108 protein-coding genes, 1 pseudogene and 5 riboswitches (2 of these 114 only partly in view) are annotated in these 114,486 nt (G+C 55.5%); of the genes and pseudogenes, 23 read left to right on the forward strand and 86 right to left on the reverse strand.

Annotation, left to right across the window (positions count from 1 at the left end):
• The 3 genes from NI000_RS25555 to NI000_RS25565 form a co-directional block, all read right to left on the reverse strand.
• Positions 1-840, reverse strand: partial view of an ABC transporter ATP-binding protein gene (locus tag NI000_RS25555; protein ID WP_253414201.1) — the 5' portion only. Its footprint begins 426 nt before the window's first position; the window shows 840 of its 1,266 coding nt (coding positions 1-840); the start codon lies at positions 838-840; its stop codon lies off the left edge, out of view.
• Positions 841-842: 2 nt separating this feature from the next.
• Positions 843-1,625, reverse strand: coding sequence for a hypothetical protein (locus NI000_RS25560; RefSeq protein WP_253414202.1), 783 nt, complete (start codon positions 1,623-1,625; stop codon positions 843-845).
• A gap of 215 nt (positions 1,626-1,840) precedes the next feature.
• Positions 1,841-2,287, reverse strand: a complete 447-nt coding sequence (locus NI000_RS25565) for a hypothetical protein (protein WP_253414203.1) — start codon at positions 2,285-2,287, stop codon at positions 1,841-1,843.
• Between the two features lie 406 nt (positions 2,288-2,693).
• On the opposite strand from NI000_RS25565, the gene NI000_RS25570 reads away from it, so the two are divergent.
• Positions 2,694-3,044, forward strand: coding sequence for a hypothetical protein (locus NI000_RS25570; protein WP_253414204.1), 351 nt, complete (start codon positions 2,694-2,696; stop codon positions 3,042-3,044).
• A gap of 70 nt (positions 3,045-3,114) precedes the next feature.
• Here NI000_RS25570 and NI000_RS25575 read toward each other — a convergent pair whose 3' ends face one another.
• From NI000_RS25575 to NI000_RS36795, 5 genes are all read right to left on the reverse strand, one after another.
• Complete coding sequence (locus tag NI000_RS25575; RefSeq protein WP_253414205.1) at positions 3,115-3,516, reverse strand: hypothetical protein; 402 nt, start codon at positions 3,514-3,516, stop codon at positions 3,115-3,117.
• Entirely contained in the window at positions 3,509-3,697 is a 189-nt protein-coding gene (locus NI000_RS25580; protein WP_253414206.1) for a hypothetical protein, read from the reverse strand. Before NI000_RS25580 ends, NI000_RS25575 begins: the two co-directional genes overlap by 8 nt.
• 15 nt (positions 3,698-3,712) lie before the next feature.
• Entirely contained in the window at positions 3,713-4,486 is a 774-nt protein-coding gene (locus tag NI000_RS25585; RefSeq protein WP_253414207.1) for an RNA ligase family protein, read from the reverse strand.
• 171 nt (positions 4,487-4,657) lie between these two features.
• Positions 4,658-5,077, reverse strand: a complete 420-nt coding sequence (locus NI000_RS25590; RefSeq protein WP_253414208.1) for a hypothetical protein — start codon at positions 5,075-5,077, stop codon at positions 4,658-4,660.
• Positions 5,078-5,196: 119 nt separating this feature from the next.
• On the reverse strand, positions 5,197-5,319 hold the full coding sequence (locus tag NI000_RS36795; protein ID WP_301292687.1) for a hypothetical protein: 123 nt from the start codon (positions 5,317-5,319) through the stop codon (positions 5,197-5,199).
• 211 nt (positions 5,320-5,530) lie between these two features.
• Here NI000_RS36795 and NI000_RS25595 point away from each other — a divergent pair, with 211 nt between their 5' ends.
• Positions 5,531-6,427 (forward strand): AraC family transcriptional regulator, encoded by an 897-nt coding sequence (locus NI000_RS25595; protein WP_253414209.1) that lies wholly within the window; start codon positions 5,531-5,533, stop codon positions 6,425-6,427.
• A gap of 61 nt (positions 6,428-6,488) precedes the next feature.
• On the opposite strand, the gene NI000_RS25600 is transcribed toward NI000_RS25595, so the two are convergent.
• The 13 genes from NI000_RS25600 to NI000_RS25660 all read right to left on the reverse strand — a co-directional run bounded on the left by NI000_RS25600 (position 6,489) and on the right by NI000_RS25660 (position 24,929).
• Positions 6,489-7,496, reverse strand: coding sequence for a Gfo/Idh/MocA family protein (locus NI000_RS25600; RefSeq protein WP_253414210.1), 1,008 nt, complete (start codon positions 7,494-7,496; stop codon positions 6,489-6,491).
• Positions 7,497-7,516: 20 nt separating this feature from the next.
• Positions 7,517-8,536 (reverse strand): Gfo/Idh/MocA family protein, encoded by a 1,020-nt coding sequence (locus NI000_RS25605; protein ID WP_253414211.1) that lies wholly within the window; start codon positions 8,534-8,536, stop codon positions 7,517-7,519.
• Positions 8,537-8,576: 40 nt separating this feature from the next.
• A complete protein-coding gene (locus tag NI000_RS25610; RefSeq protein WP_253414212.1) occupies positions 8,577-9,500 on the reverse strand; it encodes a carbohydrate ABC transporter permease in 924 nt (307 codons plus the stop codon).
• Positions 9,501-9,509: 9 nt separating this feature from the next.
• The gene (locus NI000_RS25615; RefSeq protein ID WP_216791518.1) at positions 9,510-10,412 is read right to left on the reverse strand and encodes a carbohydrate ABC transporter permease; all 903 of its coding nucleotides are present in this window, start codon (positions 10,410-10,412) and stop codon (positions 9,510-9,512) included.
• 1 nt (position 10,413) lies between these two features.
• Complete coding sequence (locus NI000_RS25620; RefSeq protein WP_253414213.1) at positions 10,414-12,627, reverse strand: DUF5696 domain-containing protein; 2,214 nt, start codon at positions 12,625-12,627, stop codon at positions 10,414-10,416.
• Entirely contained in the window at positions 12,620-13,363 is a 744-nt protein-coding gene (locus NI000_RS25625) for a Yip1 family protein (RefSeq protein WP_253414214.1), read from the reverse strand. Before NI000_RS25625 ends, NI000_RS25620 begins: the two co-directional genes overlap by 8 nt.
• On the reverse strand, positions 13,360-14,817 hold the full coding sequence (locus tag NI000_RS25630; RefSeq protein WP_253414215.1) for a hypothetical protein: 1,458 nt from the start codon (positions 14,815-14,817) through the stop codon (positions 13,360-13,362). The genes NI000_RS25625 and NI000_RS25630 overlap by 4 nt, the downstream gene beginning before the upstream one ends.
• 37 nt (positions 14,818-14,854) lie before the next feature.
• Positions 14,855-15,733: a carbohydrate ABC transporter permease gene (locus NI000_RS25635; RefSeq protein WP_253414216.1), complete on the reverse strand. Its 879-nt coding sequence runs from the start codon at positions 15,731-15,733 to the stop codon at positions 14,855-14,857.
• Positions 15,734-15,736: 3 nt separating this feature from the next.
• A complete protein-coding gene (locus NI000_RS25640; RefSeq protein ID WP_375541004.1) occupies positions 15,737-16,621 on the reverse strand; it encodes a carbohydrate ABC transporter permease in 885 nt (294 codons plus the stop codon).
• A 113-nt stretch (positions 16,622-16,734) separates the two neighbouring features.
• The gene (locus NI000_RS25645; RefSeq protein WP_253414218.1) at positions 16,735-19,695 is read right to left on the reverse strand and encodes an extracellular solute-binding protein; all 2,961 of its coding nucleotides are present in this window, start codon (positions 19,693-19,695) and stop codon (positions 16,735-16,737) included.
• A gap of 26 nt (positions 19,696-19,721) precedes the next feature.
• Complete coding sequence (locus tag NI000_RS25650) at positions 19,722-20,843, reverse strand: ABC transporter ATP-binding protein (protein WP_253414219.1); 1,122 nt, start codon at positions 20,841-20,843, stop codon at positions 19,722-19,724.
• A 286-nt stretch (positions 20,844-21,129) separates the two neighbouring features.
• On the reverse strand, positions 21,130-22,485 hold the full coding sequence (locus NI000_RS25655; protein ID WP_253414220.1) for an ABC transporter substrate-binding protein: 1,356 nt from the start codon (positions 22,483-22,485) through the stop codon (positions 21,130-21,132).
• Between the two features lie 68 nt (positions 22,486-22,553).
• Positions 22,554-24,929 carry a glycosyl hydrolase family 28-related protein gene (locus tag NI000_RS25660; RefSeq protein ID WP_253414221.1) on the reverse strand — a complete coding sequence of 792 codons (2,376 nt, stop codon included), beginning with the start codon at positions 24,927-24,929 and terminating at the stop codon, positions 22,554-22,556.
• Positions 24,930-25,353: 424 nt separating this feature from the next.
• On the opposite strand from NI000_RS25660, the gene NI000_RS36990 reads away from it, so the two are divergent.
• Together NI000_RS36990 and NI000_RS25670 are read left to right on the forward strand one after the other, a co-directional pair.
• Positions 25,354-25,557 (forward strand): sporulation histidine kinase inhibitor Sda, encoded by a 204-nt coding sequence (locus tag NI000_RS36990; protein WP_309247929.1) that lies wholly within the window; start codon positions 25,354-25,356, stop codon positions 25,555-25,557.
• Positions 25,558-25,749: 192 nt separating this feature from the next.
• The gene (locus NI000_RS25670; RefSeq protein ID WP_253414222.1) at positions 25,750-26,211 is read left to right on the forward strand and encodes a MarR family winged helix-turn-helix transcriptional regulator; all 462 of its coding nucleotides are present in this window, start codon (positions 25,750-25,752) and stop codon (positions 26,209-26,211) included.
• A gap of 294 nt (positions 26,212-26,505) precedes the next feature.
• Here the strand turns inward: NI000_RS25670 and ftsW are convergent, their stop codons facing one another.
• Both ftsW and NI000_RS25680 read right to left on the reverse strand, forming a co-directional pair.
• Positions 26,506-27,606 carry a putative lipid II flippase FtsW gene (gene ftsW, locus NI000_RS25675; RefSeq protein ID WP_253414223.1) on the reverse strand — a complete coding sequence of 367 codons (1,101 nt, stop codon included), beginning with the start codon at positions 27,604-27,606 and terminating at the stop codon, positions 26,506-26,508.
• Positions 27,607-27,635: 29 nt separating this feature from the next.
• A pseudogene (locus tag NI000_RS25680) lies at positions 27,636-28,340 on the reverse strand (MgtC/SapB family protein).
• 98 nt (positions 28,341-28,438) lie between these two features.
• Here NI000_RS25680 and NI000_RS36800 point away from each other — a divergent pair.
• Complete coding sequence (locus NI000_RS36800) at positions 28,439-28,567, forward strand: hypothetical protein (RefSeq protein ID WP_301292689.1); 129 nt, start codon at positions 28,439-28,441, stop codon at positions 28,565-28,567.
• A gap of 109 nt (positions 28,568-28,676) precedes the next feature.
• Positions 28,677-28,846, reverse strand: a riboswitch (M-box (ykoK) riboswitch).
• A 58-nt stretch (positions 28,847-28,904) separates the two neighbouring features.
• Here the strand turns inward: NI000_RS36800 and NI000_RS25685 are convergent.
• Both NI000_RS25685 and NI000_RS25690 read right to left on the reverse strand, forming a co-directional pair.
• A complete protein-coding gene (locus tag NI000_RS25685; protein ID WP_253414224.1) occupies positions 28,905-29,723 on the reverse strand; it encodes an SDR family oxidoreductase in 819 nt (272 codons plus the stop codon).
• Positions 29,724-29,810: 87 nt separating this feature from the next.
• Positions 29,811-30,260 (reverse strand): MarR family winged helix-turn-helix transcriptional regulator, encoded by a 450-nt coding sequence (locus NI000_RS25690; RefSeq protein WP_253414225.1) that lies wholly within the window; start codon positions 30,258-30,260, stop codon positions 29,811-29,813.
• 253 nt (positions 30,261-30,513) lie between these two features.
• On the opposite strand from NI000_RS25690, the gene NI000_RS25695 reads away from it, so the two are divergent.
• The gene (locus tag NI000_RS25695) at positions 30,514-30,690 is read left to right on the forward strand and encodes a sporulation histidine kinase inhibitor Sda (RefSeq protein WP_309247930.1); all 177 of its coding nucleotides are present in this window, start codon (positions 30,514-30,516) and stop codon (positions 30,688-30,690) included.
• Between the two features lie 90 nt (positions 30,691-30,780).
• Entirely contained in the window at positions 30,781-31,299 is a 519-nt protein-coding gene (locus tag NI000_RS25700) for a hypothetical protein (protein ID WP_253414226.1), read from the forward strand.
• Between the two features lie 99 nt (positions 31,300-31,398).
• Here the strand turns inward: NI000_RS25700 and NI000_RS25705 are convergent, their stop codons facing one another.
• Both NI000_RS25705 and NI000_RS25710 read right to left on the reverse strand, forming a co-directional pair.
• The gene (locus NI000_RS25705; RefSeq protein WP_253414227.1) at positions 31,399-31,911 is read right to left on the reverse strand and encodes a DUF4188 domain-containing protein; all 513 of its coding nucleotides are present in this window, start codon (positions 31,909-31,911) and stop codon (positions 31,399-31,401) included.
• Between the two features lie 3 nt (positions 31,912-31,914).
• On the reverse strand, positions 31,915-32,565 hold the full coding sequence (locus NI000_RS25710; protein WP_253414228.1) for a TetR/AcrR family transcriptional regulator: 651 nt from the start codon (positions 32,563-32,565) through the stop codon (positions 31,915-31,917).
• A gap of 276 nt (positions 32,566-32,841) precedes the next feature.
• On the opposite strand from NI000_RS25710, the gene NI000_RS25715 reads away from it, so the two are divergent.
• Complete coding sequence (locus tag NI000_RS25715) at positions 32,842-37,041, forward strand: S8 family serine peptidase (protein ID WP_253414229.1); 4,200 nt, start codon at positions 32,842-32,844, stop codon at positions 37,039-37,041.
• A gap of 100 nt (positions 37,042-37,141) precedes the next feature.
• On the opposite strand, the gene NI000_RS25720 is transcribed toward NI000_RS25715, so the two are convergent.
• On the reverse strand, positions 37,142-38,308 hold the full coding sequence (locus NI000_RS25720) for a glycosyltransferase family 4 protein (RefSeq protein ID WP_253414230.1): 1,167 nt from the start codon (positions 38,306-38,308) through the stop codon (positions 37,142-37,144).
• Positions 38,305-39,129 carry a DUF6492 family protein gene (locus NI000_RS25725; protein WP_253414231.1) on the reverse strand — a complete coding sequence of 275 codons (825 nt, stop codon included), beginning with the start codon at positions 39,127-39,129 and terminating at the stop codon, positions 38,305-38,307. The genes NI000_RS25720 and NI000_RS25725 overlap by 4 nt, the downstream gene beginning before the upstream one ends.
• A 190-nt stretch (positions 39,130-39,319) precedes the next feature.
• Here NI000_RS25725 and NI000_RS25730 point away from each other — a divergent pair, with 190 nt between their 5' ends.
• From NI000_RS25730 to NI000_RS25745, 4 genes are all read left to right on the forward strand, one after another.
• Complete coding sequence (locus NI000_RS25730) at positions 39,320-40,237, forward strand: polysaccharide deacetylase family protein (protein WP_253414232.1); 918 nt, start codon at positions 39,320-39,322, stop codon at positions 40,235-40,237.
• Positions 40,238-40,300: 63 nt separating this feature from the next.
• Positions 40,301-40,960: a YjgB family protein gene (locus tag NI000_RS25735; RefSeq protein WP_253414233.1), complete on the forward strand. Its 660-nt coding sequence runs from the start codon at positions 40,301-40,303 to the stop codon at positions 40,958-40,960.
• A gap of 175 nt (positions 40,961-41,135) precedes the next feature.
• Entirely contained in the window at positions 41,136-41,711 is a 576-nt protein-coding gene (locus tag NI000_RS25740) for a sigma-70 family RNA polymerase sigma factor (RefSeq protein WP_253414234.1), read from the forward strand.
• On the forward strand, positions 41,695-42,987 hold the full coding sequence (locus tag NI000_RS25745; protein ID WP_253414235.1) for a hypothetical protein: 1,293 nt from the start codon (positions 41,695-41,697) through the stop codon (positions 42,985-42,987). Before NI000_RS25740 ends, NI000_RS25745 begins: the two co-directional genes overlap by 17 nt.
• Positions 42,988-43,093: 106 nt before the next feature.
• Here the strand turns inward: NI000_RS25745 and NI000_RS25750 are convergent, their stop codons facing one another.
• The gene (locus tag NI000_RS25750; RefSeq protein WP_253414236.1) at positions 43,094-44,467 is read right to left on the reverse strand and encodes a DUF4179 domain-containing protein; all 1,374 of its coding nucleotides are present in this window, start codon (positions 44,465-44,467) and stop codon (positions 43,094-43,096) included.
• A complete protein-coding gene (locus tag NI000_RS25755) occupies positions 44,464-45,000 on the reverse strand; it encodes an RNA polymerase sigma factor (RefSeq protein WP_253414237.1) in 537 nt (178 codons plus the stop codon). The genes NI000_RS25750 and NI000_RS25755 overlap by 4 nt, the downstream gene beginning before the upstream one ends.
• A gap of 151 nt (positions 45,001-45,151) precedes the next feature.
• Between NI000_RS25755 and NI000_RS25760 the strand changes: the two genes are divergently transcribed.
• Positions 45,152-47,017: an acyltransferase family protein gene (locus NI000_RS25760; protein ID WP_253414238.1), complete on the forward strand. Its 1,866-nt coding sequence runs from the start codon at positions 45,152-45,154 to the stop codon at positions 47,015-47,017.
• Positions 47,018-47,173: 156 nt separating this feature from the next.
• On the opposite strand, the gene NI000_RS25765 is transcribed toward NI000_RS25760, so the two are convergent.
• Both NI000_RS25765 and NI000_RS25770 read right to left on the reverse strand, forming a co-directional pair.
• Positions 47,174-48,283, reverse strand: coding sequence for an N-acetylmuramoyl-L-alanine amidase (locus NI000_RS25765; protein WP_253414239.1), 1,110 nt, complete (start codon positions 48,281-48,283; stop codon positions 47,174-47,176).
• A gap of 44 nt (positions 48,284-48,327) precedes the next feature.
• The gene (locus NI000_RS25770) at positions 48,328-49,782 is read right to left on the reverse strand and encodes a M14 family zinc carboxypeptidase (protein WP_253414240.1); all 1,455 of its coding nucleotides are present in this window, start codon (positions 49,780-49,782) and stop codon (positions 48,328-48,330) included.
• A 401-nt stretch (positions 49,783-50,183) separates the two neighbouring features.
• Between NI000_RS25770 and NI000_RS25775 the strand changes: the two genes are divergently transcribed.
• Positions 50,184-50,984 carry a class I SAM-dependent methyltransferase gene (locus NI000_RS25775; protein ID WP_253414241.1) on the forward strand — a complete coding sequence of 267 codons (801 nt, stop codon included), beginning with the start codon at positions 50,184-50,186 and terminating at the stop codon, positions 50,982-50,984.
• Positions 50,985-51,001: 17 nt separating this feature from the next.
• Here the strand turns inward: NI000_RS25775 and NI000_RS25780 are convergent, their stop codons facing one another.
• Positions 51,002-52,159 (reverse strand): DUF3048 domain-containing protein, encoded by a 1,158-nt coding sequence (locus NI000_RS25780; protein WP_253414242.1) that lies wholly within the window; start codon positions 52,157-52,159, stop codon positions 51,002-51,004.
• A 293-nt stretch (positions 52,160-52,452) separates the two neighbouring features.
• Between NI000_RS25780 and NI000_RS25785 the strand changes: the two genes are divergently transcribed.
• Complete coding sequence (locus tag NI000_RS25785; protein WP_253414243.1) at positions 52,453-53,718, forward strand: ATP-binding protein; 1,266 nt, start codon at positions 52,453-52,455, stop codon at positions 53,716-53,718.
• Here the strand turns inward: NI000_RS25785 and NI000_RS25790 are convergent.
• A complete protein-coding gene (locus NI000_RS25790; RefSeq protein ID WP_253414244.1) occupies positions 53,710-54,165 on the reverse strand; it encodes a hypothetical protein in 456 nt (151 codons plus the stop codon). The genes NI000_RS25785 and NI000_RS25790 overlap by 9 nt on opposite strands.
• A 135-nt stretch (positions 54,166-54,300) precedes the next feature.
• Positions 54,301-54,475, reverse strand: a riboswitch (cyclic di-AMP (ydaO/yuaA leader).
• A gap of 333 nt (positions 54,476-54,808) precedes the next feature.
• A riboswitch (cyclic di-AMP (ydaO/yuaA leader) is annotated at positions 54,809-55,003 on the forward strand.
• A 122-nt stretch (positions 55,004-55,125) separates the two neighbouring features.
• On the opposite strand from NI000_RS25790, the gene NI000_RS25795 reads away from it, so the two are divergent.
• Entirely contained in the window at positions 55,126-55,536 is a 411-nt protein-coding gene (locus NI000_RS25795) for a hypothetical protein (protein WP_253414245.1), read from the forward strand.
• Position 55,537: 1 nt separating this feature from the next.
• Here NI000_RS25795 and NI000_RS25800 read toward each other — a convergent pair whose 3' ends face one another.
• From NI000_RS25800 to NI000_RS25815, 4 genes are all read right to left on the reverse strand, one after another.
• Positions 55,538-56,308 (reverse strand): DODA-type extradiol aromatic ring-opening family dioxygenase, encoded by a 771-nt coding sequence (locus NI000_RS25800; RefSeq protein ID WP_253414246.1) that lies wholly within the window; start codon positions 56,306-56,308, stop codon positions 55,538-55,540.
• Positions 56,309-56,449: 141 nt separating this feature from the next.
• Complete coding sequence (locus tag NI000_RS25805) at positions 56,450-56,992, reverse strand: glycerol-3-phosphate responsive antiterminator (protein WP_010497591.1); 543 nt, start codon at positions 56,990-56,992, stop codon at positions 56,450-56,452.
• Positions 56,993-57,171: 179 nt separating this feature from the next.
• Positions 57,172-58,674 carry a glycerol kinase GlpK gene (gene glpK / locus NI000_RS25810; protein WP_253414247.1) on the reverse strand — a complete coding sequence of 501 codons (1,503 nt, stop codon included), beginning with the start codon at positions 58,672-58,674 and terminating at the stop codon, positions 57,172-57,174.
• Between the two features lie 51 nt (positions 58,675-58,725).
• Positions 58,726-59,436, reverse strand: coding sequence for an MIP/aquaporin family protein (locus NI000_RS25815; protein ID WP_088830658.1), 711 nt, complete (start codon positions 59,434-59,436; stop codon positions 58,726-58,728).
• Between the two features lie 416 nt (positions 59,437-59,852).
• On the opposite strand from NI000_RS25815, the gene NI000_RS25820 reads away from it, so the two are divergent.
• Positions 59,853-60,452 carry an AAA family ATPase gene (locus tag NI000_RS25820; protein ID WP_253414248.1) on the forward strand — a complete coding sequence of 200 codons (600 nt, stop codon included), beginning with the start codon at positions 59,853-59,855 and terminating at the stop codon, positions 60,450-60,452.
• 296 nt (positions 60,453-60,748) lie between these two features.
• Here the strand turns inward: NI000_RS25820 and trxA are convergent, their stop codons facing one another.
• From trxA to NI000_RS25845, 5 genes are all read right to left on the reverse strand, one after another.
• Positions 60,749-61,063: a thioredoxin gene (trxA, locus tag NI000_RS25825; protein ID WP_010497598.1), complete on the reverse strand. Its 315-nt coding sequence runs from the start codon at positions 61,061-61,063 to the stop codon at positions 60,749-60,751.
• 29 nt (positions 61,064-61,092) lie between these two features.
• Positions 61,093-61,512: a hypothetical protein gene (locus tag NI000_RS25830; protein ID WP_253414249.1), complete on the reverse strand. Its 420-nt coding sequence runs from the start codon at positions 61,510-61,512 to the stop codon at positions 61,093-61,095.
• A 91-nt stretch (positions 61,513-61,603) separates the two neighbouring features.
• Positions 61,604-62,035 (reverse strand): RrF2 family transcriptional regulator, encoded by a 432-nt coding sequence (locus NI000_RS25835; RefSeq protein WP_253414250.1) that lies wholly within the window; start codon positions 62,033-62,035, stop codon positions 61,604-61,606.
• A 148-nt stretch (positions 62,036-62,183) separates the two neighbouring features.
• Positions 62,184-62,510: a hypothetical protein gene (locus tag NI000_RS25840; protein WP_253414251.1), complete on the reverse strand. Its 327-nt coding sequence runs from the start codon at positions 62,508-62,510 to the stop codon at positions 62,184-62,186.
• Between the two features lie 130 nt (positions 62,511-62,640).
• Positions 62,641-63,444 carry an RDD family protein gene (locus NI000_RS25845; RefSeq protein ID WP_253414252.1) on the reverse strand — a complete coding sequence of 268 codons (804 nt, stop codon included), beginning with the start codon at positions 63,442-63,444 and terminating at the stop codon, positions 62,641-62,643.
• A 73-nt stretch (positions 63,445-63,517) separates the two neighbouring features.
• On the opposite strand from NI000_RS25845, the gene NI000_RS25850 reads away from it, so the two are divergent.
• On the forward strand, positions 63,518-64,570 hold the full coding sequence (locus NI000_RS25850; protein WP_253414253.1) for a stage II sporulation protein M: 1,053 nt from the start codon (positions 63,518-63,520) through the stop codon (positions 64,568-64,570).
• Here NI000_RS25850 and NI000_RS25855 read toward each other — a convergent pair.
• The 6 genes from NI000_RS25855 to NI000_RS25880 all read right to left on the reverse strand — a co-directional run bounded on the left by NI000_RS25855 (position 64,548) and on the right by NI000_RS25880 (position 71,001).
• Positions 64,548-65,927 carry a DUF58 domain-containing protein gene (locus NI000_RS25855; protein WP_253414254.1) on the reverse strand — a complete coding sequence of 460 codons (1,380 nt, stop codon included), beginning with the start codon at positions 65,925-65,927 and terminating at the stop codon, positions 64,548-64,550. The two genes, NI000_RS25850 and NI000_RS25855, sit on opposite strands and share 23 nt — an antisense overlap.
• Complete coding sequence (locus NI000_RS25860) at positions 65,878-66,798, reverse strand: AAA family ATPase (RefSeq protein ID WP_253414255.1); 921 nt, start codon at positions 66,796-66,798, stop codon at positions 65,878-65,880. Before NI000_RS25860 ends, NI000_RS25855 begins: the two co-directional genes overlap by 50 nt.
• Positions 66,799-66,803: 5 nt before the next feature.
• Complete coding sequence (locus NI000_RS25865) at positions 66,804-67,937, reverse strand: DUF4350 domain-containing protein (protein ID WP_253414256.1); 1,134 nt, start codon at positions 67,935-67,937, stop codon at positions 66,804-66,806.
• The gene (locus NI000_RS25870) at positions 67,930-68,562 is read right to left on the reverse strand and encodes a DUF4129 domain-containing protein (RefSeq protein ID WP_253414257.1); all 633 of its coding nucleotides are present in this window, start codon (positions 68,560-68,562) and stop codon (positions 67,930-67,932) included. The genes NI000_RS25865 and NI000_RS25870 overlap by 8 nt, the downstream gene beginning before the upstream one ends.
• On the reverse strand, positions 68,555-69,868 hold the full coding sequence (locus NI000_RS25875) for an ABC transporter ATP-binding protein (protein ID WP_253414258.1): 1,314 nt from the start codon (positions 69,866-69,868) through the stop codon (positions 68,555-68,557). Before NI000_RS25875 ends, NI000_RS25870 begins: the two co-directional genes overlap by 8 nt.
• 131 nt (positions 69,869-69,999) lie before the next feature.
• Positions 70,000-71,001, reverse strand: a complete 1,002-nt coding sequence (locus NI000_RS25880) for an ABC transporter substrate-binding protein (protein WP_253414259.1) — start codon at positions 70,999-71,001, stop codon at positions 70,000-70,002.
• 229 nt (positions 71,002-71,230) lie between these two features.
• On the opposite strand from NI000_RS25880, the gene NI000_RS25885 reads away from it, so the two are divergent.
• Both NI000_RS25885 and NI000_RS25890 read left to right on the forward strand, forming a co-directional pair.
• Positions 71,231-72,241 (forward strand): FecCD family ABC transporter permease, encoded by a 1,011-nt coding sequence (locus NI000_RS25885; protein ID WP_253414260.1) that lies wholly within the window; start codon positions 71,231-71,233, stop codon positions 72,239-72,241.
• Positions 72,238-73,290, forward strand: a complete 1,053-nt coding sequence (locus NI000_RS25890; protein WP_253414261.1) for a FecCD family ABC transporter permease — start codon at positions 72,238-72,240, stop codon at positions 73,288-73,290. The genes NI000_RS25885 and NI000_RS25890 overlap by 4 nt, the downstream gene beginning before the upstream one ends.
• Before the next feature lie 5 nt (positions 73,291-73,295).
• Here the strand turns inward: NI000_RS25890 and NI000_RS25895 are convergent, their stop codons facing one another.
• Positions 73,296-73,478, reverse strand: a complete 183-nt coding sequence (locus NI000_RS25895) for a hypothetical protein (protein ID WP_253414262.1) — start codon at positions 73,476-73,478, stop codon at positions 73,296-73,298.
• On the opposite strand from NI000_RS25895, the gene NI000_RS25900 reads away from it, so the two are divergent.
• Positions 73,468-74,292, forward strand: a complete 825-nt coding sequence (locus tag NI000_RS25900) for an ABC transporter ATP-binding protein (RefSeq protein ID WP_253414263.1) — start codon at positions 73,468-73,470, stop codon at positions 74,290-74,292. The genes NI000_RS25895 and NI000_RS25900 overlap by 11 nt on opposite strands.
• Positions 74,293-74,589: 297 nt before the next feature.
• On the opposite strand, the gene purD is transcribed toward NI000_RS25900, so the two are convergent.
• From purD to NI000_RS25970, 14 genes are all read right to left on the reverse strand, one after another.
• Positions 74,590-75,849: a phosphoribosylamine--glycine ligase gene (gene purD, locus NI000_RS25905; protein ID WP_253414264.1), complete on the reverse strand. Its 1,260-nt coding sequence runs from the start codon at positions 75,847-75,849 to the stop codon at positions 74,590-74,592.
• A gap of 13 nt (positions 75,850-75,862) precedes the next feature.
• Positions 75,863-76,597 (reverse strand): IMP cyclohydrolase, encoded by a 735-nt coding sequence (locus NI000_RS25910; protein ID WP_253414265.1) that lies wholly within the window; start codon positions 76,595-76,597, stop codon positions 75,863-75,865.
• A 316-nt stretch (positions 76,598-76,913) separates the two neighbouring features.
• Positions 76,914-78,101 carry a phosphoribosylaminoimidazolecarboxamide formyltransferase gene (locus NI000_RS25915; RefSeq protein ID WP_253414266.1) on the reverse strand — a complete coding sequence of 396 codons (1,188 nt, stop codon included), beginning with the start codon at positions 78,099-78,101 and terminating at the stop codon, positions 76,914-76,916.
• Entirely contained in the window at positions 78,098-78,730 is a 633-nt protein-coding gene (gene purN / locus NI000_RS25920; RefSeq protein ID WP_253414267.1) for a phosphoribosylglycinamide formyltransferase, read from the reverse strand. Before purN ends, NI000_RS25915 begins: the two co-directional genes overlap by 4 nt.
• Positions 78,727-79,767, reverse strand: coding sequence for a phosphoribosylformylglycinamidine cyclo-ligase (gene purM, locus NI000_RS25925; RefSeq protein WP_253414268.1), 1,041 nt, complete (start codon positions 79,765-79,767; stop codon positions 78,727-78,729). Before purM ends, purN begins: the two co-directional genes overlap by 4 nt.
• A 318-nt stretch (positions 79,768-80,085) precedes the next feature.
• Positions 80,086-81,624, reverse strand: a complete 1,539-nt coding sequence (gene purF, locus NI000_RS25930; protein WP_253414269.1) for an amidophosphoribosyltransferase — start codon at positions 81,622-81,624, stop codon at positions 80,086-80,088.
• Positions 81,606-83,852 (reverse strand): phosphoribosylformylglycinamidine synthase subunit PurL, encoded by a 2,247-nt coding sequence (gene purL, locus NI000_RS25935; protein WP_253414270.1) that lies wholly within the window; start codon positions 83,850-83,852, stop codon positions 81,606-81,608. The genes purF and purL overlap by 19 nt, the downstream gene beginning before the upstream one ends.
• On the reverse strand, positions 83,830-84,525 hold the full coding sequence (gene purQ, locus NI000_RS25940; protein WP_253414271.1) for a phosphoribosylformylglycinamidine synthase subunit PurQ: 696 nt from the start codon (positions 84,523-84,525) through the stop codon (positions 83,830-83,832). Before purQ ends, purL begins: the two co-directional genes overlap by 23 nt.
• Before the next feature lie 19 nt (positions 84,526-84,544).
• A complete protein-coding gene (gene purS / locus NI000_RS25945) occupies positions 84,545-84,793 on the reverse strand; it encodes a phosphoribosylformylglycinamidine synthase subunit PurS (protein WP_025845489.1) in 249 nt (82 codons plus the stop codon).
• Between the two features lie 96 nt (positions 84,794-84,889).
• Entirely contained in the window at positions 84,890-85,783 is an 894-nt protein-coding gene (locus NI000_RS25950) for a phosphoribosylaminoimidazolesuccinocarboxamide synthase (RefSeq protein ID WP_253414272.1), read from the reverse strand.
• A gap of 29 nt (positions 85,784-85,812) precedes the next feature.
• Positions 85,813-87,108 (reverse strand): adenylosuccinate lyase, encoded by a 1,296-nt coding sequence (purB, locus tag NI000_RS25955; protein ID WP_253414273.1) that lies wholly within the window; start codon positions 87,106-87,108, stop codon positions 85,813-85,815.
• A gap of 198 nt (positions 87,109-87,306) precedes the next feature.
• Entirely contained in the window at positions 87,307-88,527 is a 1,221-nt protein-coding gene (gene purK / locus NI000_RS25960; RefSeq protein WP_253414274.1) for a 5-(carboxyamino)imidazole ribonucleotide synthase, read from the reverse strand.
• Positions 88,524-89,009, reverse strand: coding sequence for a 5-(carboxyamino)imidazole ribonucleotide mutase (purE, locus tag NI000_RS25965; protein WP_036687439.1), 486 nt, complete (start codon positions 89,007-89,009; stop codon positions 88,524-88,526). The genes purK and purE overlap by 4 nt, the downstream gene beginning before the upstream one ends.
• A 160-nt stretch (positions 89,010-89,169) precedes the next feature.
• Positions 89,170-89,271, reverse strand: a riboswitch (purine riboswitch).
• A gap of 114 nt (positions 89,272-89,385) precedes the next feature.
• The gene (locus NI000_RS25970; protein ID WP_253414275.1) at positions 89,386-90,084 is read right to left on the reverse strand and encodes a DUF6483 family protein; all 699 of its coding nucleotides are present in this window, start codon (positions 90,082-90,084) and stop codon (positions 89,386-89,388) included.
• A 163-nt stretch (positions 90,085-90,247) separates the two neighbouring features.
• Positions 90,248-90,400, forward strand: a riboswitch (cyclic di-AMP (ydaO/yuaA leader).
• Positions 90,401-90,405: 5 nt separating this feature from the next.
• Here NI000_RS25970 and NI000_RS25975 point away from each other — a divergent pair.
• Positions 90,406-91,284 carry a stalk domain-containing protein gene (locus tag NI000_RS25975; RefSeq protein WP_253414276.1) on the forward strand — a complete coding sequence of 293 codons (879 nt, stop codon included), beginning with the start codon at positions 90,406-90,408 and terminating at the stop codon, positions 91,282-91,284.
• An 83-nt stretch (positions 91,285-91,367) separates the two neighbouring features.
• Here NI000_RS25975 and NI000_RS25980 read toward each other — a convergent pair whose 3' ends face one another.
• On the reverse strand, positions 91,368-93,296 hold the full coding sequence (locus tag NI000_RS25980) for an FAD-dependent oxidoreductase (protein WP_253414277.1): 1,929 nt from the start codon (positions 93,294-93,296) through the stop codon (positions 91,368-91,370).
• Positions 93,297-93,530: 234 nt separating this feature from the next.
• On the opposite strand from NI000_RS25980, the gene NI000_RS25985 reads away from it, so the two are divergent.
• Positions 93,531-94,295: an AAA family ATPase gene (locus NI000_RS25985; protein WP_253414279.1), complete on the forward strand. Its 765-nt coding sequence runs from the start codon at positions 93,531-93,533 to the stop codon at positions 94,293-94,295.
• A 77-nt stretch (positions 94,296-94,372) separates the two neighbouring features.
• Here the strand turns inward: NI000_RS25985 and NI000_RS25990 are convergent, their stop codons facing one another.
• The 20 genes from NI000_RS25990 to NI000_RS26090 all read right to left on the reverse strand — a co-directional run.
• Positions 94,373-94,570 (reverse strand): hypothetical protein, encoded by a 198-nt coding sequence (locus NI000_RS25990; protein WP_253414280.1) that lies wholly within the window; start codon positions 94,568-94,570, stop codon positions 94,373-94,375.
• A gap of 134 nt (positions 94,571-94,704) precedes the next feature.
• Positions 94,705-95,628, reverse strand: coding sequence for a hypothetical protein (locus NI000_RS25995; RefSeq protein ID WP_253414281.1), 924 nt, complete (start codon positions 95,626-95,628; stop codon positions 94,705-94,707).
• A gap of 38 nt (positions 95,629-95,666) precedes the next feature.
• Positions 95,667-96,356 carry a hypothetical protein gene (locus NI000_RS26000; protein WP_253414282.1) on the reverse strand — a complete coding sequence of 230 codons (690 nt, stop codon included), beginning with the start codon at positions 96,354-96,356 and terminating at the stop codon, positions 95,667-95,669.
• Positions 96,353-96,886, reverse strand: a complete 534-nt coding sequence (locus NI000_RS26005; protein WP_309247931.1) for a VanZ family protein — start codon at positions 96,884-96,886, stop codon at positions 96,353-96,355. The genes NI000_RS26000 and NI000_RS26005 overlap by 4 nt, the downstream gene beginning before the upstream one ends.
• The gene (tuaD, locus tag NI000_RS26010) at positions 96,861-98,204 is read right to left on the reverse strand and encodes a UDP-glucose 6-dehydrogenase TuaD (RefSeq protein ID WP_253414284.1); all 1,344 of its coding nucleotides are present in this window, start codon (positions 98,202-98,204) and stop codon (positions 96,861-96,863) included. The genes NI000_RS26005 and tuaD overlap by 26 nt, the downstream gene beginning before the upstream one ends.
• Before the next feature lie 3 nt (positions 98,205-98,207).
• On the reverse strand, positions 98,208-99,110 hold the full coding sequence (galU, locus tag NI000_RS26015; protein ID WP_253414285.1) for a UTP--glucose-1-phosphate uridylyltransferase GalU: 903 nt from the start codon (positions 99,108-99,110) through the stop codon (positions 98,208-98,210).
• Positions 99,097-100,266 carry a DegT/DnrJ/EryC1/StrS family aminotransferase gene (locus tag NI000_RS26020; protein WP_301292690.1) on the reverse strand — a complete coding sequence of 390 codons (1,170 nt, stop codon included), beginning with the start codon at positions 100,264-100,266 and terminating at the stop codon, positions 99,097-99,099. Before NI000_RS26020 ends, galU begins: the two co-directional genes overlap by 14 nt.
• 3 nt (positions 100,267-100,269) lie before the next feature.
• On the reverse strand, positions 100,270-100,932 hold the full coding sequence (locus NI000_RS26025; protein WP_253414286.1) for an acetyltransferase: 663 nt from the start codon (positions 100,930-100,932) through the stop codon (positions 100,270-100,272).
• Between the two features lies 1 nt (position 100,933).
• Positions 100,934-102,709: a sugar transferase gene (locus NI000_RS36995; protein ID WP_309247932.1), complete on the reverse strand. Its 1,776-nt coding sequence runs from the start codon at positions 102,707-102,709 to the stop codon at positions 100,934-100,936.
• The gene (locus NI000_RS26040) at positions 102,706-103,722 is read right to left on the reverse strand and encodes an NAD-dependent epimerase (protein WP_253414287.1); all 1,017 of its coding nucleotides are present in this window, start codon (positions 103,720-103,722) and stop codon (positions 102,706-102,708) included. Before NI000_RS26040 ends, NI000_RS36995 begins: the two co-directional genes overlap by 4 nt.
• Positions 103,719-104,915 carry a glycosyltransferase gene (locus NI000_RS26045; protein WP_253414288.1) on the reverse strand — a complete coding sequence of 399 codons (1,197 nt, stop codon included), beginning with the start codon at positions 104,913-104,915 and terminating at the stop codon, positions 103,719-103,721. The genes NI000_RS26040 and NI000_RS26045 overlap by 4 nt, the downstream gene beginning before the upstream one ends.
• Before the next feature lie 14 nt (positions 104,916-104,929).
• On the reverse strand, positions 104,930-105,370 hold the full coding sequence (locus NI000_RS36805; protein ID WP_301292692.1) for an acyltransferase: 441 nt from the start codon (positions 105,368-105,370) through the stop codon (positions 104,930-104,932).
• On the reverse strand, positions 105,312-106,739 hold the full coding sequence (locus tag NI000_RS26055) for a hypothetical protein (RefSeq protein WP_253414289.1): 1,428 nt from the start codon (positions 106,737-106,739) through the stop codon (positions 105,312-105,314). The genes NI000_RS36805 and NI000_RS26055 overlap by 59 nt, the downstream gene beginning before the upstream one ends.
• Positions 106,732-107,853: a glycosyltransferase gene (locus tag NI000_RS26060; RefSeq protein ID WP_253414290.1), complete on the reverse strand. Its 1,122-nt coding sequence runs from the start codon at positions 107,851-107,853 to the stop codon at positions 106,732-106,734. The genes NI000_RS26055 and NI000_RS26060 overlap by 8 nt, the downstream gene beginning before the upstream one ends.
• Before the next feature lie 30 nt (positions 107,854-107,883).
• Positions 107,884-109,224: a flippase gene (locus NI000_RS26065; RefSeq protein ID WP_253414291.1), complete on the reverse strand. Its 1,341-nt coding sequence runs from the start codon at positions 109,222-109,224 to the stop codon at positions 107,884-107,886.
• A gap of 60 nt (positions 109,225-109,284) precedes the next feature.
• On the reverse strand, positions 109,285-111,114 hold the full coding sequence (locus tag NI000_RS26070) for a polysaccharide biosynthesis protein (protein WP_253414292.1): 1,830 nt from the start codon (positions 111,112-111,114) through the stop codon (positions 109,285-109,287).
• A gap of 20 nt (positions 111,115-111,134) precedes the next feature.
• Entirely contained in the window at positions 111,135-111,815 is a 681-nt protein-coding gene (locus NI000_RS26075) for a CpsD/CapB family tyrosine-protein kinase (protein WP_253414293.1), read from the reverse strand.
• On the reverse strand, positions 111,799-112,554 hold the full coding sequence (locus NI000_RS26080; protein WP_253414294.1) for a YveK family protein: 756 nt from the start codon (positions 112,552-112,554) through the stop codon (positions 111,799-111,801). The genes NI000_RS26075 and NI000_RS26080 overlap by 17 nt, the downstream gene beginning before the upstream one ends.
• Positions 112,555-112,608: 54 nt before the next feature.
• On the reverse strand, positions 112,609-113,406 hold the full coding sequence (locus NI000_RS26085) for a tyrosine-protein phosphatase (RefSeq protein ID WP_253414295.1): 798 nt from the start codon (positions 113,404-113,406) through the stop codon (positions 112,609-112,611).
• Between the two features lie 559 nt (positions 113,407-113,965).
• Positions 113,966-114,486, reverse strand: partial view of a family 10 glycosylhydrolase gene (locus NI000_RS26090; RefSeq protein ID WP_253414296.1) — the final stretch only. 3,007 nt of this gene lie beyond the right edge of the window; only the last 521 of its 3,528 coding nucleotides appear in the window; its start codon lies off the right edge, out of view; its stop codon occupies positions 113,966-113,968.

A 114,486-nucleotide genomic window follows, 5' to 3' on the forward strand; every position in this document is an offset into this window, starting at 1 on the left:
AAAACCGGTCTTATCGCCGATGTCTTCAAGTGTATTCCTTACCTGTATGGGTGTTAATTCCGTAACGATCTTCCCGTTCACCTTACTTAATAGTAAAGCTTTCAAAAAAATCCCATCCATTTTAGGGGGAGACTGCTCAAACTGAAGCATCGGCAAAATCATGTAGCGGTTCAATAATAATTCAGGCTCCGACCCAACTTTCAGAACTTTCTGAGAAGGTTCGAGTATCCCTACAACGACTCCTATGAATGGCTTCCAGTAATATAAAATATCTAAGGTATCACCGACTCTATAAACCCCGTTATAATCGGAACCGACAATTATCGGAATTGTATCCTCATTCACGTTAAAAACATAAGCATCTTCTTTGAATGCTTCCCCCTGGCTTAATTGAATCTGATTCAAATCAAACACCGTTTGATTCAGCTGTACCGATTTTATGAAGCGATATGATTTATTACCTATTTTACGTGCCGGTTGATTGCCTCCTGATTCATAATAAGCATCAAAGACCGGATCGCCCTCAAAGTTTGCTATGTCGATCGGCTGTTCGACCCCGTTATAATACTTAAAAGCTGAAACGGCATTTACTCGCTTGCTAAAATCGTTCAGTATCTTAATACTATTAGGATTGGAGAAAAACTCCTTTTCTTTTTCATTATATAAGTTATCTGAAATTTGATATAAATTTTTGCCTTTGAAGTTATTGGTTACGCCCACCTCAACATTAGTTTGGTTTATATTTATCGTAAGTATGAGAAGCAGACTGCCAAAAATAATCGAAGCAGCGATCAGCATCGTGTTTTGCAGCTTATTTTGTTTCAACAGTTGTATGATCATCCTCAATATTTCTGACCACCTTTTCTGACCGTGTAAATAAATGTAAAATACCAGCCAAGCATCATTACAAGAAAAATGTAAAAAAGCACGAGACAAGCTGAATAAATCAACCATGAAATGTCCCATAAAGGTGAGATATCATGGGCTATGAAAGCCAGTATCATTAAAATCATGGATATGACGATGTACGGTAAAATTTTGGTTTTCAATAAGATGATGTAGATAGCACCAGGCGAATAGCCGTATAGATATAGTATCGAAAGAAAATAACTTTCCTTATTTAACCAAATGGTTACTGTTATGAATAGCATGATAGACATCAAAAAGACCGTTATATATTGAATCAATACTACGAATTGATTTGATTTCAAATTATAAGAACCATTTTGTTCTGAATGAATTATTCTAACGTTGTTCCCATTCATCGTTTCGTTAAAAACAGGCATCACATCAAAACTCGGCGTCATAAATACAAATTTTGTCCCTTTTGCAACGTCTATATTGATATGCCGCGATACTAGCCAAATGTCAGACTGCAATTTATAGGAGTTAGGCGCATTAAAATAACCAATCCATTTGTAGTCACTAGGGATCGCTTTGGCATTGGCATACTCTCCGATAATGGCTACATTGTCCGTATCAGTATAATCATCGAATTGTTTGATTGGGGGAAACTTGACTTTTCCGTTGAGCCATACGAATTTTAGTTGCGGAGTGTCCTCATTGTACTGGAACAGGATATAGTTACCCGCATTCGTTTGAAGCGGATAATTGATTTTCTCCATACTGAATATAATAGATTTTTTATTGATGTACCCATTGTTCAGCATATTTACAGAGTCGAGATACGATAAAAACCAAAAAGTTACGATGCCTATAATCGTAAATAAAAGCGTGATAACGTAATATAATACATCTGAAGCAGGACGAATGTACTTAATCATCATTGTTATTTATGTAGAGAGAGATAATCAATTCGATTATCTCTCCCGTTAACTCCTTATTCCTCGTTACCGTAGTATGTCTTTCCTACCCAATCGCTAAAAGACTTATCAATCCAATCGCTTTTAGCCTCAGTGCTGCCTGTCCCCCATACTCGTCCACTGTCGCCCTTAATTTCACCTGTCCAATAACCCTCAAACCTAGCTCTAGTATAATGACGAGTATCCTTCCAAGTAGTTTTGCCAACTGCTCGTTTCAACAACACAGTAGATCCTTCTCTTCTGCTCTCCACATACCCTTCATGTTTCGGTTCAGAGGCAGCAAGAATTGAAAAACCCCGGTTGTTGTTAAACGTAGTAAAATAACCGCTCTTTTCACTCCACCCACCAGATACCGTTTTTGAAACGACTGATTCTGCGGCAAGGACGCTCGGCGTAACACTTGTTACTACAAGTCCAGTTGCCAACACAAAAACAGGAAGCATTTTCATTTTCTCACGTTTCATATTTAATACCACTTACTCCTTCCATTATAGTTTTTTATTTGAAAGCTGGCCAGCTATTCAAAACACAATAACTATTGCCCTTGTCAGCAAGCCGTTCTCTAGTTTGTATTGTTTATATTACACTATAAAGATACAATATTTGTAATAATATATAAATATGACAAAAGAACCATTTTTTTCTTTGTATAAACTATAAAAAAGCACTTTAAATACTACACCGCAACTTATTGCGGAGAACAGTGTAGAATTCATAAACATCCCATAAACTAGGAGATGAAGTGAATTTGAGGAAAAAGTTGATTTTGGCGCTTATCGTGGGCAGCTGTAGAAATCACGATACAGGTTGAACCACAATGAACCAACAACAACCGAAATCCAGAAAATGTGTTGGAAACAGGTGACTGGCATGAAAAGATTTTTTGTTTTTATGTCTTTTGTACTAATTATTGGTTTTTTATGTTTTTATTGGGTATCATTCTGTTATCAAAAAAATGAAGACGGTATTCCAATACCTAACAAGGCAATTTTAAAAGAAAAAATCGTTTCAACAGAAAGAGTGATGTATATTTATAGATTAGACGGGTTACAACAAACAGACGGTTTCCCGGAAAGTTATAAAATTCGACTCAAACTATCAGGATGGAACTATTCGGGAATAGAGAGCGAAGGGGCACTATTTGTTTTCAAAAAAAATGACGGTGAAAAATTATATATTTCAATATACAATGACGAATTTTCACTTTCCATGCCAAATTAAAAAATCCTCCCCACCATACAAAAAGATCGCCCCTTGTCCGCATCATTTGCGGCAGGGACGATCTTCTCTTTCATAGTTTATAATAATTTATCCACTTGTTCGTGTACAACGAAAAATAGTCAGCCACCAACTCATTTTGCTCATGGAAGCTTAAATCCGTGAAGCCCCTAATCTCTTCCATCGTCTCGCTATGATCTATGCTGCTTTTTACAATGCCATCTTCAAACCGCAACTCAAGAACATCCCGGAAATGATGCGTACATTCATAATCACTAAACCAATCATCATACCCTACGAGGTCAGCGCATAAAATTATGCCTCCCGAATAACCGAGGGGCAGATTCACCTGCTTGTATTCCCAAAAACCGCCGTAGCCCTTCTTTCCCGAAACGCCATTCAAGTCAGGAGGGCTCACAACCGAACAATCCAGAGTTACAAAAAAAGAATTGAGAACAAGTTGCCGGTCATCCATTTCGTATAGACAATGGAAACCTCTCCAACATCCCGTAATGATCAACAGGATGATACCCGTATTTTTCGGGAGTAAACGGCCAGTCATTCTCGATAGCCGCGAGTTCATAGTGCTTTTTCTTGCTGTATTTATCGTTGTTTTCCTTGTTGTATTTGAAATAATCGGGGATCTGTTCAGACATACGGGTGCGCGCAGCTCACTTTCTAAACGTTCTTTCGTAATCCTCAAAGCGGATTTTTCTAATCTGCTTGCGGTCCGAGGTGCGAACGATAATGCCTTCGGACTTGCCTCTGGCATCGATCCCTACTTGGGTTTGTTCAAACTGCTTCAAAAAAGAAAACGTCTCTTCCAACGATTGCGGAAAAGCGGAGCCCTTCACACTAGTCAACAGCGGCGCATATTCCAGCTCCATCGTTTTAACAAAATCGAGTTTCTCCGCCTCATGATAAAAAGGCTGATTTCCATGATCGCGCCATTCCGCTATTTTTTCTTGCGGCAGCGTAAGCAGATGCTCTAATTGCTTCTTATCCAGCGAAAACACGTCAAAGACTCTGTAAGCTTGCGTCTTACTTTCCGTGTAATTTTTAGCCGCTTTCGTCTTCCCTCCGTACGACTCCTGGTAGATGACGGTCAATGCCCAATCCTCGTCTGAACAAATCCGGTCAATTAAGTTATCGGCCAACGGTCTTAGAAACTCGGCAATATTGCCGTAGGGGTTACCTATCCTGTCTCCTTTGGCAAACAACAGCTCCTCTCTGGAGCCAATGAGATAATCGATGTCATCCCCATTTTTGAACAAAATGATCCTGGCGTTCTCTCCATCCACTTTTTCATAAACAAAAACGTCGTCCGAATCGGAGAAGCCTCTGGCTTCCGATAATTCTTCAGTTAAACGGCCTCTCTCCCCCAATTGATGATAGGTAAGAATGCTCGGATATTTCGTCAAAGAGTTCATTTTCTTTAAGTCCATGAATGATTGTCCCCCTGAATATCTCGTATGTTTTACCATAATAAGGTTTCCATAACTATCATTATCGTCTCTTTTGGGCGAAATTGTTATTTTAATTTTTTGGGACAGGCGCAAACAAAAAGGCGAGCGCTTAGGCTCGCTTTTCCAGCTCGGACTCGTCTCGATTCTGCTTCACTCCGCAGGAAGCCCCTTCACCTCGCATCCGGGACAATAGCGAATGTAGTTGAAGTTTTCGGTCGGCACGGTTTTGACCGTCTTGCCGTTCTTATCTTTATAGATCTCGTATTGCCGGTAAGCTTCCACCAAGTAAGTTCCGTCCTGATACTGATCAGCTAATTTCCACTGCGTGAATACCGAGTATTGCTTGGCTCCGTTTACGGAGGAACCGGAAGTGGTGAATGCCCCGGTCGCGATAGCCGGTTCACCGCCGACCTCAACCTTACCCAATAAATTCATAGCTCCGTCGGACAAAAAAGAAAAGCGAAGTTTCCCGTCCACCATAATGAGCAAAGCCAGCAAAAGATTCAAGAGCGCGACGACTGAAATCCATACCGATTTCTTATGAACGATATTCATTGTTCGCTGAAGCACCGTATCCCCCCTTAGCAGACAGGTTGTCTTATATCATTAGATATGCGTTTCAAGGGCGGAACATGCTTCGGCTGGAGGTACGGTCCGCAGCAACCACGATACAATTCTGCCGTTCCGTTTCAAGCAAGCCAACGGTTCAAATTGTCGATCGTCGTCCGGATGTCCCTTGCCTGCTCCTCGCCGTCCGCAAAATGTTGACCATACGCCGATTTCCATCGTTCCCCTCTCCTCCTCATGGTCATGGATTCAACGTAATCATACCGTGGAGTCCGGGGCCGTTCTTTAGACGAAGCAGCGTGTTTTTTGCACATGATTTTGTACAATCGGCCGATGAATTTGCATTTTTATTCGCTAAAGGATCTTTTATGAAAAGAAACAGGAATTTAACAGTTAACGTTGAATGTTGATAATACGGAGGAAAGATAACGTTTTCATAGAGGGGGCGGTTTTCGGATGCGGTTTCCACGCTACGAGGTTCGCGAAGAAATTCAAATCGGCAAGCTGATTTCCTGCTTCTATTTCGAGTTATCCAAAAACTACAGGTACGCCGGCGAAAAGCACGACTTTTGGGAAATATTTTACGTGGACAAGGGCGAGATCGAAATCGACACCGATTCCGGCCATTTCAACTTGAAGCAGGGCGACCTGCTGTTCCACGAGCCCGACGAATTCCACAGTCCGAAAAGCAACGGAAAAGTATCCCCGAACGTCTTCATCGTCACCTTCGAATGCGAATCCGAGCCCATGTCGTTCTTTCTCAAGCAAAAGCTGTTCCATCTGGACGACAAAATACGTCCGGTGCTCGCCCGGCTGATCGAGGAAGGCTGGAACGCCTTCGGGCCAAGCCCCGCAGGCAGCGGCAGAATCCTGTATCCGCGGGACAACGCCCCGTTTGGAAGCGAGCAGCTGTTCAAGCGGCATCTGGAAACGCTGCTGATTTACCTGATCCGCGCAAGCCACGAAGAGCGGGACATCAAATCGCCTCCCGTCCCCCGCAGCAAGCAAGAAAGCGGCATGGCCGACAAAGTGATCGGCTACATGAACGAGCATATCGGCGATAACTTGACGCTGGATATGCTGTGCGACCACTTCGCCATCGGGCGGACCCAAATGAGCATTATGTTCAAAAAACGGGTCGGCTGCGGCGTCATGGAATATTTGAACCAGCTCAAAATCGACCGCGCCAAAACCTACATCCGCGAAGACGTGTACAATCTGACCGAAATTTCGGAGCTCCTCGGCTACAGCAGCGTCCATTACTTCTCCCGCCACTTCAAGAAAGCGACCGGCATGACGCCGTCGGAGTATGCGAAGACGCTATCCGCCGGGTACGCCCGGATCGTCAAATAAGCGCCCGAACGTAGACGGCCCTCCGTTCCCATCAAGCAAGCGGGGAAGGAGGGCCGGACCGTTACAATAAAATTTCGCGGCGGCTCCGATATGATTCGTACGTACTGAGAATGATCTCCAGCGAATGCTTCCCGTCATGGCCGGTCACGACCGGCTCGCGATCGTGCAGCACCGCCAGCGCCATATCGCGGATCTGTGCGGCATGCCCGTCGGGAATGACGGCAAACGGCTCGAACTGCGGAATGTCCACCTTCTCTCCGATCACGTCAAACGTCGTAATCTCGTCGCCGGTCAACACAATCGTCCCCTTGTCGCCGTGAAGGACAATCCGGTGGTCGGGCTGATTGTAAGCCGTTGTCGTCGCTTCGATTGATCCGAGCGCGCCGCTCTTGAACTGCAGCGAGGCGACAGCGGTGTCCTCCACCTCGATATCCCGCAGGACGTTGCGCGCGTAGCCGTGCAGCGAATCAACCGGCCCGGCCAGCCATTGCAGCAAATCGATCGTGTGGATGCCCTGATTCATCATCGCCCCGCCGCCGTCCATCGCCCACGTACCGCGCCAGCCTGCGCTGTCGTAGTACGCTTGGTCGCGGTAAAACTTGACGTAGCCGGAGCACAGGCTCAGCCGGCCGAGCTTCCCGTCGTCCAGCAGCTTTTTGACGAACTGCGAAGCGGGCGACATGCGCCGGGGAAAGATCGTCGCCAGCTTCACGCCGATGACGTCGCACGCTTCGATCATCCGCTCGGCATCCGACAGCCGGATGGCCATCGGCTTCTCGCAGACGACATGCTTGCCCGCCTCGGCCGCCTGTATCGTCTGCCCGGCATGCATGCCGCTCGGCGTGCACAAGCAGACGACGTCGACGTCAGGGTTCGTCAGCAGTTGCCCGTAATCGGTGTAAGCCTTCACCCCGTACTTCGCCCCATACTGCTCCGCCCGGCATGCATCGACGTCGCAGACGGCCGCAAGCTCCGCTTCCGGAGCCCGCTCGATGCCGGTAAAATGACTCGACGATATGCCGCCGCAGCCGACGACGGCAAACCGTACCTTACGTGATTGATCGCTCATTTCGTATCCTCGCTTTTCAATTATTCATATTCATCGTTCACGGTATGAATCAGCGTCGCATGCTCGTCGGCAAGGACGGTAGCCCGGCTCGTCGCGATAATGTCCCGGTGCGTCAGGAGGCTCGCCTTCCCTTCGATCCGGTTCAGAAAATCGCGCGTAATCGTAACCTTTACAGGCTCCGGCTCCACGCGGACGAAAGGCTCCCCGTGCGTTATCCGGTAGTACAGTTCGCCGATCGCATCGCAGGAAGGATCGCCGTTTAAGCGCAGCTCCGCGCAGCCTTCCGTTCCGGTCACGAACAGGCGGCAATCGCCCCACGTCCAGCTTTTCTCCGGCGTATGCCAGTCCGTGTACAATTGCGCCATCGTGCCGCCGTCCAGCAGCACCTGCGCACATGCCGTATCGTAGAACGTCGGGTGCTCAGGCAGCATATGCTTGGCCATCAAGCTGTTCACTGACGCAATCTCCTGTCCAGTCAGCCAGCGCAGCAAATCGAAGTCGTGCACGAACAGGTCGATGATAATGCCGCCGTTCCGTTCCTTGGAGAAATGCCAGGCGTGACGGGTGGCCGGCAGCAGCCGGTGCGGCTTGCGCATCGTGATGCCGACGATGCGGCCGAGCGTTCCCGCGTCGATCTCACGCTTCAAAGCCGCCACTGCCGGGCGGAACCGCTCGGTCAACAGCAAGCCGATCTGGATGCGCCCGCGTCCGGCAACCGCCTCCAGCCTGTCAAGGCCGCCTCTTCCCGTGACGGCCGGCTTGTCGAGCATGACATGCTTGCCATGGCGCTCGCACCATTCGATCACGTCGATTTTGTCGCCGTTGACGGCGGACGACCCGATGATCCGGATCGACTCGTCCTGCAGCGCCGCTGCGCTGTCGAGCAGCGGAATGCCGTGCTTCTGTGCCAGCGACCGGGCGAGCACGTTGCGCTCCGGCTCGTAAATGCCCGCGCACTCGGCCCCCTCCGCGATCATCTCGTCGACGAACGTCGCGATATGGCCGTGCTGGCAACCGTATAACGCAAATCGGATGGACATAGGACAGCTCCTTTCCTTTTTTAACTGCGTCACCGCTTCCTCATTCCACGAGCCCCGTCCGCTCGACGCCTTCCACGAACCACCGCTGGGCGATCATGTAGACGAGGAGCGGCGGCATGATGATCAGGAAGCTGGCCGCCATGCGGACCGTTTCATTCAAGTCGAAGCTGCCCTCCGTTTCCGGGTACATTCCCGTCAGCACCTTGTTCAGATTGAACAGGCTGAGCGACAGCGGCACGTCTTTGCCGCCAAGCAGCATGCCGGTGACGAACGTTTCGTTCCAATGCCAGACGAACGAGAACAGAAACACGACCAGGATAGCCGGCTTCGCAAGCGGGATCATGACCCGCCAGTACACCCGGAACGGTCCCGCGCCGTCGATCAGCGCCGCATCCTCCAGCTCCTTCGGCAGCGTCAGGAAAAACTGGCGGAAAATGATCACGAACAGCGCGCCCCGCACCCCATGCCCGAGCAGCGCAGGCAGCAGGATGCCCCAGTGCGTGCCGAGCAGGCCCAAATTTTTGAACAGCACGTAAAGCGGGATGATAAGCGTCTGCGGCGGAATGAGGAAGCTGAAAATGAGCAGCAGGAACAGCGCGTTTCTGCCCGGAAACTTCAGTCTGGCGAAGGCATAGCCGGTAAGGGAGCAGAAGAACACCTGTCCCACGGCCGAGCCGCCGGACACGATCAGCGAGTTTTTCAACGCGTCCGGGAACTTGAGCCCCTGCCAGGCCAGCTTCAGATTGTCCCAACTCAGCGACGTCGGCACCCACTTGATCGTCGGGTCGAGCAGATCGGCCGTCGTCTTGAACATCGTCGACAGCATATACAGGAACGGCGTCAAATACATAAGCGCCACGTCGATCAGGACGAGGTATAGCAGCGCCAGCACGATGATCCCCTTGCGCTCCCGGTCGCCGAACAGCAAGACGCGCGTCCGGTACACCCACTGTCTCCATACCATGGCGCTCCCCTACCTTTCTCCCGAGTAATGAACGAATTTGCGCGACAAGCCGAGCACGGCGAGCAGCAGGACGAAGACGGCGGTGAAATAGATCCACCCCTGCGCGCTCGCGTAGCCGTAGCCGAGATTGGCCGTCGTCATGTTCGTCACGATCATATTCAGCACCGGATTGAGCAGCGGAACGGTAAACATGTCGACGATCGTATAAATGACGTTGAGCAAAATAAACGGCGTCAGCGCAGGCAGCGTAATTTTCCACAGCATCTCCCAAGGAGTCGCCCCGTCGATGAGCGAAGCCTCGTACACGCTCGCCCCGATCGTCTGAAGACCGGCCAAATAAAGCAAAATCTGTACGCCGGAATACCACAAAATGACGACGAACAAGTTCAGCACGGTCAGGATCGGATCGGCCCAGAACGTCGGCACGTTGGCCGAGATAAAGCCGGCGATATCGTATTTGTTCAGCATGTCGAGACTGCCCGCCTTCTGGTTGAAAATTTCCGACAGCACCTGGCCGGTGCTGAAAATAACCGGAAGGAAGAAGACGGCGCGGAACGCCATCCGCCCGCGGAATTTCAAGTTGAGCAGAAGCGCCACGAACAGCGAAAAGAGCACGATGATCGGGATGACGAGCAGCGTGTTTTTCATCATGCCGACAAGCGCCGCCACAAACGTGTTATCGGATAAAAACGCGTACGAATAATTTTCCCAGCCCTTGAACTCAAACTTCATCCCCTCCCCGGTAAACCGCACCTTCTGAAAGCTCATGTAAAGCGAGAAGCCGAGCGGGAACAGGACGAACAGCCCGAGTCCGGCCAGCCACGGAATGAGAAACAAGTAACCGGATATCGCCTGCTGCGTCTCGATCGAGAGGCGGGATCGCTTGGGACGCGTGAAAGACGAAGGCTGCATCTTACCCCTCCTTGCCGACGACGGCGAACTCGCGCGGCTTGACCGTGATGGCGCCCGCCGAATAGGCCGTATCATTGTAATTGACGACAATCGCCGTCCCGTTCTCGTAGCGGGTTTCGAACACGCCGTCGGCCAGCTCGCGGTGCCCCGAGATGAACAGGCCGCGCACCGGGCCGAGCGCTTCGTTCCAGCGTTTGTACTCCGAGGCGATCTGCTGCTTCCACACGTCGTATTGGCTGCTGTAAATAAAATCTCCCGGCGTATGGCGCAGCAGCGCGGGATCTTCGTAGGTGAGCAAATAGTGCGGAACGGCGCCGAACTCGATCGAGCACAAAAACTCGGTCGTTCCCGTCTCCCGCAAGTTGCCCCATTCCCCCGAATAATCGACCAGACCATGAACGGCAATCGGCAGGAACGGAACCGCTTTGGTGGCGACCAGGTCATAGCTGACGCCGATCGGCATCCGCTGGACGAAATCGAGCTGACCGATGAGGTAGCTATTGCCTTCCGCCGCCCCGGTGAAGCCGAGACGCTCCTTGGTGACCCGGAGCAGCTTGCGGTAGCTTTCCGCCGCATCGGCGCGCGTCGCAGGGTGGGACGAACGATAATCCGAGTACAGGCTGCCGAGCCCTTCGAAGTACATGCCGTCGATGCCGAGTGCCTCATAGCTCCCGACGTGCTCTTCGAACAGCCGCAGAGCGACGGATGCGGGATTCACATATTCGGTCTCGCCAAGCCTTTCGTCGTACCGTGCCTTGTTGTTGATGTCCCGCATCACGTCGCGGGATGGAACGAAGCTGCCGTTCATCCGCGAGCGCGTAAAGTCGGCCTGCAAGTAGACGCGGTCGCCCTGCTTCCGCGCTTCGCGTGCAAAAGCCCGTAGCCCTTCGTCGCCTCCGAGCCCCTTCTCCGCCGGCGGCACGTCGGGCATGACGCTGCGGTCCCCGCCTTTCGCCCAGCCGTTGTACAGCACATGAATCGGTCCGATGCCCGAGGCGTGCAGCCCTTTTAAAATGTCGATCCCCTGCCCGAACGTCGTGACGGGCACGAAATTCGGCGAGAACAAGCCTTTTTCCTCGGCGCCGCCGTAGAGCGTCACAAACAGCGGAAGTCCGTTCGCATCGGGCGCGATTTTTTTCATCCCTTGCGTTTCCATCAAGTAGCTGCGGTAATCGGCCGCCATTCCGGCGTAATCGGCTTTGCTGCCGTTCTGGAAGTAGTAGCGGATGCGTCGGTTTTCCGTCGACCTCATCTTCTCCACCGTCTTATACCCGGCCCCGAGCTTGCTCGTCTGGCGAAAATACTCGTTCCGGTACACGAATTGCGGCGCAATCCAGTGGAACGATGTGTACAGCCCGGCGGGCGTCGCATGCACGGTCGACGTTGCTTCCCCCTCCTCGATGACGGCCAGGTACGAATGATCGTCCCGCTTCATGCCGAACGCCGGAAAAATCGTATAGGTGCCCGGCTGGCCTGGAATCGCGTCGTCGCTGCCATAAATTTTCGCGGAGACGCGGGATTGCAGCTGATGCTCCGCCTTCATCGGAACGAGCGCGCCCATCTGCAGCGGCACCAGCATGTAGCCGTCCCGCTGAATCGCCTGCTTCTGGACCGCGCCGAAGAACGGGAACGGCCAGATCGAGACGACCTGCTTGCCCGCGCTTTCGGCGATTTGGTCGCTCGGCACGCTCACCTCCAGGTACCCGTTCTTCAACCGGACGACCGTCTTGAAGCGGATGCCGAGCGTCTGCAGGTCGAACATCAGCTCCGCTCCGCCCTCGACCGGGGCGATCGTCGTTCTCGTTTTGGCGTCGCTCCCGTTCGCGGTGTTGATCAGCACGCCCGTACTTTGCTTTGCGGCATCGACATAGTCGACTATGAACGGGGAATCGGCGTTGCTTTTCCACAGCCCTTTCAAATCCGGCTCCAGCCTCGTGTCCGGATCGCTTCGCCAGACGAAATCGCCTTGTTTGTCCCGGACCCGGATATGCCCGGCGTCGTTCACGAGCAGCTCCAGCCGGCCGTCCTCGGCCATTCGCCGATAGCTGTCCGGGTTATAGTCGATCCGCTGAATCGACGCCGGGTTGATCGGGGGCGGCGAACCCGCCTGCCGCAGCTCCGGCTTGCCGATGAGCGGCCCTGCGAAGCCGAGCGCATACGCGGCTCCGACCACCGCCGCCAGCAGGAGCAGGCCCGTTACGATACGTCTAAACACGATAGGCCACCTCCTTCACGATCTGCGCGACGAAATCGTAAAGCTGGAACGTCAAGCCCGCAAGAATGAACAGCAGAATCCAGATCGCGAACATGAACAGCACCGACAGCACGACGTTGACGGCGGTCTCGCCGATATCGTAATTGTGAATTTCTTTGACCATGATGAAAAAGAGCAGCAGCGTCCAGCTGATCATCACCCCGCTGCCGAAATCGTATACGACCTTCTCGTTCAGCGTCAGTACGTTGGACAGCAGCGCGAGCGGCAGCGAAAGGAGCAGGAACGGCATAAGCGCATACGTACTGCCGACGAACACTTCCGTCCATCGGCCCTGCCCTTTCATGATCGATCCGATCCAATAGTTGGCGGCGACCCATGTCAGCCACGGCAGGACGAATTCCAGCAGCAGCGTCAGCGGACTGACGTTCTCGACGCCCGACGGATTGAACAAATACGACGTCGCCAGCTTGCTGAGCAGCAGTGCCACGAAGGCGGCGATCAGCAGCAGCACGGCTGCGGGGAAGCTGCCTTCGCTGCGGTAGCGCAGCTCCCCGAACGCGTCGAACGGATGCTTCAGCACCCGCAGCGCCTGCTTCCATTGAAACCTCACGTCCTTCGCCAGCTGCGCCAGGTACAGCGACGAGCACAGCGCCTTGATGGGCCCGACGGCACGGCTGGAAGTCGTAGCCCCTGAGACGGGGCGCTTGTCATCAGGCGTCACATGTAACGCGGTCATCGTTCCTCCCCCTCGATGCTTCGCGGCGTAAGCCACAGCTTGCGCTGCCGGTTCCCGAGCTTGTTCTTCAGCCTCCGCCCTAGCGCAGCGACAATCAGCAGCACGGCGCCGCCGAGGGCCAACTGTGCGAAATGCTTCTGCATCCACAGCAGCCGTACTTGCCAGAAAGCGTCGGAATAGCCGTTAAGATCGCCGCCCGCCCGGAACTCCCGCATCGCCTGCGCGTAATCGCCGTTCTTGTAGTACGCTTTCGCCAAGCCGAGATGCGCGCGGAAATATTTGCTGTTCCTGTGCAGCACTTCGCGCCACGGGACTGCGCTCTCTTCGTAATGGCCCTGGATAAACAGGTCGGTCGCCTGCTGGACGAGCGCGCCGAACTCGGTCCGCTTGAACGTCTGGATTACATTGGCCGTCCGGTCCAGCACGAACAGCTTACCGGCCGAGTCGATCGACAGCGCCGACGGGTATTGGAACAGGCCGAGCTTCCGAAACCCTTCGTCCTTGGAGCCGAAGGCAAACATCAAATCACCGTTCGAATTGTATTGGAACAACATGCCGAACTGTGCATCGACCGCAGTGATGTTGCCCAGTGAATCGACGGCGATGTCGGTGAACTGCTTTTGCTGTCCGGCGAGCAGCTTCGTGACGCCGTAGTCTTTTTCGCCGAGCAGATCCTTGCCGTCGTAGTTGAGCTTCTTAACCTGACCTTTCGTCACCTGCATCGAGGTCGTATACAGCAAGCCGTTCGACCCGATCGACACGTTCGATACGGAGCCCGGCAGCTTGAGCAGTTCCTTCTGCAGCTGCTCCTTCGTAAAGAACAACCGTTTCAGTGCATCCGTCAAACCGAAGTCGACCTTGTTGGCGCCGAAAAAACCTTCGAAAGCGCCCTCCGGATCGAGCAGCAGCAGCCCTTGGTATCCGTTTCGCGTCGCCACGTACATGTATCCCCGTTCATCGACGGCCAGCTTCGTCGGCTGGTAGACGAAGTTAGGCGGCAATACCGCCGATTGCGGCCGACGGATCGCACGGACATACCGCCCTTCGGCGTCGAATACCGCGATGCGCTCGTTCTTCGTATCGGCCACATAGATCGTACCGTCGGGACGAACGAACACGCCATTCGGCTCGTTCAGCTTCCCTTCCCCGTCAGGCTGAATGATGCGCACCGTCCGGCCCCGTTCGTCCAAATGAACGATCCGGTTGTTGCCGGTATCGGCCACGAACAAATGATCCTTTGCGTCAATGTACAAATCCTCCGGATTTTTCAGTCCGCCGTGCATGAACGTATCCGGCACATAAGCCGGTTGAACCGGAATTTCTCGGCCCTCCAAGTCGTAAATGAATGTGCCGTACGGTACATCGGCGTTCACGATCCCACCGCTCCATAGGCCTAACGCGGCGAGCAGAAGCAGCGCAATCAAGCAGCGAATCCCCCGCCTTCTCATCGCCATCCCTCTCCCCCTTTCCTTGTCCGGACGCCTCCGCCGGTCATTTCAACCCCGAATGCGCCATTGTCGAAATGACTTTCCGTTGGAGCAACAAGAACAGGATGAAGCTCGGGAGGAACATGAGCAGCCCCGCCGCAGCGGCCACCCCTTGACGCGCCACGCTGTTCGCGAGTCCGCTGGTCAGCGTGCTGACAAAGAACGGCAGTGTCTTCATCGTCTCGTCCTCGACGTACAGCGTGGACGTCTCCATGTTCCCCCAGGTCGACTGGAAGATAAGAATGCCCGCGGTCGCCACCGCCGGCATGCACAGCGGCAGTATGATCCGGCCGAACAGGGTGAATTCGTTCGCTCCCTCCAGCCGGGCCGCTTCCAGCAATTCGTCGGGCAGCAGGTCGATGAACTGCTTGAACAAAAAGACGATGACGGGCAGCGCGATCACGGGCAAAATGTGCGCCCAATACGTATTGATCAAGCCAAGCTGGCTGATCACGTAATAACGCGGAATTTGCACCGTCTCCGGGGCGAACATCAGCGATACGATGATAACGGAGAACATCCACTTTTTCCCAATAAACCGGTGCTTGGACAGCGCATAGGCGCACAAGGCGCTGATCAGCGTTCCCAGTACGATGGTGGCGATCGCGACGATGCTCCCGTTGAACAGGTAGCGGCTGACCGGTACGACCGCCGTCTTCGTCACGACAAGCAAATCGTAGAAGTTCTCGAACGTCGGCTGACGCGCCAAAAATGTCGGCGGATACAGAAACAGCTCGTGGTATGGCTTCAGCGCATGATTGAACAAGTACACCATCGGCAGCAGCATGAACGCCGCCAGCAGCGTCAGCAATACGGTCAGTACCCATTGAAAAGGCGTGGTCCTGTTCAGCTTGCTCTTTTTCCGGAACCGCAGGTTCGCCATCGGTCATTCCCCCTTCGAGCCGAACAGCTTCCAACACAGCTTGCTGGACAAATAAATAATGACTAGCAGCACGACGGATACCGCCGAAGCATAGCCCATCTCGTAGCGGATAAAGCCGAAATCGTCGATATGGTTGATCATCAGATGCCCCGCATAGTTGGGCGACGGGTTGGAGCCGGTCAGCTCGACGCTGATCGCTCCCGCCTTCAGCGTGCCGACGACGGACATGACAGCGCCGAACAGCATCTGCGGCTTCATCGACGGGATAGTGATGTACCAAATCTCCTGCAGCCGGGAACGGATCCCGTCGATCCGGCCGGCTTCGTACAGCTGCCGGTCCACGTTCTGGATGCCGGCCAGCATCGCCAGAAAGCCGACGCCCATGCTCGACCAGAGCGAGACGGCGATCATGATTTTCATGATGTATAGCGGCGAAGTCGTCCAGAGCTGCGGCTCGTTGATATACCCGATGTTAAGCAGAAAGTTGTTCAAATACCCGAGCCGGTCGCCGCTGAACATAATGAGCCAGACGACGGACATGGCGATGCCGGCCGTCATCGAGGGCGCGTACATGGCCAGCGTGTAGAACGCCCGGATGTTGTGCGGCAGTTGGGCGATCAGCCAGGCGAGGGCGAACGACAGCGCATACCCTACCGGGCCGACGATAACCGCGAACAGGAACGTATTCGGCAGCGCGTACTGCCAGAAGACGAGGTCCTGCGTCAGCAGCGCCTGGTAGTTGAACAAGCCGATGAAGACCGGCCGCTCGATGGCGTTGAATCTTGTGAACGAAAGCGCAATTGCCGCGGCCGTCGGCAGCGCAATGAACAGCAGGAACAGCAGGAAGAACGGCGATACGAACAAGTAGGAAACCCACGCCCGCTTCATATCGGCCGCAGCCGCCCGGACCCGCTCCCGCAGCGAGACGGCGGCCTTCGGCTTCTTGCGGGCGACGCTGGAAGCAGGGGCCATAGTGGCCCCGGTATGGCGAGACGGATTCGTCATGGCTTGCCCGCTCCTTCCGATGGCTGCTTGATGTCAGGCACTTTCAGCTTGCGCACGATGCTGCCCTGCTTGTCGACGAATCCAAATTCCCGCTGCTTGCGCTTCAGCTCGCTATCGATTTGGAATACCGCCTTTTCGAGCATTTCCCGGTAGTTTTGGTTTTGCAGCACGGTGCGAGTCCAAGCGAAGGTCAGCTCGCGAGGGGTGAAGTAGCCGCCGGGCACGTTCGGCATTTCTTTGTACCATCTCCACTGGTCCAGAATCGCCTTGCTCTCCTTCTCCGGCCACGGCAGCTTTTTGAACGCTTCGACATTCGCCGTATTCCATCGGAATTCGACACCGTTCAGCAGCTCGATCTCGCTGCCGAACCGCGACTGCGTCTCGGTCGACGTCCACCATTTCAGAAACTCCCAGGCGTCCTGCCGGCGTTCGGACGAACGGAAGATCATCCCGGAGGACAGGTTACCGCCGGACCAGCGGACGACGGTGCCGTCCTTCCGTTTCACTCCCGGAATCGGGGCGATCTCCCATGACCCGGCCAGCTCGGGCGCGGCGACTAGCAGCTGCATATATGTGTTGTAGTCGGCGATGCCGACCGGCATGTCGCCGCTGCGGAAGTGCATGTAAAAGCTCGGCACCTCGGTCGGAAGCCCGTATACGGTAAACAGCTCCGTCCACTGTTTGAACGCGTTGAACGCTTCGCGCGAATCGAGCCCAGAACTCAGCCCGTCTTCCTTATAGAAGGAAGCTCCGTTTTGCAGGAAAATCGGCACATAGTTCAGCTTCGCAAAATAGAAATTGTATCCTTTCTGCTGGAGCGTCGGCAGCATCCCGTACAAGTCGTCCCACGTGTCCGGCGGCTTCAGCCCGATGCTTTTCAAAATATCCGTACGGTAAAAAAGCACGTTCAGCGCCACCGTCTCAGGCAGCGCGTACACGCCCCCGTCGTAGGTGAACGGAATGAGCGTTCCCAGCTGGAACTGTTCGGACACGTTCGCAAAATCGGGAAATTCGCTCAGGTTGACCAGCGAGTTCCGCATTGCGAAATCCGCGGGAGTTCCTTCGGCGATGCCGAGAGCGACATCCGGTTCCCGGCCGGCGGAATTGCTCAAGATGAGCTGACCGGGATTCGGCATCAGGTTGACGTTGACTTTAATCCCCGTCTTCGCCGTAAACGATTCGTCCGCAAGCTGCTGCATCAGCGCCACATAATCGCGGCCTCGGTTAACCCATACGTCGATTCCGTCCGGATCGCGTCTGCCGTAATAATGGTAGTTCGGCGAAAACGTGCGGAAGAAGTTGCCGACCAAGTCGCCGACGACGGTAAGCGTGCCCGGAGGCTCGGCCGGCCGCTCGGGAGACGAGGAAATAAAGATCCGGTCGAGCGTCAGCGGCTGGCGCCCGAGACTGTCGATAAACGACGTGATTTTCTCCAGGTTCTGGGCATGCATCTCCGGCGGACGCTTGGACAGCAAATCGGGGTTTTCCGCCATGTTCCGCAGATCGAAAATGACCGAGCGCAGCCCTTCCGCGCCCTGCAGCGAATTGCCGTACAGCCCTTGCAGCCTGTCGACCTGCTCCTGCAGCCGGTCGGCCAGCGCGCGCAGCTTGCTTGCCACGTCCGGCATCGTCTCTACCAAGTTCCAATCGCGGTTCTGATCGACCATGTTGCGGTTTTTGATGCCGGTGACCATCGCCACCTGACGATTGATCTCCTTGTAGCCGTCCACAATCGACTGGAGCGACTCGCGGACGGGCGTCGTCGCCGACGGAGCGGCGGTCAGCCCGATCCGGTGCGTCCCTTGGCGGAAATAAAACGCAAATGGCGCGCCCTTGTCGTCCTGCAGCGCCTCCACGCTCCATTTCCGCGAATACGGAAACGGATACGATTGCAGCTCGCGGAACGGCACCTGGCCGTCGATGCGGATTTCCCGGAAGCTGATGACGTCCTTCGTGAAGTTTTGCAAATATTTAAAATGGATATAGTACAGTCCGTCTTTCGGGACATCGAAGGTCCATTCCGCCGATTGGCCGCCCCGGCTCCAGCGGGCCCCGCCCATCGTGTTGTAGATTTGCCTGCCGTCGGACGCCGGGCTCGCCAGATTGTCGTTGCTCGCCTGAACTTGCACGGAAGGGTCTGATTTGGCGCTCATCTGCTCCGCCTCGACGGTGAGCAGCCAGCCGGGCTCCGCGCCGTTCGGCAGAGCTTTCCAGCCGACCGCGGCCTGTTCGTACGCCGGCAGCGGACGGGGAGCCTTCACGGCGATTTCCGCCAAGGCGAACGGCTCGAGCACCGACTCCAGCCGGATCGTATGCCGGCCCTTGGCGAGCCGGAAGCGAAGCGGGTCTGGGCTCGTAAATTTGGCGTCCGTCAGCAAGCGCACGCCCCATTCGGGCAATTCCTGCTGCGACGGCCGGATTTGATCGCCGTGCTCGTTGAGCTTCGGCGGATAGACCGAATCTTTCCATTTGCGCGGGATCTGAATAGTTTTCGCTTCGAAATAAGGAAACTCGCCATCGACCTTCACCCCGATCTGTACCGGGCCGGACGAGCCTTCGCCGGGCAATACGGTCAATTCGAGCTGGTACAGGCCGTCCTGCGGCGCGTCGATTTCGTACTCGACCCAGGCTTTCGGCTGCGGCACCTGCACGACGCCGCTCTTCCCCTGCAAGGCATCGGCACGCACCGTGACGTCCGGGGACGCGCTTTTGTACCGGCTGCCCGGCAGGCGGTCCGCATCGGAGGGCGCATCCTTCCAGCCCTGCTCGTGCCACGCAAGCAGCGTTTGCGAATAGAGCGACGCATACGCCTCCGGCAGCTTCTGGACCGGCGGCAGGATGAACGGGCCGGACCGCTCGCCCTTCGCGGTTCCGCTTGCGAACGGGCCGGCCGCAGGCAGCGCGAGCAGCAATCCGGCAAGCGCAAGCTTCGTAACGGTTACAGTCTTCGTTCCCATCGGCAATCCTCTCCACTTTTAGCCGTTTATGCGATGACCTGCTGCGTATCGCGGTTGAAGAAGAGCGTAAACTTCGGATTCAGCGCCAGCTCCAGCTTCGTCCCGTCCGCAACGCGCTCGTAGGCGGCCGCCCGCATGACGATTTTGTCTTCGCCGACCTTGATATGGATGAACCGGTCGGCTCCGACCAGCTCGCTGAAATACACGTCGCCCCGGATCGGCGCTTCCGTCGGCAGGCCGAGTCCCGGCACGTCCTCTGCTCGGTGCACGTATTCGGCGCGAATGCCAAGGACGACCGCTTTGTCCACATAGCTTTGCTCCAGCAGCGCCTTGCTTTTCTCCGGCGACAGGGGGAGCGCAAAACGCGGTGTATCGAACACGAGCCCCCCTTCCGTGCCTAGCCGCAGCCGGCCTTCGAGAAAGTTGATCGGCGGCGAGCCGATGAAGCTCGCGACGAACATGTTGGCCGGTCTCATGTACACTTCTTCCGGCCCCCCGACCTGCTGGATGATGCCGTCCTTCATAATGCAGATGCGCGTCCCCATCGTCATCGCTTCCGTCTGGTCATGGGTGACATAGATCATCGTCGTCTCCAGACGGCGGTGCAGCTCGATAATTTCCGTCCGCATCTGCACACGCAGGCGGGCATCCAGGTTCGACAGCGGTTCGTCCATCAGAAACACCTTCGGGTGACGGACGATCGCCCGTCCCAAGGCGACCCGCTGGCGCTGGCCGCCGGAAAGCTCCCGGGGCTTGCGCCCGAGCAGGTGCTCGATCTCCAGCGTTCTGGCGTTTTGCCTCACCGACGTGTCGATGAGGTGCTTCTCCGTCTTGCGGAGCCGGAGCCCGAACGCCATGTTCTCGAACACGCTCATATTCGGATACAGCGCGTAATTTTGAAACACCATCGCAATGTCCCTTTTCTTCGGAGGAACATGGTTCACGAGCTCGCCGCCGATGTAAATTTCCCCTTGGGTGACCCGCTCCAGACCCGCCACCATGCGCAGCGTCGTCGATTTGCCACAGCCGGACGGTCCGACGAACACCATAAATTCGCCGTCCTCGATATCCAGACTGACGTCCTTGACGACGAACGGACTGTTTTTGCCGTAGCTTTTGAACAAATGCCGCAGCGATACCCCTGCCATACGGATTCCAGCTCCTTTTGTCGGATTCGCGCTCTAAGCGTAAAAATCAAATTGATAGCGTTTTTATTCATATTATACCTACATGATACAGGTCGGAGCAGAGAAAAGCTTTAGCCGATCTGCCGTACTTTTTGCATTTCCGTTTACACTATATTCCGCTTCTTTTGCACTCCCTTTCATTTCGTGAATCAGGGGCTTCGTTGCATACAAGGGACGCCCGCCGCCTCTCTCCCGCCCGAAACGGAAACAAACGATTCCGCCTGTTCGGAACCGTTTGCTCCCTTGCTTATTTTTTCTTGCTTGCGTAAAAGTCGTCGATCCGCTTCTGCACTTCTTTGTTCACATGGTCCATCATTTCTTTGGCCGTTATTTTGCCCGCCATGAAGTCCGGGAACAGCTTTTTGTACTCGGTGTCGTACGGCACCGGGAACTGGGGAATCCATTTTGCGGCCTGCCGGCTGATATCGAGGAACACCTTCAGATCGGGGTCGCCCTTGCTTTTCTCCTCCAGAAATCGGCTCGATTTCATCGCCGTTAGCAGTCCGAGCCGGTTATAGAGCGACTCCGCTCCCTCCTCGGTCGAGGTCATCCACTTGATGAACGCCCAAGCGGCATTCTTGTCTTTGGCCGCCTTGACGATCGCCAGATTCGAGCCGCCGTTCCACAAGCTCGCTTGCGGCGCCGGTAGGACGGTCATGTCGAGGTCCGGCTTCGCTTTGCGGAAATCCTTCACATGATTGGATGTTACGATGAGCATAGCCTGCTTCTCTGCGACGAACGGATGCGTGTTTTTCGGCAGCTCCGCTTTCATTTGCGTGTAAGCTTGCTGGTTGATCGTGTCGCGGTTGAACTTGAACATCCAGTCGAGCGCGTCGACGATTTTCGGATCGTTCAAGCCGACCTTTTTCGTTTCCGGATTCCAGAACGTGGAGGGCTCGGCGCCATTCAGATAGGAGACAAAGAACAAGCCTGACAGATTGCCGTAATAGAACAGCGGGTTATCCCCGGTCATTTCGTACTGCCCGTTTTTCATCATCCAGAACTTTTTGAAAAATTCGTCGGTGTCCTTCAGCCCTTGCAGGTTCGGAATCGATTTCTCGCCGTACTGGTTCATAATTTTGTTGTTGACGATGAGCGCATACGTCGGGTTGGAGTACATCGGAAGGCCGTACTGGCCTTTCTCGAACTGCGGAATTTCATACAGCACCTGCTGGAACAGCGTCTCGGGCTTGTAATCGGGGTCTTGCTTAAAATAAGGCGTCAGCTCCTCGAACAAGCCGTCCATAATCCAGCTCGCTTCCAGCCGGTTGTTCGTCGCGACATTCGGCGGATTGCCCGCCGCAATCATCGGCTCAAGCTGTCCGAGCACCGGCTTCACCGTAATGTTCGGGTACGTCTTGTTGAAATCGGCGATCAAATTTTTCAGCTCCGCCTCGGGCCAAGTCGTATTGCCATACTGCCAGACGACCTCGCCTTTGATGGAAGCCGGATCTGCCGTTGTCGTCTGCTGCTCGCCCCCCGTACCGGAAGGGTTCCCACCCGTTTCCCCACCGGAAGCGCTGCATGCCGATACGATCAGCGAAACCAGCAGGACCACCATCCAGGCCGCTGCGGAACGCTTGTGACGCTTCAAATTCATCATGGCTGCTTCATGCTCCTTTATCCGAGATCTGTTGTTCACCGTGTACGCTGTCAACTCCGCTGCGCGTTTTAGGCCAGCACCCCGTAGCTGCGCATCGCCTGCTTGAGCCGGTTTACCTCCGCTTCCAGCTCGGCGACCGTCAAGCCGTTCGTGTCGGCGATGCCCGCCAGCTTCCCGATCGGTCCGAACGGTATAAATTCGGGAGCGGCAAAAGCAACCGGGCTCGGCACGGATACGCTGGCCGCTAAGCCGACATGCAGGCGCACTTTGTTGCCCGAGATGCGTACGATGCGGTAGGACTGGCTGCCCGGCTGGATGCGGATCCACTGCCCCGGCTTCAAGGACGAAGCGTCGTTGACAACGATGGTCGGGTCGCCGCCGGTGCCCGTCGCCGTTACGCCGGCAAGCGTGCCTGCCGTGCCGGTTGCGCTCACCTTGTAGCCGGCGGCCGTTTGGCCGGAAGTCACGTCCGGGCCCGTGACGAGCACGATCTCTCCATGGTAGAACGTGCCGGCATCCGGGGGATACGAGGCCGCCGTCTTCACGGGCGGCGCATCCGTCGTCACCGACGGACTGAGGCTCAGCCACAGGCCGCCCTGCTTCGACGCGATCAAGTTATTCGTCACCGATACACCCCGGAACGTGCCGTCCGCCTCGTTGACCCGGATCGAGAACATGCCTTGTGCCTCGTCGTACGTATCCGTGATGAAGTTGCCCGAAATGTTCCCTCCTTCGACCGTCGAACGCAGCAAAATACCGGCGCGGTATTGTTCATACGCGGACAGCGCGGGATAGTGACCGGCATTTTCAATCACGTTGCCGGTAATCTGGATATTACGGGAGACGCCGACCTTCGACGTGCTGCCGATCCGGATGCCCGAGACAGGAGCGTTCTTGATCGTATTGCTGCTGATGATGATATTTTTCATATCGATGTCCTTGACCAGACCGACGCCGTAAGCGGCATCGTTGAAGGCAGCCCGCTGCGTGCGTTCCTCCTGGAACACAATCGTGTTGCCGGTAATCGTAATGTTCTCGAATGCCCCCTTCTCTTCCGGACCGCCGGCGCTCGATATGCCCGTTGTCGTATACCGTTTATGTACGGTATTGGCCAGATGAATCGTATTGCCAGTAATCGTCGCATTCCGGAGCGCGTAATTTTTCCACGGCCACAGCTGGATGCCCTGGTTCGCGTTGCTGAACGTGTTGTTGCTGACCGTGATGTCGCCGTGCTGGTCGAAGCTGTTCGCCTGAATGTTGACGCCGGTGTAATACCCGTCGCTCACGTTGTTCGAGACGACGCTTTGTCCGCCGTGCGTCTCGATCGCGCCCCGCGCCTTCTGACCCGCCGCCGCATAAAACAAACAGTTGGACACCGTATGGTTGCGGCCGTTCAAATAGATCGCCGAATTATCGTACCCTGCCGGGTCGTCGCTCTTCGCCATGACGAAGTTGAACCGGCAGTTCACCACCGACGCGTTGTTTCCCCGCTCGTTATTCATCGTGATCGTGTTGATCCCGCAGGTCGGATCGAAAGCGACGTTGTCGACGAACACGTTTTCGTAATTGTACAGGCCGATCACGAACTGCCAGAAATACTGGTCCTTCCGCCGCAAATCGACGTTGCACGTCAAATTGTTTTGCGGATTCTGATCGACGCGCAGGTTGGAGATGCGAACGTTCCGCAGCGGCACGCCCGACGAAGCGGCCCCGAAAATCATCCCATAGTCCCCGGCGTTGTCCTTCACCTTGATCACCGAAGCGGTCCCTTCCCCTAACACATGGACATTGTCGCGCAAATTGATTTTGGTGCTCCCCGATGGCGATACGATATACGTCCCCTTCGGAAGGAACACCGTCCCCCCGCCCAGTGCAAACGCGGTATTGATCGCGTTCTGGATGGCTGCCATATCGTCCGTTACTCCGTCGCCCTTCGCCCCGAACCATCTCGCATTCAAATACGGCGACTCCAGCAGCCGCTTCAATCTCGCGCCGGAAGCGGCTACGAGCACCGTGCCCGTGTTGTCCGCCGTCGTATGGTCGTCCGGATCGACGACAAAATGACCTTCCTGCCCTTTGTCCGTTACCAAATAGACGAAAGACGCATCCGGCGCCGTCATTGACCGCAGCTCCGCGACCGTCGCAGGTACGACGTATTGGAGCGCCGCCAATCGCTTGATCTTCTCGAACAGGCTGTCGGGATTCCCGTATCCGGTTAAACCGTACACCGACCCGGTAACCGAGCTGCCGTCATCCCCGCTCGCCCTGCCGAACGCCGCGCCGTACATGACCGCCGCCGCTCCCGCCATGCCAAGCGACGCGAGCAGCTTTCGCCGGCTAAGCATCGGGCCGCCCGGCTGCTGCGGCGATGCGGCGATGTCCTCTCCTTGAAGCCGGTCCCCCTTTTGTTCTTCGCCGGGTATCCGTTCTTGCGCTTCCTTCATTGCAATTCCCCCTAAACGGATAGAATGGAAGATCGAAGCAAGCCTTTTGATTAACTTACGATAGGTAAGCGTTTTCATTTTGCGATTACCGTTATCATAGCGCGGTTGCCGGGCGAAATCTTTGTAGCGTGAATCGTTCTTTTTGCATTTCGTGTTGGATATTCGTTCATTTTTTTTGCACTTCGTTGCATGCGCTAGCTCTTGATACAACCCCCATAAAACCGGGATTTTCGCCCGGGCCGCAGCTCTAAAAAGCCAATTTGCGCCCTATTTCGATATGATGCAACAATTTTTGCATTCAATAAACAACAAAATGTGATGCGATTTCCCACCATCAATACTACAATTTTAGTATAATTATGGAATTTCAATCAGGGATTTGGGATAACCAACAGCAACGAATCCCAAGGATGGAGGATCACCGATGCGCACGCTCAAAGACGATTGGCTCATTCAATGCTATATGGATGCGGTCCACCTTCAGCTCGATCCCGAATTTATCGATCTGCTGCTAGAAGAAATCCACAGACGTTCAACAAATCCAGCTTTCCGCCGAATGTGGATGGCCGTCTCCCACTCTCCATGGGGGCATGAGGCTGCGGTTGGCGCCGCTTTCCATGCGAATTAAACCTCGCCTTCCTTTCTTATCTTTTCGGGCTCTTACGCTGTGTCGCACGAAATGCGCAGCGCAGGAGCCTTTTTGGTCTGGTTTCGCAGACTTGTTGGGGACGTGGAGGAATGATATAATTTTGATCAAATTAACTTGTGCACAATCAATCCTTCCGAGACGAACAGGATTGAGGAAAGAAGGGCCCCTCCCATGAGCCATAACAACGAATATTTGAAACTGGACAATCAGCTATGCTTCAGTCTGTACGCCTGCTCGAGAGCGATTTCGCGAATGTACCGGCCGCTGCTCGACGAGCTGGGGCTGACCTATCCCCAATATCTTGTGTTATTGGTGTTGTGGGAAAAGGAAGAAAGCACGGTCAAGGAGCTGAGCGAAATCCTCGATCTCGACTCGGGAACCTTGACGCCGATGCTGAAGCGGATGGAAGCGGCCGGGCTGGTGCAAAGGAAGCGTTCCCGCGAGGATGAGCGCGTCGTGATCGTGCGGATCGCGGACAAAGGCTTGGCGCTCCAGCACAAAGCGGTCTGCATTCCGCAAGCGCTGTTCGCCTCCAGCGGCATGACGCTCGAGCAGATGACCGAGTTGAACCGGCAGGTCAAAGCCATGATGGTTCATGTCCACGAGCTTTACGGTACGGTTGCCGGGGAGTAACCGCAAAACGCATCTTGTCATGAGATGCCTGAGCTTGTCGAGGAAGTGGTCAGGGCGTATTACGGGTAGTACGAGGTGGTGGGGTATACACTTCCGGTCGCTGTTGTCCGCAGGAAATTTTGATTGGAAGCCGCTTCGCAGCAGATATTTCCCGCGAACAAAGGCGAACGCTATCGCTCCTCCAGTGCATACCCCACCTCCGTATGTTCCTCTGTATTAGTGAAGACCACTTTCTCGACACTCTGAGGCATCTCGTCATAAGATGCCTTTTTGCCTAAAGGAAGCCTATCCCGCTCATATATAGCCCCTTTCCCGCGAGATGCTTAGCAGGACTCCGATGCTGACCATGCACAGCAGCAGCGACGAACCGCCGTAACTAATGAAAGGAAGAGGCAATCCCGTGATCGGAATGCTTCCGGTAACTCCCCCCAGATTGATCAGCGCCTGAATCCCGATCGTCGAGACAATCCCGACCCCGCACAGGGTACCGAACGAGTCGGGACTCCGCAGAGCAATGATGAGGCCCCTCCATAGAAAAGCCAAGTAAATCAGCAAAAATAAGACGCATCCGATAAAGCCGAACTCTTCCCCTATCGTAGAGAAAATAAAGTCCGTATGTGCTTCGGGCAAATAGAACAGCTTTTGAATGCCCTGCCCGAAACCGGAGCCGGTGAGACCCCCATGGCCAAAAGCATATAAAGATTGGACCAGTTGGTAAGAGGAGTTTTGCGTATCGCTCCAGGGGTCCATGAACGAGGTCAGTCTTTGAATCCGGTAGCTTTTGGCCGTAACGATCAACAGTCCGACCGGCATCGCACATAAGGCGACAAGCAATAGATGCTTCCTGCTCGCTCCGCCTACGATCATCATGATGACGGCTGCGGAAACAATAATGATATTCGAGCCGATATCCGGCTGCAGCATAATCAATCCGGCGATGAACCCGACAATGAGCAGAACGGGCGCCAGACCCTCTTTGAACTTTCGGAAACGATCGCCTTTCTTTTCGATCAGTGCCGCCAAATACAACACCAGGCTCAGCTTGGCCAATTCCGTCGGCTGCATGCCAAGCGATCCGATGCCGAACCAGCTTTTATGTCCGTTCACCCTCGTTCCCACAATAAGGACGAGCACAAGCAATACAACCGTGAGCAGAAACAGCGGACGAAACCATTTCTTTAGCTTTTGGTAGCGTATATTCATAAAAAAGAACAGAAAAAACAATCCCGCCGAAGCCCACGTCACTTGTCTTAGTTCAAAATACCACATGTTATGATACTTCGTGGACGAAGTCATGGCACTGGAGCTAAACACCATGACGAGCCCGATGGCAACAAGCAGAACAGTCAAAAAGAGCATGAGAAAATCGGGCCTGCCTCTTGATATCTTATTCATAATTAGAACAACTCCTCTAATCGCATGGGCTACAGATTTTCAATTTCAACACTGAGCACATGATCGATCTTCTTGATGTAATAATAAATTTCCGTCGTATATTGCTCTTCCGGCACCGAGAGTACGAAATCCATCCGTTGGCGCTCTTCATCGATATCTTTAAGCTTAAAATGTCGGATTTTATATGCTTCCTTCGGGGAATATCCGCTTGCTCCTTTGCGCTCGATCCTTTGAAGCAGCTCGGTCATCCGGTAATTCGGCTCCACCACAATCCGAACGGCCACTTCGTGCCGGCTCAGCTTGGCGGGACCGACTGTTTTAATTAAGAAACGGAACGAAATTCACCGCGGCCATCAAAAGAACGACCGCACATGCTGCTTCCCGATAAAAGCCCGCCCCTATCGTGATGCCGAGCGCCGACGCCGACCAGACCAACGCCGCGGAGGTGAGCCCGGATATGACTCGTTGCTCCTGCGCAAAATAACGCCGGCTCCGATAAAGCCGATCCCGCTCACAATTTGCGCCGCAAGCCGCATCGGGTCCATATTCGGGTGATTGGGGCCGCCGAACTTGCCGAACGCTTCTATCGATACGATCGTCACCAAGCAGCTTGCAATACAGATGACCATGCTGGGTCTTAGCCCAAGCTGCTTCTGTTTAATTTGTCTGTCAATGCCGATCAATAATCCGAACAATAGGGCAAGACCAAGCTTCATGATCATTTCCATTGTCATCTTTATCACCTCTTCAGCCATGAAATCCGAAAACAAAAAAAAGCTCTCCCGCAAAGAGAGAGCTTGTCGCTATACGTCTGTTCCATCGTCCGGCTCACATGTCAAATAAGCTTGCCAAACAGACCCGTTCGGTCAAAAGCCGACGGGCGCCGCAGCAAGCATGGAAGGGACAAGCGAACATCGCGTTCTCTTTGGTCTACATCATAACGATGATTAAAGTTAAGTAAGTTTCGACTCGCATAACTGTCCATTCGGCTATCCCCCCCCCTTTTTTGGCATCAAAATCGAAAAGCCCTCCAGCAGACCTGGAGGGCGTAAAAAGACGCACGACGACGCTTCCGCTCCCCCTGGTCGAGTTTTGGCACTATACAACGTAAAGAGCAACGCTCTTAGCCACCTTAAGAAAAGCCTTAATCCGGCAGTTCCTGTTCTACCCATGGGCATCTTTCGATATTTCTGGGCAGTGGCCTATGTTTGTATAGGAGCCTCACCTAACGAGGACTTCTTCGTTACAGATGGATTTTACTTCGGGTCATAACAATTGTCAAGATTAAACAGTTGGCGTCACGCTTGCGCGCCGATCAGCCGCTTTACCGTTTCCCTGAGCGGCGTGGCGCCCCGGCCGATCAATCGTTCCAGATCCGGGGACGTGGAGGAAGTATCGATCCTGGTCAGAAAACGGTACAGCCAGCTGTCGGCCGCCGGATCCTCACGATGGGCGACAGGCTTGCCCGTAAGCTCGGATACCGTTTGCGCCAGCTCACCGAAGGTCCAGGAGCGGGGTGCGGTAAGCTCGTAGCTCCGCTGCTCGTGGCCATCCCCGGTCAGAACGGCCACTGCAGCGAGCGCGAGATCGTCCCGCGTGACGGCATTAAACGCCCAGTCTCCCGGACATGTAATCAACTCGCCCCGGGCGGCGGCTTCCTTCAGACCGATCGCGACAAGGAAGTCCGCATACAGAGCGCTGCGCAGAAACGTGTACGGAATTCCGGTCGTCCGAATGGCATACTCCGTCGCCAGATGAAGCTGCGTGAGCGTGATGGAGCTTTTCTCCGGATAAGCGAAGCTCGTGTACACCAAATGCCCGACCTTGGCTTGCTTGGCCGCTTCGATCGCATGAACGTGCTGTCGGATGCGGACCGTATCGTCGGGGTGGGGGCTGGAAATCAGCAGCAGCTTCGAGCCTCCGGCGAAAGCCTCCGCGAGAGATTCCGGCCGATCGTAATCGCCATAGCGGACCTCGATTCCGAGACGGCCGAAGTCCGCCGCCTTTTCCGGATGACGCACGCATGCGATGACTTGACCGGCTTCGACTTTCTGCAAGAGATGGCCTACGATCAAACGGCCTAATTGGCCGGTAGCTCCTGTAATAAGAATCGTCATTGCTTCGAAACCTCGCTTTCGCCGATATCTAGTAGTTAAGAACTTAACTAAATAACTAAAAAAATAAAGCTGCTTTTCCGCTTCCGTTTAAGCGTGCGTCTTGAGCTTGTTTAATAACGAAATGAATTGCTTCAGCTCCTGCTCCTCCAAGCCTTTCATGCGTTCGGCGATTTCCTCGCGGTTGCCCGGCAAATAACGCTGCAGCAGTTCCCGGCCTTCCTCAGTTATGGAAATCACCGTCTTCCTGCCGTCTTCCGGGTGGCCGGAGCGGCGGATATAGCCGTCGTGCTCGAGCGGAGTAAGCAGAATGCTAATATTCGGCTTCGTCACTCCGATTCTCCGGGCCAACAACGACGGGAGAATCGTCCCGCCTTCCTTGGAAGTCTCGACCAACACGCGCATTCGGGCGCCATGAAGCCCTTTGGAATTCCAGTATCGTTCGGAAGCTCCCACTAAATCTGCCGTCGCATCGACCAACGCGAAGAAAGCCTGCGTAGGCAGCGGTGGATTGAGAACGTAAGCTTGAAGATCCTGCACCGGTAATCACCCACCGATCAAAATAGTTAAATCCTTAATCAAATTCACAATAATATAAGCGGAACGCCGCTGTCAACGTCATGTTTCCTTCAACCTTCGTTCCAGCCTGAATTTCTTTTTTAATTTTGCGTTCGTTTTCCATATATTGCAATCCTTTTTGCCATCGGACGAAAAACAAAATGTGATGCACACGCGACCAACTAATACTATCATTTTAGTATAAATATGGAAATTGATTTGAGTGGAGGCAAGTATGGCAAGTATGGCAAGTATGCGTTCTCTTAAAGACGATTGGCTCTTGGATTGCTACACCGACGCGGTCCAACTTCAGCTTGATCCGAAATTTATTCGTTTGCTGCTTAATGAAATTCATCGTCGGTTGGACGATCCGGTTTTTCGCCGGACCTGGTTCGTTCTTTCCGGGAAATAAGGTCCGGAGAGAGTAGAGAAGCAAGGGCTTGAGCTGCCGTTCGGCAGCGAATTAAAGAAACTGAATTCTGGCATGGAAGGACTACTGGGTATGATATTTGAGGGAGATATTACAAACGACTCCTTTAAACCGATCGGTTTTCGCGAGTCGCATCTTTTTTTCAACAGCGTTCCGCTTACGGAAGACACCCTGCGCATCGGCGCCTGGGGAATAGATGTCAGCAAAGACTGGTGCGTCCGGAATCGGATTCTTAGGCCGGACGAGGGCAGTCATTTTTATTTGGCCGGCATGGCGAAGCTCGAGTTCCATCAGGTGTCGAAAGTAAGCGTTTCGACCGTTTTGTACCATTCTTTGGAGCAAAACAACGATTTTGTCCGAACCGCCGACGGCAGCAAGGTTTCCTTGGCCAAAGAGTGGGCCATTCGGGGAATAATCCCCCAGAACCCCTATGTGTATCGTCTGACGGGAATGCTGGATTGGCCTCACGGATACTGCGAGCTCGACATTCATGCCGAGGGTCCCGTCCGTATAAGCTTCGATCCGGGCCGGTTGGTCAACGTCAGCCATTTTTTCGAAGCGCCGCAAAACTATGCGTACCCGTTTGTTTAGGGGAGCCGCCTCCGGAACGGTCCGGACCGCGGCTTAGCTCCCGCCTGAACAAGCACCTGCCAAGCCGTTCCTTGGCCCAGGTGCTTGTTTGCGCTGCCTCTACATGGACGGCGCCGGAGGCGTCGGTACGGCCGGATCACTATCCCGTCCGAGTCGGCGCGCGGCGGTTTCCCTGCGTCCGGTGGCGGGCACGTGCCGGCCGGCCTTCGCCAGCCCGAAGACCGGCACATTATGGTACAAGCATTCGTACTGCCCCTGCTGGACGATGAACGTCTCGTGAAATATGCCTACGGCCCCGCTGGCTGCCACCTTCCGATTGAACTCGCGCCAAGCTTGCAAATGCACCGCGCCGTGCCGCGCATACCGCTCCAGGTGCTCGAACGAACGCCAATATTGCAGGATGACCGGCCCGCGCAGCGTCATATAGTAATTGGCGTGCAGGAACCCGAGCTCCGGGTTCTCGTACAGCTCCCGGATCATCGGCGGCATCGCCTTGAATACCGGAAGCCACTTATGGACCGCCCACAGCTTGTTGATCCTCATCCCGATCTGGAACACGACGAAATCCCCGTCGATCTCGGCCGTATAGCGGCCGTTAACCACTTTACTCATGCCTTATCTCCCCTTCTCCCGGTCGGCGCACAGCACCTCTAGATGCGTTTCGTAGACTCCCATCAAATCCGTGCTACCGTACAAATGCCCGGTCAAATAAGCCCCGTAAAAAATCGTATGCAGCAGAGCTACCGCCGATTCCACGGATACTCCCGGGCGCAGCTCCCCGTCCTCGGCCGCTTCCCGCATCCGTTTCGTAAACTCCTGATGCAAATCCGGCTCCTGCGCCCCCAGCTCCTCATGGTCCGGGAACAGCAGGCGGATTTCCGCCGCGCTTAGCTCCGGCATGCACGGATGCATCTTCATTTCCGACAAAAAACCGATCAGGCTCAGCATCAAACCCGGCTTCGTCTCCGCCTCTTCGACGACCTTTCCGAGCATGTGCCGGATCGCCGCCATTCCCCGCAGCGGCCGCTCCGCCAGCTCGATTCGCCGCCAGGTCAGCCATACCCGCATGAAGTAGACCAGCACGTCCTCTTTTTGCCGGAAAAACTTGAAAAACGTCACCTTCGACACTTCCGCCTTGCGACAAATATCGTCTACCAGCAGCTCGCGAAACGAACGTTCGCCGATTAGCTCCAAGCTCGCCTCGTACAGCGCCAGCTTGGTCCGCGCTTTTTTGAGTTCCCGCAGCGGGATCGCTTGCGCATCCATGGACCGGAATCACCTCACCAAATTTACTTTTGTTTGATTATAAACTTTAATAAATAAATTAACTTAAGTTAATTAAATAATCAACGCTTATGATCGCCAAATTCAAATAAATCTATCAAATTCTATATATATCTATTAGAAGATTTTACTATAATATATGGTATATATTTGAAATAGATGATACAATAAATTCTTGTAAATGCTGTAAAACAAAGCCGAATCGGGGGTGACGATTCACTTCAGCTCTCAAAAATCACAGTGAAAAGGAGTTTTGATATGAGAAGAGCAAAGTTTTCGCGTCTCTCACTGCTGTCTACTCTATTAACCGCAGGTTTAATGATGCAAAGCGTTGCACAAGCGTCGCCTTTGACATCGGTATCCGGCACCCCGTCCAGCATCGTCGATCCGCAAATCATCCGCACTCATTCGTTAAGTCCGAAGGCCAACGCCTTTATTTCCGACAAGCTGGACACCACCTCCACGAACAAGGTGAACGTCATTGTCCAACTGAGCGGACAACCGGTCTCCGTCGGAAAATACGCTGCCGATCTGGGCCAGCAGCAGCTTTCTGCGGAATCAATAGAAAGCGCTATCAATAGCGAACAATCGTCCATGATCAGCTTGGCGAAATCCGAAGGCATCGATTTGAAAGTCAACTATCAATACAATACCGTGCTGAACGGCATGGAAATTACGCTGCCGGCCAACCAGATTCCTGAGCTAGCCACCATCCCCGGCGTCAAGTCGATTCACGAGAACCGGACCTATTATGCTTTGCCCGTCGAAGCTCCACAGCCGGTCGATGCCGTTACCGGCAGCTACGATGTTGCGCCCATCAAACAAATCGGAGCCCAGGATGCTTGGGCCAAGGGCTTGACCGGCAAAGGCTTGAAGGTCGGCGTCATCGACAGCGGCGTCGATTATTTGCACCCGGACTTGAGGAATGCTTATAAGGGCGGGTACAATTCTTCCTTCAATACGCCCGATCCTTATGAGGAGCCTCCCATTCCGAAGGATCAGGACCCGTTTGGAAAAGGCTTCGAGGGTACGTCTCACGGCACGCACGTATCCGGTACGATTGTCGGCCGGGCCAAGAATACGAACACCGATGTGGTCCAAAAAGGCATTGCCTACGAAGCGGACCTCTACGCCTATAAAGTGCTGGCCCGCGACCCTAAAACCGGCCGATCCTCCGGCTCTTCGGCCCAGGTGATCGATGGAATCGAGCGCGCAGTGAAAGACAAAATGGACGTGATCAACCTGTCGCTGGGCTCGGACGAGGAGAAAGACCCGAACTCCCCGGATTCGATCGCGATCAACAATGCTGTACTCGGCGGGATCGTTGCCGTCGTGGCCAGCGGCAATGCGGGAGATAAAGGGCCGTACTTCTACTCGATGGGCTCGCCGGCTTCTTCGCAGCTTGCGATCTCCGTCGGTGCGGTGACCAGCCCGTCCAACCGTTACCAGGCTACGGTAGCCAGCTCCGTGTACGAAGCCGTTTATCAGCTAAACGTAATGGGCTGGAAGACCGGGCAGGAGGACTTTAAAACGATCCTCGGGACAAACCCCATCGATGCCGTATATGTAGGACTCGGACAAGACGACGACTACAAGGGCAAAAACGTGAAGGAAAAAATCGCCTTCGTATCGCGCGGTTCGCTGGCCTTTGTAGACAAAATTAAAAATGCGAAAAAATGGGGAGCCAAAGCCGTCGTGATTTTTAACGGCAATGTCACGAAGGATGCCAACGGCAAGGACATACCGGATCTCTCCCCCAGCATAGACGGACGGAACGGGCATATCGACTCCTTCATAGGAGACGACTTCGAATATATTCCCGCCTTCGACATGTCCGGTCAGCAGGGACGCGCATTGGCCGCTGCCGTGTTGGCCAATCCGACCAAGCCGTTCCGCCTGACGTTCGGCCCAAGCTATCCGCAAACGATCGATCGCGGCGACACGATGGCAACGTTCAGCTCCCGCGGTCCTCTGTCGGATGACAAGCTCAGCATTAAGCCGGATATTAGCGCGCCGGGCGTAAACGTGCTTTCGACTTATCCGGCCTATGGCAAAAGCATTCCCGGCGCCTCTTACGCGCAAGCGTACAAGCGGAGCAGCGGAACCAGCATGGCCACTCCGCACGTAGCGGGCGTCGCCCTGCTTCTGAAGCAGCAGCACCCGGATTGGACTCCGTTCGATATTCGTGCAGCGCTTGCCAATACCGCGGACGGAATCAAAGACACTAAGGGAACGCCATACGATGTGTACTCTCAAGGCGCAGGCCGCATCAACGTGTCGCAGGCGGTCTATACGCCGGCCGTGCTCCAGACGGTGGATCAGATCACCATTCTCGACAAGAACCTGAATTCGCAAGAGGTCGTCAACTACGGCAGCAGCGCCAGCTTCGGGTTGATGGCTGCCGGAAGCATCGCCAAGAAAGAGCAGCTCCAGCTCAAAAACACTTCGGACAAAGCGGTAACGTACAAGGCGTCCGTCAAGCTGCACCCGAACGTCACTTCCGATCCGAACAACCCGGTGAAGACGCCTGACGTGAACAACATCGTCGCGACACTGGAAGGCCTCGGCAGCGGCAATACGGTTTCCGCCGGAGCCAAGTCGACACAGAAATTCTCCCTTTCCGTCGCACCTAAAGCCACAGCCGCAGACGGCGTGTATGAAGGAGAAGTATTGCTGGAAAGCGCCGGATTGCCTTCGCTGCACCTGCCGTTCGTCGTGCATGTCGGCACAAAACGGCCGGACAATGGCTTCGGGCTGCAGGACGTGACACTGACCCGAACCGTCATTACGCCAAGCAAGTCGACGGACGTCTCCGTGACGCTGACGGCGAAAGACGCAAACTATTTGGATCTAAACGTTTACGGTGTGGATGACAAATACGTCGGCACCATGGGACAAATTCTGAATAAAGACGCCGGCGGGAAACCGTTATTGCTTGCTCCGGGAACGTATACGTTCCAGAACATCGACGGCACTTATATTAACGATAAAGTGGATGAAAACGGAAAGCCGATCGTCCAGCGCCTGAAGGAAGGCACGTATAAACTCATGGTCCGCGCCCTCATTCTGGATGCGAAGGGACAGCCGAAACGAGACGCCAACAACGAACTTATTCAATATGTCGCATGGAAAACGCTCCGCTTCAGCAGCAGCACGGACGACAGCAGCACACCGATTAACAGCGGCGGCGGCGGCTTCTATTATGGCGGATCTGTAAGCGGCAGCACGGAGACATCTGGCAGTAATCCTTCTGTCGAAGCGGTCGTGAATCAAGGACAAACCTCCGCTTCGCTGAAACGGACGGTAACGACAGACGGCAACACGCTGACGGCGACCATTACGGACACAGACCTGAAAGCTGCATTAAAAACGGAATCCGGCACGCCGGTTGCCGTGGTCGTCTCCGTCTATGCTACGCCGTCCCAGCAAGTAATCGTCAAGCTGACGCCGGAGCAATTGAATACGCTGAAAGCGTCGGGCGAGCAAAACTCCGTTGTCGTCAGCAACGGGAACGCATCGATTTCGCTCCCCGTTTCGGTATTGAAGCGCATACCAGCAGGGGCAGGGCTGAACGTGGCCGTCCGGTATGATGTAGAACGGGCATCGGCCTTCGCCGACGGATTCCCGGGAGCCAAAGTGACCGGCACGCCGGTATCCTTTGCCGTTAGCGCGGTGAACGGCAGCGATTCGCAGCCGATTTCCGTATCGAACCGCGATTTCCTGAAAAGCTCCTTTGTCGTGAACGGCAGCACCGACGCGAACGCGCTGGGCGTCTTGTATATCGACAACGGAAAGGTATACGCCGTTCCGGCCAACGTCGCTCTGAACAAGGACGGCACGCGAACCGTGACCGTCAACCGCCCGGGCATCTCGACCTATGCGGCTGCAACCCGCGCAATCTCGTTTACGGACATCGACACGTCTTGGGCGCAATCGCACATCCAAGCCTTGGCCAACAAGCTGCTGCTTAACGGAACCTCGGCTTCGGCGTTCTCGCCGAAAGAACAGGTAACCCGTGCGCAATTCTCGGCCATGCTGGTCCGCGCACTCGGTCTGCATGCCGGCTCGAAAGCTCCGTTCCAGGACGTGAGCGCCTCCGACTGGTTTGCCGACGATATTGCTGCCGCCTATGAAGCGGGTCTTGTGAACGGCGTCGAAGAAGGACGGTTCAACCCGCATGCCAGCATCAGCCGCCAAGATTTGGCCGTGATGCTGTCCCGGGCATCGTCCCTGATCCAGCTGACGCCGAAGAGCAATCCTTCGCGCAAGCCGTATGCGGACGCTTCCGAATTTGCCGAGTACGCCAAGAACAGCATCGATTCGGTGACGAAAAGCGGTCTGATGAGCGGCGACGAGATCGACGGAACGCCGCACTTCCATCCGGCCGACCCGACGACCCGGGAAGCTGCCGCAACCGTCCTGTACAATTTGTTGCAGAACGGCAGCTTGATTAACTAAGCGATGGACTAACCTTCCTTACGCAGAAAGCCCCATTGCCTGCTTATCCAGGCAATGGGGCTCTCTTCCTTTTCCGCCCCGCGGGCCGCAAACGCGATTATTACCGGCGTCTTTTCTTCCGGATCGTTCGCTCCACCACCCGCTTCATCCCGGCCCCGGCACGATTCCACGTGAACTTCAGCACGTCCCGCCTGCCTTGTCTTCCTTTCTTTCTACAAACGACACGATTCCGAAAAGCAGCTCTCATCTTCCTCTTCAGGCTGCCGATATCCGGCTCGGCCCAGCGCTGTCCCTTTTGCGCAAACAAATAGCGGAAGTGGCGCGAGATCGAATGCTTGCTTCTCATGCTGACGGACGGGTTTTGCAGCCGGTATTTGACCAGGAACGAATTGCGGCGCTTGACGAAATCCATATGTCCGCCCCAGCCCGTTGCGATGACCGGGACGCCGCTTGCCAGCGATTCGAGAAACGGCAGTCCGACCCCTTCTCCCCTCGTCGGAAGCACGAACGCGGAACCGAGCGTATACACCCCCTTCAGCCGATGCTCCGGCATGCGGCTGGAAATTAAGATTACCGGGGCCGTTTTCCGAAACCCGAGCCTTTTTTTATACCCGTTGATTTTATTTCTGATCCACCTCTCGTTTTCCCGGGAACCGTATCCGTTCGTCTTGATCACCAGCGCGACCTTCTCGGACGGGCCAAATTCTTGCCAGTAAGCTCTTAGCAACCCCTCCGGATTTTTGCGGTGCTGGAAGCCGAAGACGGATACGAAAACAAACCTTCCAGCCGTTCCCCGTACTGCCAGCTTCTTGTTCTGTGGCCTGAACTGCTTTGCGTTGACTCCATGCGGCACGATATAGACCGGCACCTTCACCCCGCTGCGGAGCAGGGCGGCTTTGTTATGCCTGGAGGGAACGAACACGGCGTCGAAGCGGTTAATGTTCGGGAACCAGTTCCGGGGCACGCGCGTTGTCTCCCAGACGGTATTCAATATGATACGGTCGTATTTGCGGCGTTCCTTCCGCAGACGTATCGTATGGGGCAGGTAATGGTAAATTAAAATTTTGCGTTTGCCTGCGGCATGTGGCTTGCGAAACAGACGCACTAAGGCGCTGCCTGCTGCCGGCTTCTTCTTCCCTGCCCTTCCTGCCTCTACCCTCACGTCCACGCCTTGCCGGCTTAAGGCGAGCGCATATTCCCGGCTGGCTCTTCCGATCCCGCCGTGCCTTGTGACAGGGCCCTTCCATGTGACCTGATACGATGTCATTTCCTCAGCCCCTTCGGTTTGAGCGAGTACGCTCTGCGCTTGTGGAAGGAAAGCGACCGGAAGGAGCCGGCCAGTGCTTTGAGGCGCTTCGGCAAAATGCTCTTTACGTTCTGGTTCAAGCTTTTGTTCAAGCATCGTTTGAGCACGACCCCCCTTGGATTGGCGGCATAGACGAAGTTGCCGTACAATTCGAATTCCGAGAAGCCGAACTGCTTCGACCTGTCAATGCTGCGAAGAATGGCTTTATACCAGCGCGTCCCTTGTCTTGCTTCAATTCTCCTTTTCATCCGGGCCAGCTTCGCTTTCTCGAACAGCATATAATGCGCGACGAACGACGTGGGCGCGACGCGTCTGCGACCCAGCAGCCTCCGGCTGACTCTGAAGTATTCGGGATGGCTCCAGCTGCGGCAATAAAACACGGGCTTCCCTTTTTGCCAGAATACGTGCGGGCGGATGAGCACCGTGTCGGCATCCACTGTCAAAAAATACCGATTCGAACCCAGCCTGTCGCCGCTCAGCTTAAGCAGTTGCTGAAGCAGCCACCCGGAGCGTTCCCATCGTTTCGAACGGTAACGGATTTGTTTTTTGGTGATCGGCAGCACCGTCCGCTCATGCACGAATGTGCATTTTTTTTGGGCGCACATCGCCTTGATTCTCGGGCTATTCGGAGAAACGATCATAATTTTGCCGATCGGATGCTTGACCTGCTTCCGGATGGCATCAATGACGAACGGCAAGGTCCCCAGATCTTTGTCAATGGCGGGTATCAGAACATCGATTTTGATCCTGCCGCTCCGGGAACGAGGGGGGGCGAGAGACATCTCTTCATCTCCATTTGCAAGGTTTTGCACCAGTTTATGTCCTGAAGGCAGGATTGGTCCGGGCCCCTGTCCGAGCGCCGGACAGGCGCCCAAAATTTTTGTCGAAATGGGAGAACTTACTTTAAACTTTTTGTCGACTCGACTCGTCAAATGATTTGCAAAGCACGAACCTGTGAAAGAGGAATGCTACATGGCCATACGAATCGTATCCGACCGAAAACTCGTCGTACTCGGCGCTTCGCTGCTCAGCGCCACGACGATTGTAATGTTTAGCCTCCATGCGATGGAGACAAGGCAGCCGCTTTCTCCCGGCCAGCACGAGACCCGAACGCCGGACAACTCGTCTGCAGCAGGGGTAATTCCCGAGCAAGCGACCCACGCAAAATATACGGGAGACCCGAAATCCTCTCAAGAAGCCGGTTCGCCGACAGCGCCGGCCGTGCCGTCTGCCGACGGACGGACGCCGGAGAGTAAGCCGGGAGCCGCGGCGCAGCAAGGAAACTCGGGACCGGTCAAAGCGACGAAGCAAGTGGCGCTGACGTTCGACGACGGCCCGGATACCAAGTATACGCCGCAGGTGCTGGATATTTTGAAGCAGCATGAAGTGAAAGCCACCTTCTTCGTCGTAGGCAGGCAGGTAGTCAATCACCCGGATGTGCTGAAACGCATTCATGACGAAGGCCATGCCATCGGCAATCATTCCTGGGACCATGCGAACCTGACCAAGCTGTCTCCCGACCAGATTCAGAAAGAAATCAAAAACACGGACGAAGCGATCGAAAAAGTGATAGGCTCCTCCACCCCGATGGTCCGGGCGCCTTACGGCGCCGTCACCGCTTCGATCAAGCGCAGCCTGACCTCCGCGGGGCGTCAGCTCGTCAATTGGACGGTCGATACGAAGGATTGGACCGGTGCGGCTGCGGGCGACATGGTAGAGCTTGCCCGCAAGCGAACGAAGAACGGCGGCATCATCCTGATGCACAGCTTCGGCGGGAAAAACGGCAATCTGGACAATACGGTAGAGGCGCTGCCGCTCATGATCGAAGCGTTGAAGCAGGACGGGTATGCCTTCGTCACGGTACCCGACCTTGGGGTAAAGAAAGAGTAAGGCTTGCAATGGCCGATCCGGATCAAGCCGAAATTCATCTCTCAGCAAAGGAGTGTTTGCCGCATGCATACGATTAAGAGAGTGAAGCTGCTCACCGCAGCGGCCGCCGGTCTGCTTGCGCTGACCGCCTGCCAATCCGGCGCGCCGTCCGCAGCGTCCGGAACGTCCAAACCGCCCGAAGCCGCAGCACCATCGCAGCAGCCGGGGGTGGCAACAACGCCCGAAGCCCCGGCCAAGCCTGCACCGTCTTCTCCCGCAGCGCCTTCGAACACGGAGCCTGCCTCCGCGTCCGTCGAAACCCAGCTCAAGGACATGCTGGTCCTCGCGCGCAAAGGTCAGGTGAAAGGCAGCGAATTCGCCGCACACACGGGTTTGATTGACGAAGTCGAAAAAAAATGGGGCAAGGCGGACCAGATCGATTCGGCCGGCAAAGGGTTGTACGCCACCTACAAGAAACGCGGCATCACGTTCGGCTTCAATAAAGGCGAGCTGATCTTCGATGTCCGCTCCTACGATCCGGAGCTTCACAAGCTGACGCTGCCCGCCATTGAGAAGACGCTCGGCAAACCGAAGGAGACGGCGAAGAACGGCGACGATCAGATCTACGTCTATCAAGCAAGCGAGCAGTTCGAGCTGAAATTCGTCATTCCGGCTGCCACCGGCAAGGTCGACCATATTTCCGTTTTCAGTCCGCAGGACACGAAAAACAATATGGCCGGATAACCGGCGAGCTGGAAGCGGTTGATGTTTCGTCAACTGCATTTTGCCCCTTTCTTTCGTCGGACGATCGCAGTACACTGGGTAGAGAAGGTACGGGCCGGGGCCGCTTGGCTGGTTCGGTTCCGTTCCGATTGAACCGGAATGTCGGGGAGATCGTCTAAAATTAGAGGTGGCAGCTTTGGAATCGAATGTCAATTTTGACTATTTGAAATACCTGTCCGCGAGCTCCGACAAGAAAGCCATTTTGAACGAGCTGATGAACGCGTACGGGAAAGACGTATGGAATTACGCCTACAGCATCACACGGAAGTGGGATCAGGCTGACGATATAACCCAAGAGGTTTTCATCAAGGTTTACCGCAATTTGAGCACGTTCCGCAGCGAATCCTCGGTGAAGACGTGGCTGCTCGCCATCACCCGCAACATGACGCTCGATTACCGCAAGGCGGCCTTCTACCGCAAGGTGACGCTCGTTGACTTCATCGCCTCGCGCGGGGAGTACGAGCAGGCCGCCGCTTCTACGGAACACGAGGTGCTTAACAAGATGGCCGTGAACGAGATGTGGGATATGGTGCTGAAGCTGCCCGTCAAATACCGCGAGGTGCTGATCCTGTACGCTCACCACCAGCTGTCCATGAAAGAGATGGCGGAGGTGCTCGGCGTAAGCGAAGGAACGATTAAATCGAGGCTGTTCCACGCACGGGGGAAAATATCGAAGATGAAGGAGAGTCGAAGCCTTGGATCCGATGGATAACGAGCTCAAGAAAGAATTGGCCCGCGGGCCGTTCAGCCAAAACGGGTTCAACGACAACTTGCGCAAGCGCATCGAAGAACGCATCGATAACCACGTCGCCGTGCGCAGACCTCGCAGGTGGAGCGCCTGGAGTGCCGGCGTTTCCGCCGTGCTGGCGTCGGCTCTCGTATTCTTGTTCGTTACGGACAGCCGTCCGCTCCCTCTCGTGCAGCAGGAAGCGGCGGAGAAGCCGGAGCTGCAGCAGCCCGCCGCAGCCTCTCCCGCGCCCCACGGCCCGGATTGGGAAGCCTCCGTCCGGTCGGCGCTGTTGATCGGCCTGCGCTCCGATGCGCCCGCAGCGGAAAACCCTCAGGCTCCCAGCACATACCGCACCGTTCTTATCGCACCGGACCGGAACCGGTTGCAAAAGACGGCCGAAGGCGAAGGCATTCTAATGCCGTATAAGCTTGATTTCTGGAAAATCGAAAATGAGCCGAAAGCAAACGGATCGCAGGAAGCACATACGCTAACGGCCCATGTGGCCTCGGCCAAGCCGAAAACAAGCGGCAGCGCAGACCGCGGAAACCCGGCGCAAACCGTCGTCCGGTCGGAGAAGCTGATGTTCGCCGGCAATCGCTATGTTGCCGTGGCGCAAACGACGGCAGGCAAAAACGGCGCCGCCCCGTCCCCGGCGCAGCAGGACTATGTGTGGGTGAAGGAGCTGGAGCAGCTCGCCTCGGGCCAAAAGACGGCCGCTCCGCTATCGGAGCCGCACGTCACGCTGCACAGCGTATTCGCCGCTGCCGCCACCCCCGTGCTGAAGGAGTTGGAGCCCGCGCCGCCGGTAGGCTCCGGACGCGCGAAGACCGCCACAGCGGATCTTTCTGGCGAGAGCTGGACCATCGCCCGCAAGCAAGGGAAATGGACGGCGCAGCTCGCTTCCTATGACAGCCCGGCAAACGGCGCAGCGGAAGGCCCGGCGTACCGCTTGCGGGAAGTGCCGCTGGCGCTGCCCCAAACGGTCGTCTCCCACGACGAACTGGCCGTTCCCTGGCGCGATATCGTGCGGGTGCAGCCGGGCGCGGTGGATGCCTTCTCCTCCCCGAACCGCGACATGGTCGCCGTCGTCACCGAGCAAAATATTATCATCTATCCGTATGCGGACCAGTGGATTCCGATCCCTCTTATGACGCTGCCGCTCCAGCCGAAGGAATCGGTCGTCATGATTCAATGGGCCATGGGATCTTACGTCGAGCTGTGGAAGCGGCAGGTGAAAACTTACTTGCAGCCGCAGTAAGTGAACCAAGAAGCATGGGACGTGTTCGATTAGCGTCCTTTATGGAAGCAAGTCCGGTCTCCGGAGGCATCATGCCCGGGAACCGGACTTGCTGCGTTATATCGACTTATTCCCAATCGATCGGAATTTTTATTTTCACCGGTTCTTTAGGCTCTTGGGAATACTCGTTAACGATCAGTTGAAATGTAAACCGGTCTGAAGGAAGCTTCGGATATTGCAGCTTGTAGGCGAACGAATCTCTGGAAAGCCGGACGGCATTTGGGGCGGAAACGAAACCTTTGCCCGACGAATCTTCCAAAATAAGAAAAGGTTTCTGATTCGCGGCATCGCTGGCTTCGTAATAGACAACCGTGGAGTCCTCCAGAAATTGGACATCAGTTATCGTAATCGTTCCTCCCCGAGCTCCCTTTAACGTGACCGGCAAGCTTCCGGGACCATGATAATCCGCATACTCCTCCCTCTGATGCAGCGTATTGGATTGCACGCTTGTCGAATCTTTTACCAGTAAAGTAACATAAGCAGGCTTTGGATTAATTTCGGAAAGCGGACTAAAGTTATTACGGACCTCCCCATTTCCTCCCATCCCGCCTGCGTCATCGAAGCGAGTCTCCAGATCATCCTCCAAGAAATAATATAAACTTTCAGTATGGTCTGTCTTGATGACAACTTGGGTGCCAACAGGAGTAAATGTAATTTGATCGACTATAAACTTCTTATCCTCATAAGCGCCGGCAATTTGAGGCCGGACGATTTTGGTAAGCGGTTTGGATTTGTCGAGCGATACCGGAACCGTAACATCCCACTTCCCGTCCGTCGTTCCGATGCGTCGGATCGTAATATGAAGCCGCGCATTCTCCGGCAGCGGTTCGGTATTGAACACTGTCGTCCCGATGAAGGTATGATCACCGGTAATTGTAAATGCATGTGTGCCTATCATCGCAGGGTGAGCATCTTTAAATTTGTACTTGTAATACACGGCGACATCTTCTTCCTTAATCTTCTGCTTTTTGAGATAATCCACTTGATAATTGACTACGAATTGAATCCCGTCGTAGAACACCTCGGCAACGGTAAGCCGAATATCCTGATCCGTCACCGATACGTCAGTTGCCGTACCAAGATTTTGCTTCTCAATCTGATATAGCCCGCTGTCCATACCGCCTCGTACATTTTTATAGAACAAATCGATAAAAAATACTTTTTGCAGAGCAGCGCCTACACTTGGGGAATAGAGGCCGATTCCCGTCAGCAGGATCGCGCAAAGAATAACCGCATATCCTAGAATCATCCCCTTTTTCCGCAGCGTCATGCTCCCCCTGGCTGCTGACGACCGGCTTTTCCCGGCGGATTGCTTGTGAAGCTCCCACAGCTCCTCGAACGTAAAAGAGGGCCTTAGCTGCTTCAAACGGCTTTGCACGGCCTCCGACGATTCCGTAGACCAATCCTGCTCTTTTCCCTTTTGATCGGAATGCAAAGTCATTTAAGCCCCTCCTTGATCGACGTCAGTTGATAGTTCTCGGCCTCGTCGTTCCTTAGCTGTTCAAGCGCCGCATGCAGCCTTGACTTGCATGTTCCCAGACGAATGTTCAACAGGGAGGCGGTCTCCTGCAAAGACAACCCGACATAGTAGACCAGAATAAGGACCTCTCTTCTTTTCGGAGACAAGCGGTTCACCACCTGCCATAGTTCATGCTCGCTTTCGGTTTTTAGGATCAGATCCTCTACGGAATCCGTCCCGGCTTCAACCGGCAGTTGACCGAAAAAGGTAAGCCACCGCTGCTTGCGAAGCGTGCTCCGCACCATATTTAGCGTGATCCTGTACAGCCACGGACGCAAAGGCTTGGCGGGATCGTATAAATGAAATTTCCGGTAAGCGCGCAAAAAGGTTTCCTGCGTAATGTCGTCGGCCAGCATGGTAGACTTGGTCATCATAAGGGCAATCCCGTAGACATAGGGAGAGTGTTCTTCAAACAAAGCCCGCGATTGCTCTTCCGAGATCAAATATTCCTTCAATGAACGATCCTCCGGTTCCCGTATTCACAGTAAATACGCTTTGAAAACGGAAATAGTTCGATGCAGCGCAGATGTAACTTTTTTGTTACAAAATCCGCCTCTTTTCGCTATAAGATGAAGTCCTACGAGCTAAGGAAAGAGGGAAAAAGCTATGCCATCACCGATCGAAGGAAAAAGCCGGTACATGCCCGGAATCGACGGCCTGCGGGCTCTGGCCGTACTGGCCGTCATCGCTTATCACCTTCACCCTGGGTGGGCGCCCGGCGGGCTGCTCGGTGTCGGGATATTTTTCGTCCTGTCCGGTTATCTGATTACGGATTTATTGATCGCCGAATGGCGGAGAGAAGGACGGCTGAATCTGAAAAGCTTCTGGCTGCGGCGCTTCCGGCGGCTGCTTCCGGCCATGCTGGTCCTGCTCTCGGCGGTTGCGGCGTGGATATGGCTGGTCGACCGCTCCCGGCTGCCGGCGCTTCAGGGAGACTTTCTGGCGGCGCTCACCTATGTCAGCAACTGGTGGCTGGTGTACCGCGAGGTATCTTATTTCGAAAGCTTCGGCCCCCCTTCCCCGCTCGGCCATTTCTGGTCACTCGCGGTGGAGGAGCAATTTTATTTGCTGTGGCCCTTGCTGTTGGTGCTTGGCCTGCGCTTGCAGCTCCGGCGGGGCTGGCTTGCCGGAGTCATGCTGCTCGGCGCAACTGCTTCGGCGGCCGCCATGGCGCTGCTGTACGAGCCCGGTACCGATCCGAGCCGGATTTACTACGGAACCGATACGAGAGCGTTCGGCCTGCTGATCGGTGCCGCGCTCGCGGTCGTCTGGCCGAGCGGGAAGCTCTCCGCCGGCACATCCGTCCGCATCAGGCGAATCGTAGATTTGGCCGGGACAGCAGGACTGCTCGCCGTTCTGCTGATGATCGTCCGAAGCGGTCAGTACGATGCCTTTTTATATCGAGGCGGATTCGTACTGTTGTCTCTGGCATCGGCAGTCACGGTAGCGGCGCTTGCCCACCCGTCCGGCCATCTCAGACGCATCTTGGGCTGGCATCCGCTGCGCTGGCTCGGCGTGCGCTCGTACGGCATTTATCTGTGGCATTATCCCGTTATCGTCCTCACCGGTCCGGCAGGCAGCGACGGAATCAGCTTGGCGCACGCCGCCCTGCAGTTGACCGCTACCATCGGACTTGCGGCTTTATCTTGGAAATTCATTGAGGAGCCTATTCGTCGGGGAGGCATGAAAGCTTGGGGGGCGCAGTTGCTCGGCTGGTACCGGAAACGTCTCCCGCAGCAGAGCATGCGATGGGTCGTGTCGGCGCTGCTCATTTTGTTCATCTGCGCTTCCTGCCTGGGAGAAAGCCCGCAGCCGCCTGCCGCTACCAATGCCCTGGCAGAGGGAGCTGCGCCAGCGCTGACACCGGCACCCCAGCCGGATCAAGGAAACGGGACGGGCACGGTGACGGAAGTGTCGGCTCCGAAAACGGATGAAGTCGTCGCTGAAACCGCCCCTCCCGTCGCCCCGGAAGCCGCTCCTGAAGAAGAAGCAGGGGCAGGGATTACCGCGATCGGCGATTCGGTTCTGCTCGGCACCGCTGCGCAGCTGGAGAAGCAGCTGCCCGGTATCGTCATCGACGGCAAGGTCGGAAGACAATTGGCCCAGGCGCAGGAGGTCGCCGACCGGCTCCGGTCGAAAGGAAAGCTCGGTTCCCGGATCATCATCGAGCTGGGCACGAACGGTGCGTTCTCCAAGAAGCAGCTGGAATCGCTGCTGCACTCCCTTTCCGATGCGGAGCAGATCGTGCTGGTGAATACGCGCGTCCCCCGCCCATGGGAGGGAACGGTGAACGACATGCTGAAGGAAGCCCCCGGCCGCTTCACCAATACGACGCTTGTGGATTGGCATGCCGCAAGCTCGGGCAAAGCTTCCTTCTTCGCCTCCGACGGCGTCCACTTGAACGCCGCAGGCTCCGAATATTACGCTTCGCTTCTGGCAAACGCGGTACGCAAGCCTCAAGCACCCAAATGACGCACCGAGACAGAGGCTGGACGGGCAGCTGCCGACGTATTTTACGTAAACTAAGAAAAACCACCGTGTCAGGAAGTCAACCTGAAGACGGTGGTTTCTGCGTAAAAAAATCCTGTGTGCCTTGGGAGTTTCGAAAACAATTTGGTGCGACAAAAGCTATTGAACATCGGCCTGTATCCACACTCTTCCCATCCACGTGTCGATCAAGTACCATCCGTTCCACTGCTCGTATGCCTGTACCTTTTGAGGCGTAAGTCCGCCGACGGGAGCTTTGTCCAGAGGGCTTCGATACATCGCCGTATCCTTTGTAAGCTCAAGAAGCCGCTCCGTTTTTTGCGCCTCAATCGGCATTTGTCCGGCATCCACCCATTTGTCACCTGCCCAGGTGCTCACTTTGCGCCAGTTGCCCCATACCGCGGAGGTTTGTACCGTTTGCGGCGTCAGCGATAGCGCCGTGCGGATCATTTTGCCATTCCGCGATTCGTATAACCGGGCGGTTTCCAGCAAATAAACTCGCCCCTGCTGTTCCCGTTCCGTTCCTTCTGCCTGCGGAGCCATAAAGCTATTGATTCCATTCACAACACCCTGCGTCAATTGATCCAAATAGCCGGCATCTGATAATTTCTCGTCTTCCTCCGGGTTAGTCATGAACCCCATTTCCACCAAAATGGTCGGCACCTCCGACCAATTGAATCCGGACAAATCGGACCGCGGCACAATACCTCGGGAAGCCGCTCCCGTAGCAACCAGCACTTCATTCAATACGTCCTGAGCGGCCTCTTTGCTTTTGGCGAATATCGGCCGGCTCCACTCGCTCCATGCGGGATAAAGCAATGAAATGCCTTTCGTCTTCGAAGAACCGTCCCCGTCGGCATGGACACGAACCGCTAAATCGGCGCGCGCCTGATTGCACATGGCCGCTCTTTCTTTATTGGAGAGGTCCACTTCATGCGTGTCACGGGTCATGCGTACTTGATAACCGAGGGCTTCCAGCTTTGCTTTCATCAGCAGGGATGCCTCCAAGGTTACGACATATTCCGGCTTTTTCGTTTTAACGCCCCGGGTCCCCGAAGTTACCTTAGCCTTCATTTCCTTTGCCCCGGGACCTACGGGCTCAAGCCCGTTGTTCCCATAAAGCTGATGACCGGGGTCCAGACAGATGACCGGCTCATTAGAATTTTTGGCTTCAGCACTGGCCGCCGGACCAACGGACGCACTCAGCAGTAAACCCGTTACGACGACAATAAACCCTAATCGGCGTGTCATTGAAGCTTCACCCTTTCGCTTGCGCTGCGTTTTATGAATCATACTCATTGCGCTTCCGTCCGCTTCTTATACGGTGTCCAGAAGTCTCCTCCCCAAGTATGGATCAAAACCCAATCGTTCCACCGTTCCAGCGTACCGACCTTTTGAGGCGTCAGCATGCCTGCCGGTTCCTGATTCTCCGCACCAGGACGCTTGAATAAAGGTGTCGTGTCCTGCAAATCGATTTCTTGGACGAATTTCTCGGTGTGCCCTTGAAGATAAGATGCCTTATCGAGATGTACCCACTTCGTGCCCAGCCAGGTCGATATCCGGAACCAGCCCCCCATACGGGCATCCGAAACGACCGGTCCGGCGGGAGTCTCGCCCCCTGTAGGAAAAGATTCGTTAGGGCGGTTATATAGCTTGACCGATTCAAGCAGCTGAAGCTTATTCTCCACCGTCTCGATAGGATAGCGTTGTCGCGACAGCTTGTAGCCTTCCGAAGCCAAGTACAAGCCCATCGTCTGATTTTCCGCCCAAATGTCGGTAAACGTCCAGAGAGGCAGCGCCGTCTCCTCATGATACGGCCCCACTTCAGCCGTAAACCCGGGGCGTCCGAATTGAGCGATAAACCAGTCCGTAAATCCTCCCCCGGACGGATAATCCTCCGGCTTGACCATGCTATATCCTGTCATACCACTTAGGGCTGCAGCCATTTTCCGGTCCCGCTCCAAGTTCTCCGGCTTGGTATGAAAATGCCAATACAGGACGCGCCCGGAAGTATGATACGATAAGGCAATTTCCGGATCGGCGTCGTAGGTAAACCGGATCATGCTTTGCGCTTCCGCCGTTTCCGCGGGCTCCGAGCCCTTGTAATTTTTATACATCGGATATTTGGTCGAGTAGCGAATTCCGGTCCATTCCGCGGGATACTGCCGGTTAATGTCTATACCTTGCGCATTGGCTTTCCATCGGCTGAAATCGGAGCTGCCGCCATTCATGCCTAACAGTCCTGGCCTCGCGCCTTCGGAAAAGGCATCGGGTCCCTTTTGCTGAAGCGTCACGCCGTCCGGGTTTACCATCGGAACAAACCAGATCGAGCAGTGATCCAACAAATCCCGAACCACATAGTCGCCATATTTCATATTGTGCTCGTAGGCATAAGCATAGCGGTCGATCATATATAAAATGAGATTCGTGCCCATCCACTCTCTGGCGTGCTGAGACCCGTCAATCAGAACGGATGCTTCGCCTTTGCCCAGCTTGACCGCTATAATCTCCTTACCGTACGCGGTTTTGCCGATCGGCTTGACTTGAATGAGCTCCGGATAGGCTTCCGCCAGCTTACGGATATGCTCTGACATTAAATCGTATGTGTAGGTTTGGTAAGGGCTTACAATTTCTTTGTTGACCGCCGGCTTCTCATCTGCAAAAGCACTCTCATTTCCCAAATAGCCGGTAGCGACGAAGAGCGCCATGACTGCTGCCGCTATCGTTGTTCTTTTCCGTTTTGAATGCAAGCTCATCTCACCTGTCCCATTTCTATAGTCTCATATTAGGACTTATTAACTAGTCATTGCTAGTTCATTATAATAGATTTATGGCATAAAATATATATTTTTTAGGTAAATTTCGACAATTTTCGCATTCGTAAAGAGGTGTAACGCGATCCGCGTTGTCTTCATGTCTTTACACATCCGCAGTTGGCTGTATCGGCCAACGTTAACCGTCAGTGTCCTTCAAAGTTCGCCATGGCCCGCCCCATGAGTCGTTAACAAAAAAAAGAGGTTGAGGGCAAAATCCTCAATCCTCTTTTTTCGTCTGGTCATAGTCAGATGAAGCGATTGTATGATAAAATAAAAATCATCAAGTTTCATTATACGATATTTAGTTTCATTATATGAAATTTGGAGGGATGACGATGGATCAGGATCGGAGCGTTAAAGCACGCATTCAGGAGCAGTTCGGCAAGCATGCGGAGAAGTATGTGGCCAGCGAGGGGCACGCGCAAGGGGACGACCTTGAAGTACTGCTTCAGTGGCTCGATCCCCGCCCCGAGTGGCGGGTGCTCGATATCGCGACCGGCGGAGGCCATGCGGCCGGGAAGCTTTCTCCCCACGTCCGGCACGTTGTCGCGACCGATTTGACCCGGCCTATGCTCGCCGCGGCGGCTGCTCACCTGGCGGGACGGGGATGCGATAACATTCTGTACACCGTTGCGGATGCGGAGCAGCAGCCGTTTCTGGACGCCGCGTTCGATGCGGTCACCTGCCGGATCGCCGCGCATCATTTCCCCAATCCCGCGCTCTTCATGCAGGAAGCGGCGCGCGTGCTGAAGCCCGGCGGACGGTTCGTGTTCATCGACAACGTCGCCCCGGAGGACGACGCCTTGGCCGCCTTCATGAACCGCTTCGAGGCCATGCGCGACCCGAGCCACGTCCGCTGCTTGGCGGTCAGCGAATGGAAGGCGCTGGCCGAAGCGGCCGGACTGCGCGTCGTTCACGAGCAAATGGGCAGGAAGCGGCATGCTTTTCCGTCCTGGGTGCGGCGGACCGCCGATACGGAGGAGCAGGCGCGGCAGGTCGAGCAGTTTATCCTTGACGGCCCAGCCTCCTGCCGCGAATACTTTTCCGTGCAGGCCGACGAAGGCACGGACGGGACGCTGCAATCGCTGCAAATCGACGACTGGCGCGTCCTTCTGGAGAAACCGGCACAGCCGTAACGTCTATTCCGGTCCCGCTAAGCGGGGTCCGGTTTTCCCGTGCCGCCGCCGGGGGCACCATACGTCACATGGCTTTCGAACGACGGATTCAGCGGCACGATCATGATGTGCGTCTGCCCCGGCCGGAATGCGGCTTCGCGGCCCTGCTCGTAATAGCGGACCGGATCGTTCGCCCTATCCCGCCTCCACTCCACCAACCTCACCTTGCCCTGCTGGAACAACAGCGCCGGACCTTTGCCGGTCAACCGAACGTCGAGTCGGCCTTCCTTGTCCAGCACCTTGTGATCGGTGCCCATCACGACCACATTGGAAGCGCTCAGCGGCTGATCGTTGTTCAGATCGGTATGCTTGCTGCCGTTGATCGAGCGTTGGTACTTGCCGCCCGCCGCATCATACTCGTAAGAGACGACATAACTTTTCCACAGAAAAGTTATGTCTACCTTGGGAGCATCCTGCGCCGCCGTCCCCATCGTCCCGACCGCTTCCGCTTCGCTTTTCGTAAAGGCGTATACCGGTACCATCGGACCTTGCTCGTCCAACCCCCGCTTTTGCGCGCCTGCGCGGATGTTCTCCAGATTCGTATACAGGTTGTGCGGAGCTTTCCGCGACTTCTCCCGCCAGAAATAAGGCCCGGCATTCGTAATCTCGTCCAGGTCAGCGATCTTCTCTTTCCGAAGCTGCTCATAGGCATCCGGACTGCCGCCCGCATGCACCTGGATGGCCCCGAAGCTTTTGCCGATATCGATAAAATAGGGCCGAATGCTGCGCACCGGGCCGATCGGCTCCGCGAACGCGCTGCTCTGGAACAGCGCTACGAGACGCGTCACCTCGCCTTCGGCCAGCACCTCGAACAAGACGTCCGCCTGCGTCAGCCCGCTTTGCGGCCGGGCCGCGGGATGGTTATTGATCATGACCATCACCGGGCGGGCGTCGCTGGGTTGCGGCAGCATCATCCCGGTCAGCGGAGCCCGGTAGGCCGGCGGCTGAACCGGTGTCGTTGGCGGCGTGTCCGGGACGGACTTCTCCGGCTCGACCGGCGCAGCGACGGGCTTGTCCGGCTGCCCGCCGCCCGTCAGGCTGCAGCCCGCCGCCGTCATGGCGAGGCAGCCCGCCAGCAGCGCGAGCCTCCCCCGCCGCCAGAACCGGCTCCATCTTCTCCATCCTCTTCGTTTCATACACGTCACCTCATCTGCATGTCCTCTAGTAATCTATATTCTAGCGAGGCTTGATTTAGAAGCGATTTCGCGCAAAAAGACGAAAGATGTGCGCTTTTCAATATATTTAACGCGTTTTCTTCCCAAAGGTTCCCAACGACCTCCGAATCTCCAAACAAATCGCAGCAGGGAAAAAGGAAAAATTGTCGAAAATAACCATTTAAGATGCCGCCGTTGTCCGAAATCGTAACGACCGGCTTGATCAGAAGATTACGTTTGCGGTTCGCTAGTCCATCGCCATCAGGAGGTGTCTTATGATTGAAGTTCTTCCCCTGCTGCTGAACATCTTTATCATTATTCTATCTATCTTTTTTTATCAAATCGTTTGTCTCGACAAAGACAGGCCGGAGCGTACCAACCGGTGGTTTCTGCTCCTGTTCTCTATCGTAGCGATGGCGATGTGCATGGCGTTTCCGATTCGCTTGTTTTCCGGGCATATTTTCGACTTGCGCTATGTGCCGATTCTGCTTTGCTACTTGTACGGGGGCCACCGCAGCTTGCTTTATATTTCCATCGCTTATCTCGCCTTCCGGTCGCTGCTCGGCGGAGAAGGCATGGTGACGACGGTGATCGTGTACGCGATTGTGTTTCCGCTAATGATCATCTTCGGTCCTTTTCGACCCACCCAGCGCAAAATCAAGCGCGTGCTTCACGGCACCGGTTTAACCCTCGTCTGGGCGCTTACAGCCGTCGTGATCTCCAGCTTTCGCACCGGAAGGGAAGACCTTCTCTTCAGTTGGTTTCTGATGAATTTAATCCTTGTTACGACCTTCACGATGGCGGTGTCACTTTTTATTTTGGAGGGAATTTATGAAAAAATGAAGCTGCGCAAAGAAGTGGAGCGCGCGGAGAAAATGTATCTTGTCGGAGAGCTCGCCGCCTCGTTCGCCCATGAAATCCGCAATCCGCTCACCGTTGTAAGCGGCTTTTTGCAATTGATGGGCAAAAATCAGATTGCGGAAGAAGCCAAACCCGATTACTTGCGTATGATGATCAACGAATTGGAGCGGGCCCAAGCGATCATATCGGATTATTTGGCGATTGCCAAGCCGAAGACCGATTCGATCCAGCTTATTCAAGTGGAGCCGTTGCTGAGGCAAATCATCGAGTTGATGTCCCCTTACGCGCTCATGAATACGGTCAGCATCGCCAGCTCCATCGAGCAGGGCCTTCAGCTCAAGGCCGATGCTTCCCGGCTCAGCCAGTCGCTGATCAACATTGTCAAGAACGGCATTGAGGCGATGCCGGATGGGGGAACGCTGGAAATGAAAGCGTACCGGAAACAGAGAAAGCTGTTGATTGAAATCTCGGATCAAGGCATCGGCATGACCCAAGCGGAGATCGACCGGCTCGGCACCCCGTTTTATACGACCAAGGAAAAAGGCACCGGCATCGGCACCATGGTCGCGCTCGGCATTATCGGAAGCATGGGGGGCCGAACCGAAGTACACAGCGAGAAGGGAGCCGGGACGACCTTCACGATCATTCTGCCCGTGCGGTCCAACTCCATCTCAGAATGAGCAATAGGCTTGCGAACGGTCGATCAAGCGCGAGCGCTCGAAGGCGGCCCCCTCATGAGCATGTCCCGCCGACGGGTTAAGCAGTTGCGCGGTCAAATCGGCCAGAGCGACTTCCGCGATGTCCGTGCGCACCGGTCCCCACGCCGCGGCATGGCTCCGAACGTAGCTGACCGCTTCGCAAACGGACAGCCCCTTCAGCTTCAGAAAGACCGAAGTCCACCGCACGATATCGGCGTACGGCTGCGTGTTCGGCACGACGTATTCCGTCCATCCGCTCACGCCGTGGCAGGACAGCTTAAGTAGTCCGCAGTTGCAATCGCGGCAATTGCCCGCGATGCGCGCCTCAATCAGCCGGCAGTCGAACCGGTAGACTTCGATATGCCCGATCCGGCTCGTCGACAAGATACCTTCGTTAACTTCGGGCAGGGGATCGCTTAATTTCAACATAAACATTCTCTCCTTTTTTTCATATAAATGGGATATTTTAGAACAATAAAAACGCAAAAAGAAGCCCAAGAGCAGAGAAACTCTACTCTCGGGCTTCTAGCACAGGAAATCACACAGGATGCAGAGGCACGATCGTCGTTCTCTCTCAATCCGCTTACGAGGTTAGCTGTCGGATTCGGGCTTGAGAGTGCCCTACCCCAGCGCTTGCAAAGCAAGCGCGAAAGGATTCACCCCATGAAACCGTCCTTCCTATCGGCGGTTTCGATTGGTTCCCCCGCTTCCCGGTTCGGGAATTCAGCGTTTGGCTTGGAATATCAAGTTGTTGACATGAATCATACGCCGGTTGCAGCGCAAAGTAAAATCCGAAACCGCACGCTATTTTCGATCTTTTCGCTTTTTTTGCATGTGGAAACGGATTCATATGGAGCCGGCATTGATTATCGATACAAAAGCTGCGCGATTCGTCGCTTTTCATCATTTTCAAGAAAATCGAAGAAATACCGAGATTCATGCAGCATAACGGAGATCGGCATCACCTCTCTCCTTCCAAATATATCCTAAGGCCGAATATGCGCTGCGGCGTTTCTTTACACCGGCTAAATCGCAGGCGTATGATACGACTCAAGTTGATTCGAAAAATTTCCAATCATGATCGCTTAATTTCCTTAACAGGAAAGCGGGGGAACCAAAACAAGCGATACGGCGCACGCCGTGAGAGCCGTGCCGCCCATCGCATTGGGGTGAATCTTGATCGCGCATGCCGCATATGCGCCAGAGTAGGGCGACTCTCACCGTCCGAACCCGTCAGCTAACCTCGTAAGCGCAGTCGAGAGAGGCATCGCTATTTACGCGTAAGACACGGCTTGTTCCGTGCCTTAAGAAGCCGCGGCGGAGCTCGTCTATTTCCGCAGGCTTCTTTCGTATTGCCTTCTCTCCTATATCCCTTAGGAGGAGAAAACCATGGAACAGGAACAGGAATATATTTTAGTATCGGCTCCCAACAAGCCCGGCGAAGCGTTTATCCGGCAGCTCAAATTCGGCAGCATTCCGTTCGCGGTCATCGTCAACAACAAAGCCGAACAGACCCGGCTGCAGGAGCTTGGGGTCGAGCGAATTGTGATGGTGGATACGAACGAGGAGAATACGTGGCTTGTCCCCGAATGGCCTGTCGGCAAAGTGTTTTTGTTCGAGAACAGCCTGGCCCTGTGCTGCCGCTATATTCGCATTTGCCGCTCCTGGACCTCGGAACCGCTGTATGTCATTACGCAATCGAACCATCCGCGCTTGATTTATAAAGGACTCGGTGCCAACTACGTGATTTATACGAACAGCGGCGAAGTATCGTTTCTGATTCATTCGGCGCACGAATAGGCTAACTGAACATCCACGCGCCGAGACTGAGCGTCCCGTACTGATACTTCTGGTACAGCAGCTTCGCCCGCCGGCTGCGGTCCGCCGCGCCCATCGCAATCAGCAGAGGCACGAAGTGCTCCGCCGTCGGCACGGCCAAGGAAGCATGCGGCGCCTGCCGCTCGTAATCGAACAAGGCATCCGAATCCCATACCGTAATCCGGTCGTACAGCCAGGCGTCGAATTGCTTGGCCCACAGCTCGGCGGCATCGTCCTGCCAATGCAGCTTGCCAAGATGATGTACCGTCCCGCCACTGCCGACGATCATGATCCCCTCGCTGCGCAAAGCCTGGAGTGCACGGCCGATCCGGTACTGTTCTTCCGGCACCAGCAGCGGATTCACGGACAAGTGGACGACGGGCACGTCCGCCGCGGGATGCATGAGCGAGAGCAGTGTCCATACGCCGTGATCGAGCCCCCGGGTATCGTCCAGCGCGCAGGCGATCCCTTCGGCATCAAGCAGCCGTCGAATGCCCATAGCGAGCAAAATATTCCCTTTCGCAGGATAAGATATACCGTACAGCTTCTCCGGAAACCCGAAAAAATCGTGCAGCGTATCCGGCTCGGCCGCCGCGCCGATCGTCTGGACTTCGCTTTGCCAATGGGCGCTGAATACGACAATTCCCTTGGGATTTGGCAGCTGCGCCCCGAGCGCTCTCAAGAAACGGGAATAGCTATGCGGCTCCGTCACAAGTGTCGGCAAGCCATGACCTAAAAAAAAGGACGGATACATTCGCGCATCATTCTCCTTTTCGATGAGCTGCTCCGGGCGGCAAAGCCTTGCGGCTGCCAGGGCCCTTGCGGCGTTACACCCGGCGGGATGCCAGATCCATTATATCGTATTCATCCGCTGACGGAGAGGAACCAATCCGCTTCAGCTCCAGAGTTCAATCCGGCTGGTCGATACGGCAATCGCGCCGGCGTTGAACAGAACGGGCAGCTCCTCCTTCTTTTCGACGAATCCGCCCAAAATGATATCGAGCCCCGTTTCGTTTTTGATCAAGTTGAGTTTGGGATAAGAGAAGCTCGGTAAAATCTCGATATAGTCCGGCTTCACTTGAGCGGCCGAATTAATAATCGTGCGGATTGAGTGGGAGTCGATAATGAAGCCGCGCTGAATGGCGCTCAGTCCGTATTTTTTGGCGTGAAGCAGGCACGACGTCCGGGTACTGATGATCCCGTCGATTTTAATCACCTTGGATAAAAAATGAATCGAAGCTTCGTCGTCTTTAATCCCTTTCACCATCTCCAGGTGAAGGTATATTTTTTTGTTCGCCTGCTTGACCGCCCCTACGATGCTTTGTAATTGGATTAATTCCCCTTCCAGCAGAAAAATGACCTCATGCGGCGAAGCGAGCGCCTTCTCTAATTCTTTAAATCCCCGGACAGCGGGAATCATGGTGTTCGGCTTCAACATAATATCCTCCTTCGATAAAAATATGAGTTCTCTCATGATGCGGATGATACTATCATAAACGAAAATAGAATGAATTATTTAGAATTTTTTAACACGCCGCTCCCGGTTCGGAAAACAAGCGAAACCGTGCTGCCGCCCTTCTCCTGAAGAAGGGTGCGACAGCACGGCCCGGTCACTGCTTATTCTTCGTCTTTCTCCCACAGCATCGTGCGATCCACGGCTTTTTTCCAGCCCCGGTACAATTTCGCACGGGTCGGTTCGTCGATGCCCGGTTCGAATACGGTGTCCGAACCTGCGCGCGCCTCAATTTCCGCTTTATCCCAGAAGCCGACGGCGATACCCGCCATGTAAGCGGCACCAAGCGCAGTCGTTTCGGTAATTTGCGGTCTTTGTACGGCAACCCCGAGAATGTCCGCCTGGAACTGCATCAGCAGGTTGTTTGCGGTCGCCCCGCCGTCGACCCGCAGCGATTGCAGCTTCAGGCCGGAATCGATCTCCATCGCCCCCAATACGTCTTTCGTTTGGTAGGCAAGCGAGTTCAGCGTGGCCCGGATCAAATGCTCCTTCTTCGTTCCGCGCGTCAAGCCGAAAATCGCACCTCTGGCGTACATATCCCAGTAAGGCGCCCCGAGTCCCGCAAAGGCCGGCACGACATAGACGCCGTCCGTGTCCTTGACTTTACCCGCGTAATACTCGGAGTCCGACGCCGAGTCGAACAGCTTTAGCCCGTCGCGCAGCCATTGAACCGCCGCACCGGCGATAAAAATGCTTCCTTCCAGCGCGTATTCCACCTTGCCGTCCATGCCCCAAGCAATAGTCGTCAGCAGCCCGGATTTCGATTCGACGGCCTTCGTACCGGTATTCATCAGCATGAAGCAGCCGGTGCCGTACGTATTCTTCGCCATCCCCGATTCGAAGCACGTTTGTCCGAATAGCGCCGCATGCTGGTCTCCCGCCACGCCCGCAATCGGGATTTCCGCGCCTCCGAACGTATGCGGGTCGGTGGAGCCGTAAACGCTTACCGACGGCTTGACCTCCGGCAGCATCGAATGCGGAATGTCCAGTTCCTGCAGAAGCTTTTCGTCCCAGCAGAGCTGCTTGATATTATAGAGCATCGTGCGGGAAGCGTTCGTGTAATCCGTCGCATGCACCTTGCCCCGCGTCAAATTCCAGATGAGCCAAGTATCGACGGTGCCGAACAGCAGCTCTCCGCGGTTCGCCTTCTCCCTCGCCCCTTCGACGTGGTCCAGCATCCACTTGATTTTCGTTCCGGAGAAGTAAGCGTCTACAACGAGCCCCGTGTTCTCCCGGATGTAAGACTCCAAGCCTCTTGCCTTCAGCTCGTCGCAAAATTCGGCGGTTCTGCGATCCTGCCAGACGATGGCGTTGTGAATGGGCCTTCCCGTATTTTTGTCCCAGATCACCGCCGTCTCCCGCTGGTTGGTAATCCCGATCGAGGCTATTTCCTGCGGGCGTACGCCGACCTTTTCCAGCACCTCGCGGGCTACACCGCTTTGCGTTCCCCAAATTTCCATCGCGTCATGCTCGACCCATCCGGCCTTGGGATAAATTTGCGTAAATTCTTTTTGTGCGGAGCCGACGATGCTGCCGTTATGATCGAACAAAATGGCGCGCGAGCTGGTCGTGCCTTGATCGAGCGAAAGCACATATTTTTTATCCATGACGATGCCCTCCGTATAGTTAAAATGTTGGATATACATGTAGCCTATGCGTTAGCTTCCGAAAACCGCATAATAAAATAGCGTTCCGAGCGAGCCGCCAACCAGCGGACCGACGATCGGAATCCAGGCATAGCCCCAGTCCGAAGAGCCCTTCTTCCCGAGCGGCAATACTGCATGCGCGATGCGCGGACCCAGATCGCGGGCCGGATTCATCGCATAACCGGTCGTGCCTCCGAACGAAAGACCGACGCCGACCAGCAGGAAGCCGACGACAAACGGGTTCAAGCCGTCCGTAAATTTGTTGGCGCCGATCGCCAAAATGCAGACAAATAAAATAAACGTAGCCAGCACTTCGCTGATCAGGTTCGCGAACGGGCTGCGGATGGCAGGTCCTGTCGCGAAGGTTCCGAGCTTCGCCCCGGTATCCTCGGTCGCTTTCCAGTGCGGCAAATATTGCAGCCACACCAGGCAAGCTCCTAAAAACGCTCCGATGAATTGTGCGGCAATATAAGACGGAACCTTCTCCCAAGGGAATTGTCCGGCCATGGCCAGCCCGATGGTAAAGGCGGGATTCAAGTGCGCGCCGCTGATCCGGCCGACCGCAAAAATCGCAATGGCGAGCGCGAGCCCCCAGCCCATCGCGATGACAATCCAGCCCGAATTCTGTGCTTTGGATTTGTTCAGACTCACTCCGGCACATACCCCATCGCCGAATAAAATTAAAAGCATCGTCCCCAGCAATTCCCCCATAAACGGAGTCATCGGCCTACCTCCCGGCATTATGTTTTGTTTTGTAAACCCTTTCAAACTTTCGCTTTAAAGAAAGACTTCCCCACTTAATTGATCATAGGTCAATATGTTTTGCACCCGAGCCCTTGCATGAAGAGCCCCTCCTTTCCAGGATAAGACAAAAAACAGCCACGATCCGAAATGTGGAAAGCTCCACTTTGGATGATGGCTGTTCTCATCTTCTCACAGCAAAACTGTTTACTTGTGATCTTTATTATAGTATAAGCGCATCGTTTCGTAAACCCTGTATCCCTAAAATTCAATTATTTGAATGCTATGCCAATTGCACCCTAAACAATCCGTATCTTGTTAAAGAAAATCGGATTTACCGTTGTCCACCGTTTTTATGATACGATGGATGGAAGAAGAAGCAGGACAGGAGGCAAGACATGCGCAAGCTCGTATTTTTCCTGGGTCCCGCCGGTGCGGGCAAGACGACCTTGGCCAAAGCCTTGGTTCGCAGGCGCCATGCGGCTTTGTTCGACATGGACACCTTATCCCGGCCCGCATCGGAGGCGATTATGACCCTCTCCGGGCTTGACCCGAACGACCGCGATTCCGACGTTTACAAAATACGCTGCCGGGATCTGGGCTACCGCATCACGATGGACGCCGCTCTGGAAAATGTGGACCTCGGCGTGAACGTGTTCGTCATCGGTCCTTTTACCCGGGAGCTCGAAGATCCGGCATGGCCGGAGAAGGAGCTGCTGCGGATCGGCGCGTCGCTGAACGACGTAGACGTCAAAGCGATCCTCGTCTCGCTTCCCGGCGAGCAGCATTACCGCGAGCGCATTCGGGACCGGGGCTTGGCCCTGGATGCGTGGAAGCTGGAGAACTGGAGCGAATTCAGCCGCTCCCTTGCGGTTCGGGAAATCCGGTGGAAGCTGCCGGCTTCCTCAATTCTCCCGTTCGATAACGCAGGCCCCCTCTTGGAAGAAAAGCTGCGGCAGGTCGAGCGGTTTATTTACGGAGATGAACCGGAGGACTAGATCGAAGCTCTTGCCTAAAAGCAAAAGGTCCCTTGTTTTCGAGGGGCCTCAGAGTGTTGAGAAACTTTAGCAGTAGAAAATCTCCGACAAATAGAGGTGGGGTATATCCCGTAAGAGTTTACGTCCGCCTTTGAAGCCCGTGAAAATACCACTAATTCTAATCAAGTTCACGGGTTTCAAGAGCGGCTGGAGGGATATACCCCACCGGCGTATGCTGAGAATTTTATACGCGAAGCGGGTTTCTCAACAAGCTAAAAGGCCCCTCGTGTTTCCGAAGGGGCCTTTTAGCGCTATCATTACAGCTGCGCTTGCACCCAAGCTTCCAGCTCCGTCAGCGGACGGACGCCTACTTGCGTACCGACCTCGACGCCGTTTTTGAACAGCTTCAGCGTCGGAATGCTCATCACGCCGTATTGTCCCGCCGTTTCCGGATTGTCGTCTACGTTCACCTTCGCAATCTTCACCGAATCGCCGAGCTTGCCGTTCAGCTCCTCAAGTACGGGAGCGATCATTTTGCAAGGACCGCACCAAGGCGCCCAAAAATCGACCAGCACCACACCTTCTTGAATCGCATCTTTAAACTCCGCATCTTTGACATTGACAATAGCCATCTCAACCACTCCTTAGGTTAATTTTAGGTTTAACGCAGGTTCTCCAGATTGAATCCAAACGGAAACCGGGAGGCGGGAGCCTTCCACCCGCTCGGTCCGGGAAGGCTCGGCTTCCGCCCTCCCGCCGCTTGCGCGGATGCCGAGGGCAGCATGGCGCTCAACTCTTCAAACCATGCCTGATCCCGGGTTTGCAGCGCCAGCTCGATCAGATCGTGCAGCGCCACTTCGTCCGCAAGCAGCCCGTCGGGCTCGGGCAGCCGGGTTACTTTCGACTGCCGGGCCTCCGTCACAAAGCCTACCGCTTCGGCGCGGTCGCATTGCGTAATCCGAACCCGCAGCGCGCCATTTCCATCCGTCCATTCGACGTATCCGATAAACCTTTCGTCCTTCCAGGAAGTCCCGCTAACCCAGTCGCCTTCCCGAATCAGCCCATGATTTGCAGCTGCCATGTTGATCACCCTCCCTTTTTAACACCATTAAACGGTTATGAAACCTTTGAAACGACTGAAACTATTTTGATAACAGTTGTGTTAAAAAAAATTAGCTCTTTCTCTGCTGCTTCGCGAGGACGCGTTCCAGCACGTCTTGAATCGTCAGCCGCTGGAGGTACGTCAGCATCTGCTCCTCTGCTTCCGTGAATATATGATCCATCACCTCGGTCATATTGCAGGCGACGAGGCAATCCTCCTCCACATTCCCCGAGCACCAGGACGGCTTAATCGAACCGAACGATGTGGCGCGGTAAATCTCGGCAAGCGTGACCTCGTCCGGCTGGCAGCTTAACGCAAATCCTCCGCCGCTGCCTTCCTTGGTCGTCACGTACCCCTGCTTGCGCAGACATCCCATCACCTTGCGTACACGGGCCGGATGCGTATCCACATTGTGGGCGATCATATCGCTGGTGGCCATATGATCCGGCCGATAGGCGAGCAGCACGAGGCTGTGGACGGCAATCGTAAATTCGCTGTTCACCGGGCGGCTCCCTTCTCTCCGTTCGCTTACTGTAATTATAATAATAACAGTTACTTTTGTCAATCCGCTTATGCACGGGTTTTCCGAACGACAAAAACAGAGCCGTCCCTTACTTATCCGGGAATCGGCTCCGTTCGCATGTGCCCGATTATTGATAGAAGTTACTGCGGGCGAAGTTTTGATTTTGCTGCGATTGAAAGCTCGCTTGATTAAACTGTGCGACCGTTTGCTCCAGCTGGTTGCAAATTTGCGCCATTTGCTGCATTTGTTGTACCGCCGTCTGGTGGCCTTGCAGTGCCGTTTGAATCACTTGCACCGCATGCTGCTCACGCTGCGACAAAATTTGCAGCTGCTGCGCATTTTGCTGCTCTTGCTGGAGCAGACGCTGGTAATTCGCGCTCGCTTGATCTGTTTGCTGGATCAATTGTTGAATCATTTGCTGGCATTGGTTCAATTGCTGAGTAGCGTTGAACATGGACGGAATTCCTCCTTGGCATGCTTTCTGGAAATGGTTGGCTTCTTTTTCAGCCCATTTTAGTATGCATGCTCCCTTTCGTCCCTATTCATCCCTACGCAAAAAATTTTTTTGCCGCTCCCGACCTCGCTTACAGCGTCCATTCCTCCGACAACTGCACGTACAGCTCGATCAAAAAAGCCGTCGACTGGGCCGCATACAGCTCCCGTTCCAGCTCCAGCTTGGTTCCGAGCCGCTCGGCCACCTGCCTGGAGAGCTCCTCCCGCTTGAACTTATCCAGCGAGGGGAGGCGCTCCACGAACGTGGACAGAAGCAGCCAATCTTCCCGCTCGATCCGCCTGCGGAACGCTTCAGACAGCTTCAGTTCATACGTCAGGCGAATGCGATTCTTGGCCAGCCACTTCTGAGTCCGCTTGCGAAGAGCAAGCCGTTCATGCTGCATATCCCGGATGACGAGCGTGCCTGCCGCCAGATCGCCGATCCGTTTGTCCATCGGATGGAAGAACATCCACAGCATGCCGACAAAATAAAAGGATGGCAAAAAATCGATCAGCCGGAAAAAATTGCGGATGATCGCCGACAGCAGCGTAAGCGGCTGGCCGTTCTCTTGAATGACGCGCAGGCCCAGCCATTTTTTTCCGAACGTTTGCCCGCCCATATAATATTCCGTCAACGCATAGTAGCCGCCGATCAATAAAAAGCTGAGCACGATCAGGAAAGCCGCGGCATATTCTCCAAGCGCATCGTCCAGGCCGATGTCCAGCAGCATCAGGATCAAACCGACCAACAGGCTAATTGCCCCAAAGGCTGCCAGCAGCAGCAAGTTGTCTATGAGCTGAGCGGCCGTCCGGCTGCCGATTCCCGCCGTCCGAAACTGGAGCCGGACATGCTCCGGCGTCACGATCGAAGCTTCCCTGATATTCACCTCGTTCATTTCCCCGCTCCTCCTTTCCATTTTTGTGGTAATATTGAACTATTCGAGAGACGGAAGGAGATCGTTCGCACCTATGAACATTCAGCACTTTATCCGCGAGCACAAGCCCGTATGGACCGAGCTTGACGGACTGCTGACCTTATTCGAGAAAAAGCGCCGCACAGTACAGGCCCCGCAGGTTGACCGGTTGACCTTCTTGTACCGGACAGCCTCCGCACATCTGGCCTACGCGCAAACGTACTACCCCGGCGATGAGATCGGGCTTTACCTCAATCAGCTCGTGGCACGGGCGCACCATGCCCTGCATGCCGAACAGTGGAAAACGTCCCATCGGCTCGGTGATTTTTTCAAGCGCCGGTTTATCGGCTACGTGCTGGAACGCAAACGGTTCATTGCGCTTGCGTTTCTGCTGTTTATGGTCGGTGCGCTGTCCGGCTTCGCCGCCGTCTGGCAGGACCCGCTGAACCTGTATGCGCTCGTATCCCCCGAGATGGCCGACGGCATCGATCCCCACTCGGTGGGTAAAAACCACAGCGAAGTGCAAAGCGCCGTCATGTCCACGTCCATCATGACCAACAACATCCGGGTCGCCGTTCTTGCGTTCGTGAGCGGCATCACCTTCGGGCTGCTGACGGTCTATGTGCTGTTCTACAACGGCATCCTGATTGGCGCGCTCACCGCCGTTTTTTGGCAATCCGGCACAAGCTACGTGTTCTGGGCGTACATTTTGCCGCACGGCGTCATCGAGCTGACCGCCATCTTCATTGCCGGGGGCTCCGGCTTGTATATGGGCTACCGGATGATCAACCCCGGACCGTATACGCGAAAATATATGCTTCTGCGCTCCGTCAAGCAATCGGCGCTTCTGATGGTCGGAACCATTCCGCTGTTCGTCATTGCTGGCATTATCGAAGGCTATATTACGCCTTCCGGCTTGTCGCTGGAAACGAAGTATATCGTCGCGGGCGCCACACTGATTGCCCTGGCGCTGTATGTCGCTTACGGCCGGTTGAACGAACGCCGGCATACGCAGCTTGCGGCCGAAGGCGCCGTCCCGAAGGACGAAGCCGGGACGAGGACGGACCTCTTCTCTTCCCCGGCCCCTATATCGAATCGTTCGATTTAAGATCCAGGTACCGGTTGACCGCCGTCCAAGCCAACTGACCGACGGGAACGTCCACGATGTCGATCCCGCCGGCCGCCATCTCGGCAGCGACCGTTTGCCGGTCGACGGCAAACTTGTGCGCCACGCTTTTGACATAGGCTTGGCGCCTGTCCGCCGTCTCGGCCGATGCCCACCCCTGCAGCACTTCGTCCCGCAGCCCGAGCAGCAAAATCCGGTGCTGCCGCTTCAGCCGCATCAGCAGCGGACGCAACCCCTCCTCGAACATATAATTGTCCATATCGGAGAACAGGACGGTCAGGCTCCGCTTCTTTTGTACGCGCAGCAGATGCTGCAAAGCCGTGCTGTAACTGGCCTCCACGAAGTCGCTCTGCAGGTTGTAGACCGCCGCCGTCAGCGTCTGCAGATGGAGAAGTCCGCTGTCCGGCGGCACATATGCCTTCACCCGGTTCGAGAAGGCGAGCAGTCCCACCTTATCCCCCTGCTTGAGCGCTACGGCAGCAAGCGCCAGCGCCGCTTCGAGCGACACGTCCAGCTTGGTCCGGCCGTCCAGCTCGATCCCCATCATGCGTCCGCAGTCCAGCAGGATGGTGACGACCTTGCCCCGTTCGGGGCGGAACACGTTCGTCATCAGCGTACGGGACCGCGCCGACGCTCTCCAGTTGACGAACCGCGGGTCGTCGTCGGGAACGTACTCGCGAATCGCGTGAAACTCTGAGCCGGACCGCTCCTTCCGGTAAATCCGCCTTCCATCCAGCGTCAGTTGATTTTGCATCGAAGACAGGATGCCGCGAACCCCCGACATATCGGGATAAATGCGGATCGTCTGCTCCACCTCTACGCGCGCCTGCTTCTCCCACAGCCCGATTCGCCCTCTTAGGCGGAGCCAGACCGAGTGAAAAAGATATTCTCCCCGCTCGCGGCCCAGCGTCGTGTAGCGGAGTTCCGCCGCCTTTCCTTCCCAAGCCGTCGTCAGCGGTCCTTCCGGCGACAGAAACGTCTGCGGCAGGTCGTCGGCGACCGTCAGCTTCAGTGACACCGGCTGCGAGGCTTCCGCGCGTACCGTCACCTCGAACGGGCTGCCGATATCGGCCTGCCCGGGAAGGCTGCGGCTGACGCGCAAGCTGCGCCGCCTCGGAAGCAGCGACAGATCGAGCACGCTCAGCCCGAGCAGTCCGCCGCACACAAGCCACTGCACGGCGGCTCCGGCCCCGTTCCCGGCGGCATAGCCCACGCCTACAAGAACCGCCCCTGCGCCTGTCAGCAGAGCCATGCGCGGCGTCGGCACGATCAGCCGCTTCTCAATCGCGTCAGCGAGGGACCGGAATCGTCGCCAGCGTTTCCTGGATGAAGTGGTCACCGGTCTCTCCCTCCAATTCAACCTGCGGCGTCAGCAGCAGACGGTGCCGCAGCGCCGGAACGGCTACGGTCTTGATATCGTCCGGCGTGACGAAGCTGCGCCCGTCCAGCAGCGCCCAGGCGCGGGCCGCCGTCATGAGCGCAATCCCCGCCCGCGGGCTCGCGCCAAGCAGGAGCCGCTTGTCTTCGCGGGTTTTGCGAATGATCACGGCAATATATTCGACCAAACTGTCCTGCACGACTACCTCTTGCAGCTCCGCACGAAGCTGCTTCAACCGGTCCAGCGAGAACGCGGCGTTCTCCTTCCTCTCCGCAGTGGCGAAGAAAGGAACGTGTTCTTTTAAAATCGCAAGCTCCGATTCCAAATTCGGGTAAGACACGGTCAGCTTGAATAAAAAACGGTCCAGCTGCGCTTCAGGCAGCGGATACGTGCCTTCGTACTCCACCGGGTTCTGCGTCGCGACGACGAAGAACGGATCGGGCAGACGGTACGTCGTGCCCTGAATCGTCACCTGCCGCTCCTCCATCGCTTCCAGCAAGGCGGCTTGCGTTTTCGGAGGCGTACGGTTAATCTCGTCGGCCAGCAGCAGGTTCGTAAAGACCGGACCGCGGACCGTCTGGAATTCGTTGTCCTTCATATTGAAAATCACGCTGCCGGTAATGTCGCTCGGCATCATATCCGGCGTGAACTGCACCCGGCTGAACGAACCGTCCGTCAATTCGGCAAGCGTGCGCACCATTTTCGTTTTTCCAAGCCCTGGAACCCCTTCCAGCAACACATGCCCCCCGGCCAAAAAAGCGGTCAGCAGCAGACGAATATTGTGCCGCTGTCCGATCACGCTCTTCTCCATCTGTTCCAGCAACTGCTGCAATCGGCTCACTCCCTCTCCAATCTACGGATCACGCCATCGGCCATCCGGCTGTCTTTCTCGAACTGCTTCGGCGAATAGCTCGCCGCTTCCTCAGCGGCTTCCCAGCTTCGCATTACCGCCGCGAGCCGCTCCAGCTCCTCTTTGCTTAAATGCGGCTTGGCCGCCGCAAGCGCCTGCGTTACGGTCGCATCGAGGCGTATGCCCCACCGCTCGCGCATGAGGCCGCGAATATATCTCGCTTGATGCGCCAGCGCTTCCCGCGCCAGCCCGCGCCGCTCGTACCATCCTGCGGCGGCGAGCAGCGTCTCGTCCCCGCGCCGTACCGTCCATTCGCGCGGCGTATAAGCCGGCCCAAAGCGCACGCCCTTCATCCAGAGCCATAGCAGCGCTCCCAGGGTCAGCTGCAGCAGCACGGCGAGCAGCCAGCCGGGATATACCGCAAACAAGCCCGGTTTTTCGTAAAGCCCGTGATGATACTCGTCGAACCACAGCCCCCTGGTCTCCGGGCTTGTCTGTATGTACGGCCGGATCAGCTCAAAATGCGAATGCTCCAAAATGCGGTCGTTCCTCATCCACTCCGGAACGAGCAGCAGCGTCATGCTGCCCTGCCCGACTTCTGTGCGTCCGGCAATAATGCCGCGCTCATCCTTCAGCAGCGGCTTCATGCCCGGCGCTTCCTTCAGGCGGTAAGCGGATGCGACCTTCCCGTTGAGCCCCGTACCCGACTGGCCTGTCAAGTCGGTGATCGCCACAGCGCTGGAACCGTCTTCCCCTGTCTCCGCAATGGAGAATTCATCCAATTGTTCCGGAGCGTCATGAAACAGCACAAGCTCATTGCCCCCGCTTACCCATGTACGGATCTCTTCCCATTCCTTGGCCCCCAACGTATACGGTTGAATGACGATCAGCTTATGATGCCCCCCACTTGGCAGAGACCGCCAAGGCTGCTTCCAGGCTTTAACGGGTGCGCCCTGCTCCTTGAGCAGCGTAAATACCGCTTTGGTGCCGTCGCGGTCGGCGGACGTCGACAGATACGGAGGAAGATCCGGCAGATCGGGCTTCACCAGAACGTATCCGAACAGCAGAAAGGCGACGATGCTGACCGCCAAAGCGATCTGCAGCTTGTTCCGCTTAAGCATAACCCGCCTCCTCCCGCCGGTACGGCGCCAACAGCTCGGTCATCCGTCCGTATTCGTGCGCTCCCGCCGTACCTCCTCCGTAATAGACGAGCTCGAACAAAAAAGCGGCCTGCTTGAACGACTCGACCGCCCCCGGCTGCCGCTCGTACAGCTCCTCCGCATATTCGCGGTTCGTCTTCCACCGCTCCGCCCGCACCCATTCGCGTTCGTCCATCAGCAGAAGCATCGCCAGAAACGTCCGGCGCACCGCCTCCGGATAGTTGCCCTCCACCGCGCATTCCTCCGCTTCCCGGAGCAATGCAGCGAAGGAGCGGTCCAGCTCCGCAGCACTGCGGAACACGCTGCGCCGTCGGCTGCGGCGAAGAAGAATCAGGCTGCGCACCAACCAGACGATGGCCGCCACAAGGACGGCAAGCAGAATACCGAGCAGGACGTAGGCGAGCACCTTCGGAGTGCCGGGCGGAACGGACATGTCCGGGAACAAGTCCAGCACCTTCCGCCACATCCGCTCCAGCCACTCGATGACGGGGTTCCGTCCGTCGCCTCGCAAATACGCCGTGTATTCATCGCGTTCCAGAATGTTTTCCAGCTGTTTTTTTTCCGTTTTCCAATCGTCGTTATTCATCTTTCTTCTCCGGCTCCTTCGAACCGTTGGCATCGGCAGACTCGCTTTCCGGCGACGGCTTCACGGAACTTCCGTCTTCCTGTCCGGCAGGCGTAGTCGTGCCCGGAGCGCGGACGGCTTCCCCGGCAGATCCGGCCCGGTCCTGCGCAGCTCCGCTCGTGTGCCCTGCTACCGCCTCTTGCGCCGCTTCGTCCGGTCGCTCTGCCCCTACAGGTTGCGCAAACCTATCCGTCTGTACAGGCTCCACAGCGTCCCCTGCCCCGGCATATGCAGAGCCGCCGGCTTGCGCGAAACCGGCTGCATATCCCGCTTCTCCCGGCTGACCGCTGTATGACCCGTACGACTGACCGGCGGCAAGCATCTGCTCCAGATCGGCTCCCTCATTGCGCACCCGCAAGTCGAAGTACGTCACCGCATAAGGAATCATATAGATCGGCGTGATCAGCAGCGTCAGCACGATGTAAATCAATTGGCCGAGCAGCGACAATTTGAATACCGCAATGAGCAGCGCGTAAGTCCCCATCATAAAAACGCTGTAAATGATTGACAAGACGAAGTAAATGCCGAATATACGCCAAAAGTTCCCTTTGGTCAGCTTCCAGCTCCGGCTTAGCGACGAACGGGCGCCCTCCAGCGCCACGACCGGCAAATAAAAGCCGAAACGGATAGCGAAAAAGCCGATCCCCGCCATCACCAGCAACCCGACCAGCAAATACATGCCGACCAGCAGAACAACCAGCACAATGCTGCTGCCGAACGGGTCGGAACCTAGTTCGGAAATGCCAGCCCCGATGCCGAACGATACCGCAGCGACAATGATTACCCCGAACACGACAGCGGTCGAAATCGCCGTATACACGCCCACAAGGATCAAACCAAACAGCAGCGTATTGCCAACCATCGGCCAATAACGAGAAAACGAACTTCTCAGCAACTCCTTGAAGCCCACGGAAGCTCCATCGGCCACGGCGCGGACCAGGTGAAGCTGCGACGAGACCGCTGCCGGAAACACGGCCAGCATGTATAATGGCATCAGCAAGAACGAAAACAACAGCAACCCTATACGCAGTTCTTCGCCCGACCCTCCGGCTTCGGCGAACCGGTCAAGCGAATCGGCAATCGTTTCCCCGGATTCCGGAAGGAGCGAAACGCTGCTCACATCGAAGAGCACTAGGTTTTGCAAAAGATAAAGCGGGCCGAAAAACAGCAGCATCAGCAAGAATGTCACCGTAAAATGCTTGCGGTAGATCTGAAAGCTCCTGTCCAAAATCGCACCGATACCCATCGGCCTTTCAAATGAAATCATTGGTTGCTCCTCCTGCCCCACATATTCGACATCATTATACACGAACTTCCGACGGGATAGCACCAATAAATTACAGAATGCAAAAGCCGACCGTCTGATTCGACGGCCGGTCCGGGTGCTGCTATGGGTGCTTAAGGCTTCACATCATACATTTTGTACAAGCCGTCCAACATCAGGTTGGCAGCTTTGACGCCGCCCGCCGTATTCCAAATAACATCGTTTACCTTGAACACTTTGTTGTTTTTGACGACCTTCAAGTTTTTCCAGAGCGGATCGTTCATCCATTCTTCTTCCTGCTTGGTTCCTTTGCCGTCGCCGGTCTCATAGGTGAAATAAATGACCCGGTCGGCGGCTTCAAGCTCGGTCAGCCGTTCTTTCGTAATGTCCTCGAACGCCTTCTCGTCGTTCTTGGCATCGGAGCGGGCAATACCGATTTGCTTAAAGATGACACCGGTAAACATATTGCCGTAGTAGTAACGGGTTTTGCCGCCCATGAAGCGGACGACGGCCACTTTCTCGCTCAGCTTGCTGCCGGCTTTTTGCTTGAAATCCTCGATCCGCTTGTCGAATGCGGCGATGATCTTCTCGCCCTCGGCTTTTTTGTTCAAGGCTTCAGCGTACAGCTTGAAGTTTTCCTTCCATTCGCCGCGCAGCGTTTCCGAATAAACGGTCGGCGCGATGGCTTTGAGCTGGTCGTAAATTTTTTCGTGGCGCATTTTGTTGCCGATGATGAGATCCGGCTTGAGCGATGCGATCAGCTCCAGGTTCGGCTGCTGCTCGCCGCCGACCGCTTTGACGCCTTCCATGTCGGTTTTGATATGATCGAACCACGGATTGCCGGTATACGATTGTACCGCGCCGATCGGCTTCACGCCGAGCGCAAGCAGCGCCTCCGTTCCTTCGTTGGTCAAAATGACGACCTTCTGCGGGTTGGCCGGAACCTCGCTTTCGCCCATGGCATGCTTGATTTTGCGCTTACCGTCCGCTTGGGCCGGTGCTGCAGCTTCTCCGGATTTGGCATCCGGCTGCGCTGCGGGCTTCTGACCGCAGGCCGTCAACCAGACGGACAACAATAAGACGACGGCAAGCAGCGCCGCCGATTTCAGACGAAACGACCGATTAAGGGAAAACATGTGCGACCTCCTGATTTCTGGTTGTTCTTGATGTCTTCGTTAAATGGTGAATGCCGCAAATGATTGATAATCATTATCATTTACTTGGTTAATATTACTGAGCATTAGCTTGCTTGTCAACTATTTTGTGATAATGATTCTCAGATTCATTGACACTTGATAATGGTTCTCATACAATGAAAGAAAGCGTTCATACTATAGGTTAAGACAGGAAGCAGGCTATCTTTTTATGCGCAATCCACTTCATCGTCGCTCTTCCAAAATCATCGGCCTGATCGCAGCTCTCGTACTGCTCGCTCTGGCTATGGCGGCCAGCGTCATGTTCGGCCTTAACTATTATTCTTGGGATCGCGTTATCGCGTCCTATACGCAGTTTGACGGCTCCAACGAGCATATTATTATCCAGACGGCGCGCGTGCCACGTGCACTTATTGCCGCGGCGGTCGGCGCAAGCCTCGCCGTAGCCGGCGCGCTGATGCAAGCCATTACCCGCAATCCGCTCGCATCGCCGAGTATTTTCGGCGTCAATGCCGGAGCGGCGTTTGCCATTGTTTTATCCGTCGCCCTGTTCGACGTCTCGGGCATGACCCGGTATACCTGGATCGCGTTTCTGGGGGCGGCCGTCAGCGCCGGAGGCGTATACTTTCTCGGTTCGATCGGCCGCGACGGGCTGACCCCGATCAAGATTACGCTGGCCGGGTCGGCCGTCACCGCCTTCTTCGCGTCGCTGACCCAAGGCATCCTGCTCGGCAGCGGCAAAGCGTTCGATCAAGTGCTGTTCTGGCTCGTCGGCTCGGTGGCCGGACGGACGATGGAGATGCTTAACGCCGTTCTGCCTTATATGCTCGCGGCCTTAGTAGGAGCCCTGCTCCTCTCGCCGCAAATCAACGTGCTGGCGATGGGCGAGGACGTCGCCAAAGGGCTCGGCCAACGCACCCTGCTTGTCAAAGCCGCAGCGGCCGTCGTCATCGTACTGCTTGCCGGCGGCGCCGTATCGGTAGCAGGGCCCGTCGTATTCGTCGGCATCATCGTGCCGCATATCGTCCGCTATCTGGTAGGCATCGACCACCGCTGGCTGCTTCCTTACTGCGCCGTGCTTGGAGCGCTGCTGCTGGTTAGCGCCGACATCGGGGCCCGCTTCATCGCCATGCCGAAGGAAGTTCCCGTCGGCGTCACGACCGCCCTGATCGGCGTCCCCTTCTTTGTGTATATCGCGCGCAAAGGAGGGCAGCTGTCATGAGCCGTCAATCCAGCCGGTACTTTACCGTCCGCGGAAAAGCTTTCTCGTATCTTGTCAGCAAAAGAGCGCTGGCCGTCACGTTCCTGCTGCTCTTTATTACGATCGCCGTCATGATTCTCAGCACCGGCATCGGCAGCGTCTACATCCCGCCGGGCGAAGTCGTCCGTTCGGTCTTCGGCTTCGGAGACGATTCCAGTGAGATGATCGTCCGCTCGCTTCGGCTGCCGCGCATTCTGATGGCCGTGCTCGTCGGAGCGTCGCTCGCGGTAGCCGGCGCGATTCTGCAAGGCGTCGTACGCAACTCGCTGGCTTCGCCCGACACGGTCGGCATGACCGGCGGCGGAACGCTCGGAGCCGTCTCGTTCTTTTTCTTTTTCTCGGACAAAATTACGATTCATCTGCTGCCGGTATTCGCCATTGCCGGAGCCTTCATCGCCACGTTCGTCGTCTATGCGCTTTCGTGGAAAGGAGACGGGGTTACCCCGCTCCGGCTCGTACTGATCGGCATCGGCTTCGCGGCGGCGATGAGTTCGATCTCGTATATGATGCTGATTTCCGGTCCCGTCGTTCTGGCGAACCAGTCGCTTACCTTCATGACCGGAAGCATTTACGGCGTATCCTGGGAAAAGTCCGTCACGCCGCTGCTGCCTTGGTTTATCGTGCTGCTGCCGCTTATTATCGTCTATTCGCGGCATGTCAACATCCAGGAGCTTGGCGAAGAAGTCGCCCGCAGCGTAGGCAGCGCCGTCCAGCGTCAGCGGTTCCTGCTGCTGCTGCTCAGCGTCGCCTTGGGCGGAGCCTCCGTAGCGTTCGGCGGAGCGATCGGCTTCATCGGCTTGATGGCGCCGCATATGGCCCGCAAGCTCGTCGGCCCGGCCTTCGGCGCGCTGGTGCCGGTATCGGCGCTCATCGGAGCGATCGTGCTGCTGCTCTCCGACCTCGCCGGCCGGACGCTATTTGCTCCGCTGGATATTCCTGCCGGCGTTTTCACCGCCTGCATCGGCGCGCCGTTCTTTGTCTATTTGCTGTACCGCAGCCGCAACCGTTAATTACGTTACAACCTGTCGATATCGATGTGAAGCCTTGACACGGACACCATGTAAAACAGAGAAGCCCGGCCTACGCCAAGCGGAGCGGCGTAATCGACCGAACGCAAACGGTCACCAACGTTCCGTCTGCGCCATGTCTGCTTATCGCCGGGCTTCAAGACCGAAGGAGAAGATCTTATGACTGCCATCCAATCGAACGACTTGTGCCTCTGTTACGGGGATACGTGCATTTTTCAAGAGCTGAACATCAAAATTCCGAAAGGAAAAATAACGGTGTTTATCGGCGGCAACGGCTGCGGCAAATCGACCCTGCTCCGCTCTCTTGCCCGGCTGCTCAAGCCGCAAAGCGGACAAGTGGTGCTCGACGGCAGCAACATCGCGACGATGTCCACCAAGGAAGTCGCCAGACGCATGGCGATTCTTCCGCAAGGCCCGGCGGCTCCGGAAGGCTTGACGGTGCTGCAGCTTGTCAAGCAAGGCCGCTACCCGTATCAAAGCTGGCTCCAGCAGTGGTCCAAGGAAGACGAAACCATGGTGCAGCGCGCGCTTGAGCTGACGCACATGAAGCCGCTCGCCGAGCGTACGGTCGATTCCTTGTCCGGCGGCCAACGGCAGCGAGCCTGGATCGCTATGACGCTGGCTCAAGGCACGCCGACGATACTGCTCGACGAACCGACGACGTACCTCGACCTGGCGCACCAAATTGAAGTGCTCGATCTGCTGTACGAGCTGAACGAAAGCGAGCAGCGCACCATCGTCATGGTACTTCATGACATTAACCTTGCCTGCCGCTATGCGCATAACATCGTAGCCATCAAAGACCGTAGAGTCTGGGCCGAAGGGCGGCCACAGGATATCGTTAACGAAGACTTGATCCGCAGCGTGTTCGATCTGGAATCGCGAATCGTCGAGGACCCGCTGTTCGGCACGCCGATGGTCGTTCCTTTCGGCAAAGGCAAACAGCCTCTGGCAGCTCCCAAGCTCGCGGTTGCCGGGAAATAATACGGAAGCCAAATAAAGCGCCTCTCCTGCAATGGAGTCAGGCGCTTTATTTTTTCGCGGTTAGGGAACACTAATTCGAAAATGGACAGGGAGGAATAGCCTTGCGTGCTTTTTCCCATTACGTGCACAACTATTGGCTGTCGGGTATTTTGGTGGTCGGAGCAATATGTGCGGTTTTTTATGTTTACCGAAATTGGGACAAAATCATGATTAAAGGAAGCGGTCGCAAATAGGCCAGGCTTCGCCGCACACAAAAAACCGGGGCAAAGGAATCGTTTCCTTTACCCCGGCTTGTATTTACACGAGCGCTTTCTTCGCAATGTCCGTACGATTGTGCTTGCCTTGGAAACGGATGCGGTCGGCATCCGCATACGCTTTGGCGCGGGCCTCGGCAATATCGCGGCCAAGCGCAGTTACGCCGAGCACGCGGCCGCCGTTGGTCACGACTCCGCTGTCCTTGACGACTGTACCCGCATGGAATACGATCGAATCCTGCACGTCCTCCAAGCCTTCGATCGGAAGCCCCTTCGGATACGAGGCCGGATAGCCTTCGGACGCCAAAATGACGCAAACGGCCGCGTCCTCGCTCCACTCAATCTCCATCTGATCCAGCCTTCCGTTGACTGCAGCAAGGAAAATGTCCAGCAAATCCGTTTTCAACCGAGGCAGCACGACCTGCGTCTCGGGATCGCCGAAGCGGGCGTTGAACTCGATCGTCTTCGGTCCGTTCGGTGTCAGCATCAGGCCGGCAAACAGGACGCCGCGGAACGGCCGCCCTTCGGCGACCATCGCTTTGGCTGTCGGCTTAATGATCGTCTCGATCGACTCGTCGATCACGGCTTGCGGGATGTGCGGCAGCGGGCTGTAGGTGCCCATACCGCCGGTGTTCGGCCCCTTGTCGTTATCGTAGACGGCCTTATGGTCCTGTGCAGGCACCATCGGGCATACCGTTTCGCCGTCGACGAAGGAGAGAATCGACATTTCCTGGCCGGTGAGGAACTCCTCGATCACGACCTGATTGCCGGATTCGCCGAACACTTTGGCGACCATGATGTCGTGCAGCGCTTTTTCCGCTTCATCCAGCGTCTGCGCCACGACGACCCCTTTGCCTGCCGCGAGGCCGTCCGCTTTAATCACGATAGGCGCTTGCTGCTGGCGCAAATAAGCGACCGCGTCCTCATACTGCTCGAACGATTCGTAAGCGGCCGTCGGGATGTTATATTTTCTCAGCAGCTGCTTGGTGAATACTTTACTGCCTTCGATAATCGCCGCATTTTGGCGGGGTCCGAACACGGTCAGCCCCTTCGCTTCCAAGTGATCGACGATGCCTTCTGACAGCGGATCGTCCGGACCGATGACGACCAGATCGATCGTATGGTCGATGGCAAACTGCGCAATCTCCTCGAATTGGTTCACTTGAATCGGGACGCATTCGGCTACCGACGCGATGCCTCCGTTCCCCGGCGCACAGTACAGCTCCGTGACTTTGGGGCTTTTCTTCAGCGCCCAGCATATTGCATGCTCGCGGCCGCCGCCGCCTACAACCAGTATCCGCACGTTCAGGCTCCTCCTATTCTTTATTGACGATCAGCAGCTCGGTTTCTCCGCTTCCGATCCGTACTGTTTTGACGAGCAGCGAGATGCGGTTCTCGTCGTTCAGCGCCTGCCAGTAGGCATCCGCGATCTGCCGGACGTCGTCGCTGGCAATCGGTACAAGCGCCGGTTCACCCTGAAACGAAGGCAGCGGGTTCCCGTCGCCTGCATACGTATGAATGCAGTGACCGTAGCCCGGCAGCGCCTTCTCGTACGTATACGTATGACGAAGAGTCTGATCCTCCGTATTGCCGCTCGATTTTAGGATCGACAGCTTATAGGCAAATTGCGCATCATTCACATCGATCAAACCGCTGATTCGCGGCGTAAAATTGGGCGCATCCGGCTCGTACGTCCGGGTGGCCAGCGCGGCTTCGAACGAGCTGCCGGAAAGCAGAGCCTCGTGAATCGTATCGGTCTGGTCGCCGTTCGTGACGATATGCGCGCCGTTCGCGTGCTTCACCGGGTAGTAGATGATGAGCGATGGATCGGTGAGCTTCGCCGGGTCCTTCGCTTCGGTGCGGACAAATCCGTTGTCCTCCTGGATAAATACGCGGTTGCGGCTGTTCTCGCTGCGCCCCATGATCCAGTACACCTGCACAAGTCGGGTGCCGTCCGGCGTCTGGCCGATCACGATGCCGCGGCCCGGGTACACATTTTGCCGCAAACTTTGAAAATATTGCTCCGCTTGCGCGGCTCTGTTCGTCGACACTTGATTATTCCTCCTCAGAACATTGCGTGGCAATGTTCACTTCGTAAGCATAGGCTTAGGCAGTACGTAGTAATGCCTGCAGAGTGTTGAGAAACCCTTGGAGTAAAAAATCTCAGACAAAATAGAGGTGGGGTATATTCCGTAAGAGTTTACGTCCGCCTTTGAAACCCGCGAAAATACCGCTAATTCTAATCAAGTTCGCGGGTTTCAAGAGCGGCTGGAGGGATATACCCCACCGGCGTATGTTGAGAATTTTATACGCGTAGCGGGTTTCTCAACAAGCTCAGGACATTACGGAGCAATGCCATTTCGTTTCTTAATGGTGGAACAAACGGACTCCCGAATAAGCCATCACCATGCCGTAATCGTTGGCCGCTTTCACGACTTCTTCGTCGCGCATCGAGCTGCCAGCCTGCACGACGTACTTAACGCCGGTGCGGCTGGCGCGGTCCAAATTGTCACGGAACGGCAGGAAGGCGTCGGAACCGTAGGAAACGCCCTGCAGCTTATTCAGCCATTCGCGCTTCTCTTCGCGCGTCAGACGCGCCGGTACTTGCTCGAAGCAAGCTTCCCAGGCCGCCTGCTCCACCGGCGTCAGCTCTTCTTCAAGCCACAGATCGATGGCGTTGTTTTGCTCCGCGCGGGAGAGCCCTTGACGGAAGGGCATATTCAGCGCCGTCGGGTGCTGGCGAAGGAACCAGCGGTCCGCTTTGTCTCCGGCCAGACGGGTACAATGAATGCGCGATTGCTGGCCGGCGCCGATCCCGATGGTTTGACCGTCTAACGTGTAGCAGATTGAGTTGGATTGCGTATATTTCAGTGTCACGAGTGCAATAAGAAGATCGCGCTTCGCGTTCTCCGGAAGCTCTTTGTTGTCCGTAACGATGCGTTCCAGCGCCGTTTCGTCGATGACGGCGTCATTGCGCTCCTGCTGCAGCGTCATGCCGAACAGCGTACGGGTTTCGACCGGATTCGGAACGTAATCCGGATCGATTTGGAGAATCAGGTAGCCGCCGTTTTTCTTGGCGCGGAGAATCTCCAGCGCTTCGTCGGTATATCCCGGGGCCACGACCAAGTCGGATACTTCCCGCTTCAACAGCTGTGCCGTCGAGGCGTCCACAATATCGCTGAGCGCGGCAGCATCGCCGAACGAGGACATGCGGTCGGCACCGCGGGCCCGCGCATAAGCGGTCGCCAGCGGCGACAGCTCCAAGCCTTCCACAAAGTAAGCTTTCTTCAGCTCGGGCGTTAGCGGCGCAGCTACGGCTGCTCCGGCCGGGCTTACATGCTTGAACGAAGCAGCGGCAGGCAGCCCCGTTGCGCGGCGCAGCTCCCGTGCGAGCTGAAAGCCGTTAAAAGCATCCAGCAGATTGATGAAGCCGGGGTCGCCGTTCACTACTTTGATTGGCAGCGTCCCTTCCCCGATCAGCTTCGCTTGCTTTTGATGCGGGTTCATTCCGTAACGGAGCTCCAATACTTGCGTTTGATTCGTCGTTTGGCTCATGGTGCGTTCCCGTCCTCCTTAGGTTTGTTGGCGGCATCCTCCAAGCGGATGCTTCCCGTTGCAATCGCCTGTATCACTTCCGGGTACAATCGGTGTTCGATGCGATGGATCCGCTTGGCGACGGAAGCCTCCGTATCGCCAGGTTCAATGTCTAGGGCGCGCTGCGCCAAGATCGGCCCGCTATCCAGTCCCCCGTCCACAAGATGAACGGTCACGCCGGTCACCTTGACCCCGTGCCGCAGCGCCTGCCCTACGGCATCGAGCCCCGGGAACGACGGCAGCAGCGAAGGGTGTATATTCAGCATGCGCCCCCAATACGCGTCCACCAGCACATTCGTAACAATGCGCATATAGCCTGCAAGAACGACAAGCTCGACTTGCTTTTGCCGTAACATCGTCAAAATTTCCCGCTCATACGTTTCGCGCGAATCGTAGTCCTTCGGACGAAACGTATGAACAGGCACGCCGGCCTGCTTGGCCCGTTCGACTACCCCCGCATTCGGACGGTCACAGACCAAAAGCTCGATGCGCGCATCGAGCCGGCCTGCTATTGCCGCATCCGCAATCGCCTGGAAGTTGCTTCCGCTGCCCGAGGCGAATACGGCAATACGCAACGGTTCGGTTCTCATACGACCGCCCCGGTAAACGTAACTTTACGCTCCCCTGCCGTTACGCGGCCGAGCGTGTAGGCTTTCTCGCCATGCTGCGCGAACAGCTCGGCAGCCCGTGCGGCCTGGTCCTCCGCCACGATGACGACCATGCCGATCCCCATATTGAACGTGCGGAACATATCGTTGTTGCTGATGCCGCCTTCCCGCTGCATCAACTGGAAAATCGGCAAAATCGGCCAAGAGCCGTAATCGATCTCGACATTGACGCCTTCCGGCAGTACGCGCGGAATGTTTTCCAGGAATCCGCCACCCGTAATATGCGCCATTCCTTTGATCGGCAGCTCTTCGAGCACCGTCAGTACCGGTTTGACGTAAAGCTTCGTCGGCACGAGCAGCGTGTCGCCCAGACGGCCGCCCAGTTCGTCGATCGTATCGTGCAGAGTGTAGCCCTTGTCTTCCAGCAGCAGCTTGCGCACGAGCGAGAAGCCGTTGCTGTGAACGCCGCTTGAAGCGAGACCCAGGACGACGTCGCCCGGACGGATCGTGGAACCGTCGATGATCTTCTTCTTGTCGACGATGCCGACCGTAAAGCCCGCGATATCGTATTCGCCTTCGCCGTACATGCCCGGCATTTCCGCCGTTTCGCCGCCGATTAGCGCGCAGCCCGACTGCACGCAGCCGTCGCTGATGCCTTTGACGATCGCTTCGATTTTTTCCGGAATAACCTTGTCGCAGGCAAGATAGTCGAGGAAAAAGAGCGGCTCCGCGCCCTGCACGACAATATCGTTCACGCACATCGCCACGGCATCGATGCCGATGGTGTCGTGCTTGTCCATCGCAAAAGCGATTTTCAGCTTCGTGCCGACACCGTCCGTACCGGAAACGAGCACCGGTTCTTCGTACTTGTCCTTGTTCAGGCCGAACAGCGCGCCGAAGCCGCCGAGGTCTGTCAGCACTTCCGGACGGAAGGTCGTCTTGACGTGCTTCTTCATGCGCTCTACCGCTTCGTTGCCGGCCGCGATATCGACACCGGCTTGTTTATATGCATCGGACACTTGGATTGTTCCTCCTTGGGGGGAATGAAGCTTGCGTTGAACTGACCGGGCTTTTGCTCTGCGGCTCCGAGTTCGTGCTGCCTGTCTGCGGTCTCTCTTGAAAATGAGTTCCATTTCATCTTACCTTTCGGTAAGAACTCATTTTCAAAGGAGACACGTGGACTCTCCGACAGGCACACGACTCTCCGCCTACCGGCTTCAGCCAAAATCAATTCAAAAAACGCTTCATTCCCCCGCGTTTTGTATCGTAAAAAGGCGGTCCGGGCAGCCCGGGACCGCCGGGTTAGGTCAAAAGCATGCTGGCGGCCTTCGCCGCAATCAATCGCAGCCGCAGCCAAGAGCGGCTTCGTCGGGAACCGGCGTCGGGTAGCGGTTGTCGAAGCAGGCCGTACACAGCCCGCGGTTGACTTCCACGTTCGGACGGCCGATGGCCGTGAGCAGCCCCTCATGGCTGAGAAAATGCAGCGAATCGGCGTTGATCGCCTCGCGGATTTCCTCCACCGATTTGACCGCGGCGATCAGCTCCTTGCGGCTCGGCGTATCGATGCCGTAGAAGCACGGGTTCGCAAACGGCGGCGAGCTGATGCGCACGTGCACTTCCTTCGCGCCGGCCTCGCGCAGCAGGTTGACGATGCGCAGCGAGGTCGTGCCGCGCACGATGGAGTCGTCGATCATGACGACGCGCTTGCCTTCGACGATGCTGCGCACCGCCGACAGCTTCATCTTGACGCCCTGCTCGCGCAGCTCCTGGCTCGGCTGGATGAACGTCCGGCCGGTGTAGCGGTTTTTGATCAGGCCGAGCTCGTACGGAATGCCCGTCTGCTCCGCGTAGCCGATGGCGGCGGAAATGCTGGAATCCGGCACCCCGGTGACAATGTCAGCGTCGACAAACGCTTCAATCGCCAATTGGCGTCCCATCCGCTTGCGCGCGGAATGGATGTTCGTCTCGTCGATGTCGCTATCCGGCCGGGCAAAATAAATATACTCCATCGCGCAGATCGCGCGCTGCTTGATCGGCGAGAACCGGTCTTCCGTCATTGCGCCGGTTTTGAAGTCCAGTATCAGCAGCTCTCCCGGCTCGACATCGCGGTAATACTTGCCGCCGACCGTGTCGAACGCACAGGACTCGGAAGCAAACAGCCACGCATTGCCAAGACGGCCCATTACAAAAGGCCGCAAGCCGTGCGGGTCCCGCGCGACGATCAGCTTATCCTTCGTCAAAAACATAAACGCATACGCGCCCTCCACCCGGAGCAGCGTCTCTTTCACGGCAGAGACGATATCATTCTGCTTCGACCGGGCGATCAAGTGCGCTACGACTTCCGTATCGCTGGTCGTTTGGAAAATCGATCCTTCTTTTTCCAGCTGGTCCTTGATTTGCGGCGCATTGGTCAAGTTGCCGTTCGTGGCAATCGCCAGATCGCCTCCGCGGTATTTGAACACGAGCGGCTGCGCATTGGCCAGCTTGCTTTCGCCCGACGTCGAATAACGCACGTGTCCAATCGACGCGCTCCCGGTCATGGGAGCGAGGTTGTCGTTGTTGAACACTTCCTTCACAAGCCCCATGCCGCGGTGATAATGAAACGTCTCGCCGTTGGCTACGCAGATGCCCGAGCTCTCCTGCCCGCGGTGCTGCAACGCATGGAGGCCGTAGTACGAAAGCGAAGCGGCTTCGGGATGCCCGAACACGCCGAAAACCCCGCACTCTTCCCCCAGTTTGTCCATAAAGCTGTCTTGGCCGCTATGGCCCTCGTTATAGTAGCGTCCGGTCCAGAGGGGCACTGCCACTCCGGAAGCCGAACGAACGATTTTTGCTGCCTCTTGTCCCTGTCCGCCGATCAGTTGTTCATCAGACATGGAATCGCATCCTTCCAAACCTTTTCTAGTTCCGTCACAGATGCATCAATAACCGGTTTTCCATTGACTTGAAGCTGGAGCGAGCTGCCGCCGACCGTACCGAGCGTTTGCACCGGCACGCCGCGTTCTGTCAGAAGCTTTTGCAGCGCTTCGCCTTTGTCCGGAGCGGCGCTTAGCAGAAGGCGGGATTGGCTCTCGCTGAACAGCGCAATATCCGGGCGCAGCTCTGTTGCGAAGTTCACCTTCGCGCCGAGACGTCCGCTCATGCAGCTCTCGGCCAGCGCGACGGCCAGTCCGCCTTCGGACAAGTCGTGCGCAGAAGCGACCAGCCCTTGCTGAATCGCGGTCAATACCGCATCCAGCAGCGTTTTCTCCACGTCCAGATCGATTTGCGGCGGACGGCCTTCCGTTACGCCGTGAACGATATATTGGAACTCGCTGCCGCCCAACTCCGCTTTTGTCTCGCCGAGCAGTAGAATCACGTCGCCTTCGCGCTTGAAGCCCTGCGTCGTAATATGGTCGGTGTCATGCACCAAGCCGACCATCCCGACGACCGGCGTCGGATAAATCGCGCCTTTGGCGTTCTCGTTGTACAAGCTGACGTTGCCGCCGATGACCGGCGTATTCAGCTTGCGGCAAGCTTCAGCCATGCCGTCAACGGATTTCTCCAGCTGCCAGAAAATTTCCGGCTTCTCCGGGCTGCCGAAGTTGAGGTTGTCCGTAATCGCCAGCGGCTCCGCGCCGGAGCAGACGTTGTTGCGCGCCGCTTCCGCCACGGCGATGCGGCCGCCAACTTCCGGATCAAGGTATACAAAGCGTCCGTTGCAATCCGTGGACATGGACAGCGCCTTGCGGGAGCCGCGAATCGTCACGACCGCCGCGTCAGAGCCCGGCTGAACCGCCGTGCTGGTACGCACCATATAATCGTATTGGTTATAAATCCACTCTTTATTCGCTACCGTAGGGGAAGCCAGCACCTGCTTGAGCGCACCGTTCAAATCCGTCACTTCCGGGTAACGAAGCGTATCGATCTTGCCGTTCTCTTCATAATAAGCCGGTACCGCGGAAGGCTTGTGATACATCGGGCAATCGTCTACGAGCGCTTTGACCGGCATGTCGCCAACCAGCTCGCCCTTATGATAAAGCTTCAGATTGCCGTCGTCGGTAACTTTGCCCACCTTCGCGCAGTGCAGCCCCCAACGCTCGAAAATCGCTTTCGCCTGCGCCTCATGCTCCGGCTTCACGACGAACAGCATCCGCTCCTGCGACTCCGACAGCATCATCTCGTAAGGCGTCATGCCTTCCTCGCGCTGCGGCACCTCGTCCAGATATAGCTCCATGCCGTTGCCGGCCTTGCTCGCCATCTCCGAGCTGGAGCAGGTCAAGCCTGCGGCGCCCATATCCTGAATGCCGACGACGATGCCGGAATTGATCAGCTCCAGGCACGCTTCCAGTACGAGCTTCTCCATGAACGGATCGCCGACCTGCACCGCCGAACGCTTCGCTTCGGACTCCGCCGTCAAATCTTCGGAGGCGAACGTCGCGCCGTGAATGCCATCGCGTCCCGTCGCCGGTCCGACGTAGAAGACCGGGTTGCCGACGCCTTTGGCGACGCCCTTTTGAATTTTGTTGTGATCGATCAGACCGACGCACATCGCATTGACGAGCGGGTTGCCTTCGTAGCTCTCGTCGAACATCACTTCGCCGCCGACCGTCGGGATGCCGATACAGTTCCCGTACCCGGCAATCCCCGAAACGACGTGCTCGAACAAATATTTGACGCGATCATTGGTGAGACGGCCGAAGCGCAAGCTGTTCAATACCGCTACCGGTCTTGCGCCCATCGAGAAAATGTCACGGATAATGCCGCCGACTCCCGTCGCCGCGCCTTGATAAGGCTCGACTGCCGAAGGGTGGTTATGGCTTTCGATTTTGAACACAACCGCTTGGTTGTCGCCGATATCGACGATGCCCGCGCCTTCGCCCGGCCCCATCAGGACGCGGGGTCCGCTTGTCGGGAATTTGCGGAGAACCGCTTTCGAATTTTTATAGGAGCAGTGCTCGGACCACATGACGCTGAACACGCCGATCTCGACGTAGTTCGGCTTCCGGCCCAAAAACCCGCAAATTTTGTCATATTCCGCATCCGATACGCCGAACTGCTTGTAAATCTGCTGCTCGGCAATTTGCTCTGCCGTTGGTTCCTTAGCCGATAGCTGCTGCGCCATGCTTCTCCCTCCAGGTGCTCAAAATCGATGTAAACATCTTCCGTCCGTCCGCCGAGCCGAGCAGCTCGTGCACCGCCCGCTCCGGATGCGGCATCATGCCCAGTACGTTACCCGTCCGGTTGCAAATGCCGGCAATATCGTCGACCGAACCGTTCGGGTTGTTACCGGCTTCGTAACGGAACACGATCTGGTTGTTCGCTTTCAGCTCCGCCAGCGTCGCCTCGTCGCAATAATAGTTGCCTTCGCCGTGGGCGATCGGAATATTGATCAGTTCGCCCTTTGTATAGTCCGAAGTAAACGGCGTATTCGTATTTTCCACCTGCAGCATCGCTGCGTGGCAGCGGAATTTGAGCGACCGGTTACGCAGCATGGCTCCTGGCAGCAGACCTGATTCCAGCAAAATCTGGAAGCCGTTGCAAATGCCCAGGATGTATTTTCCTTCCTCCGCCGCTTTCACCAAAGCGCCCATGACCGGGGCAAAGCGGGCAATCGCGCCGCAGCGCAGGTAGTCACCGTACGAGAAGCCTCCGGGAATAAGAATGCAATCATATTTCGATAAATCCGTTTCCGTATGCCATACGTAATCCACTGGCTGTCCGATCGTATCCTCTACCGCTTTGTAGCAGTCGATATCGCAGTTGGAGCCGGGGAATACCAACACCGCGAAATTCATCACGCGCGCCTCCTTTTGATTAACCCTGTACCAGCTCGAAACGGTAATCCTCGATTACGGTGTTCGCGAGCAGCTTCTCGCACATCGCTTTCAACCGCTCTTCCGCCGCAGCCCGGTCGTTTGTGTTCAGTTCCACTTCCAAATATTTGCCGATTCTCACCTTCTCCACTTCATCGAAGCCCATCGAGTGGAGCGCGCCCTGTACGGCGGTTCCTTGCACATCCAGAACGCTTTGCTTGATCGTTACGTATACCGTTGCTTTGAACATTAGGAAAAGTACCTCCCACATTAAGTTAATCATTTTGGGCCTATCCTGAAGCGCGTTATCCGCGGAGCGGCTGCTTTACCGCCCCGGCAAGCCAGTTTACCCTTGCACCAAACGGTTATAGATATCGCGGTAACGCCGGGAAGTTTCCTCCACCACGTGCGGCGGCAGCGGGTCCGGCTCGCTGTTTTTGTCCCAATCGGTGCCGGACAAATAGGTCCGGACCGGTTCTTTGTCCATGCCGTCGATCTCGATATCGAGCTCGTACTTGCTTTTGTCCCAGAAGCGGGAGGAATCCGGCGTGAAAATTTCGTCAATCAAGATGATTTCGCCGTCAATAAGGCCGAATTCGAACTTCGTATCCGCCAAAATGATGCCGCGCGCCTCGCAAAACTCCCGTGCAAACTCATACAGCCGGATGCTTTTCTCCTGAAGCTGCTGCGTCAGTTCCGCGCCGACCAGCTCGGTCATCCGCTCGATTGAGATGTCCTCGTCGTGGCCGACGTCGTTCTTCGCCGCAGGCGTGAAAATCGGCTGCGGAAACCGCTCGTTTTTGCGCATGCCCGCCGGCAGCTTGTGCCCGTTCACTTCGCCGGTTTTCTGGTACTGCCGCCAGCCGCCGCCGGTAATGTAGCCGCGCACGACGCATTCGATGTCGATCCGCTGTGCCTTTTTTGTGACCATGAACCGGTCCTTCATGATCTCGCGGTCCGTGACCAGCTCCCCGAGCCGATCCACGTCGGCATGCACCAGATGATTCGGCTGGATGCCTGCCGTCTGCTCGAACCAGAAGCGGCTGAGCGAATTCAGTACGTTGCCTTTGTCGGGCACCGCCGGGCTCAGCACCCAGTCGAACGCAGAGATGCGGTCGGTGACCGCGATCAGGTAGTGCTCGCCGAGATCGTACAGTTCCCGGACCTTGCCTTTATAGAGCAGCGGCGCCTTTACGTAAGGCTCGGCGCTCGAAATGGCTGTTGTCGTCGTTCCACTCATCGCTTTCGTCAGGCCTCCCCCGTTTTAGATCAGCTCAAGCCGAGACGCTTGAAAATCGTATCGACATGCTTCAAATGCCAGCTCGGATTGAATGCATCCTCGATCTCTTCCAGGCTCAGATGCTCCCGGATCGCCGGCGTGTTCTCGACGATGTCGCGGAACGAGCGCTGCTCTTCCCAAGCCTGCATCGCGCGCGGCTGCACCGTATCGTACGCTTGCTCTCGGCTGAAGCCTTTGTCGATCAGCTTCGTCATGACGCGGCCGGAGAACGGTACGCCGTACGTGCTCTGCATGTTGCGCTTCATATTTTCCGGGAACACCGTCAGGTTCTTCACGATGTTGCCCAGGCGGCTCAGCATATAGTTGAGCAGAATCGTCGCATCCGGCAAAATGATCCGCTCGACCGAGGAGTGCGAGATATCGCGCTCATGCCACAGCGTCACGTTCTCGTAAGCGGAAACCATATGGCCGCGGATGACCCGCGCCAGGCCGGAAATGCTTTCGCAGCCGATCGGATTGCGCTTGTGCGGCATCGCGGACGAGCCTTTCTGCCCCTTGGCGAACGGCTCCTCCACCTCGCGGAATTCACTCTTTTGCAGCCCGCGGATTTCTGTCGCGAACTTGTCGAGCGAGGTCGCGATCAGCGCCAGCGTCGCCATGTACTCCGCGTGACGGTCACGCTGCAGCGTCTGTGTGGAGATCGGCGCCGGCTTCGTGCCAAGCTTGCCGCACACATATTCCTCGACGAACGGATCGATGTTCGCGTACGTGCCGACCGCGCCGGAAATTTTGCCGAACTGCACGCCGTCCGCCGCAAAGCGGAAACGCTCCAAGTTGCGTTTCATCTCCTCGTACCACAGCGCCATTTTCAGTCCGAACGTCGTCGGCTCGGCATGCACGCCGTGCGTCCGTCCCATCATCGGCGTATCTTTGTAAGCAACCGCTTTGTCCTTCAAAATCTCGATAAAGTTCAGCAGGTCCTTCTCCAGAATCGTGTTAGCCTGCTTCAGCAAGTAACCGAGCGCCGTATCGACCACGTCCGTGGAGGTCAAGCCGTAGTGTACCCATTTCCGCTCCGGTCCGAGCGTCTCGGATACCGCACGGGTGAAGGCGATCACATCGTGGCGCGTCTCCTGCTCGATTTCGTAGATGCGGTCGATGTTGAAGCCTGCGTTTTTGCGCAGCTCGGCGACGTCTTCCTTCGGGATAACCCCCAGCTCTGCCCACGCTTCGCAGGAAAGAATCTCGACTTCGAGCCATGCTTTGAATTTGTTTTCTTCCGTCCAAATGCCGCCCATCTCGGGTCTCGTATAACGTTCGATCATGATTTCTCCATCCTCCGCTTTTATCCGTTTGCCTTATTGATGAAAATAGATCGCTGCGCGAGCGGATCATTCTTCCGATCGCTGTTGTCCCCGGATTCTTTGATTATATAACCCCTTAAGTTGTTAGAATCCAGAGACAAAGGCGACCGCTACGCTTCTCCAGAACGATCCCGCTCTCTCCGCTTTTTTCATCGGGTTTTAAAAGCACTCATTCCGAACCGTTCTTATTTGTATAGCGTCCCATATTTTTGAAGCCTCTATCCAATCAAATGCCGCCTCATGCGAGGCCGCGAGCAAGTTCACATGCCCCATCTTGCGACCGGCTTTAGCTTCCTGCTTCCCGTACAAATGCACCTTCGCCGTCACGCCCGGCACCTGCTCGGCTTCCGGCTTGACGATCCAGTCCAGCAACGGCTGTACGTGCTCGCCCAGCACATTGACCATAACGACCGGCGTCATCAGCGCGGGGTCCCCAAGCGGCAGGTTCGCGATGGCCCGCACATGCTGTTCGAACTGCGACGTCCGGCACGCCTCCATCGTATAGTGCCCGGAGTTATGCGGACGCGGCGCCAGCTCGTTCACGTACAGCTCGCCATCCGCGGCAAGGAACAGCTCGACGGCGATGAGGCCGATCACATCCAGCTCCTCGGCGATCCGCAGCGCCATCCGCTCCGCTTCCCGCTGCACCTCTTCCGGCACCCTTGCCGGTACGATGGACAAGTGCAAGATGTTGTTCACATGCACATTTTCCGCTGCCGGAAAAGCTCTGACTTCCCCGCGCGGGCTGCGGGCCGCGATGACCGACAGCTCCTTCGTGAAATGAACGAATTGCTCCAGCACCAGCTCCGTCCGGGCTCGGCTTAACGTATCGTACGCCTCCTGCACTTCGTCCAACGAGCGGATGACCCATTGCCCTTTGCCGTCGTAGCCGCCCGTCGCCGTCTTCAGTACGCACGGCGTGCCGAAGCGCCGAACCGCTTCGCGCAGCTCTTCCGCGCTACCGATTTCGGCATACGGCGCGACCTTCACGCCTGCGGCTTCAATCGCCCGCTTCTCGCGCAGCCGATGCTGAGTCATGTACAGCAGCTTGCTGCCCTGCGGCACGTACGATTCGGCCATCAGCAGCTTGGTGACACCGGCGTCCACGTTCTCGAACTCGTACGTGATGACATCGGCGAGCTCTGCGAGCTGCCGCGCGGCGTCGACATCATGATACGGCGCGACGATTTGCCGGTCGGCCACTTGGCCGCAAGGCGAATCCGGCGTCGGGTCCAGCGTCACGAACCGGTAGCCCATGGCGCTTCCAGCCAAAGCCATCATCCGCCCGAGCTGCCCTCCCCCAAGAACGCCAATCGCGGCGCCGGGGGGCAATACTTTCGATGGATCGTACGTTCGGTTTTGCTCTGTCTGCCGCGTCATTCCAGCACGCTCTTTTCGATAACGGTTTGCGCGATTTTTTCGCGGCGTTCCGCGACTTTGCGCTGCAGCGCCGGATCGAAGGCACCAAGCATTTGAGCGGCCAGCAGCCCCGCATTCGTCGCGCCGGCATTTCCGATCGCCACGGTGCCGACCGGAATGCCGCCCGGCATCTGAACGATGGATAGCAGCGAATCGAGGCCGTTCAGCGTGGACGACTTCACCGGCACGCCGATCACCGGCAGCACCGTCTTCGCCGCCACCATGCCCGGCAAATGCGCCGCGCCGCCGGCTCCGGCAATAATGACCTTCAATCCGCGGTCCGCCGCCGATGCCGCATACTCGAACATCAGGTCGGGCGTCCGGTGAGCGGAGACGACTTTCTTTTCATAAGGCACTTCGAGCTCGTCCAGCACGTCGCAAGCATGCTTCATCGTTTCCCAGTCGGACTGGCTGCCCATAATGACTCCAACAAGAACAGACATTGGTAACCTCCGTGTCGGTCGCATCGATGTTTGACCCTATATTATAGAAGCAAAAAAAAACAAAACGCCCATTGGATAGTACTGACAAGCGCAGTCTATCGGCAGGACGACAAGAATACTCCACAAGCGCAAGCTAAGGTCTGGCATGCTTATGCCGACCCCTGAAACTTCGCTCACTCGTAGTCCAAAAATTTAAGGTTTTCGGGTAGAAACTTTCGGGCCATATTCCCGACTTTATACGAGACTATTCGATTTTTTAAGGCTTTCATCCTCTTTAGTTTAACAGTCTTTAACACCGCATGTCAACTCCAAAAGACGAACATTATTTTGTTCAAAACAGAAATAGTTCGCATTTTCGCACCAAAAAGCGTACGACTTATCCTTGCTCCAAAATGTGCTTTTTTATGCGAATCAGCTCGTTCAGCCCGTCTTCCACTTCTTCTTTCGACAAGTTGCCCTGCTCCAGCGCCTCCGAATCCAAGACAAGCCATCGTTCGTACATCCGCATGCCGAGTCCGAGCTGTTCGAGCCGCTCCTCCGTTTCCTTCGTCCGCTCCAGCTCGTCCAGCAAATGGAAAAACGCATCCTCCGCCCGACCGTATCGGCCGCCAGCTTCATAATAAGGGATAAGCACCTTCAGCAGGCTTGCAGACATAGGAGCCCGTCCAACCAAGGCAAGCGCGGACTCGATCCGGTCTGCGAATTCCTCGCGCAGCTCTTCGCGCGCATCCAGCTCTCTGGCTGTTAGCAGAAGCTCCAGCGATTTGGCCCCCGCCGCTCTGGCGGCCGTCTCTTCTCCGGAATCCGCGTACAAAGCCGCCTGAGCGTTGAGCATGTCCCCGCATACAAGCACTTTCCCTTGATCGACCTCGCCGTCTTTGGACAGCAGAGCGAGCAGATCTTTGACCGACAGCGCATGGATCAGCTTCGAGCCGACGCCGAGCAGTTGCCGCATCGCCTGGTTCAGCAGCTCCATCGCTTCCCGCAGCTGTTGGTTCTGCCGAAGAAACATCACTTTATGCAGCATTTCCGCCGCCTGTTCGATCATCCGTAAAATATAATCCCGCTTATACATGGCGCTACCCCTTTCTCGGGACGAAGACCGTCCCAAATCAGCTGATGCCCCCGAACACTCTTTTATTGTACCGCATTCCTGCCCGGGAGGAAAAAAGCTTCTGCTATTTTCCGGCAGCAACTGGATGATTTTATGTATTGATACCAGCAACAAGCCTGTGGTAAATTCTTAAAAGCCGAATCGCACAGCACATTTTGTGTACGTACGGGGGACGCAATACATGGGGTGAATGCCGCAGAACCGCGAGGTTCGAAGGCTAGGGAGCCTACCTTCCCGAACCCGACAACTAACCTCGGAGGCTAACAGGAGGGAAAACAGAATATGAAATTCGGTTTAAAAAGCGTGCTTCTTGCATGCCTGTTCACACTGCCCGCGGTACTGCCCGTCTGCACTCCGGCTGCCTATGCCGACGAACCGGTGCGTCTGTCAGAGGATATCAAGGTTCAGGTGAACGACAAGCTGGTGCAGTTTCCGGATGCCCAGCCTTTTGTGGATGAGAATCACAAGCTTCAAGTTCCGGCGCGCGTCGTCGCGGACAAACTCGGCTACCAGCTGAATTGGGAGCCTGCCGGTTCCGAAATCAAGATTACAATCAAAGACAATAAAAACAGCCTTTCGCTGCAAACCGGCAAGAAGTCGGTTACGGTCAACGGGGAACCCGAACAGATTGAAAGCGCTGCAGAATTCGTCGACGGCCGCGTTTATGTGCCGGTCCGCCTAATTTCGGATTCGTTCGACATCCAAACGCAATGGGACAACCACAACCGCATCGCGATACTTGGTGCCGACGGCAACTATCACGCGCCCGCTTGGTATCGCCCACGCGCAGCCGTTCTGACCGCTTCCCAAGCGCTCGCAGCGGCCCCTGCACCGGGTTACAGCAAAATGATCGAAGTCAAAGCGACAGCCTACACCGCATCTCCGGCGGAGAACGGCGGATATGGCGCAGTCGATTATATGGGCAACCCCTTGAGTCTCGGAACGATCGCCGTAGATCCTTCGGTCATTCCGCTCGGTTCCAAGGTATTGATCAAAGGCTACTCCTATATGGGCCTGCCTGCCAACGGCTTGTATGCCACAGCGACGGATACCGGAGGTGCGATCAAAGGGAACAGGATCGACATTTTCCTTCCCGAAAACCGCGCTCAAGCCAAGCTCTTCGGTATACAAAATGTGCAGGTATACGTACTTAATCCTTAATCAAGCTTGATTCTCATCCAAATGAAAAAAGCAGTCGTCTCGCTTCAAAGCGGAACGACTGCTTTTTTCGGTTCGTACCTTTATCAATCGTATGTTTTGCCCGCATAGTTCGCGACCACATCGCGGATCAGCATGTAGGCTTCCCCATTCGTAAGCCGCTTCGGGTCCCGGATGGCCGATACCGTATCCTGCTTCACCGCACCCCGGGTGAGCAGTTCCTGCATGGTCGTCGGCGGCTTTTGCGGCAAACCCATCGCCGAGCCGAGAGCCGCCGCCGCCAGATCCACCGTGAGCGGAGCTTCGGCAGGATGGCCTATACCCTGTAGCGAATCGGCAGCTTTTCCTTTAAAATAGGCCGAATGCATTCTCCCTACGCCGTTCAGCTGATAGACGAGCCGCTGGGCGTTCGAGGCGCCGTCCAGGTCGAAGCCTTCATTTTTATCCCCGCCCACGGTCAAATTCATGCTCACCGTCGCTTTCAGCCCGGCATACGCTTTATGCTTCGTATAAGCGGGAGGCTGGATTCGGAATGGCTTCAGCTCCATCCCCTGCTTGTTCAGCCTTTCTTGCAGCGCTGCGATGTCCTGCTTGGACTCGGAGAGCTCGCGGAACGACAGCCCCTTGTCTATCGCGAGCTTGGCCGCGGCTCCGGCCGCCTGCGCTGTCGCCATGCCGACCGGGATGACGCGCGCGCTGCCATGCGGCAGCGTATCGAAGCTGGCCGAACGACCCACTACCAGCAGCCCGTTCACCTCCCTGGGCAAAATGCTGCGGAACGGAATTGCATACTGCACCGGGTTCATCATGATGGCGCCGCGGTCTTGATAGTTCGTGCTCTGGATATCGACTTTATACGAGCCGAAAGCGATGCGGTCCCATTGATCGCGGTTATCGAGCACATCGGTCATAGTCAGACGGTATTGGCCCTTCATATGCCGGGTTTCCCGCACATACAGCTCCGGTGCGGTTCCAGCCAACTCGAGATCGGCGAATTCCTTGAAATTTTTCTTCATATAATCAACGACAAGCGGAATCTCTTTCTTTCCGATTTCAAAAGCTTCTTCGACCGAACCGGGGTCCAGCGGATTGATTCCGAAAATTTGCAGCGCGTTGATGAGAATCGTCCCGTCATTTTGTCTCCCGATATTGAGGCCACGCATGCGAACCTTGTCTTTGTTGCTCGACGGATACTCCCACATCTCGGGGAAACCCCATCCGCTCATCCGGTCAATACCGGTATCCTTGTGCCTGCCGAACGAGTCCCATACCTCCTGCGTGACGCCCCGCAGCTTAAACACAAGCGTGACCGCCATCTGGGATTTCGGATCGCCAATGTCCTCTCTCCCTATCGTGAACGCTACGCCTGCGGCCGCGGCAATGTCGGCATCCTGCGTCGCGTCGATCACGGCTTTGGCCTTCACATTATGCCGGCTGCCGTCCTGCCGGATCACCTGCACTCCGGTAACCTTGCGCATGCCATCCTGGCCGACGGTCACAATCGGCTCCATCGTCTTCACCTTCATGAGAAGATCGATGTTCGGTTCCTGACGGACCAGCTCGTAGAACGCATTGGCGGCCGTGACAACATCGAACGATGTGCCTTCGATGCGGTCGTACCACTCCTGAAAGATCCCTTTGTTCAAAAAGTTGTGCTTGCCCGGAACAAGCGAAGACTCGGGGGAATAATTGTTATCCAGACTGTTTAACCAGCCCAGCGTCATCAAACCGCCGAGAATCTCACGGTTCCGTCCGTCCACCAGCAGCACGGACAGGCCGTTGCGCGCTGCCGAGACGGCGGCCGCCACGCCTTCCGGATCGGTACCGGTCACGATGACATCATAGGCTTCTTTGATTTGGGAGACGGATCTTACTTGTTGCAGCGGCTTCATTTCGCCTGGTCCGGCTGTGCTCTTGTCATTGCCGTACCACCATATCCCGCCCCCGATGATAAAAGCCAGCAGCAGGCCCAATCCTATTGCCAGCCGTAAACCGTTTTTTGACCGATTCGCCATCCCTAAGCTCACACTCCGTTTCGGCTCGATCTGCTCACGTCTTATTGGACGCATCGAATCAACGGTTTGTTCCAGAGAACCGCATTTTTTACAAAACTGAAAAAGTTCGACGAACCATTCGTCCAACGAGGCCGGTTCGTTGCATCGGTGCTCTCCAAGCTTACGATAGTAACGCGGCAGCCGACTTTTCTGTATAATAGAGTCAACGAACAAGCCGGAAGGAGGCGTTATCTTATGGGGATATACGATAAAGATCCGTTCGTGAGAAGTATGGAGCTGAGGTGGGAGAACGTGCCGTCTTTCGCCAAGTATCCGTTTCATCTTCCGGCTTTGCGCCGGCTGACCACCTTGCGCTTCCATCCCAAGGTCACCTACATCATCGGCGAGAACGGCATGGGCAAGTCCACATTGCTTGAAGCCATCGCCGTTGCATGGGGCTTCAATCCCGAAGGCGGCAGCCTGAACTTCAATTTCGCCACGCACGAATCTCACTCGGAGCTGCACCGGCATATCCGTTTGGTACGGGGGATCGGCAAGCCGAGGGACGGCTTCTTCTTCCGGGCGGAAACCTACTACAACCTGGCGACCAATATCGACCGGTTGGATAGCGAACCGGCGCCTGGTCCCAGAATCATCGATTCGTACGGGGGCAAGTCACTGCACGAGCAGTCGCACGGCGAATCGTTTTTTGCGGCTTTCCTTCACCGTTTCGGAGGCAACGGGCTGTATATTCTGGACGAGCCGGAAGCGGCATTGTCTCCCTTGAAGCAAATGTCCATGCTCGCCCGCATCCACGCGCTGGTCAAGAAGAACTCGCAATTCATCATCTCGACGCATTCGCCCATTTTGATGGGCTATCCGGATGCTCTCGCTTATTATTTGACGCCGGACGGAATCGAGCACATAAATGTGGAAGAAACCGATCATTATATCATTATGAAGCAATTTCTACATAACCGGGAACGCATGCTTAAGGAGCTTTTTGCCGACGAGGAATAACGCAAAAAGAACAGGCCCGCCTCGTTCCGGTACGCTGTTCTTCGTTTTTTGGTGCGCTTATCTTGTACGGAACGTCGCTAAACGGTATCTTCGTTCTTCTTCACGTCGAAGCGTTCCTCGCGGCGGTCAATCGGTCCCGGGCTTCCGGCGACCGGCGGATCGATCTGCATTACCTGGTCGGTCGTCCGCGTCTGATGCAGGTCGGTAGCCCCGGCCGCATGAGTGCCCAGATCCTCCAGCTCGGCGTTGCCTGCATTTTCAGGCATTTGGCTCATTCGACTTCCCTCCTTATTGTGAACTACCTGTATTTTGCGGTTCCCGCTGACATTTCATACCTGAAAAGCGTCTATTTTCCGGCCGGATACAAAAAAACCGGCGATACCCGAAGGCGATCGCCGGTTCCCGATGATTAATGCACGAGAGTTTGCAGCAGGCTTTGTCCCATTTGAACTTCTTGGTTAAACTCGTCTTGATATTCGTTGATGATATCCGTGCTGAAGCCTTTAGACTCCAGCTCGCTTCTTACGCTGTCGAGAATGGCGTTGAATTGAGCTGTTTTTGCGTTGAACGTGCTTTCTCCCTGCTGGTAAAGTCTTGCTCTTTCCTTGGAGTTTTTCGCCATCTTGGCTTGAATGGCGATCCCCATCAGTTCCTGTTTGCTTTCATTGCGGAGATGGATGAGCTGCTGAGTCGCATTTTTCGTGATTTCCTTGTACTCTTTATCCTTCTCCTTATCGCCGTTTCCGTTCCCATTTCCATTACCGTTTCCATTACCGTTGCCGTTGCCGTTGCCATTTCCGTTTCCATTACCTTTGCCATTGCCTTTACCGTTTTCCTTATCCTGCTTCTCTTTTTCTTGCTTCTCTTTCTCCTGTTTTTCCTTCTCTTGCTTTTCTTTTTCCTGCTTTTCCTTCTCTAGCCGCTCTTTCTCCTGCTTTTCTTTCTCTTGCTTCTCTTTCTCTAACCGCTCCTTTTCGAGCTTTTCTCTCTCCTGCTTTTCCTTCTCTAGTCTTTCTTTCTCCTGCTTCTCTCTCTCCTGCTTTTCTTTCTCCAGTCTTTCCTGCTCCTGCTTTTCCTTGTCCTTATCTTTCTTTGGCGGTTTTGGAGTGCCCCAGTTGCCAAAATTCGTCTCAAACCATTTATCCAGATTGAACTGTTCGCCGAGGAACACGTTCAGATTGACCACGGTAGGTCCGTTGAAGTTAACCAGCGGCGACTCGTTCTCGAACGTAAGCGATGCCGCTTCGGCTTTCGGTGCAGACAGTACCGGTGTAGTCAAAGCTGCCGCGATCACGACCGCAAGAAACTTTGACAAGGTTTTCCTTTTGTTCATAGCTTTCTCTCCTTTAGTTTTATAAAGTTATACAGAGCTCATTTTTTCTCCCGAAGAGACTCCTCGTAGCTTTTGCCCTTGCTCAAACCGTATTTCGAAGCAATCGCAATCAGCTCGTCGTATTCCTCTTCCGAAAGCTTTTCCAAGATCATTTCCTTGGCCTTCCTTTTTTCCTCCAAGGAAACGCCTTGTTCAAACATATTTTGTAATTGTTTTAAATCATTTCCATCTAACTTTTTAAGCAGCACGGTTGTAATTTGGACTTGTTCGGACAGCGAAATTCGATCCTGCACTTCCTTCGCCTTGCCTGCGGATATTTCAGCTTTATAGCCTGTACTCCCCGACTTCGGGTCGGACGGCTTGTCGGCTGCCTGCGGAACCGTGGCCGGGGCCTGCGTTGGCTTCTGAGCCTGCTCCGCTTTCCCCGACGGTGCCGGGGAATCGCCCGGCGTCCGGACGGCATCCTGCCCAGAGGTGGGCTTCGGAGCCTCCGCCGGCTTCTGCTGCGATACCGGAGGCTGCTCGGAGGCTTGAGCTTGGTGCGCCGGATCGGGCCGCTTCTCCGGATCGTTCACCGGTCGCTTCCCTGCCGGCGCTTCTTCTGCCAAACTGACAAGAGCCGCCGTCATCCGCTCCTGCACCGCATGAAGCGCCCAATATCCGCCAGCAAGCAGCAGCAATACAACCACCGTCCCGACTACTAAAACCTTTTTCATTCTCGCCTTCATGGAACCTCCCCTCTTCGCAGCGTACTGTTCCGTCTGATTTTGCGGAACATCGCCAGGCATAGGATGAGAACCACTAAGCCAAGGAATCCGCCGATTGAATCCAATACAATATCCTGCATTGCGCTGGTACGCTCCACACTTCTCGCTTGATTCCATTCATCCGCCGAAGCTATGCCAATCACATAAACGATCGCAAGCAGCATCTTGAAGCCAAGCTTCCATCGGGCTTGAATCAACGCGAACAAAGCACAAACCGCCAGCATCGCGTACATAAACAAATGCGAACCTTTTCGAAACAAAAACTCGACAAATTCAAACGGCTGCTTCCTGGCTTCAATCGTAGAATGATGATAATGAATGGTCATTTCAGGTACGACGCTAAGCATCCCCTCCTTCGTGAACCATTTATGTAAAATTGGCTGTATACTCTGCTCATGGTAGGACTGGGAAGAGAAGTTAAAAATAAGCAGCGTCCACAGCAACACAGGAACAAGGGTAAGGAGCTTAGTAATTGACCGGATGGGATTCACTCCTAGCCGTCAATACTGCCGGCCTGCCAACCGAGTGGTAAACGAAGCCATGTTCGTACATTTCCTGGAGCGAGAAGCAGTTGCGTCCGTCCACCAGGAACGGATATTTCAACAGCTTGCGAACGGAAGTAAGATCCATGCCCACAATCTCATCCCACTCGGTTAAAATCAGGCAGACGTCGCAATCCGTCACCGCCGCCTCGACGCTGTCACAATAAGTCACCTCGGCAGGCAGCAGCGCCCGGGCGTTCGGAATGGCGATCGGATCGTACGCTTGCACGATCGCGCCTTTTTTCACCAGTTCGTCGATAATGACTAGCGATGGAGCGCAGCGCATATCGTCCGTATTCGGTTTAAAAGCAAGCCCGAGTACCGCGATCCGCCTTCCGGCATAGTCGCCGAACAAATCCTGCAGCTTCTTTAGCATCACGTACGGCTGCGCCTCGTTGGTCGAGATGACGGATTTCAGCAGCGTAAAATCATACCCGGCCTGATCGGCCATATGGGCGAGCGCAAACGTATCCTTCGGGAAGCAGGAGCCTCCGTAGCCGATACCGGCCTGCAAAAATTTCCCGCCGATCCGGCTGTCCATCCCCATGCCTTCCGATACTTGAGTCACGTCGGCTCCGACCCGCTCGCACAGATTGGCGATGGCGTTGATAAACGAAATTTTCGTGGCCAGAAAGGCGTTCGCCGCATATTTGATCATCTCTGCGCTTTGCAGGTCCGTAATGAAAATTTTCGTCTGCAGCGGTTCGTGCAGCTTCGCAATGACCTTGGCCGCCTTGTCGCTCGTCGCCCCGATTACCGCCCGATCCATGTTCATGCAATCCGCAATCGCCGAACCCTCGCGCAGAAATTCGGGGTTGGACACGACGTCAAAATGAATGCGTTCATTGACCCTATTGTTGGCGACGATCGTCCGCACAAGCTCTCCCGTACCAACCGGCACCGTACTCTTGTTGACAATAATTTTGTAGGTGTTCAAATGCTTGCCGATCGTCTTGGCTACTTCCTTCACGTAACGCATATCCGCTTCGCCGTTCTCGGCCATTGGCGTACCGACCGCAATATAAATGATGTCGGAATCTTCGATGGCTTCGCCGATTTCGGAGGTGAAGAAGAGACGGTTTTCCGCCACGTTCTTCGCAACAAGCTCCTTTAAACCAGGCTCGTAGATCGGAATCTCTCCGTTTTGCAGCATGGCGATTTTGTCCTTGTTCACATCGCAGCAGATGATGCGGTTGCCCATTTCGGCAAAGCACGTTCCCGACACCAGACCGACGTATCCCGTACCAATCACTGTTATATTGTGCATAACTTATTTCGCCACCTTACTGTAGAATGAAGGCTCGCTTTCGTACAGCGTCCGGATGTAGTTCATCACGTCATTGCGCAAATCGTCGCGCTGCAGCGCAAAGTCCAGCGTCGCTTTGATAAAGCCGAATTTGTCCCCTACGTCGTGCCGGGCTCCTTGGAAATTGTAAGCGATGACCGGCCTTTTCTCGTTCAACCGCTTGAGCGCGTCCGTCAGCTGGATTTCGCCGCCCGCACCGGCTGGGAGACTCTCCAGAATATCGAAAATATCCGGCGTCAAAATGTACCGGCCCATGATGGCATAGTTGGAAGGAGCCGCTTTTTTCGAAGGCTTCTCGACCAGCGTATCCAGGAAGAACACCTCCGGCTCAATCGACGAGCCCCGGGGAGCGATGATCCCGTATTTGGACACGTCCTCGTCGTTTACTTTTTGTACGCCGACGACCGAGGAGGAATACCGGGAATGGACTCGAATGAGCTGGCTCAGGCACGGCTCGCTCGACTGCACGATGTCGTCGCCGAGCAGAACGGCAAACGGCTCGTCGCCGACAAAGCTGCGCGCGCACCAGATCGCGTGGCCGAGACCCTTCGGCTCTTTTTGACGAATATAGTGGATATTCGCCATCTCGGATATCGCTTGAATTTGCTCCAGCTCCTTGTTCTTGCCCTTCTTCGACAGCGTCTCTTCCAGCTCGAACGACTTGTCGAAGTGATCTTCGATGGCCCGCTTTCCGCGTCCGCTAATAATCAGAATATCTTCGATCCCGGAGGCAATCGCCTCTTCGATGATGTATTGAATCGTCGGCTTGTCCACAATCGGCAGCATTTCCTTCGGCTGAGCTTTGGTTGCAGGCAGGAAGCGCGTTCCCAGTCCCGCTGCCGGAATGATCGCTTTACGCAATTTCATGAGTCATACCTCCGCATACGAGTGTTTTGACGATCTCGATCACTTTCGCTTGCTCGGTTTCGGTCAGACTGGAACCGGAAGGCAGGCAAATGCCCTGCTCGAACAGCCGGTCGGATACGCTGTGCCCCTCCTGATGCGGATAATAGGCGCAGCCTTGGAACAGCGGTTGCAGATGCATCGGCTTCCACACCGGTCTGGATTCGATGTTCGCTTCCGCCAACGCTCGGATGATGTCCCCCGATGTCGTTCTCGCAACTTGCGGGTCGACGGTCAGTGTCGTCAGCCACCGGGTCGCTTGACCGAAGGATGCCTCCGGCATAAACTCGACGCCCTCCATGGAGCCCAGCGCTTCGGCATAGGCCGCAAAGATGGCGCGCCTCGTTTCGATTCGCTCGGGAAGCATATGAAGCTGACCGATGCCGATGCCGGCGAGCACGTTGCTCATCCGGTAGTTGAACCCGACCTCGCTGTGCTCGTAATGCGGTGCGGGGTCCCGGGCCTGCGTCGCCCAATATCTGGCCTTCTCCAAAGCTTCGAGGTCGTCCGACACCAGCATGCCTCCGCCGGAGGTGGTGATGATTTTGTTGCCGTTGAACGAATAGGTTCCGAACCTGCCCAGCGTACCGCTCGCCCGCCCTTTGTACGTCGCGCCCAGCGATTCGGCGGCATCCTCGATGACGGGAACGCCGTATTGGTCGCATAAGTCAAGCAGCGGGTCCATGTCTGCGCTTTGCCCGTACAGATTGACGACAACGACCGCTTTCGGAAGCTTCCCGGCACGCTTGGCTTCGGACAGCGCGCGCTCCAGCGCTTGTGGCGACATATTCCAGCTCTCCGGCTCGGAGTCGATGAAGACCGGCTCCGCCCCTTGATACAGCACCGGATTTACGCTGGCGACAAACGTTAGGCTTGAGCAGAACACCGTATCCCCGGCGCCGACTCCAAGCAAGCGCAAAGCCAGGTGAATGGCCGCCGTACCGGAACTGAGCGCCAAAGCTCCGCCGGCTCCGACATACCCGGCAATCTCTTTCTCAAAGACATCGACGTTGGGCCCTAACGGCGCGATCCAGTTGGTGGCGAAAGCTTGCTGCACCCATTGCTGCTCTTCTTGCCCCATATGCGGGGGAGACAGGTAAATCCTTTGATTCAGCGACATTCGCTACGCCCTCCTCTGAGCAAGCTGATCGGGTTGATCAGCGTATTTGATTGGTTTGGCAGGTACGCCTACGGCCGTGCATTGAGCCGGAATGTCGTGGGCGGCAACCGCTCCCGCTCCGAGCGTGGTCCAGCCGCCTATCGTCAATCCTTCGATCACTTTCGCGCCAAGCCCGATATGCGTTCCGTCTCCGACCGTGACATCGCCGGCTAAGGCTGCGGAGGGAGAAATATGCACGAAGCTTCCGAGAACGTTCTCGTGCTCGACGATGGCGCCGGTGTTGATGATGCACTGAGCGCCGATCCGCGCGCCGTGATTGATAACAGCTCCCGGCATGACGACTGAACCGCCGCCGATCGTCACCCCGCTTCCGAGCGTTGCCCTCGGATGAATCAATACCGCGTAGCGGGATTCGGGGTACCCGAGCCGTTCCATGACGGTACGACGGGTGCGGTTGTTGCCGATGGCGATAAACAGCCGGCAATCGTCGTCCCGCAGCAGCTCCGCCATGTCCGCAACCGGCCCGTGAAGGATGCCGTCCTGCTTAAAGCTGTGCGTATACTTGTCGTCGCCGATCCCGGCCAGCTCATATTCTCCCTGGGCCCGCATCACATCGAGGACGACCTTTCCATGACCGCCTCCGCCGATCAGGACGAGCTTCTTCATCCTAGAATCCCTCCACCTTCCGGTTGCCTGTAAATTTGGCCGTCGTGGCATGCCCCGCCTGCTGAACGCCGTCGGCACGGAATACTTTTTTCACCGTCATCCATAGGATTTTTGCATCCAGCATCAGCGACGGGTGGTCGGTGTACCATACGTCCAGCGCGAATTTCTCTTCCCAGGAGATCGCGTTTCTTCCGTTCACCTGAGCCCAACCGGTAATGCCCGGACGGACCCAATGCCGCTTCTGCTGCTCCTCCGTATATAACGGCAAATATTCCATCAGGAGCGGCCTTGGCCCGATCAGACTCATATCTCCGCGCAGCACGTTGAACAGCTGAGGCAGCTCGTCCATACTTGTTTTGCGCAGCAGCTTGCCGAAGGTGGTCAGCCGTTCGGCGTCCGGCAGCAGCTCGCCCTTGCTGTCTTTGCGATCGTTCATCGTGCGGAACTTGTACACGTGGAACGGCTTGCCGTGAAGCCCGGGACGCTGCTGTCGGAACAGCACCGGCGAGCCCAGATTCAGGCGGACCAGCAGCGCGACAAGGACGAACAATGGAGCGAATGCGATGACCGCCGTCAGAGCAGCGGTGAAATCGAGCACGCGCTTGATGCGCTGTACGGATTTTCGTTTACGGGCCGTTTTCTTCTGCTCGATCTCTCCGTACATGCGATGCAGCCGACCGACGACCGCCTGCTCCGTATATTCGCGCTCGATCACGCTGCGCGCTTCGCTGCCGAACTGCTTCAGCAGTCCGTCGCTTCCGAGCAGCTTGTGCAAAGCGTCGGCAAACGGCTCGGGCTGCTTATAAGGGACCAAAAACCCGGTCTCGTTATGCTTCACCAGTTCCCTTGTTCCGAGAACGTCGCTGGCTACCGCCGGCTTGGAGAAGGCCATCGCTTCCATCAGAAAGCGGGGAATTCCTTCCTTCTCGGAAGAAAGCACGACGATATCCGCTAGCTTGATCCAAGGGTAAATATAGCTCTGATGCCCGATCAGCCTCACGTCCTCCTCGAGGCCCAGCTCCATGATCTTCCTTCGGATTTCCGCTTCGAGCGGACCTTTCCCGGCCAGGACGCAGCAGAAGTCATGCGCGTGCTTGTCTTTGAGCAGACGAAGCGATTCCAGCAGAAAGGCGTGATCTTTTACCGGCTCCAGCCGGGCCGCCATCAGGATGATTTTCTTTCCTTCGGGGATGAGCGCCTCCTGCCGCACCCGGTCCAGCTCGGCCCGATCGATGCGGTAGCGGAATTCGTCCAGCCGGTTCAAATCGACGCCGTTCCCCTCGTAGTAGACCGGCTTGCCCGGCGCCAGCTCCCGCAACTTCTCCATATCCTCGCGGTTTTGCGAGGAAAGCGCGTCGCAGAACAGCGCGCCCGACCTCTCCAGGCTGCGGTAGATGAAGCTGGTTATCCATTTCTGTCCGTCGAAAAACGGCAGTCCGTGGCTCGTATGCAGGATCATCGGCGTTCGGGCTAGCCACCCGGCCACCCGGCCGATCAGTCCGGCCTTCGCCGTATGCGTATGAACGATATCGAAACGCTCGCGCCGAAGCAGCGAACGCATTTGAAGGATCGAACGCAGATCGTCCAAAACATGAATTTTCCGGTTCATCGGCACGAAATGGAGCTTCAGGCGGTATCGTTTCATGAACTCCTCGTCATAACCGTCGGGAGACGAAATCAGATGAACCTCATATTCCGCCTTCTGCAGTACCGCCATCTTGTCCGCCAAAATTTTATGGGAGATGGCGCTTGTGCAAATATGAGCTACCTTCTTCATACGGTTACCTCTCGATAATATTGGCAGTACCAATTGGTAAACGCCTTAATTCCGGTCTCGATGCTAATCTTGGGCGTGAAGCCGACTTCGCGCGCCAGCTCGTCGATATCGGCATACGTCGCCTGCACGTCGCCGGGCTGCATCGGTTTGAATTCGATCACTGCCTCTTTGCCGAGACATTCCTCGATCGTATGAATGAACTTCATCAAAGGAATGGGCCGGTTGTTGCCGATATTATAAATTTTATAGGGCGCGTACGAGGAGGACGGGTCCGGCTCCATCCGGTTCCAGCTATCGTTGTGCACCGGAGGACGGAACAGCAGACGCACGATGCCTTGCACGATATCGTCGATATAGGTGAAATCGCGCATCATCTGGCCCTCGTTAAACACTTGAATCGGCTTGCCCTCCATAATCGCCTTCGTGAACGAGAAATACGCCATGTCCGGTCTTCCCCAAGGCCCGTACACCGTGAAGAAGCGCAAGCCCGTCGTCGGCAATCCGTACAGATGGCTGTACGTATGGGCCATCAGCTCGTTCGCTTTTTTCGTGGCCGCATACAGGCTGACCGGATGATTGACCGCATCGGTTACGGAGAACGGCATTTTCACATTCGCCCCGTAGACCGAGCTGGAGGAAGCATAGATGAGATGCGGGATGCGATGCTTGCGGGAGCTCTCCAGCATATGCATGAAGCCGGTAATGTTGGAGTCGATGTACGCCCCCGGATTGACCATGGAATACCGCACGCCCGCTTGGGCTGCAAGATGAACGACCGCCGCAAAATCATGGGAAGCGAACAACGCATCAAGCGATTTTTGATCACGCAGGTCGAAGTTGTAATGAGCATAAGCGTCATACTCGAGCAATCCCTTTAACCGGTCTTCCTTCAGCCTGACGTCGTAATAGTCGTTTAAGCAGTCTACTCCTACCACCGAGAAGCCTTCCTGAAGCAGCTTCGCCGATAGATGATACCCGATAAAGCCTGCGGATCCGGTGACTAAAATTTTCATTGCTGCGTCTTCCCCTCTTTCACGAATTGAGAAAACTTTTCCCAAAATTCCTGCCGTTCCTGATCCAGCTGGTTTTTCGTATAGTTCCCCGCTTTCCGATAGTTTGCTTGCGCTTGCTCGGTCATCCAGCGTGTATCGGAGATATATTGCTCGATCAACCGGGCCAGATGCTTGTCATTGCCGGGCTTATGCAGATACCGCGGATCGATAAGCTCCGGAATGCCCCCGGCTGTCGACCCGATCACCGGACATCCCCGGCTCATCGCCTCGACCGTCGCTCTCGGCAAGCCTTCCTGGAAGCTCGGCTGCAAGTAAAGATCCACTTGATCCAGCCACTCGAATACGGCATCGCCACTCTGCAGAACGCCGTCGAACCGGACGTGTTCCCGCAAGCCGAATTGGGCCGCCAACGCTTCCCACGGCTCCTTGTCGCCTCCGCCGAGCACCCGGAACTCGAAGGCGGGCAGCTTCGGCTTCACCCGGGCCAACGCCTGCAGTGCCGTCGCAATACCTTTCGTTTTGCCGTTCAGATTGCCGATCAGCCCCAGGATTACGGGCTTCGCCCCGGCCTCGATCTTGCGGAGACGCCGTTCCATTACCTCGGGGCACAGCTCCGGAATTTCCACATCGGAGCAGCCTTCGGTATACCCGCTCGTATTCGGATACCGGTGCTGCAAGAATTGCTTTGTCACGTAGATGGCAAACGGCGCTTCCTTCACCTGTGCTTTCGTCTTCAGCGTTGCAATGGGTGCATACGCCTTCCCTTGCAGATTGCCGTAATTCCACAGCGCATCCCAAGCGCAGGCAACCATTTCCACGGCAAAAGGCTTCTTCAGCTTCTTGGCAATCGCCACCGCTTCCGAGCCGATTTCGCTTGGCAGCCGGGCGATCACCGCATCCGCCTGCTCGATCGATTCGGTCAGCAGGCGCTCGATATAGCCTTTTTTCGTCAGCTTGTTCACCGGATTGCTGAGGGAAGGCAGCACGACAAATTCCACATTTTTGCCGCTTGATAAGCTTTTATTCGCAATTTCCGTTTCCGAAGATATTTTTTTCGCCCGGGACGCCACCGTAATTTCGTCAAATACGGTCAAATACCGTTCCCACACCGAGTAGGGCAGCTTTCCGCTGGAAAAAAATTTCCCGGAATCGTTAAAGTAAAACGTATGGTCATGCGCCCATAATACCTTCATGGTCCTCGACCCTCTCAGATAGATTTAATAGGTTTTGCCGGGACTCCGCCGACAACGGTATGCGGGGGCACCGGCTTGGTTACGACCGCTCCGGCGGCCACCACCGCTCTGCTGCCGATGTCCACGCCCGCCAAAATGCGGCAGCCGCAGCCGATCCAGACGTCCGATTGAATCGTGATCGGCGCATAGTTGACCGGGTTGTCGCGAATCGGCAAGGTGGCGTCATCCCAAGCGTGCTCGAATGAAATCATCGAGGTTTGATGCGCGATCGACACGTCGTCATCGATCGTAATGCCGCCTCCCGCATCCAGATAACACTGTTTATGTATGCTTACATTGCTGCCGATGGAGAGCTTCTCCCAATGCTTAATCTCAACGGACCGGCCGACGAATACGTTATCGCCGCACTTCGGAATTAACCGCTTGAGAAGGCAGTAGCGCGTTGCGAGCCCCAAGGGCTCCGGCAGCAGGTCGGTCGCATGCCACGAGCTCTTGAGCAGAGGCTTCGGAACGATCGAGAACAGCGCCGTAAGCAGGTTCAGAAATCCTTTGTAGCGATGAAATTTGTCCCTTCCTCGGATGACAAGCCTCTCCTTTCTTGGAATGAACCGCTTTTGGCCTGAATAACCACGCCAGCGTATATGCGTTCATCATGTACAGAATGGGCACGACAGGCACTTTTTTCCGGACCATGTTATCCCCGATAGTCCCTACCCCGTACTCCAGATTCCGCTCGGTCACCGTGACGAAGCCGACCAATACCAGCGTGCAGCCGAAGGTGAACAGCAGAATAAGGCACATCGCAAAAAACGAACGCGTCTCCTTATGGCGCAAAAACACCGTCACGGACAGCCCGAACGAAATCATCATATAGACCGCCTCCGCCGTACGCATCACAAACTCCATATCCCAATTGAACGCTTTGAACGGATTCGGAGAGATGAACAGAAAGACCGTGAGCATGAAGGAATTCAGAAGCCCGGTCAGTCCCACCTTCCAGAACACTACGCCCAACGCTGCGATGAGCATGAGCAAGGCGGCTTTGAAGCTTCGCCGGAACAGAAAGTAAAAGGACAAAATATATACGATCGAATAATCTCTAAGCATGGTCGTGTAGAACAAGATGATAATGAACAAAATGTATCTGCGGTTTAATAAAAGCTGGGTACACAGCAGCCCCAGGAAGGCGCACGTGATGTCCTTGCCGAACACGGAGGACATGTACATCAGCGCCGGACTTGCGAGCAGCCCGATAATCAGCACCGCGTTATACGTTCGTTTGCCCGACTCCGAAAGCTCGTACGTAAAAAACCTGTCGTTCAGCCGGTAAGTCATATTGCAGCACAGCACGAGCAGAAAGGAATTAAACGTAATGATGACCAGCGGATCGGCCAAATCCAGAAATTTATAAAATGGCATGTACATAAGCCCGAACACCGGATACGCCGAAGAATTCAGCCAGTTGGTCGTAATGTGCTCCGTCGCATAACGGATAAAATCGTCCAGCTTCGGATAGAACGTCACCTGCCGGAAATAGCCTCTGGCGTCGGGGCCGAATAAAGGGTCCGTCGTCAGCGCGTAAATCCATTTCCCGATCAGCATCACCATGAGCCCGATATAGAGAACGACCGGCTGGTTGGGCCACTTCAGCATGACGAAAAAGGGAAGCAACAACGTAAAGAAAAAGACAAGCCCGACATCGAGGTCCCACTGGGTTACCCATTTGGTCGACAATATCAGCAGGGCGGCGTACATCCATAGCATCATCGTTTGCACCAAGGGGTTATCCCTTGCAGGCGGCAGGTCAACCTTCCGTTCAAGCATGATAAATGTTCTCCAGCCGCCGAATGCTCTCGCGGATATCGTAGCCGTGCTTTTTCAAGAAACGATGCCTCGTCGGCCAATCCGGCGCAGCCGAACGTCCCAGTATTCCCGTAATCTTGTCGACCCATACCTCGGGCTGCAGCTTAAGATGCTCCACCATACCGAAGCTCAGGTCGGCTTCAGCCGGCACATGCTCCGATACGAGGCTGGGTACGCCGCCGGCTTGAGCTTCGATGACGACAATGCCCAAGCCTTCGAATAGCGACGGCAGCAGGAACACATCGAAAGCGCCGATAATTTCCGGAATATCTTTGCGGGCGCCCAGGAAACGGACCTGTCGCCGGATGCCCAGCGTCTCCGCAAGCCGCTCCATCTCCTCGCGCAACCTCCCGTCTCCGACCAGCACGAGCTGCGCCTCGGGGACCTCTTTAACCAATAAGGAGAAGGTCTCCAGCACGAAACGGTGATTCTTCTCTTCGCTGAACCGGCCGATATGCCCCACCACCGGAATCGACGGGTCGGTCACGCCGATACGCTGCCTGAGCCCGCTCCGATCCGCGGGCAGCTGCTCGTATGGCAGCAGATTGATCGCATTGGGCAGCAGCTCCGTGCGGGTATCATTCCAGCAGCGGGCCCCGAAGAGCGATTCGCATGCCGGCCTGGAGCAGCCGATCAAATGCGTGCTGTGCTTTAAAATCAGCGATTTCATATAGTGGCGGTACAAGGTGCGGAATAGCGTCGTCCGCTGTTCGGCATTCACCGTATGACTATGACACACGCGAACCGGGACGCCGATCTCCTTGGCCAGCTTCAGCACATACCCGCTGAATTGGAAAATATGGCTGTGAATGGCGGCATAGGGACCATTTTCTCTCACGTTATGCAAAAATTGTTCCCGGAACGGGCCAAGCCCTTTCCGGGGATGCGGCTGCAGCAGGATTTTCCCGCCGAGCTCGCGAATCTCACGATCGTAGAACCCTTCGCCTTCCAATTGGACCGCAAAATGAAACTCGAACCGTTCCCGGTCGATGTTCCTGTAAATGTTCATCAGCAGTGTCTCGACACCGCCGGGATCCATTTTTCCGACAACATGCAATATTTTAATCGCGCTCATCTTACCCTCCCGGATGACTGTATCCTTTGGCTATGATTTGCTTCCGATACGTCCCGGCATCCATACGCCGGTCACGATCTGCATGAATTGCTTGACCTTGTACATCATGCTGAAATAGCAGAACGCCGTCGACAGCAGGTTCGCCAAGGCCGCTCCGATCATGCCCAGGCTCGGAATCAGCAGCAGATTAAACGCTACATTCAGAACGGTAGAGATCATTAAGATCCGGCTGGACGCGCGCTGCTGCCCGGTCATCGTCATGACCGTTCCAGATTGTCCGCAGTAGGAATGAACGAGATGGCTCAGCGACAGCAAAATGAGCGCAGTCGAGCCCGCCTTGAACTCTTCCCCGAACAAGCCCAGAATCCACTGGCCCAGCAGCAGAATCGTCAGGAAGACCAGACCGGCGAAGGCGAACCCTGATCGGCCGGACAGCGTGCATACCTTTTGCATTTGCTTCATGTCGCCCTTGGCATAGGACTCCGAAATCATCGGGGCCGCAATCATATTGATCGACGTAATCGCAAACGAAACCATCGTCGCGATCCGCACGGCTGCCGAGAAAATTCCGGACTCGCTCGTGCCGTGCATCATGCCGATCATCACGACGCTAAGCTGTCCCAGAATCAGATACATGCCCGAGTTCACCATCAAGGTCAGCGATTCCGACAGCCAATGCTTCGTTTGAAACCGATGCGGATGCCCTTTCGTATGCGGCGTTAGCTTCCGGTTAAGCACCCAGGCCCCGAACAAATACGACAGCAGCATCGACCCGACAAAGATGACCATCGCTTCGAATGCGCCGGCTTTCACGTGAAATATGACGGTGTAGGCATACAAAATGACGATGCAAAATACAGGGCGCAGCACCTTCTCCGGCAGTTGGGCAACCAGCACTTCCTTGAGCGCCAGCAGTGAGCTTTGCCTTAACGTCGCCGTCGCCATCAATGGAATGATCAGCAGTCCGGTCAAAAACGTGTAATAAAACTCGCCTCCGCTGTTCCTGTACATCACGTAAATGACAATTCCGCTAACTCCCATCAGCACGAGCGATACAAGCAAGGTTAGCTGGTTCGCCCGGCGCAGCAAGCCTTTGACATCGCCCCACAGCTGGTCCGCCTTGTAAGAAGACACGAACCGGACAATCGCCGTATCGAAGCCGAGGTTGGCGGGAAAAGCTACAAAGGTGATGACCGTCATGACAAAAGCATAATATCCGTAGCTGACGACCCCGAGCAGCCTGGCCAGCACGACCTGCATCAATACGGCAAGCCCGACGCCGGCCACATTCATAATGAACGAGAGGGAGCCGCTTTTCGCGAGAATTCGGGAAACGTTCGTTTCCGTTCGATGTAACGTTGTCTGTTTCATACATACCTTCTTCTTCGTTAGTCTGAATCTCGGGATCGTTTCCGTTCGTTTCGGCTCCGCTTAGGAAACGTTGCTGTACGTAGGCACCAGATGCTTAAGCACCTCGCGGATTTCCTGCTGCCCTTTGCCAAGCACCCTCTCCAGCTTGCGGATCTCGAATTCCAGCTCCGTCCGGTTGATGTTCATCGGCTTGCCGATGAAGATCCGGTCATGCATCGTCGAGGAAATGCCTTCTTCGTTCGTTAACAGCTCCTCGTACAATTTCTCGCCTTCCCGCATGCCCGTAAATTCGATGTTGATGTCGACATTCGGCTCGAAGCCGGACAAGCGGATCAAGTCGGCCGCCAGATCGTAAATTTTCACGGGCGCGCCCATGTCCAGAATGAACACCTCGCCGCCCTTGGCAAAAGCGCCTGCCTGAATGACAAGCTGAACCGCCTCGGGAATCGTCATGAAGTAGCGCACCATCTCCGGATGGGTTACCGTCACCGGACCGCCTCGCTGAATCTGTTCCTTAAACCGGGGAATGACGCTGCCCCGGGAGCCCAGCACGTTGCCGAAGCGGACGGCGACGAACTTCGTTTGGCTCTGCTTGTCCAAGCTTTGAATGAACATCTCAGCGATCCGCTTCGTCGTCCCCATTACGCTTGTCGGATTGACCGCCTTGTCCGTGGAGATTAAGACGAACCGCTCCGCTTGGAACAGATCGGCGCACTCGGCGACATTTTTCGTGCCGAATACGTTATTCTTGACCGCCTCGGAAGGATTTCGCTCCATCAACGGCACATGCTTATGAGCTGCCGCATGGAAAACGACCTGCGGGCGATGATGGCTGAACATCTCCTCCAGCCTCGTCCGGTCCTGCACATCGGCAATGACCGTCTCCAATTCGAGCTCCGGCGCAAGCCGACGCATCTCCATCTCAATCGTATAAATGCTGTTTTCGCCATGTCCCAGCAGCAACAGCTTCCGGGGGCGGAAAGGGGCGATCTGCCGGCACAGCTCCGAGCCGATCGAGCCGCCGGCGCCCGTAACGAGGACGATCTTATCCTCCACGTAATTGGCAATGCCGTCCAAGTCGGTCTTGATCGGATCTCTCCCGAGCAAATCCTCCACCTGCACGTCGCGCACTTGGTTTAAAGTGGTTTTGCCTGCAATAATCTCCTGCAGATGAGGAATAATTTTCAGGCGGGCTTTCGTTTGCTTGCAAATGTTAATAATGTCCGTGATTTGCGTCTTGGACACCGAAGGCATCGCAATTATGACTTCGTCGATGCCGTGTTTTTCGACAATCGCCGGAATTTGTTCACGGCCGCCCAGTACAGGGAGACCGTACACTTGAAGCTTTTGCTTATAAGGATCGTCATCGACGAAAGCAAACGGCATCGTGTCGTAAGCCTCGTTGCTCTTCAGCTCCTTGGCAAACAGCGTTCCGCAGCTGCCCGCTCCGACGATGAGCGCCTTCTTCGGTTCGTCTGCCCCTTGCCGCTTGCTGCCGAACTTGTCGCAGAACACTCTCCATACGAACCTGCTTCCGCCGAGCAGCAGCAGCATCGTTTCGGCGGTATGCAGGGCTATCGTGAACGAAACCGGCTGGGCCGAGATCGCATTCGTCGCCAAGTAGGACACCAAGCCGCTGACCGCCACCGTTTTCGTCATCGAAATCAGCTCGCCGACACTCGCGTACTGCCAGATCCGATTGTACAGCTTGAAGAAAAACATAAACGCCGTGCTGACGATGGAAGAAATCGTCGCATACAGCAGCCACAGCTGCATCTGATCGGCTGGAATGGAGCTTTTATACGAGAAGTAAAAGGCAAAGTAGACGCTAAGCCATACCATACCGAGATCGATTGCGACCAAAATCCCCGTTCTTTTGGAATAATTCATCGTTCTTCCTCCCACAGGTTTTATTCGTTGCCGTAGTAATAATACGCATTGCCGGATGGCCGGGCGATTCGGTTCAGCACAACGCCCAGAAGGTTGGCCTGCACTAACTCCAACGAGTTTTTCGCTTTCTGCGCCATGTCACGTTTGATTTTCCCAGAATCGATTACGAGAATGACGCCGTCGCACTTGGCCGCAATAATTTGCGCGTCGGTTACCGCTAGCACCGGAGGCGTATCGAGCAGGACGATGTCATATTGCCGTTTCAGCTCCTCCAGGAGCCCGGTCATTTTTTGCGAAGCAAGAATCTCCGACGGATTCGGCGGAATAGAGCCCGAGGTCATCACCTCCAGGTTCGGGACATCCGTTACTTTGACGGCCATGTCCAGCGTACATTGAGAGGTAAGCACATCCGTCAGTCCGTAACGGTTGGATAGATGGAACGTATGATGCGCCGTCGGCTTGCGCAGGTCGGCATCGATCAGCAGCACCTTCTTATTTGATTGAGCATATACGACCGCCAAATTATTGATTGTCGTCGATTTCCCCTCCATCGGACCGGAAGACGTAACCATTAATGTCCGGTACACCCGGTCAACGGATGAAAACTGGATATTCGTGCGCAGCGTCCGATACGACTCGGAGATTGGCGATTTCGGATGACTGTGCGCAATGACGGGACGCCGCTTAGCGGACTTGGACATTGGATAGTTCACCGACCTTTCGCTCGGAAGACATGGAGCCTTTATTCGTCTCCAGATCCTGTTCGTCGATTTTGGTAATTAAAGCAAGCGTCGGCAAGCCCAGATAGCGTTGGACGTCCTCTTCCGTTTTGACCGTATCGTCCATATATTCCAGTAAAAAGACGAGCCCTACGGAAAGCATAAGCGAAGCGAGAAAACCGAGCGCGATATTCAATAACGGGTCCGGTTTAATGGGACGGGGCTGCTTGGCCGGATCGGCTTGGTTCAACAAAATCACATTATCGACCTTCATGATTTTCGGAATTTGGCTTTGGAACACCTGGAACACGGCATTGACAATATGGGCCGCCTTCTCGTAGGACGAATCTTGAATCGAGATGGTGAGCACCTGGGTTTCATTTACCGAGCTCAGCTTGATCTTGTTGATCAATTGCTCGGAGGTCATGCCGAAATCGGGATGCTCCTTCGCCACAATGTCCATAATGGCCGGGGTCTTAATAATTTCCTTGTAAGTCGTGACAAGTGAAATATTCGTATTGACGGAATTTAAGTCCAATTTCACAACACCGGCTTGATCGGGCGATGAGTTAATAATCAGCTTCGTCGAAGCTTCATACACGGGCTTCATGAAAAAATAGCTCACGATACCGGCAGCCGTACAACTAATCGCGACGATGAGAACAATCAGCCATAGACGTTTGCGCAACACGCTCATCACCGCTTTTAAATCGAAATCCATGGTCACGTTATAAATAGCCTCGCTTTCGTTTGGTGTGATTTTCCCTATTGTTCTTTATAACGAACGATTCCTCCTAAAAAAACGCGGTAATTGGGTAAAGAAAAAGCTCTTTCGAACTTGCCGAACCGGCCTCCAAACATCAAAGCTCCGGTCCTGGACCAAGGATTTCGCATTATGCTGGTAATACTTCACATAATCACCTCCGAGCTTTTCAGTCACGATGCCATAGGCCCGCTGCAAATGAAACGGGCGGCGAACGGCATCATGGGCATCCGACGCGATAAAATGCACCAGATTTCTTCGGCATAGCTCTAAAGCAACCGAACGGACCTGAGGTCCGAAATAACCGGTTATGGAATGGGAAGTCACTTGCGCGAGAGCCCCGTGCTCTATCAGCTTCAGCAGCTTGTCCGGCTGCTCCGCGATTTCCTTGTTGCGTTCCGGATGGGCGATGACCGCCGTCAGATTTCGAATCGACAGCTCATGAAGGATCTCCTCGACCCGTTCCGGAAGCCTGGACGACGGAAATTCGATCAAGATGTAGGACGACCCGTTCAGAGTCAATAATTGATTAGCATAAAAATCGTCAAGCCACTGCGGGTGAGTATGAATCTCTTGACCGCTGCAAATCGTTAAAGGGATTTGGTGCCGCACGAGCTGCTCCTGCAAAAACGACACCGCCGTTTCGACAGTTTGTGCAGGATTACAGTAGCTGCCCTTTCGATGATGAGGCGTGGCGACGATCGTCGAAATCCCTTCCTGAACGGCCAATCGAGCGAGCTCAAGCGACTGCTCCAGGCTGGCAGGACCATCATCCAAACCATGAAGAACGTGACTATGTATGTCGATCAATGTCTGCTTCCTCCCGCTTATCCCGACTATATAAATTATGGCACATTTTCAAAACGAACGATGAGGGAACAGAGTTGTGTATTTGATTAGTTAAAAATGATTATTTTTCAATTATGGGTACAGGATTTAACAGGCACTTAATGTAATAAAAGATACAATTTAAAAAAGGTTTTAGCCATTAAATGTAACGTATTGCATAAACTTTATTCAATATATACATAAATTTACATTCATAGTTTTTTAAAGAATGAAAGCGCTTTTGTTTTTCATGAAAATGGAGAAAAGCTCTTTCATTAAAAGGCCTCGTGAGGATTTTTAAAAAAATGTGATCTCCACCCTTTTGGGTATATTTGGAATACAAAATTTGGTCGATTTTGGGACTTTGGATTGACTACAGGTAAAAACACCCAATAGATTGGGCAAATTGGAAAAAACTAAGCCTACTCACTCCTCCCTGTAAAACGAACTATGTCTGGGTCATTGAACACATTTTTCGCTTCCCCCAAGGCCCAGAAATAGGAAAGGCACCCAGCTCTTGAATGCCGGATGCCCTCGATTTTCAGTTTAAAGCTTGCGCCAAACGAATAAGCAAATCCCCGAGCTCTGCCGGTATTTTCTTTCCGCTTAATGCCGAAACTTCGTGGATATAGGCTTGAATTTGCTTATGCTCCAGCTTTTTCACCAACGAATTGACTACGCCGTGGCCGCCCGGTCCTGTCACCAATTGGCGCGTCACGTTCGCAAGGCTCCCATAGGTAACCTGTACCGTATACGTTGCAGCGGTGACCGTCGTATGGCCCGCTTGATCCTGGGCCGTGGCCGTCACGGTGCCTGTGCCAAGCGGGAGATTATATCCCGGCTGATCGACCAACGGTCCTCCACAAGAACTGTACACGACACCGGATACCGTATCCGTGGCCGTACAAACAACCAATACCCGTTGATCAACCGTATAACTGCCTGCACCGGTCCACTGTATAACCGGCGGCGTTTTGTCGATGGAGATGACAACCGATTGCAGCAGTTCCGTATTGCCCGCTTTATCGGTTGAACGGAACGATACCGTGTGCGCGCCTTCCT

It is taken from the genome of Paenibacillus tyrphae, assembly GCF_024158745.1.
GTDB classification, from domain to species: Bacteria; Bacillota; Bacilli; order Paenibacillales; family NBRC-103111; genus Paenibacillus_G; species Paenibacillus_G tyrfis_A.

Excerpts from the sequence above, each read along its gene's own strand:
- NI000_RS25615 (WP_216791518.1), bottom strand. The coding sequence starts at position 10,412 with ATGCAGCCTTCGTCTTTCACGCGTCCCAAGCGATCCCGCCTCTCGATC.
- NI000_RS25840 (WP_253414251.1), bottom strand. The coding sequence starts at position 62,510 with ATGTTCAACGCTACTCAGCAATTGAACCAATGCCAGCAAATGATTCAA.
- NI000_RS25600 (WP_253414210.1), bottom strand. The coding sequence starts at position 7,496 with ATGAGCGATCAATCACGTAAGGTACGGTTTGCCGTCGTCGGCTGCGGC.
- NI000_RS25780 (WP_253414242.1), bottom strand. The coding sequence starts at position 52,159 with ATGAAACGAAGAGGATGGAGAAGATGGAGCCGGTTCTGGCGGCGGGGG.
- NI000_RS25830 (WP_253414249.1), bottom strand. The coding sequence starts at position 61,512 with ATGGCAGCTGCAAATCATGGGCTGATTCGGGAAGGCGACTGGGTTAGC.
- NI000_RS26075 (WP_253414293.1), bottom strand. The coding sequence starts at position 111,815 with ATGTCCAAGTCCGCTAAGCGGCGTCCCGTCATTGCGCACAGTCATCCG.
- NI000_RS25735 (WP_253414233.1), top strand. The coding sequence starts at position 40,301 with ATGCATACGATTAAGAGAGTGAAGCTGCTCACCGCAGCGGCCGCCGGT.
- NI000_RS26070 (WP_253414292.1), bottom strand. The coding sequence starts at position 111,114 with ATGAATTATTCCAAAAGAACGGGGATTTTGGTCGCAATCGATCTCGGT.
- NI000_RS25730 (WP_253414232.1), top strand. The coding sequence starts at position 39,320 with ATGGCCATACGAATCGTATCCGACCGAAAACTCGTCGTACTCGGCGCT.
- NI000_RS25990 (WP_253414280.1), bottom strand. The coding sequence starts at position 94,570 with ATGAGCCAAATGCCTGAAAATGCAGGCAACGCCGAGCTGGAGGATCTG.
- NI000_RS25975 (WP_253414276.1), top strand. The coding sequence starts at position 90,406 with ATGAAATTCGGTTTAAAAAGCGTGCTTCTTGCATGCCTGTTCACACTG.
- NI000_RS26025 (WP_253414286.1), bottom strand. The coding sequence starts at position 100,932 with ATGAAGAAGCTCGTCCTGATCGGCGGAGGCGGTCATGGAAAGGTCGTC.
- purS (WP_025845489.1), bottom strand. The coding sequence starts at position 84,793 with ATGTTCAAAGCAACGGTATACGTAACGATCAAGCAAAGCGTTCTGGAT.
- NI000_RS25750 (WP_253414236.1), bottom strand. The coding sequence starts at position 44,467 with ATGACTTTGCATTCCGATCAAAAGGGAAAAGAGCAGGATTGGTCTACG.
- NI000_RS36795 (WP_301292687.1), bottom strand. The coding sequence starts at position 5,319 with ATGACCATGAGGAGGAGAGGGGAACGATGGAAATCGGCGTATGGTCAA.
- purL (WP_253414270.1), bottom strand. The coding sequence starts at position 83,852 with ATGGCGCAGCAGCTATCGGCTAAGGAACCAACGGCAGAGCAAATTGCC.
- NI000_RS25985 (WP_253414279.1), top strand. The coding sequence starts at position 93,531 with ATGGGGATATACGATAAAGATCCGTTCGTGAGAAGTATGGAGCTGAGG.
- NI000_RS25915 (WP_253414266.1), bottom strand. The coding sequence starts at position 78,101 with ATGAGCCAAACGACGAATCAAACGCAAGTATTGGAGCTCCGTTACGGA.
- NI000_RS36800 (WP_301292689.1), top strand. The coding sequence starts at position 28,439 with ATGTCAAATAAGCTTGCCAAACAGACCCGTTCGGTCAAAAGCCGACGG.
- NI000_RS25570 (WP_253414204.1), top strand. The coding sequence starts at position 2,694 with ATGAAAAGATTTTTTGTTTTTATGTCTTTTGTACTAATTATTGGTTTT.
- tuaD (WP_253414284.1), bottom strand. The coding sequence starts at position 98,204 with ATGCACAATATAACAGTGATTGGTACGGGATACGTCGGTCTGGTGTCG.
- NI000_RS25685 (WP_253414224.1), bottom strand. The coding sequence starts at position 29,723 with ATGACGATTCTTATTACAGGAGCTACCGGCCAATTAGGCCGTTTGATC.
- NI000_RS26000 (WP_253414282.1), bottom strand. The coding sequence starts at position 96,356 with ATGAAGGCGAGAATGAAAAAGGTTTTAGTAGTCGGGACGGTGGTTGTA.
- NI000_RS25890 (WP_253414261.1), top strand. The coding sequence starts at position 72,238 with ATGAGCCGTCAATCCAGCCGGTACTTTACCGTCCGCGGAAAAGCTTTC.
- NI000_RS25980 (WP_253414277.1), bottom strand. The coding sequence starts at position 93,296 with ATGGCGAATCGGTCAAAAAACGGTTTACGGCTGGCAATAGGATTGGGC.
- NI000_RS25970 (WP_253414275.1), bottom strand. The coding sequence starts at position 90,084 with ATGTATAAGCGGGATTATATTTTACGGATGATCGAACAGGCGGCGGAA.
- purB (WP_253414273.1), bottom strand. The coding sequence starts at position 87,108 with ATGATCGAACGTTATACGAGACCCGAGATGGGCGGCATTTGGACGGAA.
- NI000_RS25900 (WP_253414263.1), top strand. The coding sequence starts at position 73,468 with ATGACTGCCATCCAATCGAACGACTTGTGCCTCTGTTACGGGGATACG.
- NI000_RS25875 (WP_253414258.1), bottom strand. The coding sequence starts at position 69,868 with ATGATTTCATTTGAAAGGCCGATGGGTATCGGTGCGATTTTGGACAGG.
- NI000_RS25720 (WP_253414230.1), bottom strand. The coding sequence starts at position 38,308 with ATGACATCGTATCAGGTCACATGGAAGGGCCCTGTCACAAGGCACGGC.
- NI000_RS36995 (WP_309247932.1), bottom strand. The coding sequence starts at position 102,709 with ATGAAGAAGGTAGCTCATATTTGCACAAGCGCCATCTCCCATAAAATT.
- NI000_RS25695 (WP_309247930.1), top strand. The coding sequence starts at position 30,514 with ATGGCAAGTATGGCAAGTATGCGTTCTCTTAAAGACGATTGGCTCTTG.
- NI000_RS25800 (WP_253414246.1), bottom strand. The coding sequence starts at position 56,308 with ATGTATCCGTCCTTTTTTTTAGGTCATGGCTTGCCGACACTTGTGACG.
- NI000_RS26060 (WP_253414290.1), bottom strand. The coding sequence starts at position 107,853 with ATGAGCGCGATTAAAATATTGCATGTTGTCGGAAAAATGGATCCCGGC.
- NI000_RS25635 (WP_253414216.1), bottom strand. The coding sequence starts at position 15,733 with ATGGCGAACCTGCGGTTCCGGAAAAAGAGCAAGCTGAACAGGACCACG.
- NI000_RS25815 (WP_088830658.1), bottom strand. The coding sequence starts at position 59,436 with ATGACTCCGTTTATGGGGGAATTGCTGGGGACGATGCTTTTAATTTTA.
- NI000_RS25865 (WP_253414256.1), bottom strand. The coding sequence starts at position 67,937 with ATGCTTAAGCGGAACAAGCTGCAGATCGCTTTGGCGGTCAGCATCGTC.
- glpK (WP_253414247.1), bottom strand. The coding sequence starts at position 58,674 with ATGGATAAAAAATATGTGCTTTCGCTCGATCAAGGCACGACCAGCTCG.
- ftsW (WP_253414223.1), bottom strand. The coding sequence starts at position 27,606 with ATGAATAAGATATCAAGAGGCAGGCCCGATTTTCTCATGCTCTTTTTG.
- NI000_RS25575 (WP_253414205.1), bottom strand. The coding sequence starts at position 3,516 with ATGGATGACCGGCAACTTGTTCTCAATTCTTTTTTTGTAACTCTGGAT.
- galU (WP_253414285.1), bottom strand. The coding sequence starts at position 99,110 with ATGAAATTGCGTAAAGCGATCATTCCGGCAGCGGGACTGGGAACGCGC.
- NI000_RS25710 (WP_253414228.1), bottom strand. The coding sequence starts at position 32,565 with ATGGATGCGCAAGCGATCCCGCTGCGGGAACTCAAAAAAGCGCGGACC.
- NI000_RS25805 (WP_010497591.1), bottom strand. The coding sequence starts at position 56,992 with ATGTTGAAGCCGAACACCATGATTCCCGCTGTCCGGGGATTTAAAGAA.
- NI000_RS25795 (WP_253414245.1), top strand. The coding sequence starts at position 55,126 with ATGGAACAGGAACAGGAATATATTTTAGTATCGGCTCCCAACAAGCCC.
- trxA (WP_010497598.1), bottom strand. The coding sequence starts at position 61,063 with ATGGCTATTGTCAATGTCAAAGATGCGGAGTTTAAAGATGCGATTCAA.
- purF (WP_253414269.1), bottom strand. The coding sequence starts at position 81,624 with ATGTCTGATGAACAACTGATCGGCGGACAGGGACAAGAGGCAGCAAAA.
- NI000_RS25950 (WP_253414272.1), bottom strand. The coding sequence starts at position 85,783 with ATGAGTGGAACGACGACAACAGCCATTTCGAGCGCCGAGCCTTACGTA.
- NI000_RS25645 (WP_253414218.1), bottom strand. The coding sequence starts at position 19,695 with ATGGGAACGAAGACTGTAACCGTTACGAAGCTTGCGCTTGCCGGATTG.
- NI000_RS36990 (WP_309247929.1), top strand. The coding sequence starts at position 25,354 with ATGCGCACGCTCAAAGACGATTGGCTCATTCAATGCTATATGGATGCG.
- NI000_RS25560 (WP_253414202.1), bottom strand. The coding sequence starts at position 1,625 with ATGGAGAAAATCAATTATCCGCTTCAAACGAATGCGGGTAACTATATC.
- NI000_RS26065 (WP_253414291.1), bottom strand. The coding sequence starts at position 109,224 with ATGAAACAGACAACGTTACATCGAACGGAAACGAACGTTTCCCGAATT.
- NI000_RS25565 (WP_253414203.1), bottom strand. The coding sequence starts at position 2,287 with ATGAAACGTGAGAAAATGAAAATGCTTCCTGTTTTTGTGTTGGCAACT.
- NI000_RS25820 (WP_253414248.1), top strand. The coding sequence starts at position 59,853 with ATGCGCAAGCTCGTATTTTTCCTGGGTCCCGCCGGTGCGGGCAAGACG.
- NI000_RS25870 (WP_253414257.1), bottom strand. The coding sequence starts at position 68,562 with ATGAATAACGACGATTGGAAAACGGAAAAAAAACAGCTGGAAAACATT.
- NI000_RS25610 (WP_253414212.1), bottom strand. The coding sequence starts at position 9,500 with ATGGTATGGAGACAGTGGGTGTACCGGACGCGCGTCTTGCTGTTCGGC.
- NI000_RS25790 (WP_253414244.1), bottom strand. The coding sequence starts at position 54,165 with ATGTTGAAATTAAGCGATCCCCTGCCCGAAGTTAACGAAGGTATCTTG.
- NI000_RS25670 (WP_253414222.1), top strand. The coding sequence starts at position 25,750 with ATGAGCCATAACAACGAATATTTGAAACTGGACAATCAGCTATGCTTC.
- NI000_RS25625 (WP_253414214.1), bottom strand. The coding sequence starts at position 13,363 with ATGACCGCGTTACATGTGACGCCTGATGACAAGCGCCCCGTCTCAGGG.
- NI000_RS25660 (WP_253414221.1), bottom strand. The coding sequence starts at position 24,929 with ATGAAGGAAGCGCAAGAACGGATACCCGGCGAAGAACAAAAGGGGGAC.
- NI000_RS25630 (WP_253414215.1), bottom strand. The coding sequence starts at position 14,817 with ATGGCGATGAGAAGGCGGGGGATTCGCTGCTTGATTGCGCTGCTTCTG.
- purN (WP_253414267.1), bottom strand. The coding sequence starts at position 78,730 with ATGAGAACCGAACCGTTGCGTATTGCCGTATTCGCCTCGGGCAGCGGA.
- NI000_RS26020 (WP_301292690.1), bottom strand. The coding sequence starts at position 100,266 with ATGTCGCTGAATCAAAGGATTTACCTGTCTCCCCCGCATATGGGGCAA.
- NI000_RS25595 (WP_253414209.1), top strand. The coding sequence starts at position 5,531 with ATGCGGTTTCCACGCTACGAGGTTCGCGAAGAAATTCAAATCGGCAAG.
- NI000_RS25640 (WP_375541004.1), bottom strand. The coding sequence starts at position 16,621 with ATGAAGCGGGCGTGGGTTTCCTACTTGTTCGTATCGCCGTTCTTCCTG.
- NI000_RS25885 (WP_253414260.1), top strand. The coding sequence starts at position 71,231 with ATGCGCAATCCACTTCATCGTCGCTCTTCCAAAATCATCGGCCTGATC.
- purE (WP_036687439.1), bottom strand. The coding sequence starts at position 89,009 with ATGTCTGTTCTTGTTGGAGTCATTATGGGCAGCCAGTCCGACTGGGAA.
- NI000_RS26055 (WP_253414289.1), bottom strand. The coding sequence starts at position 106,739 with ATGCTTGAACGGAAGGTTGACCTGCCGCCTGCAAGGGATAACCCCTTG.
- NI000_RS25995 (WP_253414281.1), bottom strand. The coding sequence starts at position 95,628 with ATGAACAAAAGGAAAACCTTGTCAAAGTTTCTTGCGGTCGTGATCGCG.
- NI000_RS26045 (WP_253414288.1), bottom strand. The coding sequence starts at position 104,915 with ATGAAGGTATTATGGGCGCATGACCATACGTTTTACTTTAACGATTCC.
- NI000_RS25605 (WP_253414211.1), bottom strand. The coding sequence starts at position 8,536 with ATGTCCATCCGATTTGCGTTATACGGTTGCCAGCACGGCCATATCGCG.
- NI000_RS25705 (WP_253414227.1), bottom strand. The coding sequence starts at position 31,911 with ATGAGTAAAGTGGTTAACGGCCGCTATACGGCCGAGATCGACGGGGAT.
- NI000_RS25725 (WP_253414231.1), bottom strand. The coding sequence starts at position 39,129 with ATGTCTCTCGCCCCCCCTCGTTCCCGGAGCGGCAGGATCAAAATCGAT.
- NI000_RS25785 (WP_253414243.1), top strand. The coding sequence starts at position 52,453 with ATGATTGAAGTTCTTCCCCTGCTGCTGAACATCTTTATCATTATTCTA.
- NI000_RS25880 (WP_253414259.1), bottom strand. The coding sequence starts at position 71,001 with ATGTTTTCCCTTAATCGGTCGTTTCGTCTGAAATCGGCGGCGCTGCTT.
- NI000_RS25845 (WP_253414252.1), bottom strand. The coding sequence starts at position 63,444 with ATGAACGAGGTGAATATCAGGGAAGCTTCGATCGTGACGCCGGAGCAT.
- NI000_RS26040 (WP_253414287.1), bottom strand. The coding sequence starts at position 103,722 with ATGAAAATTTTAGTCACCGGATCCGCAGGCTTTATCGGGTATCATCTA.
- NI000_RS25775 (WP_253414241.1), top strand. The coding sequence starts at position 50,184 with ATGGATCAGGATCGGAGCGTTAAAGCACGCATTCAGGAGCAGTTCGGC.
- NI000_RS25715 (WP_253414229.1), top strand. The coding sequence starts at position 32,842 with ATGAGAAGAGCAAAGTTTTCGCGTCTCTCACTGCTGTCTACTCTATTA.
- NI000_RS25585 (WP_253414207.1), bottom strand. The coding sequence starts at position 4,486 with ATGGACTTAAAGAAAATGAACTCTTTGACGAAATATCCGAGCATTCTT.
- NI000_RS25850 (WP_253414253.1), top strand. The coding sequence starts at position 63,518 with ATGAACATTCAGCACTTTATCCGCGAGCACAAGCCCGTATGGACCGAG.
- NI000_RS25650 (WP_253414219.1), bottom strand. The coding sequence starts at position 20,843 with ATGGCAGGGGTATCGCTGCGGCATTTGTTCAAAAGCTACGGCAAAAAC.
- NI000_RS25760 (WP_253414238.1), top strand. The coding sequence starts at position 45,152 with ATGCCATCACCGATCGAAGGAAAAAGCCGGTACATGCCCGGAATCGAC.
- NI000_RS25655 (WP_253414220.1), bottom strand. The coding sequence starts at position 22,485 with ATGATGAATTTGAAGCGTCACAAGCGTTCCGCAGCGGCCTGGATGGTG.
- NI000_RS25580 (WP_253414206.1), bottom strand. The coding sequence starts at position 3,697 with ATGTCTGAACAGATCCCCGATTATTTCAAATACAACAAGGAAAACAAC.
- NI000_RS25895 (WP_253414262.1), bottom strand. The coding sequence starts at position 73,478 with ATGGCAGTCATAAGATCTTCTCCTTCGGTCTTGAAGCCCGGCGATAAG.
- NI000_RS25765 (WP_253414239.1), bottom strand. The coding sequence starts at position 48,283 with ATGACACGCCGATTAGGGTTTATTGTCGTCGTAACGGGTTTACTGCTG.
- purK (WP_253414274.1), bottom strand. The coding sequence starts at position 88,527 with ATGACGCGGCAGACAGAGCAAAACCGAACGTACGATCCATCGAAAGTA.
- NI000_RS26080 (WP_253414294.1), bottom strand. The coding sequence starts at position 112,554 with ATGGATTTCGATTTAAAAGCGGTGATGAGCGTGTTGCGCAAACGTCTA.
- purQ (WP_253414271.1), bottom strand. The coding sequence starts at position 84,525 with ATGAATTTCGCGGTGTTGGTATTCCCCGGCTCCAACTGCGATATCGAC.
- NI000_RS25700 (WP_253414226.1), top strand. The coding sequence starts at position 30,781 with ATGATATTTGAGGGAGATATTACAAACGACTCCTTTAAACCGATCGGT.